Source organism: Pseudoalteromonas sp. c7(2019) (genome assembly GCF_011378625.1).
Taxonomy (GTDB): Bacteria; Pseudomonadota; Gammaproteobacteria; order Enterobacterales; family Alteromonadaceae; genus Pseudoalteromonas; species Pseudoalteromonas arctica.
This window is the reverse complement of sequence record NZ_WTKS01000010.1, coordinates 115,344-201,003: the sequence shown is the minus strand read 5'-3', so window position 1 is coordinate 201,003 and position 85,660 is coordinate 115,344. Positions and strand designations below refer to the sequence as shown.

Genomic DNA, 85,660 nt, shown 5'->3' with positions numbered 1-85,660 from the left:
TGATGTTTATACATTAGCTCGTCTTGACTTCAAGGGAGCGTCCATATATGTCACTGTTATCGTTTTCTCTACTCCATTACCTACTGCGTGAAGGTTGTAATAAACAGAACTACCCACTGGAAAGTTTTCAGAGAGGTAAGGAGGCGCTGTCAGATATTGGATGCACTCCTTTGAAATATGCGAACAGAATTCATGTTTTGTGAAACCAATTTCTTCGGGTTTAGCTTTGATAAATTCTGCCTCTGATAGATAAACATCAGGATTAGATATTATGTAGCTTCCAATTGAAGTACAGCCAGATAAGAACTGAGCGAAAATAATTAGGAAAACTATTTTAATTTTGTTGTTCATTTTTACTACAGCACTTTAAGTTACTCACGGGACTCTGCTTTGGCAGCTAACGCCCGCCTAACACGCAATGTGTTGGCATGGCTTTTTGCGTTGTTTGCCAAAAACATGACAACTTTACATTGTCGGAGTTTAGGCGCTTGTTATGTTCTTTAAACAACAGGACACTAACCAAATAAAATACCAAAGTCATCAGTTAAGTATACTGGCTCTGTTTCAGTCCCAGTAATTATATATAATTTGTCTATGTATTCTGGTAAATATTTAAATAGCTCAGGGTAATGCTTAACATCACGTAATGTGCAATTGCCAATGGCTGAAATATGATTGCCATTTTCAATTGCACATTCGTCTAACTTAATGATTTCGTCTATGCTGTGTTTGTAATATTTGGCATTCAAGCCCAACGTCGAAATAAACTTTAAAACTCTAGGGGCAAGATCTATATATTTATATTTGCCATTAAAAAAGAACTCTTCAATATCGCCATAGTTGTTTACAGTTTCGATATTTTTCGTAAGTAGCCATTTGCAATGTTCGACATCGATAAGTGCGAATTCTCCTCCGCATTGCAGCAAGAAATTTACTTTTTGGCTTTTCGAATTTTTTAACGACCAATCGCCTTTGTTACTACTAAATCCAGTATTACGTTTCGCATATTCTGACATCTCGTAAAACTTGGTTTCGACTACTGCAGCTTCCTTTAAAAAAATCGGAGAAGTTAATTCTTCTATTAAAACCGCTTTACCCTGAATTCTAACTATTCTTTCATCAATACTTTCAGTTAACGCTGTTACTTCACGCTTAAACTGTTTTTTTATCTTTTTTGCTTCAGTCGGCAATAAGAATAGAATCGAAAAAAAAGCTACTAACCCTAATATCAAGTAATAAATGTTGTCCAAAATCCCGCCCTATTAGAGTGTTGCAGTATAATTCACATAAAGAACATAACAGCTTATTGAACACCACTTTGGGGGTTTATAACACCCCAAAACGGCGTATATTACATGGCTCAATAATTCCACTAAATAACTCTAATGTAAACAAGTAATTACGTATGTTATAAAATGCTCGCTGTTAAAATACACCAAAACGACTTTTAATAATGTTATTGGACAAAACACTGTTCACACACAGTGTATTTGAAAGTTGAATATTATTTATGAAATCTCTCTTTCTAACCACGATTAAAGGCCATATGTATAGCAATAACTATTGTTACAAACTACACAAAGAGCATTATTGAAGCTTATCTTTTTTGGTTAACTGCCTATATCTGCTTTAACAATATGCAACACGTACTGGCTCTATGGGAGATACTCAAGTGAAGTTATGTTTAAATCATTTAGTAAACTCGTAAAATGTAGCGCTAGAAACTGATAAAAAAGAAAGGTGCATATTTTTGTTAAAGAACTATAACGCGCTAAAGCACGTCCTACATATTAACTGAACCTTATTACCTTTAACCTAAAACAAAAAAGCCGCTGTTTATTGCAAACAGCGGCTTTCGTCTTAAGATTTACAAGCTTAAAGCTTGCTTAACTTAAACTTGATTTTTATTGTTTACCAATTACTTCAAGTCCACCCATGTATGGGCGTAATACTTCTGGTACTACTACTGTGCCATCGGCTTGTTGGTAGTTTTCTAGTATGGCTACTAGTGTACGGCCAACGGCTAAGCCTGAACCATTTAGTGTATGTAGTAACTCTGGCTTTTTAACACCTTCACGACGAAAACGTGCTTGCATTCTACGCGCCTGAAAGTCAGCCATGTTTGAACAAGACGAAATTTCACGGTATGTGTCTTGCGCAGGTAACCATACTTCTAAATCGTATGTTTTAGCTGAGCCAAAGCCCATGTCGCCCATACATAAAATTACTTTACGGTATGGTAGGTCAAGTGCTTGTAGTATTTGCTCTGCGTGCCCTGTTAACTCTTCAAGCGTTGCCATTGAGTCTTCTGGTTTTACAAGCTGTACGAGTTCAACTTTATCAAACTGGTGTTGACGAATTAAGCCACGTGTATCGCGACCATAGCTGCCTGCTTCACTTCTGAAACACGGAGTGTGGGCAACTAAGCGAATTGGTAAATCGCTTTCATCGTAAATTTCGTCGCGTGCGCTGTTTGTAAGCGGTACTTCAGCTGTAGGAATTAAGCTAAAGCCGGCTTGTTGTTCGCCGTCGTCATTTACAAGGCCTAATGTGTGGAATAAATCGCCCGCAAATTTAGGTAGTTGGCTCGTGCCGTAAAGGCTTGCACTATTTACTAAGTACGGTACATACATTTCTGTATAGCCGTTTTTATCAGCATGTGTATCTAGCATAAATTGCGTTAGTGCACGGTGCATACGCGCTACTTGGCCGCGCATTACAGTAAAGCGTGCGCCACTAATTTTAACGCCCATTTCAAAGTCTAAGCCGTTTAGGTCTTGGCCTACATCTACATGGTCTTTAACTTCAAAATCGAATTTTTTAGGTGTGCCCCACGTTAAAATTTCAACGTTGTCGTCTTCGTCTTTACCTGCGGGTACCGACTCGTCTGGCAAGTTTGGAATTGCTAAAGCAATGTCGTTAATTGCGGCTAATACTTCATCTTGCTCTGTTTTAGCGGCGTCTAGCTCACTGCCTAAGTTAGCCACTGCATCAAGTAGTGGCTGTGCGTCTTCGCCTTTAGCTTTGGCTTGACCAATTGCTTTTGCGCTTGCATTACGTTGACTTTGAAGTTCTTGCGTTTTTACTTGTAATGTTTTGCGTTTTTCTTCAAGTGCCGTTACCGTCGCGACATCGAGTTCGTAACCGCGAGCTGCTAAACGTGCTGCAGTTTGTTCGATGTCTTGACGTAAAAATTTAGAATCTAACATGTTAGTTTTTTAACCTTTTTGCATTACTAGCTGAAGGCCCAGCCAAGCCATAAAAATACACACCATCACGTTTAAGATGATATTGAGGGCCATTTTAATAAAGTGACCTTGTTGTAATAACAACAACGAGTCCATTGAGAATGTTGAAAAGGTGGTTAATGCACCTAAAAAGCCAATACCGATAAGGGTTTTAGCGGGGCTTGCGGTGATAATTTCTTTATCTATCAAACCGTACAAAATGCCCATTAACAATGAACCCAGAATATTAACCGTCAACGTGCCAAAAGGGAATCCCCTACCGAGGAGTTTTAGCATGCTTTCGCTAATAAAAAACCGTAAACACGCACCTGAGGCTCCGCCAAGGGCGATCATCATATAAAGTTTAATCATTTTCGTATCGTTTAAGTGGGCTTTGCGCATCGCGCTCTTTTAGGTAATCGAGTTTTTGTTTGATTTTTTGTTCAAGTCCGCGCTCGCTCGGTAAGTAATATTCTTTACCGTCCATTTCTGGTGGTAAATATTTTTCACCTGCGGCAAATGCGCCCTCTTCATTGTGCGCATAACGGTACTCAGCGCCATACCCTAAGTCTTTCATTAAATTAGTTGGGGCATTACGTAAATGCTCTGGCACTGGGTAACTTGGCTCGTTTTGAGCATCCTGCTTGGCTTGATTAAACGCCATATACACCGCATTACTTTTAGGTGCGCTGGCTAAATACAATGTGGCTTGTGCAATTGCACGCTCACCTTCGCTTGGACCAACACGTTGAAATATATCCCACGCATTTAGGGCGACTTCCATTGCGCGCGGATCGGCGTTACCAATGTCTTCTGTAGCTATGGCAAGTAAACGCCTTGCAACATATAGAGGGTCACCGCCACCGGCTAAAATTCGGCAATACCAATACAGTGCACCATCAGGAGAGCTGCCACGTACTGATTTATGAAAGGCTGAGATTAAATCGTAAAACTCATCGCCGCCTTTATCGTATTTAGCTAAATGCGTTGGTAACACTTGGCTAAGTACGTGCTCGTCTACGTTGTATTGACCGTTTTGCTCGGTTGTTAAATCAACCGCTTGTTCAAGTAAGTTAAGTACTTTGCGCGCATCGCCACCACTTGCTTGGCACAGTGCCTTTTTAGCGTTGTCGGCAATAGTGATATGCTTTTGGCTTAGCTGCTCGTCTTGTTTAAGTGCACGTTCTATTACGGTATATAAGTCGGCATCGGCAAGCGATTTTAAAACATACACGCGTGCACGCGACAATATAGCGTTATTAAGGGCAAACGATGGGTTTTCGGTGGTTGCACCTACAAATATAAAGGTGCCGTCTTCTATGTGCGGTAAAAACGCATCTTGCTGAGACTTATTAAAGCGATGAACCTCGTCAACAAACATAAGGGTGCGTTGGCCACGGCTTTCTAGGTTATCGCGCGCTTGCGTTACGCTGTCACGTATATCTTTTACGCCTGCGGTTACCGCCGACATTTGTATAAGTGAGGCATCAGCATGGTTGGCAATTATTTGCGCAAGTGTTGTTTTACCTACACCCGGTGGGCCCCATAAAATTAAACTATGGCATCGCCCCGCGACAATGGCTTGATGCAGTGGTTTATCAGCACTTAATAAGTGTTGCTGACCAATGTACTCGTCAAGCGTTGTGGGGCGCATACGCGCAGCAAGTGGCCGTACATCGGGCCCAAAGTTAAAACCTAAATTACTCACCGTTACTCTGATCGTCTATTTCAACACCTTCAGGAGGCGTAAATTCAAAAGTGCTTTTATCAAGCGGCGTATTAACTTGGGCATTGTTAAACGTAAATGACGATAGCTGCCCTGAGTTGTCGGTAACGACTAGTTTAGCAAGGCCTTGCTCGTTACCCGCAAACGCTATATCAAGTTGTTCTACTTGGCTTTCTACGCCTTTATTTGGCGTTACGCTAAAGCCTGTATTTGTTGCAAGTACGCTGTATTTCTCCCACTGTGCTGGGTCTTTTGATGTAAGTAGCACAAATGGTGTTGAGTCGATTAGACTACTGGTTTTCATAATTGTTACTTGCTCAGCAAAGCTGTCGAAGTAATAGGTTTTATCGCCGTTTGATACAAATAATGTATCGTCTGGATTTGTTTGCTGCCAGCGAATCATCATAGGCTGTTGAAGCGCTATTGTGCCCTCGCCTTGCATAACCGCTTGGCCTTCTTTGTCTGTTACTTTTTGTGCAAACTGCGCTTTAAAGCTTTTTAAAGTGGCAAGTCTGTCTTGTAATGCTTGGCTGTCATCAGCAAAGCTTGGTGCGGCAAGTACGCTGCCTAACACTAATAATAAGGCGTTAAATTTTTTCATTAATTTGCTCCATTAGGTACTAATACATCGCGAGCGCCGTTATGACCTGGTGAACTCACGATACCCGATGTTTCCATTTGTTCGACTAAACGTGCTGCGCGGTTATAGCCAACACGCAGTTTACGTTGCACTGACGATACCGATACCTTGCCGGTTTCAATTACAAACGACACGGCTTCGTCGTATAACGGATCGTTCTCTTCGTCTGCATTTTCGCTTGCTTCACCTGGCAATAAAATATCTTCACTGGCATCACCATTGAGTATTTCATCAACGTAATTTGGCTTAGCACGCGCTTTCCAATCGTTTACTACGGCGTGTACTTCATGGTCGTCTACAAACGCGCCATGTACACGCTCTGGTACACTAGTGCCTGGTGGTAAATAAAGCATATCGCCCATACCCAGTAAGTTTTCTGCGCCTTGCTGGTCAAGTATCGTGCGCGAGTCTATTTTACTTGATACCTGAAACGCCATACGTGTTGGTATATTTGCTTTAATTAAACCGGTTATTACATCTACCGAAGGGCGCTGCGTTGCCAGTATTAAATGAATACCTGCCGCACGTGCTTTTTGGGCTATGCGGGCAATCAGCTCTTCTACTTTTTTACCAACAATCATCATCATGTCGGCAAACTCGTCAATTACTACAACAATACTTGGTAACTTACCAAGTTCTTCCGGGCCTTCTTTCATGCCATCGGTGTCTTTAAATAATGGGTCAAGAATTGGATAACCCGCTTCATTGGCTTCAAGCACTTTTTGGTTGTAACCTTTTAAGTTACGCACTCCCAATGCTGACATTAATTTATAACGACGTTCCATTTCGCCCACACACCAACGCAGTGCGTTGGCGGCTTCTTTCATGTCGGTGACTACTTCACACAATAAATGCGGAATGCCTTCGTATACTGATAGCTCAAGCATTTTAGGGTCAATCATAATCATACGTACATCGTCAGGACCCGATTTGTACAACAAGCTTACTATCATGACATTAACGCCCACTGATTTACCTGAACCGGTTGTACCGGCCACCAGTAAGTGTGGCATTTTACCTAAATCAGCACAGACAGGCTGACCGGCAATGTCTTTACCTAGCACCATGGTAAGTGGCGATGGATTTTGCTCAAATTTAGGCGCGTTTATTACTTCTGACAAACGTACTATTTCGCGGTGTTTATTAGGAAGCTCAATACCAACATACGTTTTACCCGGTATAACTTCTACAACACGCACACTAATTGCCGAAAGCGAACGGGCTAAATCTTTTGCTAAACCTGTAATTTTAGACACCTTAATACCTGGCGCTAAATCTAGCTCAAAGCGTGTAACAACAGGGCCTGGGTATACCGCTACAACTTTAGCCTGTACGTTAAAGTCGAGTAGTTTTGTCTCTACTAGGCGCGATACTGTATCGAGCTCTTCTTGCGAAATTGGGTTTTTAGCTTTGTCCGGTCTGTCGAGTAAATCGAGCGACGGTAATGGCCCCGGTGGTGGTTCTTGCGTTAATAATTGCTCAAACTTTTCTTTAGCCGTTGGCGGTGGTTGATATTGCGCTTTTGATTTAGGCATTGGTCTTGCTGGCGATACCACTGTTGTAACTGGTTTTTCTGGCTCTACAACTGGGCTTTGGTCAAGCGCGTTTAATGCAGCGGCCGTGTCCATTGGTTCGTCGTCTATGGCGCTAAAGCCAATTTCTTGATCGAGTATGTCGTCAAGCTCGTCAAACGGCATAAAATCGTCACTAATTTGTGGCTCGCTAAATGGCGTTTGCGGTTTATTAATTGCTTTTTGTTTATCTGCTTTTTTAGCTGATGTAGACAGCTCTATTTGCTCTTTTATATCGTCTTCAAAATGGGCGTCTTCTTCATCGTGATTATTTGCTTTGCCCGCAGCGTGTTCTCGGTGCATCCAACCTTTTGCGTACGATACAATAAAGCGGTAAAACCTAACCATTAAATCGCCAAGGTAATCTACAAAATCAACCCACGATACACCTGTTAATAAGGTAAGCCCGGCAAAAAAGAAACACAGCAATAATATAGATGTACCGGTAAAGTTAAACGCAGGCATCATGGCTGATGCAATAACATCGCCCACTACCCCACCAGAGGAAAAGTTATAAATATCGTCAAAATTGATACTACTAATAGCGGTAGCTGAGGTAATAAATAAAGCAAAACCAATAACACGCAGCGCTAAGGTGGTGTAATCAAGCTGTAAAATGCGGTGAGGTTGTTTAAATAGCAAGTAGCCAAATAGCTGAATGGCCGCTGGCACTAAGTAAGCCAACCAACCAAAGGTGAGTAATAAAATGTCGGCTATCCATGCACCGGCTGCTCCTGTGATATTGCTTACTTCGCTAAAACTAGTTTGCGACCATGCAGCATCTGCTGGATCAAAGCTGATCAAGGCACATAAAATAAATATTGCCGTAAAGGTGCTGATAATCAGCCCTGTTTCTAATAGTCTTTGCACACCGTTTAGGCGCATAGTTCCCTATTCCTCTTTATTATTCTATTTTTATTCACACTTACTTAGCAGTGAAATACCTTAGCAGGAAATGCAATTTGTTGCACTTTATCTTAACCTTGATGGCCTGATTATGAACAAGTTTTTATAATTTGAGCTTATATAAGCAAATGACGCAGCTAATATAAATAACCTTAAGTAATATAAGGACGAATAATTACGCCTTCTTCACCTTTTACTTCTTCCATTACTACATAAGTTCGGCTTTCACTAACATTAGGCAATTTTAATAATATGTCACCTAATACACCACGGTATTCTGACATATCATTTACGCGCGTTTTAAGTAAAAAATCAAAATTACCCGATACTAAATGACATTCGATAATTTCTTCGTGCTTTTTAACGGCCGCACTAAACTCATCAAATACGTCGGGAGATGTTTTAGTAATTGTTACTTCTACATACACCGATAAACCTTGCCCAAGCTTAGCTGGATCGACCACTGCTTTATAGCCAAGTATGTAGCCTTCTCGTTCTAGCTTTTTCACTCGCTCCAGACAGGGCGTGGCGCTTAGACCAACTCGTCTGGCCAGTTCAACATTTGAAAGGCGTCCATCGTGCTGTAATTCCATTAAAATTTTACGGTCAATTCTATCTAATAACTGATGCATAGTGCCAACTAGTTTTTTATGCTGTTTATTTTTGTTATATAGATGATAACACTAGATTTGACTTTAAAAAAGGTGAGACACACGGGCTTATGATGAATATAATAGTGAAAAATGTTAATCCGTTCTTAATAAGGCAAATGATATGATTATTGGTGTTCCTAAAGAAATTAAAAACCATGAATACCGTGTAGGTATGGTTCCTGCGAGTGTTCGTGAATTAGTAAACCACGGTCATCAAGTGATTGTAGAAACTGATGCAGGCATGGGTATTGGTTTTACTAACGAAGATTACACGCTAGCGGGTGCTGAAATTTTAGCAACTGCTGCTGACGTTTTCGCTAAAGCAGACATGATTGTAAAAGTAAAAGAGCCACAAGCTGTTGAACGTGCAATGTTACGTGAAGACCAAATTCTTTTCACTTACTTACACCTTGCACCTGATCTTCCACAAACTGAAGACCTTGTAAAAAGCAAAGCTATTTGTATTGCATACGAAACTGTAACTGACTCTCGCGGTGGTTTACCGCTTCTTGCTCCTATGAGCGAAGTTGCTGGTCGTATGTCTATTCAAGCTGGTGCACAAGCGCTAGAAAAATCTAACCACGGTCGTGGCATGCTACTAGGTGGCGTACCAGGCGTTGAAGCGGCTAAAGTTGTTATCATTGGCGGCGGCATGGTTGGTCGTAGTGCAGCGCAAATGGCTGTTGGCCTTGGTGCTGAAGTTGTCGTTCTTGACCGTAACATCGACGTATTACGTGCACTAGACGCGCAATTTGGTAATAAAGTTAAAGCTATTTACTCAACTGCTGATGCTCTAGAAAAACACGTACTAGAAGCTGATTTAGTAATTGGTGGCGTACTAATCCCAGGTGCAGCTGCACCTAAACTAGTAACGGCTGAGCACATTAAAGCAATGAAACCTGGTTCTGCAATTGTTGACGTTGCAATCGACCAAGGTGGCTGTATTGCTACTTCTAAAGCAACTACGCATGCTGATCCTACTTTCATCGTTGATGAAGTTGTTCACTACTGTGTTGCTAACATGCCAGGTGCTGTTCCACGCACATCTACGTTTGCACTTAACAATGCAACATTGCCTTTCATCATTAACCTTGCAAACAAAGGTTATAAAAAGGCGTTACTAGATGACGCTCACTTCTTAAAAGGCTTAAACGTAATTAAAGGCCAAGTAACTTATAAAGAAGTAGCAGAAGCGTTCAACATGGAATATGTTGACCCACGCACAGCGGTAGAAAACGCATAATTTAGCGTTTCGTAGTTAGATTGGTATTAAGTATGTAGCTACCTAACTACAACCATAAAAAAAGCAGCTAATTAGCTGCTTTTTTTGTATTTAAATTTCAGATTTATATAAATTTATTTAGATAAACTAGTTTAGATAAAACGCTTAATTATAAAATCTACTTTTACGCGCTTAGCTTGGCCAAGGAGTTTTTTAACTGGCTGTGGGTAATCATCCATCGTTTCTAAATCATCTGGGCCTGTTAAACGTCGGCAGTGTTGTAAAATTTCCTGCTTTTCGTTATCAATAGCATCCATAATTGTTTGCTCTGGATCTTCTATTAAAATACCGTTTTCGATATCAAGACCCCATGCACGTGGATTTAAGTTATGCCCGCTCAGTAAATGTTTTGTTCTATCTGAACAAATACCTTTTAAATGAAACGAATTGCTTTCATCTTTCCACAGATACACATTTAAATTACCGTTATCGATATGGCGCTTTTGCGTTTTTACAAATTTATGCAAAATAGTTTCGTATAAATAAGGTAATGCCCCTATTTTACTAAACGGCTCGCTTGGCGGTAAATAAAAATCATTTGCTGTTTTATCGCCTACAACAATAGTCACTTGCTTGCCTTGCTTTAATAATCGGCGCAGTGATCGCATAAGCGGTGCCGGAAAATTAAAGTATGGCGTATACAACACAAGCTCTTGCTCTGTTGTATCAAATAACGCTTTTATTAAACGATTTAACTCGTTATTACGACGCCCGAGTCCTAAAAACAAGCGAATACCTAATGCTTGCGTATTTAGCTGCTCTGCTGCGTTATAACTTGCGACTTTTAAATCGCGCATTAACTGCTTTTGATCAAGCTTAAAGTCGTGCAAACGCTTAAGCGGTCGCGTGTCTATACGTGGCACAGCCACTGAACTAAGTAGCTTTGTCTCAATAAAATCAACCACTGAGTCACACAGTTCGCTCTGCGTTATCAAAAAGTAGCGATCGAGTCTGTAGCGTTCGTTATGCTGCAAATACACGTTATTTAAACTTGCGCCGCTGTAAAGTAAGGTGTCGTCAATTACAAAACCTTTTAAATGCAATACGCCAAACAATTCTTTAGCTTTTACAGGTACGCCATAAACTTGTACGTTCGATTTAAACTTTTCTAAATCGTCACAGTATAAACTTGCGTTGCCGTCTGATTTATCAGCGCCAATTAATCCACGTTGCGCACGATGAAAATCCACCAGCACTTTTACCTCAAGTGCCGGGTTTGCTAATGACACACGATGCAGCGCTTCTAAAATTTCGCGACCTGCTTCGTCATCTTGTAAATACAACGCAGTAATATAAATTCGTTTTTTTGCGTTCGCTATCAAGCGTAGCAATTGCGTTCGGTAATCTTGCGCATTGGTTAAGACGTTAACGTCTTTTGAAGTCAACCCGAATGCGGGTTTTTCCTGCCAAAATAACATAGTTGCCTATTTGCTTAGGTCACATAATCTATCAGTGACAAATAAAATTAGGTAAAACATAACAAAAAAAATCAAAGGGGTCATGAAATAACGCTGTTTTGTTGCCTGTTAGTCTATTTATTGAGCTACTTAGGCATTTTAACTGTAAAAGCACATAACTCTAGTACACAATACTGCACAGCTTTTCGATTTGATAAAAAAAATAATCGCGGATTTTGTTTACATCTGCCTTGTTTTTCTTAGAATCGAGCGCATTAAAGACCGTATTAAACGTTTAGGAAAAAATAATGACTGAAGCAAAACATTGTAAGCTACTAATTTTAGGCTCTGGCCCAGCTGGTTATACTGCCGCAGTATATGCAGCACGTGCAAATTTAAACCCTGTTTTAATTACAGGCATTCAACAAGGTGGCCAATTAACAACCACAACTGAAGTTGAAAACTGGCCTGGTGATGCACACGGTTTAACAGGTCCTGCGTTAATGGATCGTATGAAAGAGCACGCTGAGCGCTTTGAAACTGAAATCATATTCGATCACATCAATAAAGTAGATGTATCTAAGCGCCCTTTCACACTAACTGGCGACCAAGGTACTTACACATGTGATGCATTAATCATTGCAACGGGTGCTTCTGCTAAATACTTAGGCCTAGAGTCTGAAACTAACTTCCAAGGCCGTGGTGTTTCGGCATGTGCTACGTGTGACGGCTTTTTCTATAAAGGTCAAAAAGTAGCGGTTGTTGGTGGTGGTAATACAGCGGTTGAAGAAGCGCTTTACTTATCTAACATTGCTGACGAAGTACATGTTATTCATCGTCGTGACAGTTTCCGCAGTGAAAAAATACTTGCTGACCGCCTTGCTGAAAAAGCAGCTAACGGTAACGTTGTAATGCATTACAACCGCACGCTGGACGAAGTATTAGGCGACCAAATGGGCGTAACCGGCGTTCGTATTAAAGATGCACACTCTGATGCAACTGAAGAGCTAGATTTAGCAGGCGTATTTATTGCTATTGGCCACAAGCCAAATACTGATATGTTTGTTGGTCAACTAGAAATGAAAGATGGCTACTTAGTTGTAGAGTCTGGTCTTCACGGCAACGCAACTCAAACAAGCGTAGAAGGCGTTTTTGCTGCAGGTGATGTGTCAGACCACATTTACCGTCAAGCAATCACATCTGCGGGTACAGGCTGTATGGCTGCCCTTGATGCAGAGCGTTTCTTAGATAATTTATAAGCAATTAAATAAATTATTATAGGGCTGATTATTCAGCCCTTTTTTTATGCCTAAAATATAGTTACACTTTTAAGATCAATTATAAAATAAGTACTGTATGAGAAATCAGCTATACCAATTAAGCGAAAACGATATAGCATTCCCCAATCCGGAATACGCATTAGAATCCCCTGATGGCTTGTTAGCAATTGGCGGAGATTTGAGTTTACCTCGCCTAAGTAATGCCTACAAAAGCGGAGTATTCCCTTGGTTTAGTGAAGATGAGCCTATTATGTGGTGGTCTCCCAGCGAGCGAGGCATTTTTGAGCTTAATGATTTTCATATAAGTAAGAGCCTGCGTAAGCATTTAAAAAAGCACCCTGTAAGAGTAACCATTAATAATGCCTTTGAAGAGGTGATAGAAGCCTGTCGCGATCAACGCCTTGATACCGATGGCACTTGGATCACCTCTGACATGCTCGACGCTTACGTTAATGCACACAATGCTGGCATTGCACATAGTTTAGAGGTGTGGAGTAACGGAGAGCTTGCAGGTGGCTTATACGGCATTATGCAAAATGGTGTTTTTTGTGGCGAGTCGATGTTTCATCATAAAACCAATTGCTCCAAGCTTGCTATGTGGGCACTGGTAAATTGGCTTAAACGCCATAATGCACATTTTATTGATTGCCAGTTAGAAAACCCTTATTTAATGACCCTAGGTGCAAAAGTAATCCCCCGTTCCACATTTTTGACTAAACTAAAAGCTGCACATAACTATACTGTTAACCCTATTATGTGGGAGCCACAAGAACTTGACGCAATCTATGAATGAGCAACTTCCTGCACGTGTTGGTTTAACCCAAGAGTTTGACTGTAGTTATTTACCCAACAGACAAGAGCAACTTTTAGTTATTCTTGATCCCAGTTGCTACAGCACCGATAAATTTGAGTCATTATTAGGCTTGGGATTTCGTCGCAGTGGTAACCAAATATACCGTCCACACTGCCCAATATGCAGCGCATGTAGTTCTGTACGTGTATTAGCACAAGACTTTATGCCCTCAAAATCGCAAAAACGTAAACTAAACAAAGCAAAAACACAGTTTGAGGTAAAATATTCAACGCAAGAGCGACCTGAGTACTATCCACTTTATAGCAAGTACATAACGATGCGCCATCAGGATGGAAGTATGTATCCTCCTGAAAAAGAACAGTTTCAAAGTTTTTTGCTTTGTAGTTGGCTCAAGATCACATTTATTGAACTGTGGCACCAAGATACTTTAGTCGCGGTTGCCGTAACTGATTGTATGAATAGCGCTATTTCTGCAATTTATACCTTTTTTGATCCCGACTTTGAACACTATAGTTTAGGCTCTGTGATGATATTAGAGCAGCTAAAGTTTGCTAAAGAGCAAAATAAGCAATACGTGTACTTGGGCTATCAAATTGATGAATGCGACAAAATGAAGTACAAAACTCAGTTTTTACCTGCTCAAAAACAGCTCAATGATGAGTGGGTGGCTATTTAATTTGCAAATATAGCCCCTGCGCCTTTACTTATTGGAGTATTTTGGGCAAAATCTGCAGCGTTTAACTATTAAAGAGGTGTTACGCTAAACATGGCGAAAGAAGACGTAATCGAAATGCAAGGGACAGTCCTTGATACTTTACCAAATACAATGTTCCGAGTTGAGCTAGAAAATGGTCACGTAGTTGTGGCTCATATTTCAGGCAAAATGCGCAAAAACTATATCCGTATTTTAACCGGCGATAAAGTAACGGTAGAAATGACTCCTTACGATTTATCAAAGGGTCGTATCGTATTCCGTGCTCGCTAAGTAAGTGCGTAAACGAGATTTAGTTTTTGGCTAGTGTTTTACTAGCTTTAAGCGTTTATTAAATGTAATTGATAGACATTGACTAGCAATTACATTTAATAAACAAAAAGCCCAGTTTTTGCTGGGTTTTTTGTTGCCTATAAAAAGGGCAAAAAAATGGCCCGCTATTATGTAGCGGGCCATTTTATTTAACTAAATTATTTAATTAACGTTTTACGCTGGTGTTAAATTACTCTCGTAATCAAAGCGAATCTTCTTGTCTTTAACCGATACTTTAACCGTACCGCCATCAACAAGTTCACCAAACAGTATTTCGTTAGCTAATTGCTTTTTAAGCTCTTCTTGAATAACACGTGCCATTGGACGTGCACCCATTGCTTTATCGTAGCCTTTATCTGCCAACCACTCACGTGCTTTAGACGTAAGCTCAAGGTTAACTGATTTTTTATCAAGCTGCGCTTGCAGTTCCACAATAAACTTATCAACCACCAGTAAAATAACTTCACGTTCAAGGTGATTAAACCAAATGATGTTATCTAAACGGTTTCTAAATTCTGGTGAAAATACTTTATTAATTGCACCCATTGCATCGTGCGTATGATCTTGCTCTGTAAAACCAATCGACTTACGCGTAGTTTCTTGTACGCCCGCATTGGTAGTCATTACAACCACTACATTTCTAAAGTCAGCTTTACGGCCGTTATTATCGGTCAACGTACCGTGATCCATAACCTGTAGCAAAATGTTGTAAATGTCTGGATGCGCTTTTTCAATCTCATCTAAAAGTACAACAGCATGTGGATTTTTAATAACTGCTTCTGTTAATAAACCACCTTGCTCAAAACCAACATACCCTGGTGGAGCACCAATTAATCGACTAATTGCATGGCGTTCTACATATTCCGACATATCAAAACGAATAAACTCAACACCCATACATTTAGCAAGTTGCTTAGTTACTTCTGTTTTACCCACACCGGTAGGCCCTGCAAACAAAAACGAACCTACTGGCTTTTCTTCGCTCGATAAACCAGAGCGAGATAAACGAATAGCTGATGTAAGTGCGTCAATAGATTGATCTTGCCCAAACACGAGCATTTTAAGGTTACGGTCTAGGTTTTTAAGCGTTTCTTTATCTGTTGACGAGACGCTTTGCGCAGGAATACGTGCCATTTTAGATATAATTAGTTCTATATCTGCCACGCCAATGGTTTTTTTACGTTTAGAGCTAGGTTGCAGGCGCTGACTTGCACCGGCTTCATCAATTACATCAATTGCTTTATCTGGCAAGTGACGCTCATTAATGTATTTAGCACTGAGCTCTGCAGCTGCTTTTAGTGCTTTTTGAGTGTAACGAATACCATGGTGCTCTTCGTAACGCTCTTTTAAGCCATTTAATATTTTAGTGGTGTCGGCAACACTTGGCTCAAGTACATCAATTTTTTGAAAGCGACGTACTAATGCACGGTCTTTCTCAAAAATATTTTTATACTCGTTGTAAGTTGTTGAACCCATACAACGTAGCTTACCACTTGAAAGGAGTGGTTTAAGCAAGTTTGATGCGTCCATAACACCACCAGACGCCGCGCCGGCACCAATTATGGTATGTATTTCATCAATAAATAAAATAGAGCCTGGTTCGGCTTGTAGCTCTTTTAGTAAGCTTTTAAAGCGCTTTTCAAAGTCGCCGCGGTATTTAGTACCCGCAAGCAATGCCCCCATATCTAGCGAATACACAACAGCATCTGCAATTACTTCTGGTACTTGCTTATTAACAATGCGATACGCTAAGCCTTCAGCAATGGCTGTTTTACCAACGCCCGCTTCACCTACAAGTAATGGGTTATTCTTTTTACGACGACACAATACTTGTACCGTGCGCTCTACTTCGCTGTCGCGTCCGATCAGTGGATCAATGTTACCTTCACGAGCTTGAACGTTTAAGTTAGTTGTAAAGCTGTCTAGCTTGCTTGCTTCTTCATTTTGAACTTCTTGCACTTCATCATGAATATCGTCGCTGTCGTTGCCTAATTCATCATCTGCTTTAGAAATACCATGCGAAATAAAGTTAACGATGTCTAAACGCGATACATCATGCTTTTTAAGTAAATATACAGCTTGGCTTTCTTGCTCAGAAAAAATAGCAACTAGCACATTCACGCCAGTGACTTCATTTTTACCTGACGATTGCACATGGAACACAGCGCGTTGTAATACACGTTGAAAGCCAAGTGTTGGCTGAGTTTCACGCTCTTCTTCTAAATCTGGAATGACGGGTGTTGTTTCGTCAATAAATTCTAATAATTCGGTTTTTAAACCAGAAATATTAACACCACACGCGTTTAGGGCTTCTCCTGCAGAAGGATTATCTAACAGCGCAAGTAAAAGGTGCTCTACGGTCATAAACTCATGACGGCGAGTGCGCGCTTCACGAAACGCGGCATTTAATGTGAGTTCTAAGTCTTTGTTTAGCATTGGCAACCCCTTACTGAGATAATAATTTATACCACAACAATCGGATGTTTGATCACCCTAATTGGTATTTATTCCTGCTCACAACTACAAAGCAGTGGATGCTCGTTATCACGCGCGTAGCGGTTAACTTGTTCAGCTTTGGTGTGGGCTACGTCAGCGCTGTAAACACCACATATACCCTTACCTTTTTCATGAACCTGAAGCATCACGTCGGTTGCTCTATCGCTATCCATATTAAAAAACGTCGTTAAAACTTCTATTACAAAGTCCATCGGCGTGTAGTCGTCGTTATTTAAAACAACTTTATATTTTCGCGGCGGCTGTAGCTTTTGCTTTTCGCTGTCGCGAACTGTATCGATAACACCTGAATCTTTCATACCACTCATAATTAAATATAGTCTTGTCTTTGTAACTCAAGCAAACTTGAATAAAAAATAAATAAAATGTTAAAAAAATAACTCAAAACACTTGACTGGTTGGCTAAATAAACTACAGTCAAACGTAGATTGATTAAACCTTAGTCAGTCTAGCAAATAATACAATTTAGAATAACTAAATTAGTCAACTTATTGAAGGATGTAGAAGTATGGCTTGCGGTAAAGTTAAATGGTTCAACAACGCTAAAGGTTTTGGTTTCATCGTAGAAGACGGCTGCGAGAATGATATTTTCGCTCATTACTCAACAATTGTAATGGACGGTTATAAAACGCTTAAAGCTGGTCAAGATGTAACATTCGAATTAGAACAAGGACCTAAAGGTCTACACGCTAAAAATATTGCCCCAGATGGTGACATTATTGAGTGACTATTGTTTTGTTCGACTAAAGCGAGTGACCTTTTAAGATCCTCGCTTAATTCCTTAAGCATACTAACTTATCTCTTCTCCCCTATTTATTGCCTCTTTTCATTCAAATTCAACCCTTTTCCTTGAATTTATTTTATATACCCCAATGTTCTAAGAGTTGATTGTTTAACTGCTTATTGGGCATGCTCAACCTCTAGCCCTTTTTATTTAAGCTTGTTACACTCTTGGTGCTAAAAATTGCGTATTAACGCAGCAACTAATCCAACTTGTCGCCTCTTTTATATGTACTAGGCTAAAGGCTGATTTATTTTTGTTAATTTTTTAGCTATAAATACAATTCCAGTTCGTCAGGTGTGACTATTCTGCTTTTATAAAAGAGCAACGCTGAGTACCAACACCTAACAAACTATTCATTACGAGCGTATGTATTCATTAACTTGTTTAATAATATGTACTCACTCATTAGTAATGATTTTCTTTGCATTGTTGAATAAGACCTTTTCGGTCTACTATCTAGGAATGATGATGACATCAAAAATTATCTATACAAAAACGGACGAAGCTCCGGCACTAGCAACTTACTCGTTGCTACCGATCATCCAAGCATATACAAATGCGGCCGGTGTTGAAGTTGAAACTCGCGATATCTCATTAGCAGGTCGTGTAATTGCTAGCTTCCCTGATTATTTAACACAAGAACAACGCATTGGTGATGCACTTGCTGAACTTGGCGAGCTTGCTAAAACACCAGAAGCAAACATCATCAAATTACCAAACATCAGTGCATCTGTACCACAGCTTCGCGCTGTAATTAAAGAGCTTCAAGCAAAAGGTTACGCTCTTCCAGAATACCCTGTTGAACCTAAAAATGATGAAGAAAAAGCAATTCAAGCTGCTTACGACAAAATCAAAGGCAGTGCAGTAAACCCAGTACTACGTGAAGGTAACTCTGATCGTCGCGCACCAGGTTCTGTAAAAGAATATGCACGTAACAACCCGCATTCAATGGGTGCGTGGAGCAAAGATTCAGAGTCTTATGTTGCAAGCATGAGCGAAGGCGACTTCTTTGGTTCAGAAAAGTCAGTAACTGTTGATACAGCCACTGATGTACGTATTGAACATGTTGCAACTAACGGCGACGTTTCTGTACTTAAACAAAGCACGCCTCTTTTAGCTGGCGAAGTTATTGATGCATCAAGCATCAGCGCTTCTAAGCTTCAAGCTTTCTTAGCTGCTGAAATTGACGCTGCTAAAGAAAAAGGTGTTTTATTCTCGCTTCACATGAAAGCGACAATGATGAAAGTATCTGATCCAATTATCTTTGGTCACGCTGTAAAAGTATTCTACAAAGATGTATTTGCTAAACACGGTGAGCTTTTTGAAGAGCTAGGTGTTGATGTAAATAATGGTTTAGGCGATGTATATTCTAAAATTCAAACATTAGACGATGCTAAGCGCGAAGAAATTGAAGCGGACATTCAAGCTGTTTACGCTAGCCGCCCTGCTATTGCTATGGTTGATTCTGACCGTGGTATTACAAACCTACACGTACCAAGTGACGTGATCATCGATGCTTCTATGCCTGCTGCAATCCGTTCAAGCGGTCAAATGTGGAATAACGATGGTAAATTACAAGACACTAGCTTTGTAATTCCAGATCGTTGTTACTCGGGTATTTACCAAGCAACTATTGATTTTTGTAAAGTAAATGGCGCGTTTGATCCAACAACTATGGGTAGCGTACCTAACGTTGGCCTTATGGCTCAAAAAGCTGAAGAATACGGTTCACACGATAAAACGTTTGAAGCTAAAGCTGACGGTTCTATCCGTGTTGTTGATGCAAATGGTAATACATTACTTGAGCACAGTGTTGAGCAAGGCGATATTTGGCGCATGTGTCAGGTTAAAGACGCACCAATCCAAGATTGGGTTAAGCTTGCAGTAAATCGTGCACGCGCAACAGGCGTTCCAGCTATTTTCTGGTTAGACGAAAACCGTGCACATGATGCAGAGCTAATCAAAAAAGTAAATAAATACCTACCAGATCACGATACAGCTGGCCTAGATATTCAAATTTTAGCACCGCTTGAAGCAACATTGTTCTCACTAGCGCGAATTAAAGAAGGTAAAGACACTATTTCTGTAACAGGTAACGTTTTACGTGATTACCTTACAGATTTATTCCCAATTTTAGAGCTAGGTACGAGTGCTAAAATGCTTTCAATTGTTCCACTTATGAACGGTGGTGGATTATTTGAAACTGGCGCGGGTGGTTCTGCACCTAAGCATGTTCAACAATTCGAAAAAGAAAATCACTTACGTTGGGATTCTTTAGGTGAATTTTTAGCACTTGCTGCATCTCTTGAGCACCTAAGCGTAACTACGGGTAACAACAAGGCACAAGTTCTTGCTGATACGCTAGATAAAGCGACTGGTACTTTCTTAGCAGAAAACAAGTCTCCTTCACGTAAAGTGAAAGAAATTGATAACCGTGGTTCTCATTTCTTCCTATCTTTATTCTGGGCACAAGAACTTGCTAAGCAAAATGATGACAGTGAACTTAAAGCACAGTTTACTCAAATTGCTAGCGACCTTGAGTCTAATAAAGAACAAATCGTAAGTGAACTTAACGATGCGCAAGGCCCTGCAGTTGATTTAGGCGGTTACTTCCAGCCTAACGATGATGCAGCCTTTAAAGCGATGCGTCCAAGCACTACATTTAACGATATTCTTGCTAAATTAGTATAAATATTGGTTTAAATTTAAAAGCCGCTTACTTGTAAAAGTAAGCGGCTTTTTTATGTCTAAATTTTACAAACAAAAAGGCCGCTATTTATAAAATAGCGGCCTTTAAAATAATTAAATTTATTTTAATTATTTAGTATATGCACGTGGCATTTTTGAATCAGTCGTATAACGGTCACGCAGTTTATCTTGGCGAGATTGTGTAGATACCTCAACGCCATTAATAAACATTTTGCTCACGTGGCTGCTTAGTTCAAACGGGTCATTACTCCACATTACTACATCAGCAGCTTTACCTACTTCAAGGCTACCTGCATTAATGCCAAATACATCAGCAACGTTTGATGTAACCGCTTTTAACGCACCTTCTTGGCTCATACCATACGATACTGCATTACCAGCATCAAAACGCAGCTGATAAATGTTGTGACTTGCATCACCACCTACCGTTAATAATACTTTAACGCCTGCTTTTTCTAGCACACCTGCATTATCTAAACTCGCATGAAGCGAATCAAAACTTGCTGGTAAGCTGTCCATTGCACTAATAATCACTGGGATATTTGCTTTAGCAACGCGCTCTTTAACTACAACAGCGTCTTGTGCGCCGTTAAGTACTAAGTTAATACCAAATTGCTCTTTTACTTTAATAAGCTCAATAATATCCGCCGCACGTGATACGCCAACCACTAATGGCATTTCGCCACTGAGTACTTTTGCCATTACTTTGTCTTCAGTACTTGGCTTGTCGTCATCTTTTTTCGCTTTTTTACCGGCTTTAGTTTTGTGCTCATCAAGTTTATTAATCAGTGTTTGCAAAGTAAAAGCACGAGAGCCTTTACTGCGCTCACCTAAGTAAACAATTAAAGCCGCTTGTTTTTGCATGTCGCTATCAAAACTACCACTTAAATCAACAACACTTGCAAGGCCTGAAAAAATGCTATCGCCGCCATGAGGGGTAATTACATCGCGTGTTACACCGCCTTTACGAGCGTAAGGGATTAAGCTTGAATGTGCGTTGTAAGCAAGACTTACGTCAAAATCAATACCGGCTTTTTCCTCGCCAGCATCGCGAGAGCCTGCAACTGCACTTACTTCAACTAAACCAAGTTGATTAATACTTGCAATAAAGCCAGGGGTTACAATTTGGCCCTTTGCATCAATAATTTGATCTACTTTAATTTCAGTTGGGTTAATCGCTGTGATTTTACCATCTGTCATTACAATGCTTGCCGCTTCTAATACACCTTGATCAGATGACGTATGCAATGTTGCATTAATAATTGCTAGCGATTGTGCGCTTACAGCACCAGATGCTAATAATCCTGCAGCAACCAGAGAAAGCGAAAACGAACGTGATAAATTTTTCATTCTGGGTGCTCCTTATTGTTGACCTAACATAAAATCACTTGTTGCTTGATACGCGCTGTCGTTTCTATCGTAAACTTTTGCACCATCAACAAACACTTGTTCAGCTTTAGCATAAACACTAAATGGGCTTTGATTCCAAATAACAACATCGCCCTGCTTACCTGCTTCTAGTGAACCTGTTTTGTCATCAATACCTAGCGATTTAGCAGCGTTAGCCGTGATCCATTTAATAGCGTGTTGCTCAGAAATATCAAAACCGTTTTCGTTAGCACGATACATAACCTTGCCAGCTTCTTGGTTTAAGCGCTGAATAGTGGTATCTGAATCTGAGTGAACAACCGCACATGAATTTTTAACAGCATCAACAATAGCTACGTTTTCTTGAACCATGTCGTAGGCTTCCATTTTAAAGCCCCACCAGTCTGGCCAAAGTGCAGCACACGAGCCATTTTCGGCAAGTAGGTCAGCAATTTTATATGCTTCTACACCGTGATGGAATGTACCCGCGTCGTAATTAAATTCTTTTGACAGGTCAATCATCATTGCCATTTCTTCAGCTTTATAACAATGATTATGAATACGTACTTCGCCCTCAAGCACACCACGAAGCGTATCGTGTTTAATATCACGTACTGGTGCTTCTGGGTTTAAACCGGCTTCATAATCGGCATCGTACTTATCCCACGCACGTTTGTATTCAGCGGCTTCAGCCCATGCCATACGATAACCTGCCATATTACCCATACGAGTTGAAGGCAATACACCTTGACGACCATAAACACGTTTAGGGTTTTCACCACACGCCATTTTTAAACCATACGGCGCCTCTGGAAATTTCATACCTTGCATAGTGTGTGCAGGGACGTTTTTAAGCGTAACGCCGCGTCCACCAAATAAGTTAGCTGAGCCTGGTAAAATTTGTAGAGAAGTAATGCCGCCTTCGCGTGCGCGATTAAAGCCAGGATCTTGTGGCCAAACAGAATGCTCAACCCACACTTCTGCAGTGTTAGGGCTGGTCATTTCGTTACCATCTTGATGCGACTCAACCGACGGGCTTGGGTATGCACCTAAATGTGAATGTACGTCAATAATACCCGGTGTTACCCATTTGCCTTGTGCATCAATTGTAATATCAGCAGTAGCAGTTAAGTCTTTACCAACTTGTTGTACTTTGCCGTCAACAAGTAATACATCAGCTTCATCTAAACGCTCACCAGTACCTGTAAGTACTGTTGCATTTGTAATAAGTGTGCTTGATGTAGAAACGGGCTGATAAGTGCTTGGGTAAGGATTTTTGTTGATTGTTATTTTATCGTCTTGCGGGCCGTTTTCTTGGCAACCTACAAGTGCAGCAGCTAAGCCAACTGCTAATAAAGAAGGTGCAAATTTTTGCATGTTGTTTGGATCTCCTGTTTTTTTGCTACTTTAGCGAAAGCTAAGGAATAAAGCCAAAAAAACAGGTGAAAACGCAGTTAATTAAGATGAATATCTGTAATTATTTCTTTATATAATTGTTATACAACTTTTCAAGCGCACCTTCGGTTGTAAGCGATGGATCTTTACTAATAAAGTGCTTAACCGTACGCGTTACAAAATCAGAGTTTTGCTTATGTAACTTTGAAAAATCTTTAATAATTGTATTACCGTCTTTAGCCGCTGTCACTTTGTCATGACGGTGACGATACTGGCTTAGCGCTTTATTAAAATCCCCTTGGTAGTCTTCAACCAAAATTTTATAAAAGTCACTTTTTTGTACGTTTAAATCATTAATGCAGTAATTTAGCGCCTCTTTAAAGTCGGTAAATATCATGCCTTCTACATCAAACTCTTTTGTTTTTTCACGTACTGCTACTTTGGCATCTTCTGTGGCATAGCTAAAACCAGTAAACGCTAAACGCTCAGCGGCTTCTTTTCCTAATTTCATACCCGCTTGAATACTATGCGCAAACTCATCGCTCATATCGCCAAGTTCGTTTTCTTCCCACATGTTATAAACACGCAGAGGTTTTGCGTATTTAGTGGCAAGCTTTTTCTTCATTTTAGTGAAACGCTCATCAATCGTCATCAGCCTTTCGTTATGTAAAAGTGCATGACACTCATAACACGCAGGAATAGATATAAAATCAGCTTCTTCACCTAAATCAACAATGCTTTGTAGCATATGCAGCGGCGGACAATGGTCGCGCTCTGTCGCTTCACAGCCACAATAAAAACACTGGTTAAAATGCTGCTGATCGCAAGCGTATGCTTGCTGATAATAACTGGCTAACGTTTTGCTCACCGTTGCTCCTAAAAAACACGACTAAATTATGGGGGCGATAATAACAGCCTGAAAAAATAAGTCAGCCGCAAAAAAGTATTTAATTTAATTATTTTACAGATATCACTTAACACAAAACAGCGCTTAAATAAGCGCTGCAATTAAACCGAATAAACCACCAAACACACCACCCCACACTACAAGCCACCCTAAGTGCTCGCGGATCATGGTTTGAATAATCTCTTTAACCATTTTTGGGGTAAGCTCATCTAAGCGCTCATCAACTAATTTAAGTACCGTTTTATGTAGGCTCTCTGCACTATTACCTTGTGAAAGTGTTTGGGTTACTAATGCTTTAAAGTCGTCAGTTTGAGAGATTTCACCAAGCGACAATTGCATTTTTTCAATAAACTTTTCACGCATTGGCTCTATTGCCGCTGTGCCGCCAAACATCCCAAGCATGCTACCAAACTGAGATTGCTCTATTACCTCTAACAAATTGTCGAATGCAGGGTTTAGATCAACATTGCTAATTATTGGCTCAAAATCGATGTTGGGCTGCGCTTTATTGAGTAAATTATTAATTTTTTGCTCTGAAAAAAACTCCGTTAATATTAGGTTTCGTATAGCTACTTTAAAGCTTTCAAACTTAAGCGCTATAACGCCTGAGCCATATAAAAACGGGACTTTTTCGAACAACATATGAATCGCTAATAAATTAGTTACCGCGCCAGAAAGTGCAAATAAACCAACAGATAACACAATTGCTTGGTTAAACATAAAACCTACAACAACACATAAACCCGCTAGCAAATTGGTTATTAAACTTTTGTTCATTTTTACTCCATTACAGTAAGTGTAATTTTTATGCAATATAGTCATTAATTTTACAACGTTTAGATTGTTAAATTAATACCTTTTTGCCATAGTTTAAATATCTGTTTAAAAGGCGAGCAATTGTTATGTGGAAAACAGTAAATGAGCACATCAGCCAAGCCATTAATTTTGACTTTAAACACACCTATAAACGCCAATTACAAAGTACAAATACCGATAAACTATTTCATATTACCAATGGTACGCATAACTTCTTCGTTAAAATAGCATTAAAAAGCGAACTCGAGCGTTTAGAAAGTGAATTTATTGGCTTAAAGCTTTTAGCGCAAAATAGTAATTTTAAAGTCCCTGAATGTATTACAACCGGTGCAAATATAGAGTTTTCGTTTATTGTTTTACAGTGGCTTGTTTTAGATAAACAACCCCACAACACGTGGGCAACTATGGGAAGCAGCCTCGCTAAAATGCATCAAAAACACGACCAAGCCATGTTTGGTTTTGATGTAGACAACTACATAGCCACTACCATACAACCTAATCGCTGGCATAAAAAATGGGATGTATTTTACGCCGAAGAACGTATAGGGTGGCAATTACAGTTACTCGCTGAAAAAGGCATTAACTTTATTGAACCCGAGCGCTTAATTAATGCCGTTAAAGAACAGCTGCATAGTCATCAAGTTGAGCCCTCATTACTGCATGGCGATTTTTGGCGAGGAAATATGGGCTTTTTAAAAGCAGAGCCAACGGTATTTAACCCCGCTTGTTATTATGGTGATCGGGAAGTGGATATTGCAATGAGCGAACTATTTGCGCCACTGCCAAAAGACTTTTATAGCGCCTATAACCAGCACTACCCGCTTTCTCAAAATTACGAAAAACGTAAGTTAATATACCAGCTATACCCTATTTTAAATCACGCTAACATCTTTGCCGGTCACTATCTTACTGAAGCTAAACAACATATAGAAAAGCTGGTATTTGAAGGTATAAAATAAGTGTCATAAGCTGCATTTCAGCACTATATTTAATGAGTAATAAGTAGGCGTTCATCTGTAAGCGATTAAGTTGAATCTAACTTAATTATTTATAACTGGAGTGATTATGAAAGATTTTTTATCACAACGAATAACGTGCCCACACTGCGGACACCACATACATTTAGACTTAGACGCAAGCATGGGCGATCAAGACTACATAGAAGATTGCACTGCCTGCTGTAACCCAATTCATTTAAATATGCATATAGATCATGCTAACAATAAGTTAGAGCTACACGTAGACAGTGACGACGAACAAATATTTTAACTTAAGCCTGATGGCGTAAGTAGTTTTCTACCGTATTTACAATAGTGTAAGTTTGCTGATCAACTTCAATATTAAACTTGTCACCCACTTGCGCTGCACCAATGTTTGTAATGGCGAGCGTTTCCGGAATTAGGTGTAACCAAAAACCTTGTTCATCAACTTCGCCCACGGTTAAGCTTGCGCCATTTATCGCAACAAACCCTTTATATAACACATACTTTTGCCACTCTTTTGGCAGGCTTAATTGAATTTTACAGTTATTCTCAAGCTTCACTATTTGAGAAATTTGTGACGTACAATGAATATGCCCAGACACTATATGCCCACCTAGCTCAGTACCAAACGTAACAGAGCGTTCGTAATTAACTAAACTACCTAACTCAAGCAGTCCTAAATTAGTTAACTTTAGGGTTTCGTCAATCACATCAAAATGCACTTGCGCTACCACATCGTGATTACTTAGCTCAACTTGCACAACTGTTAAACAACAGCCATTAATAGCAATACTTGCGCCTAAATCTAAATGCTTAACGTACTCATCGCTCACCGATACAACTAAGCGTAAAACACCGTCTGTTTGAGTCTTAGAGACCACCGTAGCTTGCGTTTGCACTATTCCTGTAAACATAAAATCACTTTAAATTATTACAAAGTGCTAGTTTAACGTATCAACTCATAAAATCATTCACTACTGTGATTTTTATTTAAACCCCAATAGATTACAATTACGCCCTATTTTATCAACTAGCTGTTTTTATGACCTTTTGCAATTGGGAAGCCAAGCGTTTACTTTCCCTCGCTTTACCTGTTTTTTTAGCGCAAGTTACACTTATTTTAATGTCGGTCGTCGACACAATTATGGCAGGTCAAGTTAGCCCTACTGACTTAGCTGCACTGTCTATTGCAACAGGAATATGGAACCCTTTATTACTTGGCCTTCAAGGTATTTTATTAGCGCTTACTGGTATTATTGCGCAGTTTTCGGGCAGTGATGACCGCAAAGGCATTAGCCACTATTTTCAACAAGCGCTTTATTTAACCGCTATTTTGAGCTTTACAGGCTTTGGAATTGCCCATTTAGCAGATGCTATTATTTTTAAGCTCGATACAACGCCTGCAATTGCAAACCTTGCCATTGACTACATTCACTTTGTGAAATGGGGTGTATTTGGATTTTTAATTTTTACGGTATACAGAAACGTTACCGAAGGTATGGGAATGACCAAGCCCGCGTTTTACATAAGCCTATTAGGTTTAGCTGTTAATATTCCGGTAAATTATATTTTCATAAATGGCTTATTTGGTTTTCCTGCTTATGGCGGCGCGGGCTGTGGCATTGCCACAGCAATTGTTTTAACTGTTATGGCAATAGCGCAAGTCACTTACTGCCAAATGAGTAAAAAAGTAGATGCTAAAGGCCTGCTTTCATCATTCGAAAAACCTAATTTCACTACCATTGGTATTATTACTAAGTTAGGTATACCAATTTCACTCGCCACCTTTTTTGAAGTCACTTTATTTGCGTGTATACCGCTATTTATAGCGCATTTAGGTGCAGTAGCTATATCGGGGCATCAAATAGCAGCCAGTGTAACTACATTGCTGTTTATGATGCCGCTGAGCCTATCAATCGCTATTAGCATTCGTATAGGTAACTTATATGGCCAAAAGAACATGACTCAATTAAAAGTTGCGGTTTCTACCAGCTATATTTTAGCCATTGCTGTTGCGTTATTTTTAGCGCTTATTACGTTTGCCGGTCGTGATTTAATTAGCCAACTGTATACCGACAGCCCCGCTGTTATGGCATTGGCTTCATCAATTATGATTTTAGCGTGTATTTACCAATTACCTGATGCACTGCAAGTTGCAGCAAATGGCATACTCCGTGGGTTAAAATACACCACGCCTATATCGTATATTACGTTTATATCGTATTGGTTAATCGGCTTTTGTTTAGGTTACGTATTGGCAAGAACAGACATAATTGTGCCAGCTATGGGGCCACACGGTTTCTGGACTGGGATAATAGTAGGTCTTAGTGTCGCTGCTATTTTATTAATGCTAACGGTAAAAAAACGTCTAAAATATGAATTTCTTAAAATTGATGCACTCAATCAAAACTAATAAACTCAGCCTTAAAACATTACCAGCTGCTTTGCTGGTAATGTGTTTTTTAACGCTTACTGGCTGCAACAAACCACAAAGTAGTATAAACGTTACTTATATTGAACGCTTAAGTAGCACAGCTGATACAAGTCCAACACAACCTGCGCCACTCAAGCAACTCCCCTTACTGCAGCCTACCCCAATAGCACAAAGTGACTTAACACTGAGCATTGTTGAGCTTGCAGGCATTAGCCAATGTAAGCTTAACGTGCTTATAAGTGAGCACAATAACCAATTAGGAAAAACCGCCAGCGCTGCTGGGCAATTAAAATATCAAATAAACTTTATTAAAAGTGCGCAGGTTTGCTTAGACACGCTTGATAAAAATAGTCCTAGTTACACAAAAATACTCGCAGCCAAAAACTACAAAGAAACACACCTAATGCACTTTTTTAACACCATGTTATTTAAAGAGCCTGAGTTAAATCGTACCTGGCAACTCACCTCAAACGAGCTTACTACTGAACCTGCTGGTTTTAGTGATACCGTACTTGCGCTAAAGCAACTTGTACTCATTAAGCAACAAATTAAGGCTAAAGAATTTAGTGAAATTAATAGCGATTCTATTTTTAGTGCACTCGAGCAGCTTAATAAATTTCAATTTAACCAGGCACTCATTCAATCGGTCCGCAAGCAGGTAGTGTTAAATAACAACGCCACGCAGTTTGTAAAAACATTAAACTTTAATACGCTGTGCCCACAGGATAAAAATAATAAAAACGCAAAAATCATAAGCAACGTATTTCAAAAGTTTTACCTAAAAGAAATTCAGCCCTATCAAGCGCAGTTAACTGGTTATCTAGAGGCACTACAACCGCTTTATAATGAGCTTTGGTTTAACGAAAGTATCTCAAGCCCTCAAATTAATAACTTAGTAAAAACGGGCTCAGCAAGTAACTTACTGAACTTACTAAAAAGCTCAGCTAAAAAACATGTGGTTTGGTGGCAAGGTTTTTATAAAACGTGTGAAATAAGCCCAATATGAATAAAAAAACGGCAAATAAACTCAAAAACAACAAACTTGCTTGATTCACCAACCGCCACGCTATATATTAGCCGCCGTTGTTAAGCAATTAACACCTACTTAAATAAAGTAATACGACTGTAGCTCAGTTGGTTAGAGCACTACCTTGACATGGTAGGGGTCGGTGGTTCGAATCCACTCAGTCGTACCAACATTAATGAAACGTATAATTGAAGGAAAGAGCACTACCTACTCTTGACCACCCGGTCCAAAGGTCAGTAGTTCGAATCCACTCAGTCGTACCAAAATTTAAGTAAAACCTCAAAAATTGTACGACTGTAGCTCAGTTGGTTAGAGCACTACCTTGACATGGTAGGGGTCGGTGGTTCGAATCCACTCAGTCGTACCACTTCAAAGTAATAAAAAACCTAAGAAAAAGCACTACCCACTCTTGATCACCCGGTCCAAGGGTCAGCAGTTCGAATCCACTCAGTCGTACCACTTCAAAGTAATGAAAAAAACCTAAGTAAAAGCACTACCCACTCTTGATCACCCGGTCCAATGGCCAGCAGTTCGAATCCACTCAGTCGTACCACTTCAAAGTAATGAAAAAAACCTAAGTAAAAGCACTACCCACTCTTGATCACCCGGTCCAATGGCCAGCAGTTCGAATCCACTCAGTCGTACCACTTCAAAGTAATGAAAAAAACCTAAGTAAAAGCACTACCCACTCTTGATCACCCGGTCCAATGGCCAGCAGTTCGAATCCACTCAGTCGTACCACTTCAAAGTAATGAAAAAAACCTAAGTAAAAGCACTACCCACTCTTGATCACCCGGTCCAATGGCCAGCAGTTCGAATCCACTCAGTCGTACCACTTCAAAGTAATGAAAAAAACCTAAGTAAAAGCACTACCCACTCTTGATCACCCGGTCCAATGGCCAGCAGTTCGAATCCACTCAGTCGTACCACTTCAAAGTAATGAAAAAAACCTAAGTAAAAGCACTACCTACTCTTAATCACCCGGTCCAAGGGTCAGTGGTTCGAATCCACTCAGTCGTACCACTTCAAAGTAATGAAAAAAACCTAAGTAAAAGCACTACCCACTCTTGATACCCGGTCCAAGGGTCAGCAGTTCGGATCCACTCAGTCGTACCAATTCAAAGTAATAAAAAAACCAAAGAAAAAGCACTACCTACTCTTAATCACCCGGTCCAAGGGTCAGCAGTTCGGATCCACTCAGTCGTACCAATTCAAAGTAATAAAAAACCAAAAGAAAAAGCACTACCCACTCTTGATCACCCGGTCCAAGGGTCAGCAGTTCGAATCCACTCAGTCGTACCAATTCAAAGCAATAAAAATCCAAAGAAAAAGCACTACCTACTCTTGATCACCCGGTCCAAGGGTCAGTGGTTCGAATCCACTCAGTCGTACCAAATCAAAGTAATAAAAAACCAAAAGAAAAGCACTACCCACTCTTGATCACCCGGTCCAAGGGTCAGCAGTTCGAATCCACTCAGTCATACCAGTTCAAAACAATAATAAAATACCTCAAAGAAAAAGCACTACCCACTCTTGAACACTCAACTTCAACAGTTAATCATTAATTAACGATCGCTTACAACCAGGTTATAGCTTTATTTCTTGTAAATTATCCTTGTGAGTTTTGTTGACATTTCATGATTAAAATTCATTCAATTTACAGGGGGGTAATCGTGCGCGATTTGTAACCTAGCGGGCTCGGTAGCGGCTTCTGCGTTACTCTAATGGCTTACATTTTTGTAAGAATAAGTAAAAATCGAGTTACAAAGAGTCAATAACCGCACTGTATAGGCGATGTTTTGATTAAAAAAACACATAGAGCTTCAAATTCAACCTCTAAGATCAACAGCCCCTAGTCTATTTTATTTAGTAATTCATAACCTGCAAGTACATCACTCAACTCCTCGTCAATGGTACTTTGACGGAGAGTATTAAACTCACTCGAAAGCTTATCAAGTAGCTCTTCAATATTTTTTTCAGCGCGTTGCATTGCGCCAAGACGGCTGCTATTTTCGCTGACCAACGACTCGGCACATGCACGATAGAGAGAAATAAAAATATACTCGCGGATCAATGCTCTTATTGTTGTAGAGTGCTTGCAGAGTACTTCTGGCAAAGCTTTAGTTGGCCATAAAATATTTTTAAAATTATCTCGCCATTGCTCGTCAAGTGGGAGTAATCGCTGAGACACACATTCATAAAGCGCGCCTTGTTTAGGTTGATTATAAAACACCAATACACGGCAACCAGGATTAAGAACTAAGCTTGATTCACTGTCTATTTGAATTTGCCTAACTAAGGTATCTATATCGTGAACACTCACTGGCACTGTGTATACTTTTACTAAATTAAAGCCGGCATCGGTAAGTCGAGATGCAGCACGTGCGCCTACCACCCAAATTAGAGGTGGCTGGGTCTCGTTACTTAGCGCTTTAATTGTAAAGTCGGTAATACTTTCATTAAATTGCCCTACCAACCCTTGATCTGAGCCGAATATGATCACACCCGCTCTGCTTTCATTTAAATTTTTGGGTTGTGGTGAAAATTGAAATGACATGTCATCACGCAAACTCGCACTTAATCCTAACTCAACTGCCCGGTAGTAATCGGTCAATGAGCTAATCGATTTTTCATATTGCCCAATACTCGAGGCAGCAAGTGCCTTCATCGTTTTTACCACGCCTTGTAAATCACTTGCACTGGCTATTTTATGGCGTAAATTAGCGGCACTATTGCTCATGTTGTTATTGCCTTCTTTTCAGGCTCAAAATCAACAAGTGCGCGCTTAGCCAACTCAACAATTGTTTGTCGATCGTCATCACTTAAGCTTTTAGCGGTATCAAATCTATCACACAAAGTATCGTCTAACTGCGCAACTGCTTTTTTAAGAATATTTTTTGCGTCGTTTATTTTTAGCAGTTCAATCGAATCTAAAAAGCCATTACTGAGTGCGAGTAATAGCATAATTTGCTCAGGCACTGGCATAGGTGATGATTCAGATTGATGTAAGCTCGCTCGAATACGCCGTCCATGTTCAATTATACGCCGTGTATCATCATCAAGTCGGGCACCAAAACGAGCAAAGGTTTCTAGCTCTTCAAATTGAGCATATGCAAGCTTTAAATCGCCAGCAACTGCACGAAACGCAGCACGCTGTGCTTTACCGCCCACACGAGAAACCGACTTACCAACGTCAACGGCTGGTAATACACCTAGAGCAAATAATGAGGGTGATAAATAAATTTGCCCGTCGGTAATCGAAATTAAATTAGTTGGAATATAGGCTGAAATATTTTGAGCTTCGGTCTCTATAATGGGGAGTGCGGTCAAGGAACCACCGCCACGTTCTTTATTTAAATGGGTCGCACGCTCTAGTAATCGTGAATGAATATAAAAAATATCCCCAGGAAATGCTTCTCGTCCGGGCGGTCGTCGTAACAACAAAGACAACTCGCGGTAAGCTCTTGCGTGCTTAGTTAAATCGTCATATACAATAAGTACATCACGTCCTTGCTCCATAAAATATTCTGCAATACTGGTTGCAGCGTAAGGCGCTATATACTGTAAGCCCGGTGGCTCATTACCCTCTGTTGCAACAACAACCGTATAAGCCATTGCATTTTGCGCGCGTAATATTGCTATTGATTTAGCGACCGTTGATGCCCGCTGACCAATAGCGCAATAAATACAAATTACATTTTGTTCTCGCTGATTTAAAATCGTGTCTATGGCTATAGCTGTTTTACCTGTTTGCCTGTCACCTAAAATAAGCTCTCGTTGTCCTCGCCCTATTGGGATCATTGCATCGATTACAATAAGTCCGGTTTGCAAAGGCGTAGTAACAGGAGAGCGGTCCATAATTGGTGCAGCTGGACGCTCTATTGGTAAACGCTGCTCGGTTTGTATAACGCTTCCACCGTCTAGTGCCTCGCCAAGTGGGTTTATCACTCGCCCTAATAGCGCATTGCCAACCGCTACATCCATTACACGACCACTGCGGCGCACTTCATCCCCAGCTTGTAAGTGGGCGTATTCACCTAAAAGCACAACACCGACTTCTTTTTCATCAATATTAAACGCAATTCCAAGCACATTACCGGGAAATATAATTAGTTCCTCAAAGCCAACGCCAGGTAATCCCGACACCTTCGCAATACCCGTTGATACACTGGTAATGATACCAACTTCATGTAAGTTCAATTTTGAGTTAACTGTTTTTAGCCCTTGCTGAATGTGCTTAAACACATCACCAAACGCGTTTGTTAAACTGTGTATTTTTGTGTTTTTATTTTGAGTGTTTTCACTAAGGTCACTCATCACTTATCAACAGGTTGAGAAGTTGTAGGCTGAGCTGTTTTTTGTTTTAGTAACATATCAACTTCCTGCTCGATTGATTGTAAGTAATCGTCAATACTCCACACCAGCTTTTGTCCATTAACACATAACTCAATCCCGCTAATAAGGCTCTCATCGGTGGTGAATTTAATGGTAATATCTTTTGAAAACACAGTATTAATAGCATTCTTAAGTGCTAAACGCTGAGATTCAGTTAGCTCAAACGCACTTTGAATTAAGGCAGGTACAAATTCACTATTTGTATTTAGCGCCTGCGCTAAAGTGGTTTTTTTGTCGTCATCAAGCTTATATAAGCGGGCTGTAAACACCTCACATATTTGTTGTTCTAAAGTTGTTGATGCCAGTTCAGTTAAGGTTTTGCGACTAATAGCAAATACCTCTTGCTTAACTTTTCGACTTAAAGACTCCTTTAAATTATCAGTCTCTTTTACTATATTTTGTTGATATTTGGTGCCCCAGCTTTGGACTCTTTTTTGCGCCTCTAATATAAGTGCTTGCTCTGCTTGCTTAGCACTCACGCTTACTTGTTGCATCTTTTGTGTACGTTGTTGTTCAAACTCTTCATTTTTCAGAAAAAACTTTTCACGCTCCGCCAGTGCTTCATTTTGGTTTGTTTCAGCATCGTCTAACTCAGCGGCTATACGCTCTTCTCGCCTATCAATAGCGTGCAAAATTGGTTTATATAAATAGCGTTTTAGTAACCACACCAAAATTAAAAAATTAACCACTTGGGCTGCAACTGTAAACCAATCAATTAGCATGGTTTAACTTCCTGCAGCTTGTGCAATAGCGTAGTTCCAAAACGGATTGGCAAAAATAAGAATCATCGACACGACAAAACAGTATATTGCGGTCGATTCAATCATCGCAAGCCCTACAAAGAGCGTACGCGTAATAGTTGCTGATGCATCAGGTTGCTGTGCTAATGCACTCAATGCCGTTGCTACTGCTTTGCCTTCGCCAAGCGATGGACCTAAACAACCAAAACTAATTGTAATTCCTGAAATAACGATTGATGCCATTGCTATCATTGTCATGCTATCCATGTTCTCTCCAAGTATGATGTGTAGAAATACGTGATTAATTAACTCGTTGTTTGGCTGGTTTTACTGAGCGCGTAGCCGCAGCAATATAGACGGCGGCTAAAATAGTAAAAATATAAGCCTGTACTAAGCCTGTAAGCAAACCCAGTGCCGTCATTACGATTGGGAATATAAAGGGTGTAATGGTTAACAAAATGCCAATGATCATTGCCCCGCTCATCATGTTGCCAAATAACCGCACAGCCAGAGCAAGTGTCCGTGATAATTCGCTAATAATATTAAATGGCAACATAATAAAAGTAGGAGCCATATAAGATTTTAAGTAATTGCCAAGCCCTTGTTCACTGATACCAAATAAAGGCACTGCAATAAATACGGTGAGCGCCAGTGCTGCTGTAGTCGATAACGATGCCGTGGGTGGCTCATAACCCGGAACAATGGTAAACATGCTCGCGGTTACTAAAAATAAAAACAGTGTGCCTAAAAAGCCAAGGTATTTTTTAGCGTCATTCAAGCCTACGTCTTCAATTTGTTGTGTGATCCCCGTTACTATAATTTCTAAAAAATTTTGCCAACGAGAACGCTTTAACGTGGTTGAAAGCTTACGGGTTATCAATATCGAACTAATCACCAAAACCAACATTAAAACCCAAGTGAAAACGATGGTTGCATTGAGTTTTAAAAAACCATTTTGCCAATAAATAACCGTATCAGGACTCAGGTGCATGATGTGTCACCTTTGCTAAATGAGAGGTTGATGCAGTACGGGTAACATAAGTGGTAATAAAACGGGCTATCAAAAAGCTAAATAAACACAGTGGTAATTGCAACCAAGATCTTGATAATAAGTCACTCGTCATCACACTATAAAAGCCACTTAAAGTAATTCCCATGCGTATAAATAAACTCAGCACAACCCATAGCGCTGGGTGAGTCGATACCATACTTTTTTGCACCGTCCACCATAGGCCACCAAAAAATAAGGCACCAAGCATTAGACCTACACTAACAATAATTAATACGCCAACTAGCTCATGCATCTTCGTCATCCTTTTGCTCTTGATGTATCGCGCTGTCTTCTTTGCTCATCCAGTGCCACGCGTTAAAGCACCCAAGTGCTAAACCCGCAACCAATAAAGCCAATGTCCATGAATGATCGCTTTCATAATGCGAATCTATATACACACCTAAACTTGCACCAAGTATGGTAGGCACTGCAACCGACCAACCAATGAGGCCCATCATTCCTAAACCAAACCATATTTTTTGATGAGAGTTAAGCCTTGCTTTTAGCTTACGCTGGGCTTTTATTTCTACTTGTTCTGCAAGTGTTGATGAACTGCTTTGTGAGTCTTTTGAACCTAGGTCGTCTTTTTTGTTTGTCATAAATAAATAGCTTTTAGTGGTTAAAGTCGAAAACGATTTAAAAAGCTACTTTCTAATTTAGCCATCACTGTTCTTACTTGTTGTGCTTGTTCATTGAGTGCCAAAAACTCTTTATCTACAGCGCTGCGAAGTGTCGCCAGATCAGTACCTAATATGGCACTTCGCACCGATACCAGCACAGTGTTTCCTGTTTTAATTAATACGCCCTCATCTACGGCTACAAATATCTCACCGTCTTTTTCGCAATTAAATGTCAAAATACCTGGGGTTAGTGGCGCAACACAGTCAAGGCGATTGGGTAAAAATCCGTACGATCCTTCGCTTGTTTCGGCAACAACATGAGTCACATCATGCCTGTCGAAAAATATCTCATATGGCAGCAATAATTTAAGGTGTATCTGAGTTTGCGGCACCACTTGCCTCCTCATTATTATTTACTGTGGATTTTATTTTGACCTCACTTATGGCACCTATCATATAAAGTGCACTCTCTGGCACGTTTTTAAATTCATCATTTAAAATGCGTTCACACCCATCTAGCGCATCATCAAGGCTAACAAGTTTGCCTTTATAACTAGTAAATTGCTCTGTTGTAAAAAATGGCTGAGTAAGAAAACGCTCTAAACGCCTTGCGCGTCCAACAATGTTGCGGTCCTCAACTGATAACTGTTCAAGCCCTAACATAGCAATAATATCTTTGAGTTCATTGTATTGCGCTAAGGTGCTACGTACCTTTTGTGCAAGTAAGTAGTGGCGCTCTCCCACAACCCCGGGGCTCGCCATTTTTGAATTAGATTGCAGGGGATCTATAGCCGGAAATAATCCTTCGCTAGCGCGTTTGCGAGAGAGCACAATAGAAGCCGATAAATGAGAAAATGTATGAACTGCGGCCGGATCGGTAAAATCATCGGCAGGTACATACACCGCTTGAATAGAAGTAATAGCACCATTTTGTGTATTGGCAATTCGCTCTTCTAAGCCGGCAAGCTCTGTGCCCATAGTAGGCTGATAACCAAGCCTTGAAGGCATTTGCCCCATTAAGCCCGATACCTCAGAGCCTGCCTGAATAAAACGAAATATATTGTCGATTAGCAACAGCACATCTCGCTGCTCATCATCACGAAAATACTCAGCCATAGTTAAAGCTGCATGCCCCACCCTAAAACGACTCCCTGGTGGCTCGTTCATTTGCCCAAAAATCATCGCCATGTTTGGCAAAACGCCCGCGTCTTTCATTTCGCGATAAAGCTCTTCGCCTTCACGGCAACGCTCACCTATGCCACAAAATAGGCTAACACCTTTGTGCTTGCCCACCATATTGTGAATCATTTCAGTCAATAACACTGTTTTGCCAACACCTGCACCGCCAAACAATCCCGCTTTGCCACCACGTTCTAACGGCACCAGCAGATCAATTACTTTTATACCAGTTTCAAAAATCTCTGATTGGGTTGACCGTTCGGTTAATGGCACTGGCTTATTATGTACAGAGCGCCACTGAACATCTTTAAGCTCACCACCGCCATCAAGCGTGTTACCAAACACATCAAACATTCTCGATAAGGTTCCTTTACCTACAGGGGTAAGTAACGGTCCGCCACTGTCAACAACTTCCATGCCACGCGCAAGTCCTTGTGTAGGCGTGAGCGCAATTGCTCTTACATGATGCTCATTGCGCTGCTCTAGCACTTCAAAAATACACTGTTTGTTTTCGCCAGCACTAAGCATTGAATTAATCGCAGGTAGCTTTGTGTCAAAACGCACGTCAATTACGCTGCCGCGTATAGCGGTAATTGTACCGAGATTTTCAAATTTACTAATCGTGGATTGAGCTACAAAATTCATTGATGCGCCTGCCACTGCCAATTACGAATTTCAGGGAGATCTTGCCCATGCTTATTAATATATTTTTTATGCTCAACAAGCTTTTCTTCAAGCTGTTTTTTTAGTGCGTCTCTTTTTGTACCCAAGTTTGGCAGGCGTTCCAGTGTGTCTAACACTAAATGAAAACGATCAATCTCGTTTAATACCGTCATATCAAAAGCAGTTGTAATAGTGCCTTCTTCTTTATACCCGCGAACATGAATATTATGATGATTATTACGCTTGTACGTAAGCCTATGAATAAGCGTTGGGTAGCCATGAAATGCAAAAATAACCGGCTTATTAATAGTAAACAGAGTGTCAAAATCCTCTGCGATTAACCCGTGAGGATGTTCGGTATTAGGCTGTAAACGCATCAAATCAACCACGTTAACAACCCGGATTCTAAGATTACTAAAATGCTCGAGTAAAATCATAACGGCTGCCATCGTTTCCAATGTAGGCACATCACCACAACAAGCCATCACCACATCAGGTGTTGCATCTACGCTATTACCCGCCCATTGCCAAATGCCAATCCCTGCCTCGCAATGTTTAACAGCTGCCACCATATCTAACCATTGCGGCGCAGGATGCTTGCCTGCAATAACTACATTAACGTAATGACGACTTCGCAAACAATGATCCATTACCGACAGCAAGCAGTTAGCATCAGGCGGTAAATAAACGCGCACAATTTCAGCTTTTTTATTAATAACATGATCGATAAAACCCGGATCTTGATGGGTAAAACCGTTGTGATCTTGTCGCCATACATGCGATGCCAGTAAATAATTAAGTGAAGCGATTTTTTTACGCCATGGTAAACCTGCCGCCACTTTTAACCATTTAGCATGTTGATTAAACATCGAGTCAATAATATGAATAAACGCTTCATAACTATTAAACAAACCATGGCGGCCGGTTAATAAATATCCTTCAAGCCAACCTTCGCATTGATGTTCACTCAGCATTTCCATTACTCTGCCACTAGGCGAAAGCTGCTCATCGTTGCTATGGGTTGCTGCATTCCACTGTCTATCGGTTACCTCTAGCAGTGCACCTAAACCATTGGATACTGTTTCGTCGGGTCCAAATACTCTAAAATTACGTTGCTCGTCATTAAGCTCAACTATATCTCTCAAAAATGGACCTAAAACTCTGGTATCACCAATTCCTCGTATACCGGGAGAGATTACTTCGCATGCATAATCGCGAAAATCAGGCATATGCAAATCTTCTAGCAGCAACCCACCATTCGCATGAGGATTTGCTCCCATACGGCGATTCCCCGTTGGGGACAATTCAGCAAGCTCTGGTAATAAACGCCCTTGTGAATCGAAAAGTGTTTCTGGATGATAGCTACGCAGCCAGCTTTCTAATAATTGCAAATGATCTGGATGAGCTGATGGGCTAGAAATAGGAACCTGATGCGCACGCGATGTTCCCTCTATCTGAAAACCATCTACGAGCTTTGGACCCGTCCACCCTTTAGGTGAAATGAGGATAATCATTGGCCAACGTGGACGAGTTGGATCGTTATTATCGAGAGCATCTTTTTTTATTTTTTTTATTTGATGTATTGCGACATCAAGTGCTTTAGCCATAGCCTGATGCATTAGCTCAGGCTCATGTCCTTCAACAAAAATAGGGCTCCAGCCATAACCGAACATTAATTGCTCTAATTCTTCACGGGTAATACGCGCTAAAACGGTAGGATTCGCAATTTTATACCCATTCAAATGCAATATAGGGAGAACAGCACCGTCACTGATAGGATTAAGAAACTTATTAGAATGCCATGCAGTTGCAATAGGCCCTGTTTCTGCCTCACCATCACCCACCACACAAGCAACTATTAAGTCTGGATTATCAAATACAGCTCCAAATGAATGACTCAAAGAATAGCCCAGCTCGCCACCTTCATGAATCGAGCCCGGACACTCGGGCGACACATGACTAGGAATGCCACCGGGAAACGAAAACTGCAAAAACAGTTTTTGCATACCTGCTTTATCTTGGCTTATATCAGGGTAAATTTCACTGTAGGTGCCCTCAAGATAGGTATTAGCAACCATAGCTTGCCCGCCATGCCCTGGGCCAGATACATAAATCATATTTAGATCGTGTATTTTAATAACGCGATTTAAATGCGCATAAATAAAATTTTGCCCGGGTGTTGTTCCCCAGTGCCCAAGCAACATATTTTTAATATCACTTAGTACCAGTGGGCGTTCTAAAAGTGGGTTATCGCATAAATAAATTTGACCTACCGACAAGTAATTTGTGGCACGCCAATATGCGTCAATTAACTCTAATTCTTTTGATGTTAATGAAGGAAGAATCATATGCAGGGTTTCCATCTTGTCGCATCCGAAAATGCTTAAGCCATGCTCTATATAAGAGCATGGCGAGGATTAGCCAGCGCATTAACTACGCAATGGTAGTTATGTCCTGTTTTTTTTGCTCGAATTCTTTTTTGTCAATATCGCCGCTGGCGTATCTTTCATTAAGAATATCAATTGCAGTTTTATTAGACTCTAACCCATAGCGTCTATGGGTTCGGTAGCTATAACCCCAATGGCTTAAACTCGATATGAGCAATAACCACATACCAAACCATAAAAACCAACCCCAACCTGAGTACCACTCACTCCAAAATTCATGACCCATTTTAATCTCCACTTAAAATATGGAGCGCAAAACACTTACACCCCAATTAATACAATGAGTGTAAGTGAGTGATATTATTGGTTCTGTTCGCTAGCGTACGCATTTATTATTGTTAATCATAAGCAGTTGTTTTATTGAGCATTTACTTGCTGTTTCTATTAAATTTTGTTTCTATTAAAGTTAATTTCTATTAAGCCAACCTTTACGCCAAAAAATAAATATCATTGCTGCCGTTATCAAAATAAAAACACACCACAAAACGGGATATGCCCAAGTCCAGTTTAGCTCTGGCATGTATTTAAAGTTCATTCCATAAATTCCAGCTATAAATGTTAACGGTATAAAAACAGAAGATATAATAGTAAGCACTTTCATAATTTCATTCATACGGTTTGAAATAGCTGACATGTATAGTTCACTTAAACCGCTTACCATTTCACGGTATGACTCAATAATTTCAACTATTTGAATATTATGCTCATACACATCTCTAAGGTAAGGGCGCGTAGAGTCATCTATTCTGCCTCCTTCCTCGCGATACAAATGGTCGATAACCTCTCGCATAGGCCAAACAATTCTTCTTAATAATGCCAATTCTCGTTTAATACTATGGATATGATGCAGTACGTGGGGAGTTGGATTTTCAAGTGTTGTTACTTCAAGTTCCTCAAGGATATCGCCATATTGTTCAAGTACCGGAAAACATTTATCAACCAGTTCATCAAGTAATGCATAAAGTAAATAACCAGTACCATTTTTGCGAATACGACGATTTTCTGTATGCAAACGACCGCGAACGGATTGCCACACGTCTCCTGGTTTTTCTTGAAAACTCAGTAAAACATTGTCATATAAAAGTAAGCTAACTTGCTCAATATCAAGGATTGTATTATTGGGCTCATGCGTCTCTAGCTTCAACATGCTTAATACAACAAATAAATGATCGTCAAAAAATTCGATACGAGGTCGCTGAGGTACATGTAAAATATCTTCTGCGGTGAGCGTATGAAATGCGAAATGATGTTGAAGTAAACCAACAATATAAGAGTCTGTATTACTCACGTGGATCCACCTCACCGTTGCCCACTCAGGTTGGGGAGTTTTTAAAAACTCATCAATATCGCTAACCTCTTTGGCTTCTATACGGCTAGCTGAATAATCTATATAACGTATAACAGCATTGTTTGATCTTGTTGGCGCTAAAACACCAGCAACGTATTCAACTTTGGGTGACGGCCCAGAAATAGTGTTATATTTATGTTTTCTCGACTTGCGCACGTTATATAGCCCCAATGCTGGAGCACCCAACTTTCTCTTTTTATTATGTATTAACATTATATGCTCGATTACTTTATTTAAAGTTAGCTGAATAAAGTGAGTATTCTCAACACTTACAGCGCGAATAAAAGTCAGTCACAAAGCCACGCTACTCAAAAATAAGCATAGAGTCCGTGCGCTAACACTCAAATATAATGCCAGTTTTAAAAATACACTTCGCACGTTCTAATTATTCTTGTTATAGCGCTACCTAAAAATCAATGAAAAATAACATTGCTTGTTCGTCAGCGCACAGACCTTTGTTTTTCAAAAGCCGAAACTGGAAATATTAATCTACTTATCGTTTGTACTTTACAGCTTATAAAGCATGGTTTTTTATAGATAAGCATTAGGGTCTGTTGACCTTTTAAGATAGAAATTTGTTCTATCTAGAGGCTATTTAATCGCGGCGCAAGGTTTGCAACCTAGCGGGCTCGGTAAAAACCGAGCAAAGCTTCCGCATCCAGCTCACGCTCTAGGACAAACCCAAAGGGCTGCGCATGTTTAACCTCAAAAGATAAACGTGCCCTAAATAAGAAGAAAGCACTTGATAAGCAAAAGCGCGTTAAAAACTGCAAAAATAATGCATTACAAATGCAAATAACCCACTAAAAAGGATCGTTATTATGTTACGTAGTATGAAAGACTTAGAAGGTTGTGCAATCGCTGCTAGTGACGGTATTGTAGGCAAAGAAAAAGATTTTTTGTTTGATGACCTAGCATGGGTGATACGTTATTTTGTTGTAGAAACAGGCACGTGGCTATCGAGTCGCAAAGTTTTAATTTCCCCTATTGCGGTGCAAAACCCAAATTGGGATGAAAAGATTTTCCCTGTTTTAATCAGTAAAGACCAAGTTAAAAATAGTCCTGGTATTGATACTAATAAACCCGTTTCACGACAACATGAAATGGATTACCTAAACTACTATGGATACCCGTATTACTGGATCGGTACTAATTTTTGGGGAAGCGGGATATATCCCTACTCCTTATATCCTGGCAATGACATTTTTGAACATAGTGTCGAAGGTGCCCGCAGCGCAAATCTAATTCATAAAAGTATAAAAAGTCAGCATGATCAAAAAGGGGATCCTAATCTTCGTAGTTGCAAAGCTATTATTGGCTATAACATACACGCTAAAGACGGAGACATTGGCCATGTATCAGGATTTTTAGTTGAAGAAAATACATGGGCGGTTCGTTACCTAATTGTTGAAACGAGCAATTGGTGGGGAGGACATCAAGCACTTATCCCGTCAGCATGGATTTACGAAGTGCAATGGCTCGACAACTCAATTTCAACTGATTTAGTTCGTAAAGCGATAAAAGATGCGCCGGTATATGAGCCAAATAAAGAGATAACTCAGGACTTTGAAGCAGCTGTTTTTCATCACTATGAACTTGCTGCATACTGGGAAAAAATTGCTAAAACAGTAAATAAACAAAGTTAAAACAGGCGCAAATTCCAAAACAAGCGTGTCTTAATCTGCCTTTTATAACACTCTTACCAAGCAAATATTCAAGGACGATATTTGCTTTTATACTTAAAAACGTTTCCTCCAATGCTACTTGTAAAACTCAGGTAAAATTCAAATAAGATAAGAGCAATACACATCAGGGCCTGTTTATCTTTCGAGGTTGAATTTGCAGCAGTGTGTTTGGTATTTAGGCAAGGCAGAGCCTATGTAGTGTGGTTATTCCCCATAAATAGGCGATAACGTGGAATAAATGCCAAACATGCGCTGCCCGAAAGGTTCTGCCTAGGGGCAATTTACTCTTTGTTGCTCGGTTTTTACTTAGCCCACTAGGTTACAAACCTCACGCCGCGATTAAATAGCCCCTAGATTGAACAAACTTTAATCCTGAAAGGTCAACAGGCCCCAATATAAAACAATGTTTTATTTGGATTTAAATTGTATTCAATTAAATCCTCTTTATAAGAAAAACCGTAGTTGAGTAAATCACTTATACTATCAATACTCGTATCTGCCTTTCGATAGGTAAGTAGCTGCTTAATATCGTGGGCATAATGTCCTTGACGTGGAAATATAGTTGTTAATTCATTTTTCCACTGCGCTTTCATAGCAGCTAAAATACGTAACTTATCATCTACCATTACATAATGTTTAGCGGGGTACTGCTCTTTTATTGCTGCAAGCATTTGCTCTTTGTGAACATATATCAACACCCTTCCCTCCACTGCATCCCATAAACCGGAGCGTAAAATTTTAAGTGGTTGTAATACAATATCGCCATCAGACAAAATAACGGTGGGGCCAAATTGTTGTAAATGTTCAATCACAGCAAGTGCGTTAGGGTAAAGCCTTTCTTTATATGGATAATTAATTAAAAAAGAAGAAATCAGATGCAGTCTCGGATCATCAGAATGTTCCATTCGATAACACTGTAGTGCGCCCAAATAGTCGGCATAACCGAGTTCTTTACGAAGTTTTTCAAAAATAGACCAGTAATGGTCACTATTTTCACAACCAAATTCACCTTCTAAAAAATCTTTCAAATGGCTTAAAATAGTATCGCTATCGAGCAATGTATTATCAACATCCAGTAAAAATACGATATCGGGAACTGTTTGCACGCGCTGTCCTTAAAATAATTTAAGTACTTTATATTTTATTATATGAGTTTATTAATATTGACTCTGTACGGTATCGCGCCAAACAATGATTATTAAAGCTCATATATTCAACGCTCGTTACCTTCTCAAAATTACTATAAATACAGATAATGGGTGATTTATGTTCGCTGTGGCACAGACTCAAAATTGCAAAGCCATTAGGATAAAGCGGTCATACAAATTGTAGAATAGTCTTTTAAGCTATACGTAGTACTGCTTTTATACCAATTTGCTTAATTAAGTGAGCTATTTTGAGGTAAGAAAACCGTGTCGATAACAAGGCAAAAATTTCGTTATTTAGTTGTTCTTTTTCAGAAATTTTTAACACAGTTAGCGTCAAGTTTAAGCCCTCAAATTGATCAAGTATTATTGCACATTGGTATTACTATGATAAATCGAGCTTACATTCCACTTAAGATTGAGAATAATGTAACTACACTCAATGTTTTAATTTGGTATTAAGTTTTTTATTTTATCGAGTAATATTTTAGGAATAATCACATGAGTAATAACATCTCAAGTAATTCAGTATCAAAAACTAAATCTAATTTGAATAAAGAAGGTCTCAGCCGACATGACATGATTGAAGCTAAAGCTTACTCATTAGCCAGTGATCGTGACTTTACCGGTGACAATCACTTAAATGATTGGCTTGAGGCTGAAAAGGAAGTAGACGGACAACTACCAAAGTAAGTTAAATGTAAAAAGCCCACTAACAGCAGAACATACACAAATTTTAAAGCCCAGGCTCAATGAGCAACTTGCTGGGCTGTTTTGAAGCTATTACCGGATTTTATTTTTATGTAAATAAACTTATTAGATACCAAAATATATTAACTGATAATGGATAGTTTTCTAACGTTAGGTTTTTTTTCCATATAAGACTCCAACCTGTCTGTTTCTCTTTTTACAACCTCATAGCACTCGCATGACTGAGATTCTAATTGAGGTCGGTCTATCACACTAATATGACCACGTTTATAAGTGATAATACCCAGCTTTTGTAGTTTACCAGCGGCCTCAGTTACTCCCTCACGTCTTACGCCTAACATATTTGCTATTAGCTCTTGAGTCATTATTAAATTGTTACTCGGTAAACGGTCAATCGATAGTAAAAGCCAGCGGCTTAGTTGTTGCACTATACTATGATGACGATTACAAACTGCGGTTTGCGCTGTTTGGGTAATTAATGATTGCGTGTAACGTAACATGAGCATACGCATATCAGGCTCGCTATTAAATTGCCTGCGTAATTCACAAGCGGGTAAGCGATAAGCAGTACCAGCACTTTGCACAATAGCCCGGTTAGGAGTGCTTTCTCCCCCCATAAATACAGCTATACCTACCACCCCTTCATTACCGATAACTGATATTTCAGCAGATGAGCCATCAATCATCACATACAATAATGAAACAATACTATCTATTGGAAAATAAACGTAATCGAGCTTTTCACTTGTTTCATAAATAACTTCTCCAAGGGATAAATTGACTCGCTTTAAAAGCGGAAACATGAGGTGTTGTGCGTCAGTAGATAAAGCATTAAGCAGTTTGTTCTTCAATTGACCCATCTAATGTGAATTTCCTTTTTATATGCCCAACTTATAACTAATAAAACCTAAAAGTAATGGCTTTGAAAGTATGTAAGTCAGGATATTTTAATAATAAACTCGGATTTGTTTATACAGTTATTAGGCGCTAGAAATGAAAGGTCGTTGCTTTTTGATAATAAAAATTGTTCTATTTTTATTAAAGAATTTTAAGGTGCCTTTAATTATTTTATATACGTTTATTCACTTTAAATATAAGCCGACACTCCCAGCTGTACTTCACTGAAATAATAAGATACTCAATATAACAAGGCGAATATGTACGCTAACACACATAGTCTAAATTTATCTGCCTTTAGTTGATATATATGCATAATGGTTGATGAAATTTAAAGATAATCCACACCATAACATGGCGACAACTCACTGTTATAAAACACAAAATAGAACTCTACTATTAGACTATGTGTGTTGACGAACCGACCCTTAACGAAGCTTGTTATATGTTGATGTATGTATTCAACAATAAGATAAACTTTATGAATATTTTTAATGATTACTTGCTCACCTCTAATAACCAAAATAATTTAAAACATCTTTTTTTAAATCCAGTGATAAATTTAACCGTCAATATCTTCACTACGACGTTTAGTCTCAAGTATTTACCACGATGAATAAAAATAAGCTTATCAACATCCTTTCGCCATTTTTCCCTTGGCTTAAATCAGCTCCCCAAAAAGAACAAATCCCCATTCGATCAGAGCTCTTAAGTGCTGAACAAATGGAAAAACATGCAAAATCACTAGCAAAAAGTCATATTTTAGATGCTAAAAACACTCAAGATCAGCTACTTGAGCGCCTAGACGAAAACGAAAAAGTACTGATTAAAGCCAATAGTTTATTAACCATTGCCGTTAAAGCAAAGCAGCCTATAATGCCCTCTGGTGAGTGGTTACTCGATAATTTTTATCTTATTGAAGAGCAAATTCGTACCGCTCGGCTTCATTTACCTAAGCACTATAGTCAGGAACTGCCACGTTTAGAGCAAGGTGCCTCTTTAGGTATGCCCCGAGTTTATGATATTGCGTTAAATGTAATTTCCCATGGCGACGGGCGTGTAGATAGCGAAATTTTAGCGCAATTTTTAGCCGCGTATCAAACAGTAACAACGCTTAACCTTGGTGAACTCTGGGCCATTCCAATTATGCTAAGGTTAGCCTTAATTGAAAACCTGCAACGCGTAAGTACACGTATCATAATCGCACGCCAGCACCTAAATCTAGCCCAACAGTGGGCTAATCAAATGTTAGAAATTGCTGAGCAAGACCCTAATAGTTTAATTTTAGTTATTGCCGACATGGCACGCTCAAAGCCTCCTATGGAAAGCGCTTTTGTAGCAGAGCTAACTCGTTTATTACAAGGGCATGGTTCGGCATTAGCACTTCCCCTTACTTGGATTGAACAACAACTAGCTGATTCGAGTTTAACCATAGAGCAACTAGTACAAAAAGAGAATCAGCAACAAGCCGCTGATCAAGTCTCAATTAGCAATAACATTAGTAGCTTACGCTGGTTGACCGCGATGAACTGGGCGGATTTTGTAGAAGATCATAGCGCTGTAGAACACATTTTGCGCCAAGATATAGAGGGTGTGTATGGTTATATGGACTTTATCACGCGAGATAGTTACAGAAAAATCATAGATCAACTCGCTAAGCGAAGCTCATTTTCAGAAGTCGATATAGCTAAAAAAGCAATAAAATTAGCCCAGCAGGCTGATCAAGCCCAAACAATATCAAACACAACGCTTGCGCCTAACCATGTAGGCTACTATTTAATTGATAAAGGTATTACGCAATTAAAGCAGCGCATAACAGTAAAAACGCCTATTTTTAAAACGTTATTTTCGCAAGCCAAGCGTATAACATTAGTACTTTATTTAGGGGCAATTATATCCTTAACAGCCCTAATTAGTGCCTCTTTTATGGCTATGGTCGTTCCTAATAACATACCTCACTGGCAGTTTATTCTTTTAATAATTTTAACTTTATTCGGAGCAAGTCAATTAGCCTCAGCACTCGTAAACTGGATAGTTACCTTGCTAGTCGACCCACAACGATTACCCAGAATGGACTATTCAAAAGGGTTGCCAGCGCAAAATAAAACATTCGTAGTAATCCCTACAATGCTTACCAGCTCTATAGGTATTGAGCAGTTATTAGAAGTACTCGAAGTTAGATTTTTAGGTAATCGCGATCAACATATACACTTTGCTCTACTGACCGACTTTACTGATGCAGAGCAACAAACACTCCCCACAGACGAAGCGTTGTTATCGCAAGTACGCCTTGGTATAGAAAACCTTAATGCCAAATATGCAGAGCCTTCTCTTTTACAGCAAGAAAGTCGCTTTTTTTTACTGCATCGCCCACGAACCTGGAATCCAAAAGAGCAAATTTGGATGGGGTTTGAACGTAAACGCGGAAAATTATCAGATCTAAACTCACTACTTCGAAACCCAATAGAACATGCATTTGAACTTATCGTCGGTGATATTAACGCTATACAAAAAGTTAAATATGTCATTACTTTAGATACCGATACACAACTTCCACGAGATTGTGCCCGTCAGTTAGTTGCGACCATGGCGCACCCTTTAAATCAACCAAGATTTGATGAAAAAAGACAATGTATTGTAGGCGGCTACGGCATTTTACAACCACGTATGGCAGCAAGTCTATCGGGACATAACCCTTCTCGTTACTCGCAATTATTTGGTGAAGAACCGGGTATCGACCCATATACGCGTTCAATATCCGATGTATACCAAGACCTCTTTTCACAAGGCTCATTTATCGGTAAAGGTATATACGATATAGATGCATTTGAACAAACACTTGGTAACCGTTTACCACAAAACCAAATACTCAGCCATGATTTACTCGAAGGTTGCTATGCTCGATCAGGGTTGATTAGTGATGTGCACTTGTACGAAGAATACCCTACACGTTACAACACTGATATGTGTCGGCGTGAGCGCTGGATCAGAGGAGATTGGCAAATTGTGCGCTGGTTACTTCCTAGTGTTTTAAACACTCGAAGCGATAAATGTCAAAATCCTTTGTCACCTTTATCACGTTGGAAAATTCTTGATAATTTACGTCGAAGTGTCGAACCACTCGCAATCTTTTTATTACTTACGGTAGGTTGGTTTACAGCAGCTAATCCATTGAAATGGACCCTTGCCATAAGTGCTATTTATTTATTACCCCCATTGCTGAGCGCGCTAATTTCGTCGATGCGCAAACCCGCAGAAATGCTGATATCCCACCATTTGCATGATGTTTTACAGTGCTTTGTTCGTCAACTTATTCAAATCGGTTTTCGTTTAGCATGTTTACCTTTTGAGGCTGTGTTTAACTTAACCGCAATATTACGTAGTGCGGGTCGAATGCTGTTTACTCAACGTCGTTTATTAGAGTGGCATGTCACAGATCATAAATCTAATCATGTAGTAAATGCCTTAATAAATAGTTATTACACTATGTGGACTGCGCCATTTATTGCGATTACTTTAATCGCTTCGCTACTTTACTTTGCCCCTTTACACTTAACTTTTACAAATATATTAGCTGTATTTCCTCTACTTTTATTATGGCTTTTATCACCGGCTATAACATGGTGGTTTAGTGAGCCTAAACTCGATAATTTAGCGCCACTGAGCGACAAGCAACAATTATTTTTACAAACTATTGCCCGTAAAACATGGGCTTTTTTCGACCACTTTAACACTGCAGACGATCATTGGTTAATTCCCGATAACTATCAAGAGGAAGCCGGTCCTGTTATTGCGCACCGTACATCGCCTACTAATATTGGTCTGTCTTTACTGGCTAACGTTAGCGCCTATGATTTTGGTTTTATTGTACAAAGTGATTTAATTCAACGCACGCAAGATTGCTTTAATACCCTCGATAAACTCGAGCGCCACGAAGGGCATTTTTATAACTGGTACGACACACAAACATTGCAACCTTTGCCACCGCGCTATATTTCATCAGTAGATAGCGGTAACTTAGCCGGTCACCTTTTAACTTTACAAATAGCATTAAAAGAACTCCCTTCTAAACCTATTGTTCACCCACAAATGTTTGAAGGCATAAGTATCACTTTGGCTATTGTGGCAAACTTGTTTAAAACATTGCAATTAGACTCAGAGCAAAATAAAAACAATATTATCGATACCGCTATTAATGCCATGAGCTCAATACTTAACGCTGTTCGTATCACTGCGCCTACAAATCTATATGACGTTGAACAGCACTTAATTACACTCAATAATAATGCGCGAATATTGTTAGAGAATATAAAGCAAGACGCTACTAATGATTTAGATACAAAGTCGCAAGAGCATAAAGTATGGACTCAAGACTTACACAGGCAATGCCAGCGTACCCTAAACGAACTCTATTTATTTTCGCCATGGCTCAAACTAACTAATCCGCCAGTTAGCTTAAAACTGCTATTTCTTGATTCTAATATTTTGACAATGCAGCAATTAGTTAAACGTTGCCCCGACACTATTAACGCAATTGATGCGCTTTTATCATCGGTATTACCATCCGACGAAACTCAGTGGCTTTCTTCATTACGTATTCATACTTTAGCCAGTACACAGCTTGCCAAAGATTGCATTTCGCAATGTGACAAATTAGCCAACAGAGCGATTGAATTTGCACAAATGGAATATGCATTTTTATATGATGAGTCTCGCCATTTATTGGCTATTGGTTATAACGTAGATGAGCATCGACGTGACACCAGTTTTTACGATTTACTGGCATCTGAAGCACGTTTAGCCAGTTTTATTGCTATAGCACAAGGTAAATTGCCACAGCAAACCTGGTTCGCTCTAAGTCGCCTACTAACCAGCGCTGGCGCCGAGCCGGTGCTGGTGTCGTGGAGTGGCTCTATGTTTGAGTATCTTATGCCCATGTTAGTTATGCCTAGCTACGACGGTACATTGCTCGAACAAACTTGCCGTGCAGCGGTTACCCGACAAATTGATTATGGAAAAAGACAAAACGTACCGTGGGGCATATCTGAGTCGGCATACAATACGGTAGATGCTTCTCTTAATTTTCAATATCATGCCTTTGGCGTACCGGGTTTAGGGCTAAAACGAGGCTTATCAGAAGACCTCGTCATCGCTCCCTACGCGTCTGCATTGGCATTAATGGTTAACCCACAAGCCGCGTGCGAAAATCTTCAACTGTTAGCTGATAGTGGACTTGAGGGACATTACGGATTGTATGAGGCAATAGATTACACCCCTGCCCGTTTATCCAGAGATCAAAAAAGCGCAGTCATTCGCTCCTTTATGGCTCACCATCAAGGTATGAGCTTACTTGCATTGGCATATCATTTACTTGACCAGCCTATGCAAAAACGCTTTGAATCAGACCCTTTACTGCAATCAGCTTTGCTATTACTACAAGAGCGCGTGCCTAAAACATCTATATTCCAACCTCATATAGACCAATACGCAGAGAGCGGGGCGTTATTTGAACATGCAAAAATAAAGGTTAATCCACCTATTCCAGCTATTACCCCAACACCCCAAGTACAGCTACTTTCAAATGGTCGTTACCATGTAATGCTTACAAATGCAGGAGGTGGCTACAGCCGCTGGACCGACTTAGCCGTTACACGGTGGCGTGAGGATCCTACTTGCGACAATTGGGGAACATTTGTCTATATTAGAGATACAGCCACAGGCGACTTTTGGTCGGCAGCCCACCAGCCAACGCTAAAACCAGCCCAGTCGTATAGCGCATCATTTTCTGAAGGTCGCGCTGAGTTTCGCCGAAGCGATCAGCATATAGAAACTTACACTGAAATCGTTGTCTCTCCGGAGGACGATATTGAACTTCGTCGTATACGCTTAAGTAATCACTCACCCGATACCCGTACAATTGATATAACCACTTATGCAGAAGTTGTAATGGCAAACCCTGCAGCCGACCTTATGCAACCGTCATTTAGTAATTTGTTTGTACAAACTGAAATACTTCCATGTGGCAATGCCATTTTATGTACTCGTCGTGCACGCTCTGCTGATGAAAAAACACCTTGGATGTTTCATTTACTTTCAACACGCGTCAATAGCAGTACAACAAAAGTCGGACCCCTGTCTTGTACAACTGATCGCATGCAATTTATTGGTAGAGGTCGCTCTTTGGTTTCACCACAAGCAATGCTAGAAATGGGCGAACTTGACGCTAAACAAGGGTCTGTGCTTGATCCTATTGTTGCTATTCGCGCCCCTGTGACTTTACTTGCTGGCAGTGTAGTAACACTCGATGTAATAACGGGTATGGCACAAAGTAGACAGGCTTGCCTTGCGCTAATTGCTAAATATCAAGATCATCACATTACCGATCGAGCACTTGATTTAGCATGGACTCATAGCGATGTGACCTTACGCCAAATTAACGCCAATGAAGCAGATGCTCAACTCTACCGGCAGTTGGCTGGGTATATTTTGTATGCCAATGCAACTCTTCGGGCTAACGCATCTGTATTAATACAAAATCGTCGAGGACAATCTGGACTATGGGGCTACTCAATTTCTGGCGACTTACCTATCATATTATTAAAAGTAGCCAGCGGTAATAATATTGAAATTGCCCGCCAACTTATTCAATGCCATGCATATTGGCGCTTAAAAGGGCTTGTCGCTGATTTAGTCATTTGGAATGAAGAACAAGTTGGTTACCGACAAGGTTTGCAAGACCAAATTATGGGGCTAATCGCAACGGGTACTGAGTCTCATTATATTGATCGCCCTGGCGGGATATTCGTTCGCTCAGCAGAACAAATTTCGAATGAAGACCGCATACTGTTACAAGCCGTTTCGCGGATTATTATTGATCAAAGTGGCACATTGGCAGAGCAAGTAAACCGTCGAACGCTTGCAGAGAAAAACGTAAAGGGACTAATCCCAACTCAAGCATTACATCCCAAAATCAATCAAGCGCTTGGCAATACTCAAGAAAACTTACTTTTAAATAATGGACTGGGTGGGTTTAGTGAAGATGGTCGCGAATATATTATTACCACCACCGAAGCGAATCCAACTCCTCTGCCTTGGGTTAATGTGCTAGCAAACGCACATTTTGGCAGCGTTATTGACGAAAATGGTTTTGCTTATACGTGGAGCGAAAACGCCCATGAGTTTCGTTTAACGCCGTGGAGTGCAGACACTACAGGCTCATCTGGTGGCGAAGCCTTTTATTTACGTGATGAAGATACAGGTAAATTTTGGTCACCTTGTGCGATGCCAAAACGTGGGGCTAATCCCTATATAACCCGCCATGGCTTTGGTTATAGTACCTTTGAGCACAGTGAAACCGGTATCGAATCCTCTCTTTGTGTGTATGTAGATACACTCGACGCCGTAAAATACTCGGTATTAAAAATTAAAAACAACTCATTAACTACCAGGCGCCTAAGTGCAACAGGTTATGTTGAATGGGTACTTGGCGATCTTCGTTCTAAAACAGCGCTACACCTTGTAACAGAAATTGATGCTAAGAGCGGTGCATTGGTTGCCTCTAATGCCTATAACTCAGAGTTTGGTGGCAGAGTTGCTTTTTTTGACGTTGATGATATGTCACGAACACTAACAGGAGACCGTAGCGAGTTTATTGGTCGCAATAAAACATTACACGACCCCCAGGCAATGACTCGTACTCATTTATCTGGCAACTTAGGAGCGGCACTCGATCCGTGCGGTGCAATTCAAGTCCCTTTTGAACTGCAAAGTGAACAAGAGCGCACAATTATTTTTAGGCTCGGTGCTGCGCAAAATAAAGAGCAAGCAAGTACGCTTGCTTTAAAACTCAGAAAACCCGGTACAGCACGCATTGCACTCGAAAAAGTCACTGATTTTTGGCAGCAAACACTCGGCAGTGTGCAGGTTAACACCCCCGACCCTGCATTGAATGTATTAGCAAATGGCTGGCTTGTGTACCAAACTTTAGCATGTCGTTTTTGGGCTCGCAGTGGGTTTTATCAAAGTGGTGGCGCGTTTGGCTTTCGCGATCAGTTACAAGATGCCATGGCATTAATACATGCTTCGCCTGCATTACTAAGGGATCACATACTGTACTGCGCCACACGTCAGTATAGCGAAGGTGATGTGCAACATTGGTGGCACCCACCATCAGGGCGCGGTGTAAGAACACGCTGTTCAGACGATTATTTATGGCTACCATTAGCTACGTGTCGTTACATAAAAGGCACTGATGACATAACTATTTTAGATCAGCTAATGCCCTTTATTGAAGGTCGCCCCCTTAAAGACGACGAAGAATCCTATTACGACTTACCCTCTGTGAGTGCAGCAAGGTCGAGCCTTTACAAGCATTGCGTGTTGGCAATTGAGCATGGTTTACACTTTGGAGAAAAAGGTTTACCGTTAATGGGCTCAGGAGATTGGAATGACGGTATGAGCCTTGTTGGAATACACGGCAAAGGCGAAAGCGTTTGGCTGGGGTTCTTTTTATATAAAATACTACAAGAATTTTCTCCTATTGCTGCATTACATGGCGATATAGAGTTTGCTACTCGTTGTGACGATGAAGCACAAAAACTACAAGGTAACCTAGCTAAACACGCATGGGACGGAGCTTGGTATCGTCGCGCATGGTTTGACGACGGAACCGCGCTGGGCTCATCACAAAGCCCAGAGTGCACTATTGACTCAATAGCGCAAAGTTGGTCAGTGCTCTCTGGTGCAGCTAATAATGAGCGCTCTACGCAAGCAATGTCGTCTTTGTATCAGCATTTGGTCAATAGCGATGATAAATTAATCCAATTACTCAATCCGCCTTTTGATAAATCAAAAATGAACCCTGGTTATATAAAAGGTTACGTCCCGGGCGTGCGCGAAAATGGCGGGCAGTATACGCATGCCGCTATTTGGGCAAGCATGGCATTTGCTCAACAAGGCGACAAAAAAAGAGCGTGGGAATTGATGAATATAATCAATCCATTAAATCATGCTAAAAACGCCGAACAAGTTGAAACCTATAAAGGCGAACCTTATGTCGTAGCCGCCGATGTTTATGCCGTTGCTCCGCATATTGGACGAGGCGGTTGGACGTGGTATACCGGATCTGCGGGTTGGTTATACCGACTAATAATAGAATCTTTATTAGGTGTAACACGAACAGGAAATAAGCTAACCATTTCACCGTGTATTCCAGAGGATTGGAGCACCTACTCAATCGACTATCGCTTCGAGAGCACCTATTACCATATTACAATTGAGCAAATTATAGGGGATGAAAAACATAATAAAAGTGAGCTAATACTTGACGGTATGGCGCTTGAATCAACTTATATTCCACTTGAAAACGATAAGCAAAAGCATGAAGTTCACCTAAGCGTTTACTCAGTGAATTCTAATAAATTGAAACCAAGTAAAATATAAACAAACGAATTAAGGATACAAAATGAGTAGTAATACAGATAATAACACTCGCCCAGATTACGACAGTGTTATCCAGGATATCGCTGATTATGTATTAACGTTTGAAGTATCAAGCGCAGAAGCACTAAACACTGCACGTAATTGTCTAATGGATACCTTAGGCTGTGGACTGCTCGCTTTAAAGTTTTCACAATGTACCAAACTTCTTGGTCCAATTGTCAAAGGGACCATTGTTCCTAATGGCGCACGAGTACCAGGGACCTCGCTCATACTCGACCCTGTTAAAGCAGCGTGGGACATTGGTTGTACCATCCGCTGGCTCGATTACAACGATACGTGGTTAGCTGCTGAATGGGGGCACCCTTCTGATAACTTAGGTGCTATTTTAGCTGTAGCCGATCACTTGTCTCAAGTCAGAATCGCAAATTCACAGCCTCCCCTGACTATGCGAGACGTACTTGAAGCCATGATTATGGCGCATGAAATTCAAGGCGTTATCGCATTAGAAAATTCTTTTAATCGTGTTGGCTTATGCCATGTATTATTGGTGCGTGTAGCCTCAACGGCTGTTGTCACAAAAATGATGGGGGGCAGTAGAGAGCAAATAATGGCAGCCATATCTCAAGCATGGGTTGATGGTTCTGCACTGCGTACTTATCGTCATGCGCCAAACACTGGGTCTCGTAAATCTTGGGCTGCGGGCGATGCAACTTCCAGAGCAGTTTATTTAGCTGATATGGCAATGCGCGGTGAAATGGGTATACCCAGTGCATTAACAGCTGCGCAATGGGGGTTTTATGATGTCTCTTTCTCCAAAACTAATAAAGACCAAGCACTAAAGCCTGAAGCGGAGCGCACGTTTTCGTTCTCCCAAGGTTACGGTTCATATGTAATGGAAAACATTTTGTTTAAAATTTCTTTTCCAGCAGAGTTTCATGCGCAAACAGCAGCAGAAGCCTCCGTTATTTTGCACCCTCAAGTAAAGTCGCGTTTAGACGATATTGAGAAAATAATGATCCGCACCCACGAGTCAGCCATACGCATTATTTCTAAAACAGGACCGCTTGCCAACGCAGCTGACCGCGACCATTGCTTACAATATATGATTGCTGTTCCCTTGGCATTTGGGAACTTAACTAGCGATCATTATGAGGACGACTTTCACAACACGCACCCTATCATCGATAAACTACGCGACAAAATGGAGGTGTTAGAAGATAAACGCTTTACAGCTGAATACTTAGAGGCGGACAAACGCTCTATTGCCAATGCAATTCAAGTTTTCTTTAACGATGGTAGTAAAACAGAAGAAGTGGTTGTTCAGTACCCTTTGGGTCATCGCCGTCGTCGTGAGAAAGGCATTCCATTATTAGAGCTTAAATTCAAATCTAATTTAGCAACACGCCTTGCAACCCAACAATGCCAAACCATATTTACCCTTTGTAAAGATCAAGCCAAGCTTGAAAATACGCCAGTAAACAGCTTTATGGACTTATTTGTTATTCAATAAGTTAAATTGCAGTATGTACGGTGATACTGTAATACCAATTCACTTAATTAAGTGAGCTATTTTTAGGTAATAAAATAGCTCACTAACAAAGCGAGCTTATAATATACAATTGTTTTATATAAATATTTTTTAAAACGAAGCTTTAACAAAACACAGCAAACGGGACTTATTATGACTAATGAAATTAAACACTCAATTGCAAACTTTGCAGCCTTAGAAACTTCAATAGCAAATGGGGAAGAACAATCGGTAAAAGAATTATTAGCAGATCAGTCAATGCAAGAGCTAGAAAAAAGCTACCTGTTAGACTTAGCTAAACTCGGTAATAACAGCGCTATCATAAAGCTATTAAATGATATTCCCGTAAAAAAATAGACGCTCGTGGCTATGTTATTACTCCATAGCTGGCGAGTTAATCCATGTTGTAAGGTAATAATTGATTGTTCTCGTTTTACTTATGATGACTTGTTTTATTTAGGCTATTAATATAATCAATAAGATTATTTAAAGGTATTGGTTTGGAAAAATAATAGCCTTGAACCCTTATACTGCTGAATTGAGATAAATAGGCGATCAGCTCAGCATTTTCAACACCTTCAATGACCACTATTTTTTTAAGCTCTGTACAAATCTTGATGATACCTTCTAATAAAGCGCGTTCTTGGCCCTCATGCTCAGCACCAATCGTGAACTCCCGATCTATTTTTATAATATTAGCAGGCTGCCTCGACAAGTAAGAAAGGCTAGAATATCCAGCGCCAAAGTCATCAATCGCAACGTTAAAGCCCTTAGCCATCAGCTTTCTAAGAACGCCTTCGATAACCCCTTTTTCTGACATGACTGTTTCAGTCACTTCAACGGTGAGCCGATGCGGCTCTATACATTTATCAGAGACTAATTGGCAAATATATGCAACAAACCCTTGCAGCTGTAATTGCTGGGGTGAAAAATTAACAGCCACAGTAATATTTTTTAACTGCGCAGTATTACTCATATCTTTAAGTACCTGTGCTAGTACTTGTTTGCCAACTTCTAATATTTGCCCCGTTTGCTCTGCTATAGGTATAAAAATAGCCGGGGAAATATACGCACCATTACTTTTCCATCGCACCAAACTCTCAACACTAATCACTTTGTTATCAGATAAACTATGGATTGGTTGGTAATACACTTCTAAGTCACCATTTTTAAGCGCTTTTTGAAGCTCTCCTCTAATGTGGACTATTTCTTTATGCTTATCATCCATTAGCTTATGATAAAAACAAAGCTGATTCCCTCCAAGGGTTTTCGCACTGTCCATAGCAATATCTGCATGCTGTAATAGTACTTTTGAATTTCCTACTCTTTCTTTAGACATCGATATACCAGCGCTGGCTGTAAGATAAATATCAACGTCCTCTAAATAATAAACGTTTGCTAAAGAGCTTATTAATACTGATATTTCTTCTCTTAGTTTATCTTTACTTATATTACTGTAATAAAGAATAAACTCATCATTACCAAAGCGTGCTATTGAGTCGGCTGTCAGCGCGTTATTTTTAAGTCTTCTTGCAACTAGCTTGAGAACTTTATCGCCTATGGCATGCCCTAAACTATTATTTATAGAACTAAAGCCATCTAGGTTTATAAAAACCATTGCACACGGTGAGTTTAACGCTTTGGCCTGCTTAGACTGTTTAGCGTTTATTTCATCATCTAGCGCATCTCGGCGAATTAGCCCTGTTAACTCATCATATTTAGCCATTTTAAACAGCTTTTTTGATTGTTGTTTTAGTAGGTATGAAGAGTCTGAAGCAAGTATAAAAATATAGATAAAGATGAAAGTAAGCCAAATTATAATTTGTTCGACTTTTGCCCTTTCTTTTAATGCGGAGTAGTTATTAATAAAACTATATACATTGTGCTTTAAAATGCCCATTACATCGACTTTTTCTACAATATAGTCACTGTATAAACTCAATAGTATATTTAAATTGTATACGTTTTGCTTTTTAGCATTAACAGAAAAGTAAACTTGAGGCGTCAATTCAATAAATACATCAAACGTATTTAGATAATCTATGTATCTGTTCTCAATTAATAAATTCATGTCTAGTAAAGCTAAAACTTGATACTTACTGCCAGTAACTGAATTTATAGGTATCGAAAACATAATAGTCGGCGTACTCGTTTTCAACGTTAATGAATTAGCTGCAAATCTAACTTCATCCGTAGTTGTATTTAACCAGTTCACTACAGAATCACTTGATAGAAATCCACTGGAAATAAATTGCTTAGAAAATATGTCACCTTCAACTAACGTAAGATTTTCATCAAGAATAAGCATCCCTTTGATGATTTTATAATCCCTCGCATAATTTTTCATATCAACAGCGGCAAGCTTTAAAAAATTATCATGACTCACTTTTTCTAATCTCGACTTAATCCGAGATAATGACTTTTTATGCTCATCAAGGTTTTTATTAAGCATTGTCCCCACTAAGCTTATTTTTTCTCGTGCTTTTTCTTCTTCACTACTCACTGTTTTTACTGCACTAGCGTACCATAAAGACACACCCGTAAAGATAACTAAAAACATGACTGCTTTGGTAAACTTAGCCCCTTTAGTTATCGTTGCAGAACATAAAATTTTAATAATGAGCGCTGAGAAAAAAGAAAAAACCATAACGGCATTTAAAGCAGTAATAAATGGATTATCACTAATTAAAAAAAACTTTTCGTCAACGACTCCCCATAAGCTCAATTGAAAATTTAAGAAAAAAGCACACCCTAGAATGCCTAATACAGGAGTCACATATTTAACTTTTTTTGTAAATTTAAAATTAAATAATAAAGTTAAGATTGAGCCTAAAACTAGCGATATTAAAGCGGTACTAATAGAAATGATAGGCATCAGAGGTGCTTCAAGTAAAATACTCTCCAACCCACCCAAAATTACTACAACAACAAAAAACTGAATAAAGCCTAAATATAAAATACTTGCTGCTGATTGAGTTAGAGATAACCGCATGAGTCTGTTGTAACCTTCTAATTTGAGTCGCCAAGATCTTAAACTGTAAAGCAACTGCCGTATTAGTACAGTCAAATTTAATTATTTTGTATTATATTAAATGAAAGGATACAGCCTTTATAGCTAGATATTAAATTGAGGGAATAATCTAATGAAAAGTAAGTAGATTCATAGTCATGCCATATCATCTGCTTCTCATTTTAATACCAACCTGCATAAATATTTGAACAATTAAAACAAATTAAATCACTCTATAACGTTGTTAAATAGACCCCGTATAAGCAAATTGGTATAACTTAGTAACTAGGATTGACTGTCCGGATATGTTGAGCACACCGAATCATTTTACTTAACTCGATTAAAAGAAAAAATCCTTGATATAAATTGATATCACATACATTTGATTGAACTGACACCTTAGTAATACACTAATATTGCCAGTTCAATCAGTCGATTACATATCTGAAAATCGGTTAGCCGATTGCACAATTCTTTTTATCTCATTTTCTTCAATATCTTTTATTGTATCAAGCAACGTTTTTGCGCTTTCGATATCTACACGAGAATATATATGAATGTATAACTCAATAACTTGTTCATGATGGTTTACTATTTTCTCCATAATGTCTGAGATATCTAGCTCTTCAAAGAGTGAGTTGCAATCAACGCGCTCAATAATTGAGTGCTTTTCGATGTAATCAAAACACCAGGTGTTTAGCGCTTTTACGTCTGCCGTATTTTCAAATCCTTGTACAATATTCTCTAAACTCTCCTCATGCTCAGATAGGTAGCGAAGCATCATTCGTGCTCCCTCATCCTTATTTTGTTTAGAGCTCTTGTTTAGGCTATCTTTTAAGTTTTTGTGAAATAAAACGGTCCAATTGAGTACATCTCTAATTGTTTCAATTTGCATTTATTGCTCCTAAGTTTGATGATATCTATACAATATTTTAATATGAAGCATGCTAATTTTTAGGATTAGGCTCACTCACCTGAGTGTGTTGTAAATACTGAAATAGCTCACTGTCGGTCGATAATACCAATGTTGTGTTTTGGCTAAGGGCAAGTTCAAGCGCCTGCAACGAACGGGTAAATGCATAAAATGCGACTGCTTGATCATTTTTGTTATAGGCTGAGGCGTAAATAGCGGCTGCTTTAGCATCAGCTTTACCTCTAATTTCTGTTACTGCTCGGTAGGCTTCAGATTGAATTTTATCTAAGTCTCGCTCTCTGTTACCTTGTATACGGGCAGCTTCGCCTTTTCCTTCTGACAAAAAGCGTTCTGCTATTTGACGACGTTCGCTGATCATACGTTCATAGATTTTAGGGCGTACACTTTCATTATAATTAATACGTTTAAAGCGAATATCCATAAGCTCAATACCAAATACGCGCACTTTTTTTGCCGCCTCATTAAATATATCTTGCTCGACAACTAAACGTCCCATGCTTATAGGCACTAAACTACCAATATTTTGCTCTTTTTCAGCCTCGGTGAGTGACGAGTCACGCAAAGGTTGGCGATCTTTCGTTGTACGAATAATTTCGATTAATTCGTGTGTGGCTACTGCATTACGCGTTTCACTGCCAAAAATATCATCAAGTCTAGACTGTGCGCTTCGCTCATCACCTAAGCGTAAAAAATACTGCAACGGATCGGTAACCTGCCACCGCGCGTAAAGACTTACAGAAATATAAAGCTTATCTTTGGTCGGCATATCAGAAGGTGTTCCTTCCCATTCCAGCACGCGCTTATCAATAAAATTAACTTGCTGAACAAATGGCATTTTGAGTTGAATACCCGCCTCTCTAATTGGCTCACCAACCGGTTTACCAAACTGAGTAATAACAACCTGCTCTACTTCGTTAACCGTATATAAAGCGCTATATAAAGTAACCCCTACAAGTGCAGCTAAAATACTGCTGCCAACGATTAAATAAGATTTCATGGCTGCTGTCCTTTTAGTGAAGTTAAATTGAGTAAAGGTAATACACCGCGTGCTTCGCTATCGATAATAATTTTATTTTTTATCGTTGGCATAACATCTGTCATTGTTTCTATATATATTCGTCTGCGTGTTACCTCAGGTGCCAGTTGGTACTGTGCAAACAGTGCATTAAAACGCAGAGCGTCGCCTTCAGCTTCATTAACTCGCTTAAGGCGATAACCGTCAGCCTCTCTTATTCGTTGGTCGCGCTCCCCCTCAGCAAGCGGAATAACGCGGTTATATTCGCGACGCGCTTCGTTAATCAACTTTTCTTTTTCTTGTTGAGCCTGATTAACTTCATTGAACGACCCTTGTACTGGTACGGGTGGATTAATGTTTTTTAGTTGAACCTGATCAATACTAATCCCCATTACATATTTGGTTGCCAATGCCTGCATTTTTTGTAATGCCTCAATTTCAATCCCTTGCCTGCCAATGGTAATTACTTCATCTACAGTTCTATCGCCTACAACTTCACGCATAACTGATTCAGACACGTATCGTAAAGTGCCTGCCGGGTCGCGCACCTCAAATAAGTACTTTTGGGGATCGGCTATCCGATATTGAATTACCCATTCAATCAGCGCAGTGTTTAAATCGCCAGTTACCATTTGGGTTTCTTCGCGTTGATTTGTTGCAGGTGAAATTTTTGGCGCAAATGAGCGAATATTATTTTCAGGATTAATATTTTGATCTGGGTCGGAGGCTCCAGGAGTAGAAAAACCAAACTCCTGCTTTAATTGCCGCTTAGTAGGCACTATTGTGACGTGATCAACACCTAATGGGATTTTTACATGTAAGCCCGCAGGTAGAATTTCTTGAAACTTACCAAACCTTAATACCAAAGCAACTGAATCACTGGGAACGGTATAGACTGCGCTATAGCCTGTAGCAATCAATCCCAAAAACAGTACTATGGTTAAACTTGTGCTAAATTTTCCACTCAGCAACTTCTTATACTTTTTAAACGCACCGCTCATCACTTTATCGATATCTGGCGGACCGCTTTTACTTTTAGAATTTGGACTATTTTCGTTTTGTGTAGAAATAATATTCTCCTTTTTAAGAAACCAAAAATATGGAGCCTTATTACTACTTTAGATTGTCATAAGCGCTAGCGTGCTTCGCAATCTAGGTGATAACTTCCTCTGTATAATTTAAGGGTAATAATTTAGGGGTAATGATTTAAGGAATAGTTTTAAGATTTAAATTCATGCACTTATAGATTAATTTAAAGCCAAAAAACCTTAGTAAGACATTAGCGTATTTATTTTAATTGGTCTGTTCGCTACAACACATAGCGTGTTTTAAACAATAGGTTTAATTGATAAATAAAGGGTTAAGTACAACTAATGAGTACACATTATTGAATACCCATTAGCCCCTTAACGCCCTATTATGGCGTTGAATTAATTGATTTATTGCTCTTTTTTGAGGCAACCACTCGAATATATAAAACCCCAAGTATTGCAGAAAGAACCGAAGCCACTAAAACCGATGTTTTTGCGTTATGAAGATGCTCGGCTTGCCCATCAAACCCCAACGTAGCAATAAAAGTAGACATGGTGAATCCAATCCCGGCGATAAGTGAAGCACCAATAACATGTTGAAGATTGATACCTTCTGGCAAGCAACCTATTTTGTAGCGTAAAGCAAGCCAACACGCACCCGAAATACCAATAAACTTACCAACAACAAGACCACTAATAATACCTAAGCCAACGGGATCACTGAGACTTTCAACAAATGAACTAAAGTTAAAAACCACACCCGCATTAACTAAAGCAAATAGCGGTAAAATAAACAGTGCGACAGGCAGGTGCAGCACATCTTCCCACCGACGCAAAGGTGTACCTGCATTTTCGGCTAAATCACGAATTTCGAGTACCTGTTTATGATCCTGTCTGCTAGCCAGAACATCTACTTTCTCAATTTCTTTTTGCATAGAGGTAATGGTTGTTTTTGCCTTTTCAAGCGACCTTCCTGAGCCCAACATTGAGCGTGCAGGAGCCGTTAAAGCAATAGCAACACCTGCTACAGTAGGATGAACACCTGACTGCAACATCATCCACCAGGTGGCAAGACCAATAATAATGTAAAAAAGCGGCTGCCTTATTCCGGCATAATTGGCGGCTACTAAAAAAGCAAATAGAACAACAGCGCATGACAAATACATCACCGATATTTCTTGGGTATAAAACACGGCAATAACGAGTATTGCCCCCACATCGTCAACAATCGCAAGACCTACAATAAAAGCCAACAAGCTTGTTGGTATATGTTTTCTTACAATTGTAAGCACACCTAATGCAAACGCAGTGTCGGTTGCCATGGGTATACCCCAACCAATCAGTGAATCTTGCCCCCAGTTAAACAGCGAATAAATACCAGCAGGCACGACCATACCGCCTATGGCGCAAAAAATGAGCATGTGTCTATTTTTGGGCTCAGCTAAATCTCCAGCAAGTACCTCTCGTTTTATTTCAAGCCCAAGCAATAAGAAAAATATCACCATCAAACCATCATTAATAATGTGTTTAAGCGAGGTTTGTAGCTCAAAGTCTCCTAATGAGACTCCAATAGGCGTGTGTACTAAGTTCAGATAGGTAGCTGAATAAGCTGAATTTGCCCACCATAGTGCAATGATCGTAGATACCAGAAGAAACAGACTAGAGGTGGTTTGAGCACGCATAAAATTAGAAAATGGGTCGTGCATATAGTCTAAGCCACGATTTAGTATATTTTTAGAATCGTTAGGCATATCAGGTAGCCTTATAAATTGTGGGTGTTCGTTTTATCAAAACTTTTAAGATTTAAGTTCTCCAGTTTTACTATCAGTCAACAAACACTTCGCCTTAAAATTACTAGCATTAAGACGAAGTGCACACCCCTAATTAATCTAATGTAAAATTAGATTAGAGATAAATTTAATCATTGTGTTATTACGTTATAAGGGTAAATATTTTCGCGGTTTTGGAATGCCAAAATAGCTGTATTTTTAATTATTCCTTGCTCAATGTTTATTGCACGGCGAATGGTTTCATCTTTTTGCCACTGCAAAGCACCTTTAAGTATCGTTTGTAAATATACAATGAGCGCCGCAGAAATTGAACGCGTCGCGCTTTCCCATAAATAACTCGGTGTATGATCAACGCCATAATAATCCGTGTTGTTATATCTAAATAAAGGGTTTTTAAACGTTGTCGGCTTTGCAAAAAAGAATCCCATCCCCTCATCACAGCTAACATCAATAATTAAGCTGTTTGGTTTTAAGCAGTCGGCTTCTGATTCAATTACAAAGTTAACCGGATGAGCTGTTTCTTGATAAGTCCCGTTCACGATAATATCGGCTTCGCTAATAAGATCGCTAAGTGGTCGATTAGTCCCATCATGTTCAACAACCATCATGCGAGCCTCTCCTTCAAGACCTTCTCGTACCTTAACATAATGACAATCTAATATTTCTTCACGCACTTCATGATCAGGTCGCTGAATACAAATTGTAATATCTCTAAAGCCATGCGCTTTAAGAGCATAAATAGCGCCTCTACTCACTGCACCAAAACTAAATATAATCGTTTTACGTTGATCGCCATAATGACCATCAATACCCTTAAGTTGCAAAGCATGTATTACAGCGCAATACCCTGCCATTTCATTGTTTTTATAAAAAGTATGGCGCCCTGCATTTCCTTGTGGTGACCACACATACATATCTTCAAAAGCAATTAAGGTAAGTTTACGTTCTATCGCCGCTTGTGTTATTTCATGCTGTTGAACGCAGTGGGCATAGCCCCAAATAGTGCCTCCTTCGCGCATTTCTTCTAAGTCAGCAAGTACAGGCTTTGCAATAATGGCCGTGCCAATATGGGTAAGTATTTCGCTGCGAGATGCAATGCCACCCGTTAACGTTGCAATATATTCATCGCTAACATTAAAAGCGGTGCCATAGCCTTGTTCAAACACCATTTGTTTTCTAAGATTTTCGGGAATTCGTAATAAATGCTCTGGGTGAATAGGATACCGTCTTTCATCTGTCTTGCGGGATGTTCCGATAACGCCGATAGTTAATTCACTCATGCTAAGTCCTGTTTATAAAGTAAGTACGCTTGAGTTCACCAACGAATCATCATACTTCGCCAATAAACTTAGGCGGTGTTTTTTCTGTACGTTTGTGGCTCGGATGAACCAACTCTAATTTACAAAGGTGTAATTTTGACAATAAATAATGAAGAGCAGTGAGTTAACTTGCATTGAGTTGCAAGCTGAAGACTATTACCTTTTGAGTAAAAGTGCTAACTGAGTATATCAGAAATAAGTATTACTAACTTGGGTATCTCAAACTGAAATAAAGGGAGTACTCGCTAATTACTGAGGTTTTAACTTAATGATTTACTTTGTAGAACAGATTTGATGAGCTTTGTATTGGGCTAGCTGAACGTTTGTCTTTAACGCCAACTTCGGCTATGTGCCAGTGTAGGTTGGATAAGCGAAGCGCCATCCGACACAGTAAAATACCTTGCCAATTATTATCAACATTTTATGTTGTCGAGTGGCTGGAGAGTGCCATTTACGGACAATCAGTATTGGAATTTAAGTCTATACTGATGGTCGCAAAACCACCATAGCCGTCATTCATCATATAATGGTTAATGATCACTTTGTGCACAAAGTTAGCCTAATGCTAAAACTTTGGAAAGCCATGAATTTTATTTTTCAATTGATGGGTGTCCTAAACTTTAAAACTTTGTGATAGCTGAGTTGGTGTTCATGTTATCAAGGAATTAGCAGGTCATAAATCAATTCAAGCTACGGCTCATTATTTGGCTACTTCATCTGCAACCCACCTTAATGCTGTAGAACTAGTGTAATAATCGGCTTTTATTCATATTGAGTAATATCAAACCTAGTAATGCTTGGATATTGCTTTTCGATTTCTGCTATTTGCGGTACATGCTGACTAGAGTAGTTTTTTAGCAGGAATACGTAAAATTGAGCAAACATCTTTTCTTGTTTTTTTCCTTTGATTAACCGGCGAATTTTTTCTATCAATACAAGAACATTTTCTTGGTCTTTAACAATTTGGTTAAATATACTTGGCAAGTTTTTATGTATAAAAACTAAAAGATCAAATTTGGCTTTTTTATTATCAACGTTTATTGCTTTATTGAAAATCGAATCTGCTATTTTGGCAATATTTTCTTGGAGTATTCTTTTTACCAATGTCTCATCATTTTCTTCGTCCATAATTGCTTTTAATATTATGAGTTCATTTTTACATTCTGAACGGCCATCAAAATCCATTTGATATCTCATGCCACTTTTTATTTTTTCAAAAGAAAATTCAGGTGATATCACTACAAATAGTTCATTAACGTAATTGTATTTATTTACTATTTTGGCAATATGGTTTTGGTAATTAGTGTTTTCTCGATTTTGTAAAATGGAAATTATACATTTGTGAAAATGATCTAATTTCTCATCGCTTTCATAAATTTTATATAATTTGTTGTAATTAAATTTATTAGATATTTCTTTTAATTTTCCCTCATCATATAAGGCTAAAAATATCAATATATCGCAATAACTTTGTACATCTACGGCTTCTAGACTTTCAAAGGCTTGTAAAATTGATTCTATTGAAAGCTCTCTTGCTAAGCACTTTGCCCTTTTCTTGAGCCTCGAGTCAGTTCTTTCTATTCCTAGAATTGCATGAGTTACACCGAAGTAGTGGCTAATTAGGTCACTTAAAGAACTATAAGCACTCATTAAATCTTTGTTCAGTAATTCGCTTATTCCTTTTATGTTGTGTTTTACCTGTTCATCAGCCCAATCACTATTTATGCAGGCTAACTGGTCAATTAATTTTGAAAACTGATAACAAGCAGTGTCATTAGAAAACGCAGATATATTTATTTCAAACGTAGATGTCTCAAATAGTTTTTTTTGGTAGTCCTTACATTGTTCATCAACAAAGAACTGCATTCGGTTTAATAGATATGCAAACCTAGGCCTATCTTCAATGTGGGCGTTAACCATTGCGTCGAAAACAACTTTAATATGCTTTTCAGATACTGTCAGAAATTTATTATCTTCATTGCACAGAGTGTTAATCAAATTTCCTAATTGATACGCAGTTTTTCGGCAAACATCTAGAAGCCATTTTTCAAGAATGGAATTATCTTTTTTCAACAGGCTTAAAACATCTTTATTAAGTCGAATTAATGAGTTTAATTTAGTTACTATTGCTGGTGCATCTTGTATTTTAATTGTGCTAGCAAGAAGGTTTGAAGTAACCTCTTCGGTTATACCTCGTGTATTTAATTCGTACTTTCCTCTTCTAAAATCAAACATGACAAACTCAATCAAATTAGAATGACCTGTGAGGTATGCATCTGTTTTCAGAATCAAGGCTATAAGGTTTAAAAGATACTCTAATTCGTCAGCGGAATTGTTTTGTGACAAAAATAGTTTCAAAACTCGCCGTGAGTATTCGTAGTGTTTGTTCTTAATGTTACCTTCGATAGACACACAATATTTGTTTAATGCAGTCTCGGCTTTTTGAAGCCATTGATTATCATTATTGAACTGTTTCAGTGCAGTCAATATAATTTGCTTACTAACTCCATTATCTAACGTCGCAAACTGAAAAATAGCGACTGTTACAATAGCCATGCTAAGTTTTTGATCATTTTCTAATAAATCTAAATCTTGTTTAGCAGCATTCCACCCCTCAGTTAAAGAGTAATTAAATAACCAAGGCGTACTTTCTCTCGAAGCCCTAAAAATCCTAGCATCGATTCTATCGTGATGGTCTTTTTTGTTAGTTTTCAAACCAATAAGTTTTAAAGTTTCTGAAATTTGATCTTTATTCTCTAAACAATACTTTTCCAACATCTTGACCTGAGATATTGGTGAAATTTCAACAAAAGGGTAATTTCTTAAGAAGCGATCGTCAATTGATGTACTTGAGTTCCAATTAGCAAGTATTAAGCAGTTTTTATATGCACTACTTAAAATAACCTCAAGAAAATTAGGGTCAAGTATTTGTGCATCATCTATCACTAAGACAGAATTGTCCTGAGGTGGAGCAAGAGTAAAGTTATTTGTAAATAATTCTTTGTGGATGTTAAATACTGCGTAACCCTGCTTATAAAAGTTATATGCAACTTGGTAAGTTAATAATGATTTTCCACTTCCACTACACCCTTTAATAATGCATTTATTTGCTAATTGAAGTTTATTAGTAATATCCGAAATGATTGCTTTGCTTGATGGGCAAGATTCAACATTTTTCTCATTAAGCCCAGTGCAAGATAACGCTGTTGAATAGTCACTTTCTAGAAATTGAAAGTTCACTGTTTTAAACAATACAAAAGGCTTCTCAATATATATCCTTGACTTTGCTACGTCTTCAGAATATGACTTCCAACCAAACAAAACTTCTGCCGAATATCCCGTACCTTTGTTTTTATCAATTATTGTTGAACATTTGTTACATAGGTGAATAGCATTAGAAATATGACTCCGTTCCTCTTCTGAAAGGCTAGGATTGGCTCTTGGTCCATTATCAATGGAGGCAGAATAAATATGAGCAGCGACACCTACATATTCCTTTTCATTTGGAATAATAGATGGTCCAATTGTGGAAACACCACAAGAAGGGTTTGAGCAATGAAAACCGACTCGTTCTGCTAATAACCTTTTATCTGCTGGAGTAAAATCATGCCTAGCCATAAATCATTATTTCCATCTACTAATTAGTCCAATCCAATTTTGACATATTTAATGTAATTATTTCTACTCAACCAAATGGTAATAAAGTCAATTCATTAAATATCAAGAGGTAAGTACATTCAAATGCGAATGAAGTGTATAGAGGTTAACTTATTGCAGAAATGCTCAAAAATATCAATTGTGACTATTTTTTTGCTCCGCTAGGCAACAAAATATCACCCTCGCTGTTATACGAATTTCACTATAGAACGAATAATGGAGGATGTCCCCATTATATCTACAACAGGTTGAAAAGGTTAATACTCTATGAACAGTGAACAGTGGGACATCACCCATGAATTTTATTATTTAAATTGATGGGTTCTAAATTTTCTACTGGCAATTTATTAACGTTCACTATCTAAATATCAACGGCAGCAATGAGCTTGAAGCAGTCATACAATGTAAAAAATACGACTGACTGCTTATCGCTCACTGCAGACTATCAGCTGTATTTGCTTTTTAGTTGCTTATTACACAAACTGCGCAACTACGTCTTGTTAAAAAAGCTACGTCACGTCTAATATTATTCATTTTTAAACATGGCCGAAGGTTGATGACCCAGTTAACAACTAAGGGAAAACGGCGATCGAGGCAGCTTAAATCGAAATAATAAAAGTTTAAAAAATGATGTTAAACGCTATTGCAAATCGTGATATTGAACAAGCGACTTACACTTTACTTAAATGCATTAATAATTTAACTATTGAGAAATGAGATAGTTGCTGCGAGTTTATAAAATGTTTGGGTTTAGTAAAAAGAAAGCTTAACGAGTGAAGCAGTCTAACAACGCCAAAACTATTGCTTTAGTTCTATTATTCTAGTTCTGTTGCTTTAGTTTTGGCGCTTATTAAAGGGGTAATATTTACCCTTTCATTTGTTCAAGCTCTTTACCTTTGGTTTCGTGTAAAAACTTAAATACAAATATGACTGAAACAAACGCGCAAAATGCGTAAAAACCATACGCACCTGCTAAACCTATACCAGTGAGCATGACAGGGAACGACCATGTAATTAAAAAGTTAGCTATCCACTGGGCAAAGCCGGTAACTGCAAGGCCAGAGCCGCGAATTTGGTTAGGGAACATTTCGCCTAACATAACCCACATTACAGGGCCCCACGATAAGTTAAAAAAGAACACATACGCATTAGCGGCTATTAAAGCAACTATGCCCTGCTCTCCTAATTCTAAGTTACCTGTTGAGCCAATATCTGCGTTTAAAAAGGCATAAACAATAACCGAAAGCGTCACCGTCATACCAATTGAGCCGGTTAACAAAAAAGGTTTTCTGCCAATTTTGTCTATAAAACACATGGTAATAAACACCGCTAAAATACTTACAAATCCGCTTATTATATTAATGAGTAACGCGTCAGATTCAGTAAAGCCTGCTGCTTGCCAAAGTACCGCGCCGTAGTAAAAAACAACGTTAATGCCTACTAATTGCTGAAATGTAGCTAAGCCAATTCCTATCCAAACAATGGGGCGTAAACGTTTTTTAGGTTTATCAATAAGATCAGATAATTTAGGGTGGTGTTTATCGCCAGCAAGAGACTCTGCTATTTCATTTAATTTAAGAGCGGCAGTTTCAGCACCATATAATGACGATAAAACACGTGCAGCAGCGTCTTTTTTACCAGCCATAATTAGGTATCGCGGGCTTTCGGGGATAAAAAATAAAGCACTTAAAAACAAGCATGCAGGTAATAATTCAACCCAAAACATCCAACGCCATGTTTCAAAGTCGAGCCAAAATATAGCCGTAGAGCCGCCAGCCGTATTTGCTAAAAAGTAGTTACTTACAAATGCGCTAAACAAACCAAAAATTATAGCCACTTGTTGCAGTGTAGAGAGCGTTCCTCTGTATCGTGCGGGGGCAATTTCGCTAATATAAGCTGGGGTCATAACCGATGCAGCCCCTACCGCTAAGCCGCCTAAAATTCGATAAATCACAAATTCAAACGATGTGACTGACACACCCGAACCCCAAGCACTTATAATAAATAAGGCTGCAGCAAAAAGTAAAATTGGACGACGTCCAAATTTATCAGCCAATCGACCTGCGCAAAACGCACCAATTGCACAACCAATTAGCATGCTCGATACGTTAAATCCCGTACCCGCACTACTGGAGCCAAACGCTGTTTGGAGTCCATCAACCGTGCCGTTAATTACACCGCTGTCAAAACCAAATAAAAAACCGCCAATGGTCGCAACAAAGCAAACCAGTACTATTAAAAGTACATTTTCTTTCTCGTTCATAAGTATCCATATTGTGTGTTGTTGTTATTTTATATAGATTTTGAAGCTCAAAAGGGTGTGCTTATTTAGTTGTTTTTATTGGTTGAGCTTGATTCTCTTTCTATTAATTCAAAATCTAAAATATGTCTTAAGTCTAAGCTTTTTACATTGCTTAAATCGTTATACTGACCCGATGCAAGTAAAGTGATGGCAAGCTCAGCCATTTCATTAATGGGCTGTTTTACCGTAGAAATATTTGGCCAAACTATGGTTGCAAGTTGCGTGTCATCAAAGCCGACAACCGACAGTTCGCTTGGAATATTAATACCTTGTTTTTGAGCTATTGAGATTACAGCGGCTGCCATGTCATCGTTAGCTGCAAAAATAGCTGTAGGCTTATCATCAAGTGAAAGTAATTTTATTGCCGCTTCCATGCCCGATTGATAAGTAAAACTGCCCTGCTCTATATACTCAGGTGGCGTTATTATTTTATTAGAGCGCAGTGCATCTAAATAACCTTGGTAACGCAAACGGCTAACACCTTGTTTAGTGTCGCCAATAATATGTGCAATTTTGCTATGCCCTTGATTTATTAAATGCTCTGTAACATCAAACGCTGCTTGGTAATCGTCCATGCATATATAAGGGGATCGATTTAATTTTGTATCTGGCGTTATTCTTACAAATGGTACTTGTGCTTTAGTAAGCACATCTAAAACCTGTTCGTTGTCGCACATAGGAGGCAGTAAAATCATGCCATCAACCTGTGTAACATCAATAAGTTGCTTTACCGATTCAATTGTTTTGTCAATATCGCTATGCGCTTCGTCAACAACAAGGTGGTAGCCCAGTGCGCGGCATTTTTTAAGCGCTGCCAATAAAAATTGGCTTATGTAAGAGTCACTTGGGTTATCGTATAAAAGCCCTAAAAAGAATGACTTAGTACTAGCAAGGCGCCTAGCAGACACATTTGGCCTGTAATTTAATTGCTCAACAACAGCCATTACTTTTTCGCGGGTTTTGTCGCTTACTTTTTTGTCTTGGTTGAGCACGCGCGAAACTGTCATCATTGATACACCAGCCTGCTCGGCTACATCTTGTATTCTTGCTCTTTTAGGATCGGCCATTACTGTTATTACCTACTCACAATCAGTGGATTGTTATAATTAACTTTCTTAATTTTCATTATACATAATTGTAAAGCTTGATATTGTTTACAGCGCGTTTTAAATGATTACTTATTGACAAAGTCTTATACTACACCGAAAATGTTAGCGCTAACAACAAATTTATAGTATTCACACCCAATAATATAAAAAACTTAAAAAGGCCTATATTATGAGCATGCTGCAAAACCCAATTCTAAGAGGCTTTAACCCAGACCCAAACATTGTCAGAGTTAATAACGACTACTACATAGCCACCTCAACTTTTGAATGGTTTGGCGGTGTACAAATTCACCACTCTACCGATTTAGTTAATTGGCGAGTTATAGGCCAAGCACTTAATACCGTAGAGCAACTTGATATGCGAGGAGTGCCCGACTCTTGCGGTGTATGGGCACCGCAACTTAGCTACAACAATGGGCGTTTTTATTTGGTGTATACCAATGTAAAAAGCTTTGATGGCCCATGGAAAGACACGCCAAATTATTTTGTATCAACCACTGATATTACCGGCAACTGGTCACAAGCGACTTACTTAAATTCTAGCGGTTTTGATCCGTCTATTTTTCACGATGATGACGGTAAAAGTTATTTGCTAAACATGCTGGTTGATCACCGCGACAACAAACTCTTTGGTGGCATAGTAATGCAAGAGCTTTGCCTAAAAACCAATAAGTTAATAGGCGATGTTAAACCTATATTTGCAGGCACAGAGCTTGGTTGCACTGAAGGCCCGCATATTTTAAAACGCGGCGATTACTACTATTTAATTACCGCTGAAGGTGGCACAGGGTATGAACACTGCATTAGTATTGCGCGCTCTAAAAACGTATTTGGCCCTTACCAAGTACACCCATACAACCCCGTTATTACAGCAGCCCACGAGCCGAGTAATGCGCTACAAAAATGTGGCCATGGAGATTTTTTTCAAACACAAACCGGTGATTGGTACACGGTATTTTTAACATCAAGGCCACTGTCTGAGCGCGGCCGCTGCATTACTGGGCGTGAAACAGGGATTGAGCAAATAATCTGGAAAGACGATGGCTGGCCTTATGCAAAACACACAAATAAAGCCCCCAGAATACACGTACCCGTTGAAGGTTTAACGCTAAACCCACAGCCGCAACCCACAACACATATTGATTTTAGTAACGATGGGCTTACTGTTGATTTTCAGTCATTGCGCATACCTATGTGCAAAAATTGGGTGTATAAGAACACCCAAAAATCATCGCTCACCCTAGTGGGGAAAGAGTCTTTAAGCTCATTGCATCAGCAAAGTTTTATTGCCAGGCGTGTACAAGCTCATCATACTGTTAGCAGCACATGCGTTGATTTTGCGCCGAGCAGTTTTCAGCAAATGGCGGGGCTTGTATGTTATTACAACACCGCTCATTACTACTATTTACATATAAGCGGCGGCGATGTAGGCGATGAAACCACACCACGTTATTTAAATGTAATAAGCTGTGATAAATACCAAACAAGCACGCCTGTTGCACCGCTTTTGCTTAAAACAAACAAGCCTGTTTACTTAAAAGCTGATTTTGATGGCGCTCAGCTGCAGTTTTACTACGCCACCGAAAAAAACCGCTGGATAGAGTTTGGCCCAGTGCTCGATGGCAGCATTTTATCTGATGATTACGTGCAGCAATCACCGCAAGGGTATCGACCGTGTTTTACCGGTGCTTTTATTGGTATGGCGTGCCAAGACTTATCGGGACAAAATAAAGAAGCTCACTTTTCATTTTTTAACTATGACGAACCTAGCGGCGAATAAGTCGCCGCCAGTTAAGTCTATTAGTTGATTTAGAGCTGATATAAAACCATTTAAAAGCTTTTAAAAGCTCATTTAAAGTTCTATTAAAACAGGGCTTTAATACGCTCCATTTGCGATTGTAAAAGTAAACTTTGAGAGTGGCTCATAATGTCACTCTCTCGTTTATTTTCGCTCAGTAAGCGCCCTACTTCTTGCGCTTCAAAACTGTAACCTTGTGACTGCCTGCCATCTTCAAAACGCTCAATTAAGTCATCAAGCTCATACAAAGAGCACTCATAAGCTCTAAATGCATCGGGTATTTTTATATAGCCTTTGTCACCAATAATATACGCACCATTCCCTAACCGGCATTGAAATGACGTTGCTAAGCTCACCATTACATCGCCACAATTAGCAGTAATAAGTACATCGTCTTCCACGCCTTTGTAGCGAATATTTGCTCTTACGTGTAAGTTTTCAAGGTCGTTATTTAAAAAGTAATTGGCAATGGCAAGCGGATAAATTCCCATATCAAGTAAACAACCGCCCGCTAAATCTGGGTTGTATTCACGCCCATCGGGATTAAAAGGCACAGGGTAGCCAAAGTCAGCTTTAACATGTTTAATAGTGCCAATTCGCCCTTGCTCTACCCATTGTTTTGCTTTTTGTATTGCAGGTAAAAAGTACGTCCACATGGCTTCCATTAAAAATACGTCGTGCTTTTTAGCCAGTAAAGACAACTGCTTACACTCTTCAGCTGAGACCGTAATAGGCTTTTCGCACAATACATGCTTACCTGCTTTAATAGCATCGCTGGCATTTTTAAAGTGAAAGTTATGCGGGGTCGCAATGTAAACTACATCAACGTTTTTATCGTCAAATAATGCTTGATACCCTTCGTAGGCATTTGCCGCGCCATACTTGCTCGCAAAGGCGCTTGCATCTTCCCCACTTCTTGCTGCAACCGCGTACGCAACACCATTATTGGTATGTACTAAGTCTTCACAAAATTGTGCAGCAATTCGGCCACAACCAACAATACCCCAGTTTATTTTTTTCATAGTGTTTCCTTATGATCTTAAAAAGAAATTTAAGTGAACTCCAACAACCAAGCAATAAACTTGCAAATTAATTGTTAAACATAGTTTAAAACTAGCTTGACTTAACAATATCAAATCATTAATGTTAGCGCTAACACTAAAACAACATTAAGTATCACATTTATGTTCCTTGGTATCGATTTAGGCACTTCAGGTGTAAAAGTAATTATTTTAGACGAGCAAGACCAATTGCTTGCTCAAGCAAGTGGATCTTTAAGCGTTTCACGCCCAGCACCACTTTTTTCTGAGCAAAACCCTTCAGATTGGTGGCTTGCTACCTGTAGTGCAATCGAGGATCTTAAAAAGACTCACCCTGCATTACTAAAATCGGTAAAGGCTGTGGGCCTTTCTGGGCAAATGCATGGCGCTACGCTGCTTGATAAAAACAATAATATTATTCGCCCAGCCATTTTATGGAACGACGGGCGTAGTGCTGCACAATGTGTAGAGCTTGAAAAACGCGAACCAAATTCTCGTAATATTACCGGCAACATAGCAATGCCTGGTTTTACTGCACCTAAATTGGTGTGGTTAAAAGAGTTTGAGCCAGAAAATTTTGCAAAAGTAGCCAAAGTATTATTACCAAAAGACTACCTACGCTTTTTAATGACCGGCGATTTTGCATCAGATATGTCTGACTCTGCAGGCACATTATGGCTAGACGTAGAAAAAAGAGCATGGTCGCAAAAAATGCTTAGTGCTTGCGACTTAACAGAGCAACACATGCCTACTCTTTTTGAAGGCACACAAATTACAGGCAAATTAACAGCCCAAGTTGCTGCTAAATGGGGAATGGAGCAAGTACCTGTTGTTGCAGGCGGTGGCGATAATGCCGCAGGCGCTGCCGGTGTAGGCGTAGTAAAGCCAAAACAAGCGTTTTTATCATTAGGTACTTCGGGCGTTTACTTTGTTGCCAACGAAAAATACCTGCCTAACCCAGAAGGTGCTGTACATACTTTTTGTCATTGCATTGAAAACACCTGGCACCAAATGTCAGTGGTGTTAAGCGCAGCAAGCTGTTTAACCTGGGTCACTAAATTAACTGGTTTTGAAAACGAAGGTGCATTGCTTGAACAAGTAAGTAAATGCGACTTTAGCAAACCAAGCTCTGTGATATTTTTGCCTTATTTAACTGGCGAACGTACACCGCATAATAACCCCGATGCCAAAGGCGTGTTTTTTGGTTTAGACAGTGATACCGATGCAGCAGCCCTTGGCCGCGCAGTACTCGAGGGCGTTGCTTTTGCCTTTGCCGATGGCCAACAAGTACTGCTTGATGCCGGCGCACAAATTGACGATGTAACCGTTATTGGTGGTGGCGCTAAAAGCCCACTGTGGGGAAAAATCATCGCAAGCGTACTTAACCGCCCCCTAATTTACCGAGAAGGCTCAGAAGTTGGTCCCGCATTTGGCGCTGCAAGACTTGCCCGAATAGCAGTAACACAACTCCCTGCACAACAAGTGTGTGTTAACGGCAAAGTAACGCAAACCATTGAGCCAGACCCAATCATGCATGACTTTTACGCACAGCAATACACAACATACAAAGCACTTTATCAAAGTGTAAAAACATACTTTTAATACACTATTATAAAATTAATGGAGCACAATATGAGCGAGCAATTTTTTACAAACGTTGAAAAAATTAAATTTGAGGGTGAAAACTCTAAAAACCCATTTGCATTTCGTTACTACGACGAAAACCAAGTAGTGCTTGGCAAAACAATGAAAGAGCACCTTCGTTTTGCAGCTTGTTACTGGCATAACTTTTGTTCTACAGGGTTTGATATTTTTGGTGAAGGTACGTTTGACCGTCCTTGGATCCAACCTGTGGGCAACCAATTAGAACTTGCTGAACAAAAAGTAAAAGTAGCTTTTGAATTTTATGAAAAATTAGGCGTTCCTTACTTTTGTTTTCATGATGTTGATATTGCCCCTGAAGGCAAAACACTACAAGAAAGCCACGATAACGTAACGCACATAGCTAACATTATCGAAAAAGAAATGCAGCGCACAGGTGTAAAACTACTGTGGGGTACTGCTAACTTATTCTCAAATCAGCGTTTTTGTGCCGGTGGTGCAACAAACCCTAATCCTAATACGTATGCATATGCAGCAGCACAAGTTAAACATGCAATGGAAATTACACATCGTTTAGGCGGCGAAAACTACGTACTTTGGGGTGGTCGTGAAGGTTACGACACGCTACTAAATACAGACCTTGCACAAGAAAGCGAACAGTACGCACGCTTTTTGAAAATGGTTGTAGAGCACAAGAAAAAAATTGGTTTTAAAGGCACATTATTAATTGAGCCAAAACCACAAGAGCCAACTAAGCACCAGTACGATTACGATACAGCAACGGTTGCAGGCTTTTTATACAAGCACGGCTTACAAGACGAAATTAAAGTAAACATTGAAGCAAACCACGCAACACTTGCGGGTCATAGTTTCCACCACGAAATTGCAGTTGCTTGCGCTGAGGGCATTATGGGTAGTATTGATGCTAACCGTGGCGACATGCAAAACGGTTGGGATACAGACCAATTTCCTAACGACGTAGCTGAGTGCACACTTGTTGTTTACGAAATTTTAAAAATGGGTGGTTTTACAACGGGCGGCTTTAACTTTGACACTAAACTTCGTCGTCAATCTTGTGAGCGTGATGACTTATTCATTGGTCACATTGGCGGTATGGATACGATGGCTAAAGCATTACTCAATGCAGCAGCAATGATTGAAGGCGGCGAGCTGACTGATTTTGTTGAAAAACGTTACGCTGGTTGGAAAGAAGACCTAGGTCAAAGCATTCTAAATGGTGAGCAATCACTTGAAAGCCTTTCAGCCTTAGTACACGAGAACAACATCGATCCTAAGCAAGTTTCTGGTCGCCAAGAACTGCTTGAGAATATTGTTAACCGCTACGTATAAGGACATCGCCTCGGTTTTAAAGCCGAGGCGTACATCATTATGAACTTGTTAGAACAACTCAAAAAAGTAACCACGGTCGTTGCCGACAGTGGCGATGTAGAGTCAATCAAAGCCCTACAACCGGTTGATGCAACAACCAATCCTTCGTTAATTTTACAAGCTGCAAAATTACCTCAGTATAAACATTTAATTAGTGATGCTATAAGCAAAGCTGGCAACGACGTTGACGCTATTTGCGACCAACTTATTGTTAACTTTGGCTGTGAAATACTAAAGGTAATACCTGGGCGTATATCAAGCGAAGTAGATGCGCGTTTATCGTTTGACACCAAAGCAAGTATTGCCAAAGGGCGTAAGCTTATTTCGCTTTACGAGCAAGCGGGTATTTCAAAAGACCGCGTACTTATTAAACTTGCTTCAACATGGGAAGGCATTAAAGCCGCCGAGCAGTTAGAAAAAGAAGGTATTAAGTGTAACTTAACCCTGCTTTTTTCGATGGCTCAAGCCATTGCATGCGCACAAGCTAACGTAACGCTTATATCTCCGTTTGTTGGGCGTATTCTTGATTGGTATAAAGCGGCTGAAAACAAAGAATACACCCCAAGCGAAGATCCTGGTGTGCAGTCGGTTACAGGTATTTATCAGTATTACAAAAAGTACGATTATAAAACGGTGGTAATGGGCGCAAGCTTTAGAAACATTGAAGAAATAATCGAACTTGCTGGCTGTGATTTACTCACTATCTCGCCACCACTGTTAAATAGTTTACAAAGCCAAGAAGGTGAACTGGTTACTAAACTTGACGCTGCAAACATAACAAAAGCGCCGCGAAGTGAAATAACCGAGCTTACCCATCAGCAGTTTTTATGGCAGCACAACGAAGATGCAATGGCCAGCGAAAAGCTCGGTGAAGGCATTCGTAACTTTGCCAAAGACCAGCGTATTTTGGCTAAATTGGTTGAAGACCTACTACACTAATTTCCCTCAAGCCTGCCACATTACGTGCGGGCTTTTTTAATTTTATTTGAGGTAATACATGACTCAGCTTTCTTCTCGTGCGCCTTTTGCTAATGCCATTCGCGCACTAAGTATGGATGCGGTACAGCAAGCAAATTCAGGGCATCCGGGCGCACCTATGGGTATGGCCGATATAGCCGAAGTACTGTGGAACGATTTTTTAAACCACAATCCTAACGATCCAAATTGGCCAAACCGAGACCGCTTTGTACTCAGTAACGGGCACGGCTCTATGCTTATTTATTCTTTATTGCATTTAAGCGGGTACGAACTACCACTTAGCGAGCTTAAACAATTTAGACAAATGCATTCCAAAACCCCAGGTCACCCCGAATACGGTTATACCCCAGGTGTTGAAACAACAACAGGCCCGCTTGGCGCAGGTTTATCAAACGCTGTAGGTATGGCCATTGCCGAAAAAGCCCTAGCAGCACAATTTAACAAAGAGAGTTTTGATATTGTAGATCATTACACTTACTGTTTTATGGGTGATGGCTGTTTAATGGAAGGCATATCGCACGAAGCATGTTCGCTTGCAGGCACACTAGGCCTGGGTAAACTTATTGCTTTTTGGGACGATAACGGCATATCTATCGACGGACACGTTGAGGGCTGGTTTACCGACGACACCGCTAAACGCTTTGACTCTTACGGCTGGCATGTAATAAAAGATATAGACGGCCACGACCCAGAACAAATTGCCAGCGCCATTGCACAAGCAAAACAAGTGAGCGATAAACCTACTCTACTTTGTTGTAAAACCGTAATTGGTTTTGGCTCGCCAAATAAATCAGGCTCGCACGACTGCCATGGCTCGCCATTAGGTAATGACGAAATAACTGCGGCGCGCAAATTTTTAAACCTCCCAAATGAAGCATTTAGTATCAGTGATGATATTTACGCCCATTGGGACGCTAAACAAAGCGGTGATAAAAAACAAAAACAATGGCAGCAACTGTTTAGCGACTACACCAAAAACCACCCAGAGCTTGCCAAAGAATTTGAACGCCGCGTAATTAAACGCACCTTGCCTGAAAGTTTTGAAGCTATTGCAAACAACTACATTGCACAGTGCAACAAAGACGCTGCCAACATTGCAAGCCGAAAAGCCTCGCAAAACACTATTGAAGCCTTTGCCCCGCATTTACCAGAGTTATTGGGTGGCTCTGCCGATTTAGCTGGTTCTAATTTAACGCTGTGGTCTGGCTCTAAAGGCATAAGCGCAGATGACGCCAGCGGTAATTACCTGTTTTATGGCGTGCGCGAGTTTGGTATGAGCGGCATTATGAATGGCATATCACTGCACAGTGGTTTTATTAATTACGGCGCTACATTTTTAATGTTTATGGAATATGCCCGTAACGCAGTCAGAATGTCGGCACTTATGGGTATTCAAAATATATTTGTGTATACCCACGACTCTATAGGCCAAGGTGAAGACGGTCCAACTCACCAACCTATTGAGCAACTAGCCAACCTACGTATGACCCCAAACCTAGTCACATGGCGCCCATGTGACGCAGTAGAAACCGCAGTATCGTGGAAAAACGCGATACAAAATCAGCAGCAACCTACTGCGCTTATTTTTAGTCGCCAAGGGCTCAACCACCAGCCACGTAGTGCTCAGCAAATTAGCGATATAGAAAAAGGCGGCTATATTCTTAGCGAAAGCAATAAAGCACCTGAGCTTATTTTAATTGCAACAGGCTCTGAGGTAGATTTAGCAATGCAAGCTGCTAAAGAGCTCACAGCACAAGGCGTTGCAGTGCGTGTGGTATCAATGCCAAGCACCACATTGTTTGACCTGCAATCAGACGATTATAAGCAAAGTGTACTGCCAAACTCAGTTGTAAACCGTATTGCAATTGAAACATCACACCAAGATTACTGGCTTAAATATGTAGGCTTACAAGGCAAAGTAATTGGTATGAGCACTTTTGGTGAGTCGGCGCCAGGTAATGTGTTATTAGAGCATTTTGGCTTTACCACCAAAAATGTAGTGAGCACCGCGCAGGCGTTAATTAAAGCCAACGCTTAATATATTTAGTACGCGTAATGCGCTAAATAATCCAAACTTTATCCAATTAATGCGCTAAGCCTCCCAAAGCTCGGCGCATTTTTACAATTAACCAACAAAGGTGAACTATGAAATACTTACTATTAATTATGCTTTTTAGTGCAAGTACTAGTTTTAACGCATGGGCAAATGACGAGCAGAATGATGAACTAATGCTGACAATTTTTTTAAAACACGACCAATCAAAAAATCTCTCTGAAATAAAAGAAATACTCAACAACGCTAACTTTTACAAACATTTTCCGCCAGAGGGCGCAACGGTAGAATCTTGGAAAGTAATGATGGGCATAGGGCAAGTTGTTACCTTGCGCTTTCCGGCAGCATTATTACCAAAAGTAAATTTATCGATTGAACGTTATGGTTGGAAAGCTTACAGCACTGAGTTTTACCCAACTTACGATCTGTACCCAATAGTAAAAGAAGAAATTAAAAAAGCTAGAACGAACAATTAAAAGAGTAACCACAATGACAACTTCACTTATTCAATACACACTAAGTAATGAGGTAAACGACACTATTTCTATTATTAACTACGGTGCCCGGCTTACCAGCTGGGTTACCCATATTGATAGTAAAAAACGAAATATTATACTTGGCTATTCTAATATTAATGACTATTTAAACGACACGTTTTACTTAGGAGCTGTAGCCGGCCCTTATGCAAACAGGCTAAGTAACGCCCAAATAAACATTGATGATAAAGCTTATGCACTTAATAAAAACGAAGGCGTAAACCAACTTCACGGCGGCCAAAAAGCATTAAGCGACTTGTTTTGGCAGCTCGATTATCATCACAAAAATGCATTAAGTTTAAGTATTACCCTACCCGATGAATACAACGGCTACCCAGGTAAAACTACATTTAACGTGCTGTATACCTTTACCACTAACAGTAAAAGCCACAGTAATCTTGATATTAAATTTACAATTACCAGTAATAAAAAAACCATTGCAGGGCCCACAGCACACCCGTACTTTAATTTAAATGGCATTAATAACAGCGCACAAGGGCATGCATTAAAACTGGCCGCCGCGCATTATACCCCCGTAGATACAAACGCCATTCCCACAGGTTTAATAGCCCCTATAGCAAATACCACTTTTGACTACACAAATGCGCGGGTGCTTAATAAAACCGATAAACTCGATCATAACTTTGTAACCGAGCAAGTACTTAACCTGCAAACCAATAAGCAACACGCTGAGCTTACAAGTGCTGATGAAAAAGTAATGCTGAGTGTGTTTTCTAACTACCCTGCTATTCAGATATATACAGGGCAGCATTTAAAAAGCCCGTTTAACCAATTTGACGGTATTTGCCTAGAGCCGCAATTTTGCCCCGACAGCCCTAATAACCCACACTTCCCATTTAGCTATTTAACACCACAAGTGCCTTTGCAAACGCATATTAGTTACTGCTTAACTAAAACCAATAAAAAATAGCTATTTTATAAACCAAAAAAGGATCGCTATTAAGCGATCCTTTGCGGGAGGTTAAATACTTAGTGCGATTATAAGTCGCTTACAAAGCTTTTAAGTTTAAGCTCACGGTCAATTAATAATGGGTAATCGGTGCGTCCTTGCATTGGCCAATCGTTTCGCCAAGTGCGTGCATCGCTTATGCCCCAAAATGTAACGCGGCTTACTTTATCGTCATGCTTTTTAAGTATGTTAAACACGGCTTTATAGCGCTCACCTAACTGGGTGTTTACTTCACTCGGTAAACCATCTGGGTATGGATTAAAGCGCTCTTGCAAGGCAATATCTAACGAAATGTCAGCGCCTTGCTCTTCACCTTCAGGGAACGGTAATACCGAAATATCAAGCTCGGTTATCATCACATCAATGCCAGTGGCTGCGTATGCCAAAATAGAGTCTTCCATTAACGAAAGCTCTGGGTTATCAAGCGAGTAATGCGCTTGCATACCAATACCATCAATTTGAATACCTTTGCTTTGCAAATTTTTAATAAGCGCAATTGCACCGGCTCTTTTTTCTGGCTTATACAAGTTGTAATCGTTGTAATATAACTTGGCATTAGGTGCTGCCTGTTTAGCGTATTTAAACGCGTATTCTATAAAGTCGTCACCAATAATGGTGCTCCATTTAGATTCACGCAGTGTGCCGTCTTCGTTAAGTGCTTCGTTTACCACGTCCCATGCAAAAATACGGTTTTTATAGCGCCCTGCAACAGTATTAATATGGTTTTGCATGCGCTTAAGTAATGCATCGCGGGTTAGCGGCTCGCCTTGCTCGTCTTCAAAAACCCAGTCAGGAGTTTGCGAATGCCACACTAATGTGTGCCCAACTAATTCTTGGTTGTTCTCTTGTGCGTACTGAACTAGCGCATCAGCAGCTTCAAAGTCATACGTTTCAAGCTCTGGGTGTATACGCTCCCACTTCATTGAGTTCTCTGGCGTAAAGGTATTAAATTGCGCTTTAGCTACGTTTAAATCTTCAGGCAAAGCCCCTAATATTTGGTCGCGGCTAATCGCTGTGCCAATTTTAAAGTGGTCTTTAAATTGCGCTTTAAGCGTTAATTTCTCCGGCGCTTTTTGCGATTTTAATGTCGGTTTACTTTGCTCTGCTGAGTCATTACAGCCAAGTGCAAGGCTCGACATTCCTAATAAAATAGCAATCGTAAGTTTATTTTTATGCATGATGTACCTGTTGTGTTTTTTTTAGTGTGCAAGGTAAACTTAACACCATATAGTCCTTTTGACAACAACGTTTTATTAAAATAGACTGAACAAAAATAACACAGTACATATTCCTTAATCACACACTTTACTAGCAACAAAATTAGCAAGGATACACATGAAAAAAATAACAATAAAACGGCTTCTGTTAATTAGCGCATTTTTCGCCTCATTTATATTCAGCGCCCTAATTCGCGCAGAGCAAACCAGCACTCACGTGCCTATCTGGCATAAATTAAGCTTAACCCTTGAAGGCCCGCACACCAGCGAGCTTGCCACGCCTAACCCCTTTACCGACTACCGCTTAGATGCCACATTTACCAGCCCCACTAATAAGCAATATACAGTACCTGGATATTATGCAGCCGATGCAAACACTGCTCAAACACATGCAACAGCAGGCAACAAATGGCAAGTTTTGTTTTCGCCCAACGAACTTGGCAAATGGCGCTATACACTCTCATTTGTTAAAGGCAGTAATATCGCAAGCGTGCCATTAAATACTGTTACAAACGAGCTATCAGCCGGATTTTTTGATAAACAAACAGGCGAGTTTAATGTTACCGCCGCCACTAAATCATCCAGCAGTAAAGACTTTAAAAG

65 protein-coding genes and 2 tRNA genes (1 of these 67 running past the window's edge) are annotated in these 85,660 nt (G+C 39.7%); 26 read left to right on the top strand and 41 right to left on the bottom strand.

Annotated features, from left to right (window positions below; genetic code table 11):
• Positions 1 to 6: 6 nt before the first annotated feature.
• From GQR38_RS13075 to lrp, 8 genes are all read right to left on the bottom strand, one after another.
• Positions 7 to 351 carry a hypothetical protein gene (locus GQR38_RS13075; protein ID WP_165737982.1) on the bottom strand — a complete coding sequence of 115 codons (345 nt, stop codon included), beginning with the start codon at positions 349 to 351 and terminating at the stop codon, positions 7 to 9.
• A gap of 164 nt (positions 352 to 515) precedes the next feature.
• A complete protein-coding gene (locus GQR38_RS13070) occupies positions 516 to 1,250 on the bottom strand; it encodes a hypothetical protein (protein WP_165721767.1) in 735 nt (244 codons plus the stop codon).
• Between the two features lie 654 nt (positions 1,251 to 1,904).
• Positions 1,905 to 3,209: a serine--tRNA ligase gene (serS, locus tag GQR38_RS13065; protein ID WP_096793228.1), complete on the bottom strand. Its 1,305-nt coding sequence runs from the start codon at positions 3,207 to 3,209 to the stop codon at positions 1,905 to 1,907.
• Between the two features lie 9 nt (positions 3,210 to 3,218).
• Complete coding sequence (gene crcB / locus GQR38_RS13060) at positions 3,219 to 3,599, bottom strand: fluoride efflux transporter CrcB (protein WP_021032117.1); 381 nt, start codon at positions 3,597 to 3,599, stop codon at positions 3,219 to 3,221.
• A complete protein-coding gene (locus GQR38_RS13055) occupies positions 3,592 to 4,935 on the bottom strand; it encodes a replication-associated recombination protein A (protein WP_165721768.1) in 1,344 nt (447 codons plus the stop codon). Before GQR38_RS13055 ends, crcB begins: the two co-directional genes overlap by 8 nt.
• Entirely contained in the window at positions 4,928 to 5,554 is a 627-nt protein-coding gene (gene lolA, locus GQR38_RS13050) for an outer membrane lipoprotein chaperone LolA (protein ID WP_007582981.1), read from the bottom strand. The genes GQR38_RS13055 and lolA overlap by 8 nt, the downstream gene beginning before the upstream one ends.
• On the bottom strand, positions 5,554 to 8,049 hold the full coding sequence (locus GQR38_RS13045; RefSeq protein ID WP_165721769.1) for a DNA translocase FtsK 4TM domain-containing protein: 2,496 nt from the start codon (positions 8,047 to 8,049) through the stop codon (positions 5,554 to 5,556). Before GQR38_RS13045 ends, lolA begins: the two co-directional genes overlap by 1 nt.
• 173 nt (positions 8,050 to 8,222) lie before the next feature.
• Positions 8,223 to 8,702, bottom strand: coding sequence for a leucine-responsive transcriptional regulator Lrp (lrp, locus tag GQR38_RS13040; protein WP_007582985.1), 480 nt, complete (start codon positions 8,700 to 8,702; stop codon positions 8,223 to 8,225).
• A 142-nt stretch (positions 8,703 to 8,844) separates the two neighbouring features.
• On the opposite strand from lrp, the gene ald reads away from it, so the two are divergent.
• Positions 8,845 to 9,966: an alanine dehydrogenase gene (gene ald / locus GQR38_RS13035; protein WP_010552621.1), complete on the top strand. Its 1,122-nt coding sequence runs from the start codon at positions 8,845 to 8,847 to the stop codon at positions 9,964 to 9,966.
• Positions 9,967 to 10,097: 131 nt separating this feature from the next.
• On the opposite strand, the gene pssA is transcribed toward ald, so the two are convergent.
• Positions 10,098 to 11,423: a CDP-diacylglycerol--serine O-phosphatidyltransferase gene (gene pssA / locus GQR38_RS13030; protein WP_101163084.1), complete on the bottom strand. Its 1,326-nt coding sequence runs from the start codon at positions 11,421 to 11,423 to the stop codon at positions 10,098 to 10,100.
• A 287-nt stretch (positions 11,424 to 11,710) separates the two neighbouring features.
• Between pssA and trxB the strand changes: the two genes are divergently transcribed.
• The 4 genes from trxB (at position 11,711) to infA (ending at position 14,481) form a co-directional block, all read left to right on the top strand.
• Positions 11,711 to 12,661 carry a thioredoxin-disulfide reductase gene (gene trxB, locus GQR38_RS13025; protein ID WP_008168643.1) on the top strand — a complete coding sequence of 317 codons (951 nt, stop codon included), beginning with the start codon at positions 11,711 to 11,713 and terminating at the stop codon, positions 12,659 to 12,661.
• Between the two features lie 97 nt (positions 12,662 to 12,758).
• The gene (gene aat / locus GQR38_RS13020) at positions 12,759 to 13,475 is read left to right on the top strand and encodes a leucyl/phenylalanyl-tRNA--protein transferase (protein ID WP_165721770.1); all 717 of its coding nucleotides are present in this window, start codon (positions 12,759 to 12,761) and stop codon (positions 13,473 to 13,475) included.
• A complete protein-coding gene (locus tag GQR38_RS13015) occupies positions 13,468 to 14,172 on the top strand; it encodes an arginyltransferase (RefSeq protein ID WP_010552618.1) in 705 nt (234 codons plus the stop codon). The genes aat and GQR38_RS13015 overlap by 8 nt, the downstream gene beginning before the upstream one ends.
• 90 nt (positions 14,173 to 14,262) lie before the next feature.
• Positions 14,263 to 14,481 (top strand): translation initiation factor IF-1, encoded by a 219-nt coding sequence (infA, locus tag GQR38_RS13010; protein ID WP_002962494.1) that lies wholly within the window; start codon positions 14,263 to 14,265, stop codon positions 14,479 to 14,481.
• Positions 14,482 to 14,694: 213 nt separating this feature from the next.
• On the opposite strand, the gene clpA is transcribed toward infA, so the two are convergent.
• Both clpA and clpS read right to left on the bottom strand, forming a co-directional pair.
• Positions 14,695 to 16,956: an ATP-dependent Clp protease ATP-binding subunit ClpA gene (gene clpA / locus GQR38_RS13005; RefSeq protein ID WP_007585108.1), complete on the bottom strand. Its 2,262-nt coding sequence runs from the start codon at positions 16,954 to 16,956 to the stop codon at positions 14,695 to 14,697.
• 68 nt (positions 16,957 to 17,024) lie between these two features.
• Entirely contained in the window at positions 17,025 to 17,333 is a 309-nt protein-coding gene (gene clpS / locus GQR38_RS13000) for an ATP-dependent Clp protease adapter ClpS (RefSeq protein WP_007585109.1), read from the bottom strand.
• Positions 17,334 to 17,542: 209 nt separating this feature from the next.
• Between clpS and cspD the strand changes: the two genes are divergently transcribed.
• A complete protein-coding gene (cspD, locus tag GQR38_RS12995) occupies positions 17,543 to 17,761 on the top strand; it encodes a cold shock domain-containing protein CspD (RefSeq protein WP_002962500.1) in 219 nt (72 codons plus the stop codon).
• A 525-nt stretch (positions 17,762 to 18,286) separates the two neighbouring features.
• Entirely contained in the window at positions 18,287 to 20,509 is a 2,223-nt protein-coding gene (locus tag GQR38_RS12990) for an NADP-dependent isocitrate dehydrogenase (RefSeq protein WP_007585113.1), read from the top strand.
• A 126-nt stretch (positions 20,510 to 20,635) separates the two neighbouring features.
• Here GQR38_RS12990 and GQR38_RS12985 read toward each other — a convergent pair whose 3' ends face one another.
• The 4 genes from GQR38_RS12985 to GQR38_RS12970 all read right to left on the bottom strand — a co-directional run bounded on the left by GQR38_RS12985 (position 20,636) and on the right by GQR38_RS12970 (position 24,974).
• Positions 20,636 to 21,877: an amidohydrolase family protein gene (locus tag GQR38_RS12985; RefSeq protein ID WP_010552615.1), complete on the bottom strand. Its 1,242-nt coding sequence runs from the start codon at positions 21,875 to 21,877 to the stop codon at positions 20,636 to 20,638.
• Between the two features lie 12 nt (positions 21,878 to 21,889).
• The gene (locus GQR38_RS12980; protein WP_007585115.1) at positions 21,890 to 23,272 is read right to left on the bottom strand and encodes an amidohydrolase; all 1,383 of its coding nucleotides are present in this window, start codon (positions 23,270 to 23,272) and stop codon (positions 21,890 to 21,892) included.
• Between the two features lie 100 nt (positions 23,273 to 23,372).
• Positions 23,373 to 24,158: a hypothetical protein gene (locus tag GQR38_RS12975; RefSeq protein ID WP_007585117.1), complete on the bottom strand. Its 786-nt coding sequence runs from the start codon at positions 24,156 to 24,158 to the stop codon at positions 23,373 to 23,375.
• Positions 24,159 to 24,281: 123 nt separating this feature from the next.
• The gene (locus tag GQR38_RS12970) at positions 24,282 to 24,974 is read right to left on the bottom strand and encodes a DUF445 domain-containing protein (RefSeq protein WP_165721771.1); all 693 of its coding nucleotides are present in this window, start codon (positions 24,972 to 24,974) and stop codon (positions 24,282 to 24,284) included.
• Positions 24,975 to 25,099: 125 nt separating this feature from the next.
• Between GQR38_RS12970 and GQR38_RS12965 the strand changes: the two genes are divergently transcribed.
• The gene (locus tag GQR38_RS12965; protein ID WP_101163040.1) at positions 25,100 to 25,972 is read left to right on the top strand and encodes a fructosamine kinase family protein; all 873 of its coding nucleotides are present in this window, start codon (positions 25,100 to 25,102) and stop codon (positions 25,970 to 25,972) included.
• A 106-nt stretch (positions 25,973 to 26,078) separates the two neighbouring features.
• Positions 26,079 to 26,282, top strand: coding sequence for a CPXCG motif-containing cysteine-rich protein (locus tag GQR38_RS12960; RefSeq protein ID WP_008166246.1), 204 nt, complete (start codon positions 26,079 to 26,081; stop codon positions 26,280 to 26,282).
• Position 26,283: 1 nt separating this feature from the next.
• Here the strand turns inward: GQR38_RS12960 and GQR38_RS12955 are convergent, their stop codons facing one another.
• On the bottom strand, positions 26,284 to 26,910 hold the full coding sequence (locus GQR38_RS12955) for a riboflavin synthase (RefSeq protein ID WP_007585130.1): 627 nt from the start codon (positions 26,908 to 26,910) through the stop codon (positions 26,284 to 26,286).
• A 128-nt stretch (positions 26,911 to 27,038) separates the two neighbouring features.
• On the opposite strand from GQR38_RS12955, the gene GQR38_RS12950 reads away from it, so the two are divergent.
• The 4 genes from GQR38_RS12950 (at position 27,039) to GQR38_RS12935 (ending at position 29,824) form a co-directional block, all read left to right on the top strand.
• On the top strand, positions 27,039 to 28,409 hold the full coding sequence (locus tag GQR38_RS12950; RefSeq protein WP_007585131.1) for an MATE family efflux transporter: 1,371 nt from the start codon (positions 27,039 to 27,041) through the stop codon (positions 28,407 to 28,409).
• Entirely contained in the window at positions 28,372 to 29,436 is a 1,065-nt protein-coding gene (locus GQR38_RS12945; RefSeq protein WP_165721772.1) for a DUF3080 family protein, read from the top strand. Before GQR38_RS12950 ends, GQR38_RS12945 begins: the two co-directional genes overlap by 38 nt.
• A gap of 113 nt (positions 29,437 to 29,549) precedes the next feature.
• Positions 29,550 to 29,626: transfer RNA gene (locus tag GQR38_RS12940), tRNA-Val, on the top strand.
• 121 nt (positions 29,627 to 29,747) lie between these two features.
• A tRNA-Val gene (locus GQR38_RS12935) sits at positions 29,748 to 29,824 on the top strand.
• A 1,485-nt stretch (positions 29,825 to 31,309) separates the two neighbouring features.
• Here GQR38_RS12935 and GQR38_RS12930 read toward each other — a convergent pair.
• From GQR38_RS12930 to corA, 12 genes are all read right to left on the bottom strand, one after another.
• Entirely contained in the window at positions 31,310 to 32,197 is an 888-nt protein-coding gene (locus GQR38_RS12930) for a F0F1 ATP synthase subunit gamma (RefSeq protein ID WP_121955318.1), read from the bottom strand.
• Positions 32,194 to 33,774 (bottom strand): alternate F1F0 ATPase, F1 subunit alpha, encoded by a 1,581-nt coding sequence (locus GQR38_RS12925; protein WP_165721773.1) that lies wholly within the window; start codon positions 33,772 to 33,774, stop codon positions 32,194 to 32,196. The genes GQR38_RS12930 and GQR38_RS12925 overlap by 4 nt, the downstream gene beginning before the upstream one ends.
• Positions 33,774 to 34,574 carry a F0F1 ATP synthase subunit delta gene (locus GQR38_RS12920; protein ID WP_165721774.1) on the bottom strand — a complete coding sequence of 267 codons (801 nt, stop codon included), beginning with the start codon at positions 34,572 to 34,574 and terminating at the stop codon, positions 33,774 to 33,776. Before GQR38_RS12920 ends, GQR38_RS12925 begins: the two co-directional genes overlap by 1 nt.
• 3 nt (positions 34,575 to 34,577) lie before the next feature.
• The gene (locus GQR38_RS12915) at positions 34,578 to 34,859 is read right to left on the bottom strand and encodes a F0F1 ATP synthase subunit C (protein ID WP_010552606.1); all 282 of its coding nucleotides are present in this window, start codon (positions 34,857 to 34,859) and stop codon (positions 34,578 to 34,580) included.
• Between the two features lie 34 nt (positions 34,860 to 34,893).
• The gene (locus tag GQR38_RS12910; protein WP_010552605.1) at positions 34,894 to 35,583 is read right to left on the bottom strand and encodes a F0F1 ATP synthase subunit A; all 690 of its coding nucleotides are present in this window, start codon (positions 35,581 to 35,583) and stop codon (positions 34,894 to 34,896) included.
• On the bottom strand, positions 35,567 to 35,896 hold the full coding sequence (locus tag GQR38_RS12905) for an ATP synthase subunit I (protein WP_010552604.1): 330 nt from the start codon (positions 35,894 to 35,896) through the stop codon (positions 35,567 to 35,569). Before GQR38_RS12905 ends, GQR38_RS12910 begins: the two co-directional genes overlap by 17 nt.
• Positions 35,889 to 36,242: an AtpZ/AtpI family protein gene (locus GQR38_RS12900; RefSeq protein WP_165721775.1), complete on the bottom strand. Its 354-nt coding sequence runs from the start codon at positions 36,240 to 36,242 to the stop codon at positions 35,889 to 35,891. Before GQR38_RS12900 ends, GQR38_RS12905 begins: the two co-directional genes overlap by 8 nt.
• A gap of 20 nt (positions 36,243 to 36,262) precedes the next feature.
• Entirely contained in the window at positions 36,263 to 36,589 is a 327-nt protein-coding gene (locus GQR38_RS12895; protein WP_290293871.1) for a F0F1 ATP synthase subunit epsilon, read from the bottom strand.
• Positions 36,590 to 36,629: 40 nt separating this feature from the next.
• A complete protein-coding gene (gene atpD, locus GQR38_RS12890) occupies positions 36,630 to 38,087 on the bottom strand; it encodes a F0F1 ATP synthase subunit beta (RefSeq protein WP_165721777.1) in 1,458 nt (485 codons plus the stop codon).
• A complete protein-coding gene (locus GQR38_RS12885; RefSeq protein ID WP_206006194.1) occupies positions 38,084 to 40,468 on the bottom strand; it encodes a phosphoketolase family protein in 2,385 nt (794 codons plus the stop codon). Before GQR38_RS12885 ends, atpD begins: the two co-directional genes overlap by 4 nt.
• 70 nt (positions 40,469 to 40,538) lie before the next feature.
• The gene (locus GQR38_RS12880) at positions 40,539 to 40,778 is read right to left on the bottom strand and encodes an SHOCT domain-containing protein (RefSeq protein WP_165721778.1); all 240 of its coding nucleotides are present in this window, start codon (positions 40,776 to 40,778) and stop codon (positions 40,539 to 40,541) included.
• Positions 40,779 to 40,958: 180 nt separating this feature from the next.
• Positions 40,959 to 42,056 (bottom strand): magnesium/cobalt transporter CorA, encoded by a 1,098-nt coding sequence (gene corA / locus GQR38_RS12875; RefSeq protein ID WP_225305725.1) that lies wholly within the window; start codon positions 42,054 to 42,056, stop codon positions 40,959 to 40,961.
• Between the two features lie 665 nt (positions 42,057 to 42,721).
• Here corA and GQR38_RS12870 point away from each other — a divergent pair.
• On the top strand, positions 42,722 to 43,546 hold the full coding sequence (locus GQR38_RS12870; protein ID WP_024590346.1) for a PRC-barrel domain-containing protein: 825 nt from the start codon (positions 42,722 to 42,724) through the stop codon (positions 43,544 to 43,546).
• A gap of 419 nt (positions 43,547 to 43,965) precedes the next feature.
• Here GQR38_RS12870 and GQR38_RS12865 read toward each other — a convergent pair whose 3' ends face one another.
• Positions 43,966 to 44,691 (bottom strand): HAD family hydrolase, encoded by a 726-nt coding sequence (locus tag GQR38_RS12865; protein ID WP_165721779.1) that lies wholly within the window; start codon positions 44,689 to 44,691, stop codon positions 43,966 to 43,968.
• Positions 44,692 to 45,231: 540 nt separating this feature from the next.
• On the opposite strand from GQR38_RS12865, the gene GQR38_RS12860 reads away from it, so the two are divergent.
• Positions 45,232 to 45,423 carry a DUF2934 domain-containing protein gene (locus GQR38_RS12860; RefSeq protein WP_010552595.1) on the top strand — a complete coding sequence of 64 codons (192 nt, stop codon included), beginning with the start codon at positions 45,232 to 45,234 and terminating at the stop codon, positions 45,421 to 45,423.
• A gap of 140 nt (positions 45,424 to 45,563) precedes the next feature.
• Here the strand turns inward: GQR38_RS12860 and GQR38_RS12855 are convergent, their stop codons facing one another.
• Complete coding sequence (locus GQR38_RS12855; protein ID WP_165721780.1) at positions 45,564 to 46,301, bottom strand: Crp/Fnr family transcriptional regulator; 738 nt, start codon at positions 46,299 to 46,301, stop codon at positions 45,564 to 45,566.
• 649 nt (positions 46,302 to 46,950) lie between these two features.
• Here GQR38_RS12855 and GQR38_RS12850 point away from each other — a divergent pair.
• The 3 genes from GQR38_RS12850 (at position 46,951) to GQR38_RS12840 (ending at position 57,664) form a co-directional block, all read left to right on the top strand.
• Entirely contained in the window at positions 46,951 to 55,779 is an 8,829-nt protein-coding gene (locus GQR38_RS12850) for a glucoamylase family protein (protein ID WP_165721781.1), read from the top strand.
• A 22-nt stretch (positions 55,780 to 55,801) separates the two neighbouring features.
• Complete coding sequence (locus tag GQR38_RS12845; protein ID WP_165721782.1) at positions 55,802 to 57,289, top strand: bifunctional 2-methylcitrate dehydratase/aconitate hydratase; 1,488 nt, start codon at positions 55,802 to 55,804, stop codon at positions 57,287 to 57,289.
• A 171-nt stretch (positions 57,290 to 57,460) separates the two neighbouring features.
• The gene (locus tag GQR38_RS12840; RefSeq protein ID WP_024590352.1) at positions 57,461 to 57,664 is read left to right on the top strand and encodes a hypothetical protein; all 204 of its coding nucleotides are present in this window, start codon (positions 57,461 to 57,463) and stop codon (positions 57,662 to 57,664) included.
• Between the two features lie 76 nt (positions 57,665 to 57,740).
• Here GQR38_RS12840 and GQR38_RS12835 read toward each other — a convergent pair whose 3' ends face one another.
• The 9 genes from GQR38_RS12835 to GQR38_RS12795 form a co-directional block, all read right to left on the bottom strand.
• Positions 57,741 to 60,299 (bottom strand): bifunctional diguanylate cyclase/phosphodiesterase, encoded by a 2,559-nt coding sequence (locus tag GQR38_RS12835; RefSeq protein ID WP_165721783.1) that lies wholly within the window; start codon positions 60,297 to 60,299, stop codon positions 57,741 to 57,743.
• 454 nt (positions 60,300 to 60,753) lie between these two features.
• Positions 60,754 to 61,101, bottom strand: a complete 348-nt coding sequence (locus tag GQR38_RS12830) for an ATPase (RefSeq protein ID WP_231609162.1) — start codon at positions 61,099 to 61,101, stop codon at positions 60,754 to 60,756.
• 163 nt (positions 61,102 to 61,264) lie between these two features.
• Positions 61,265 to 62,248, bottom strand: coding sequence for a protease modulator HflC (gene hflC / locus GQR38_RS12825; RefSeq protein ID WP_165721784.1), 984 nt, complete (start codon positions 62,246 to 62,248; stop codon positions 61,265 to 61,267).
• Positions 62,245 to 63,186 (bottom strand): FtsH protease activity modulator HflK, encoded by a 942-nt coding sequence (hflK, locus tag GQR38_RS12820; RefSeq protein ID WP_002962612.1) that lies wholly within the window; start codon positions 63,184 to 63,186, stop codon positions 62,245 to 62,247. Before hflK ends, hflC begins: the two co-directional genes overlap by 4 nt.
• Before the next feature lie 497 nt (positions 63,187 to 63,683).
• Complete coding sequence (gene nhaA / locus GQR38_RS12815; RefSeq protein WP_165721785.1) at positions 63,684 to 65,048, bottom strand: Na+/H+ antiporter NhaA; 1,365 nt, start codon at positions 65,046 to 65,048, stop codon at positions 63,684 to 63,686.
• Between the two features lie 170 nt (positions 65,049 to 65,218).
• Positions 65,219 to 66,367 (bottom strand): N(5)-(carboxyethyl)ornithine synthase, encoded by a 1,149-nt coding sequence (locus GQR38_RS12810; RefSeq protein WP_165721786.1) that lies wholly within the window; start codon positions 66,365 to 66,367, stop codon positions 65,219 to 65,221.
• Positions 66,368 to 67,168: 801 nt separating this feature from the next.
• A complete protein-coding gene (locus GQR38_RS12805) occupies positions 67,169 to 70,024 on the bottom strand; it encodes a hypothetical protein (protein WP_165721787.1) in 2,856 nt (951 codons plus the stop codon).
• 904 nt (positions 70,025 to 70,928) lie between these two features.
• Positions 70,929 to 72,338: a sugar porter family MFS transporter gene (locus GQR38_RS12800; protein WP_346774069.1), complete on the bottom strand. Its 1,410-nt coding sequence runs from the start codon at positions 72,336 to 72,338 to the stop codon at positions 70,929 to 70,931.
• Positions 72,339 to 72,391: 53 nt separating this feature from the next.
• Positions 72,392 to 73,432, bottom strand: a complete 1,041-nt coding sequence (locus GQR38_RS12795) for a LacI family DNA-binding transcriptional regulator (RefSeq protein ID WP_101163905.1) — start codon at positions 73,430 to 73,432, stop codon at positions 72,392 to 72,394.
• Positions 73,433 to 73,643: 211 nt separating this feature from the next.
• On the opposite strand from GQR38_RS12795, the gene GQR38_RS12790 reads away from it, so the two are divergent.
• Positions 73,644 to 75,254, top strand: coding sequence for a glycoside hydrolase family 43 protein (locus tag GQR38_RS12790; RefSeq protein WP_165721789.1), 1,611 nt, complete (start codon positions 73,644 to 73,646; stop codon positions 75,252 to 75,254).
• A gap of 83 nt (positions 75,255 to 75,337) precedes the next feature.
• Here the strand turns inward: GQR38_RS12790 and GQR38_RS12785 are convergent, their stop codons facing one another.
• Positions 75,338 to 76,294: a Gfo/Idh/MocA family oxidoreductase gene (locus GQR38_RS12785; RefSeq protein ID WP_165721790.1), complete on the bottom strand. Its 957-nt coding sequence runs from the start codon at positions 76,292 to 76,294 to the stop codon at positions 75,338 to 75,340.
• A gap of 162 nt (positions 76,295 to 76,456) precedes the next feature.
• Here GQR38_RS12785 and xylB point away from each other — a divergent pair, with 162 nt between their 5' ends.
• The 6 genes from xylB to GQR38_RS12755 all read left to right on the top strand — a co-directional run bounded on the left by xylB (position 76,457) and on the right by GQR38_RS12755 (position 83,801).
• Positions 76,457 to 77,914: a xylulokinase gene (xylB, locus tag GQR38_RS12780; protein WP_165721791.1), complete on the top strand. Its 1,458-nt coding sequence runs from the start codon at positions 76,457 to 76,459 to the stop codon at positions 77,912 to 77,914.
• 30 nt (positions 77,915 to 77,944) lie between these two features.
• Positions 77,945 to 79,264 (top strand): xylose isomerase, encoded by a 1,320-nt coding sequence (xylA, locus tag GQR38_RS12775; protein ID WP_007375167.1) that lies wholly within the window; start codon positions 77,945 to 77,947, stop codon positions 79,262 to 79,264.
• 39 nt (positions 79,265 to 79,303) lie between these two features.
• A complete protein-coding gene (gene tal / locus GQR38_RS12770) occupies positions 79,304 to 80,242 on the top strand; it encodes a transaldolase (RefSeq protein WP_206006192.1) in 939 nt (312 codons plus the stop codon).
• Between the two features lie 58 nt (positions 80,243 to 80,300).
• Positions 80,301 to 82,319: a transketolase gene (gene tkt / locus GQR38_RS12765; RefSeq protein ID WP_165721792.1), complete on the top strand. Its 2,019-nt coding sequence runs from the start codon at positions 80,301 to 80,303 to the stop codon at positions 82,317 to 82,319.
• Between the two features lie 107 nt (positions 82,320 to 82,426).
• Positions 82,427 to 82,810 (top strand): hypothetical protein, encoded by a 384-nt coding sequence (locus GQR38_RS12760; RefSeq protein ID WP_024593043.1) that lies wholly within the window; start codon positions 82,427 to 82,429, stop codon positions 82,808 to 82,810.
• A gap of 13 nt (positions 82,811 to 82,823) precedes the next feature.
• A complete protein-coding gene (locus tag GQR38_RS12755) occupies positions 82,824 to 83,801 on the top strand; it encodes an aldose epimerase family protein (protein ID WP_165721793.1) in 978 nt (325 codons plus the stop codon).
• Between the two features lie 68 nt (positions 83,802 to 83,869).
• On the opposite strand, the gene GQR38_RS12750 is transcribed toward GQR38_RS12755, so the two are convergent.
• Entirely contained in the window at positions 83,870 to 85,018 is a 1,149-nt protein-coding gene (locus GQR38_RS12750) for an endo-1,4-beta-xylanase (protein WP_165721794.1), read from the bottom strand.
• A 157-nt stretch (positions 85,019 to 85,175) separates the two neighbouring features.
• Here GQR38_RS12750 and GQR38_RS12745 point away from each other — a divergent pair, with 157 nt between their 5' ends.
• Positions 85,176 to 85,660: the 5' end (the start) of a DUF5060 domain-containing protein gene (locus tag GQR38_RS12745; protein ID WP_165721795.1), read on the top strand. Its footprint extends 1,363 nt past the window's final position; the window shows 485 of its 1,848 coding nt (coding positions 1–485); it begins with the start codon at positions 85,176 to 85,178; its stop codon lies beyond the right edge, outside the window.

Excerpts from the sequence above, each read along its gene's own strand:
- GQR38_RS13075 (WP_165737982.1), bottom strand. The coding sequence starts at position 351 with ATGAACAACAAAATTAAAATAGTTTTCCTAATTATTTTCGCTCAGTTC.
- serS (WP_096793228.1), bottom strand. The coding sequence starts at position 3,209 with ATGTTAGATTCTAAATTTTTACGTCAAGACATCGAACAAACTGCAGCA.
- crcB (WP_021032117.1), bottom strand. The coding sequence starts at position 3,599 with ATGATTAAACTTTATATGATGATCGCCCTTGGCGGAGCCTCAGGTGCG.
- lolA (WP_007582981.1), bottom strand. The coding sequence starts at position 5,554 with ATGAAAAAATTTAACGCCTTATTATTAGTGTTAGGCAGCGTACTTGCC.
- GQR38_RS13045 (WP_165721769.1), bottom strand. The coding sequence starts at position 8,049 with ATGCGCCTAAACGGTGTGCAAAGACTATTAGAAACAGGGCTGATTATC.
- lrp (WP_007582985.1), bottom strand. The coding sequence starts at position 8,702 with ATGCATCAGTTATTAGATAGAATTGACCGTAAAATTTTAATGGAATTA.
- ald (WP_010552621.1), top strand. The coding sequence starts at position 8,845 with ATGATTATTGGTGTTCCTAAAGAAATTAAAAACCATGAATACCGTGTA.
- pssA (WP_101163084.1), bottom strand. The coding sequence starts at position 11,423 with ATGTTATTTTGGCAGGAAAAACCCGCATTCGGGTTGACTTCAAAAGAC.
- trxB (WP_008168643.1), top strand. The coding sequence starts at position 11,711 with ATGACTGAAGCAAAACATTGTAAGCTACTAATTTTAGGCTCTGGCCCA.
- aat (WP_165721770.1), top strand. The coding sequence starts at position 12,759 with ATGAGAAATCAGCTATACCAATTAAGCGAAAACGATATAGCATTCCCC.
- GQR38_RS13015 (WP_010552618.1), top strand. The coding sequence starts at position 13,468 with ATGAATGAGCAACTTCCTGCACGTGTTGGTTTAACCCAAGAGTTTGAC.
- infA (WP_002962494.1), top strand. The coding sequence starts at position 14,263 with ATGGCGAAAGAAGACGTAATCGAAATGCAAGGGACAGTCCTTGATACT.
- clpA (WP_007585108.1), bottom strand. The coding sequence starts at position 16,956 with ATGCTAAACAAAGACTTAGAACTCACATTAAATGCCGCGTTTCGTGAA.
- clpS (WP_007585109.1), bottom strand. The coding sequence starts at position 17,333 with ATGAAAGATTCAGGTGTTATCGATACAGTTCGCGACAGCGAAAAGCAA.
- cspD (WP_002962500.1), top strand. The coding sequence starts at position 17,543 with ATGGCTTGCGGTAAAGTTAAATGGTTCAACAACGCTAAAGGTTTTGGT.
- GQR38_RS12990 (WP_007585113.1), top strand. The coding sequence starts at position 18,287 with ATGACATCAAAAATTATCTATACAAAAACGGACGAAGCTCCGGCACTA.
- GQR38_RS12985 (WP_010552615.1), bottom strand. The coding sequence starts at position 21,877 with ATGAAAAATTTATCACGTTCGTTTTCGCTTTCTCTGGTTGCTGCAGGA.
- GQR38_RS12980 (WP_007585115.1), bottom strand. The coding sequence starts at position 23,272 with ATGCAAAAATTTGCACCTTCTTTATTAGCAGTTGGCTTAGCTGCTGCA.
- GQR38_RS12970 (WP_165721771.1), bottom strand. The coding sequence starts at position 24,974 with ATGAACAAAAGTTTAATAACCAATTTGCTAGCGGGTTTATGTGTTGTT.
- GQR38_RS12965 (WP_101163040.1), top strand. The coding sequence starts at position 25,100 with ATGTGGAAAACAGTAAATGAGCACATCAGCCAAGCCATTAATTTTGAC.
- GQR38_RS12960 (WP_008166246.1), top strand. The coding sequence starts at position 26,079 with ATGAAAGATTTTTTATCACAACGAATAACGTGCCCACACTGCGGACAC.
- GQR38_RS12955 (WP_007585130.1), bottom strand. The coding sequence starts at position 26,910 with ATGTTTACAGGAATAGTGCAAACGCAAGCTACGGTGGTCTCTAAGACT.
- GQR38_RS12950 (WP_007585131.1), top strand. The coding sequence starts at position 27,039 with ATGACCTTTTGCAATTGGGAAGCCAAGCGTTTACTTTCCCTCGCTTTA.
- GQR38_RS12945 (WP_165721772.1), top strand. The coding sequence starts at position 28,372 with ATGAATTTCTTAAAATTGATGCACTCAATCAAAACTAATAAACTCAGC.
- GQR38_RS12930 (WP_121955318.1), bottom strand. The coding sequence starts at position 32,197 with ATGAGCAATAGTGCCGCTAATTTACGCCATAAAATAGCCAGTGCAAGT.
- GQR38_RS12925 (WP_165721773.1), bottom strand. The coding sequence starts at position 33,774 with ATGAGTGACCTTAGTGAAAACACTCAAAATAAAAACACAAAAATACAC.
- GQR38_RS12920 (WP_165721774.1), bottom strand. The coding sequence starts at position 34,574 with ATGCTAATTGATTGGTTTACAGTTGCAGCCCAAGTGGTTAATTTTTTA.
- GQR38_RS12915 (WP_010552606.1), bottom strand. The coding sequence starts at position 34,859 with ATGGATAGCATGACAATGATAGCAATGGCATCAATCGTTATTTCAGGA.
- GQR38_RS12910 (WP_010552605.1), bottom strand. The coding sequence starts at position 35,583 with ATGCACCTGAGTCCTGATACGGTTATTTATTGGCAAAATGGTTTTTTA.
- GQR38_RS12905 (WP_010552604.1), bottom strand. The coding sequence starts at position 35,896 with ATGCATGAGCTAGTTGGCGTATTAATTATTGTTAGTGTAGGTCTAATG.
- GQR38_RS12900 (WP_165721775.1), bottom strand. The coding sequence starts at position 36,242 with ATGACAAACAAAAAAGACGACCTAGGTTCAAAAGACTCACAAAGCAGT.
- atpD (WP_165721777.1), bottom strand. The coding sequence starts at position 38,087 with ATGAATTTTGTAGCTCAATCCACGATTAGTAAATTTGAAAATCTCGGT.
- GQR38_RS12885 (WP_206006194.1), bottom strand. The coding sequence starts at position 40,468 with ATGGAAACCCTGCATATGATTCTTCCTTCATTAACATCAAAAGAATTA.
- GQR38_RS12880 (WP_165721778.1), bottom strand. The coding sequence starts at position 40,778 with ATGGGTCATGAATTTTGGAGTGAGTGGTACTCAGGTTGGGGTTGGTTT.
- GQR38_RS12870 (WP_024590346.1), top strand. The coding sequence starts at position 42,722 with ATGTTACGTAGTATGAAAGACTTAGAAGGTTGTGCAATCGCTGCTAGT.
- GQR38_RS12860 (WP_010552595.1), top strand. The coding sequence starts at position 45,232 with ATGAGTAATAACATCTCAAGTAATTCAGTATCAAAAACTAAATCTAAT.
- GQR38_RS12855 (WP_165721780.1), bottom strand. The coding sequence starts at position 46,301 with ATGGGTCAATTGAAGAACAAACTGCTTAATGCTTTATCTACTGACGCA.
- GQR38_RS12850 (WP_165721781.1), top strand. The coding sequence starts at position 46,951 with ATGAATAAAAATAAGCTTATCAACATCCTTTCGCCATTTTTCCCTTGG.
- GQR38_RS12845 (WP_165721782.1), top strand. The coding sequence starts at position 55,802 with ATGAGTAGTAATACAGATAATAACACTCGCCCAGATTACGACAGTGTT.
- GQR38_RS12840 (WP_024590352.1), top strand. The coding sequence starts at position 57,461 with ATGACTAATGAAATTAAACACTCAATTGCAAACTTTGCAGCCTTAGAA.
- GQR38_RS12835 (WP_165721783.1), bottom strand. The coding sequence starts at position 60,299 with ATGCGGTTATCTCTAACTCAATCAGCAGCAAGTATTTTATATTTAGGC.
- GQR38_RS12830 (WP_231609162.1), bottom strand. The coding sequence starts at position 61,101 with ATGATGCTTCGCTACCTATCTGAGCATGAGGAGAGTTTAGAGAATATT.
- hflC (WP_165721784.1), bottom strand. The coding sequence starts at position 62,248 with ATGAAATCTTATTTAATCGTTGGCAGCAGTATTTTAGCTGCACTTGTA.
- nhaA (WP_165721785.1), bottom strand. The coding sequence starts at position 65,048 with ATGCCTAACGATTCTAAAAATATACTAAATCGTGGCTTAGACTATATG.
- GQR38_RS12810 (WP_165721786.1), bottom strand. The coding sequence starts at position 66,367 with ATGAGTGAATTAACTATCGGCGTTATCGGAACATCCCGCAAGACAGAT.
- GQR38_RS12805 (WP_165721787.1), bottom strand. The coding sequence starts at position 70,024 with ATGGCTAGGCATGATTTTACTCCAGCAGATAAAAGGTTATTAGCAGAA.
- GQR38_RS12795 (WP_101163905.1), bottom strand. The coding sequence starts at position 73,432 with ATGGCCGATCCTAAAAGAGCAAGAATACAAGATGTAGCCGAGCAGGCT.
- GQR38_RS12790 (WP_165721789.1), top strand. The coding sequence starts at position 73,644 with ATGAGCATGCTGCAAAACCCAATTCTAAGAGGCTTTAACCCAGACCCA.
- GQR38_RS12785 (WP_165721790.1), bottom strand. The coding sequence starts at position 76,294 with ATGAAAAAAATAAACTGGGGTATTGTTGGTTGTGGCCGAATTGCTGCA.
- xylB (WP_165721791.1), top strand. The coding sequence starts at position 76,457 with ATGTTCCTTGGTATCGATTTAGGCACTTCAGGTGTAAAAGTAATTATT.
- xylA (WP_007375167.1), top strand. The coding sequence starts at position 77,945 with ATGAGCGAGCAATTTTTTACAAACGTTGAAAAAATTAAATTTGAGGGT.
- tal (WP_206006192.1), top strand. The coding sequence starts at position 79,304 with ATGAACTTGTTAGAACAACTCAAAAAAGTAACCACGGTCGTTGCCGAC.
- tkt (WP_165721792.1), top strand. The coding sequence starts at position 80,301 with ATGACTCAGCTTTCTTCTCGTGCGCCTTTTGCTAATGCCATTCGCGCA.
- GQR38_RS12760 (WP_024593043.1), top strand. The coding sequence starts at position 82,427 with ATGAAATACTTACTATTAATTATGCTTTTTAGTGCAAGTACTAGTTTT.
- GQR38_RS12755 (WP_165721793.1), top strand. The coding sequence starts at position 82,824 with ATGACAACTTCACTTATTCAATACACACTAAGTAATGAGGTAAACGAC.
- GQR38_RS12750 (WP_165721794.1), bottom strand. The coding sequence starts at position 85,018 with ATGCATAAAAATAAACTTACGATTGCTATTTTATTAGGAATGTCGAGC.